This window comes from Arthrobacter sp. TJ-170 (assembly GCF_058269305.1).
This window is the reverse complement of record NZ_JBZCNL010000001.1, coordinates 681890-795595: the sequence shown is the minus strand read 5'-3', so window position 1 is coordinate 795595 and position 113706 is coordinate 681890. Positions and strand designations below refer to the sequence as shown.

The following is a 113706-nucleotide window of genomic DNA, read 5'->3' as shown; positions in this document are numbered from 1 at the left end:
CGGCGGTCCTATCCTGGCGGACCAGCTGGTTGAAGACGTCATGCCGCTTCCCCGTCAGCTCGTCGGCCACGGAGAGCTTTTCATGCTGCGGGTGTCCGGCGACTCCATGATCGACGCCGCGATCTGTGACGGTGACTGGGTAGTGGTCCGCCGTCAGAGCAACGCGGAAAACGGAGACGTGGTGGCAGCGCTTCTGGATGATGAGGCCACTGTGAAGACGTTCCGGCAGCGGGATGGCCACACGTGGCTCCTACCGCAGAACACCAATTACGAGCCGATCCTCGGCGACCATGCCACCATCATGGGCAGAGTCGTTTCGGTGATGCGCGCCCTCTGACCGGCTCGCGAGCTAGACCGGTTGGGTAGCAGCAAGCCGGGAGAGAATCGCCAGCGCCGTCGCCCTGTCTGTCGTGGGCCAGAAAGGCGGGAGCGCGGCCCTGAGGAAGCCGCCGTAGCCGGCGGTTGCCAGGCGCGAGTCCAGTACGGCCACCATTCCCCTATCGTCCTGGGCGCGGATGAGCCGGCCCGCTCCCTGGGCAAGGCGGACCGCCGCATGGGTGGCGGAGACATGCATGAAGCCGTTCCCGCCAGCCTTCGCCACAGCACGGGTTCGCGCCGTCATGAGCGGATCATCGGGCCTTGGAAAAGGTATGCGGTCGATGGTGACCAGACGGCAGGAGGTTCCCGGCACATCGACGCCCTGCCATAGCGTCATCGTGCCGAAGAGACAGGTGTCGGGTTCCTCCGCGAACTGCTTCACCAGCGCGGACATTGAGGATTCGCCCTGGCAGAGGATTTCGACGTCGACCCTCTCCCGAAGCGCCTCAGCAGCATCTTCTGCTGCGCGCCTCGACGAGAACAGTCCGAGCGTTCCCCCGCGGGACGCCTTGATCAGCGCTTCGAGCTCGTCCAGCTGCTCCTCGGAGGTTCCGCGTCCTGGCTTGGGCAAGTCCTTGGCGACGTACAGAACGCCCTGCCGGGGATAGTCGAAAGGACTTCCGACGTCGACCCCGGTCCATGAAGGGGCGCCCTCGCCGGTGAGTCCCAGGGAGCCCGCGACCGGCCCGAACTCGGAACCGATCGCGAGTGTCGCTGACGTGAGCACGACGGTGTGATCCTCGAACAGGCCCCGCCTGAGACGCCCCGCAACGGAAAGTGGCGCGATGCTGATGGTAGCGGGTGAGGAATCGTCTGCTGCGGAGTATCCGGAGCCGGGGGTGAACGTGCTCGGACGGCTGGCCCACAGCACCTCTCCGGCGCCACCGGCTGCAACCATTCGCTCTGATAATTCGAGCAGCATCAGCAGACGCGAACGGGCCATCTGCCGACCGCCGTCCGCCGATTGCACGGACCCGTCGGAGCTCGACTCGGATAGAGCCAGCCTGCAGGCTTCACGTAGTTGGACGAGCGCGAGTTCCTGCTGCTCGTCGAGCCCCCCGGCCATCAAACCGGTGGGTTGAGCGTCGAACGCGCTCTCGAAGGCGCTTTGCGCGGCATGCAGTATGTCAGCGTTCGTGCCCAGATGGCGCCGCGCCGCGGAGGCTGCCGCTCCGATCAGCGCTCCCGAGAGTTGGCCGGACACCGCTGAGGTTACGCGGTCGTGCAGCTCGTGTGCCTCATCGATGACCACCACGTCGTGCTCTGGGAGCACCGCGAGCCCCTCGAACGCGTTGATTGCCAGCAGGGCATGATTGGTGATCACGATGTCCGCCTGCCCGGCTTTCTCCCGTGCCCGCTCGCTGAAGCATTCATCGGCAACGGGACACTTCTGGGCGCCGAGGCATTCCATCGAGGAGACGGAGACCTGCCGCCAGGCACGGTCACTGACTCCGGGGAGGAGTTCATCGCGATCACCGGTTTCCGTATCCTCGGCCCAGTCCCGCAACCGGACGATCTCCCGGCCAAGCGGGGTGGACGGTCCAGCTGCGGGGTGCGGTGACGCGGTGTCGCCGTCAAGAGAAAACAGCGCTCCTGAATCATCTTCCTCAGGGAACCCCCCGTCAGTCTTGTGCCGGCATACGTAGTTACTCCGCCCCTTGAGTAACGCAACGTTCACGGTCCGCGGGAGTGAGCCGTGCAGGGTGTCGAGGAGTCTCGGCAGATCGCGGTTAACGATCTGCGCCTGCAGTGCCAGGGTGGCGGTCGAAACGATGGAGGTCGTGTCGCTTTTCACCGCATGCGCAATCAAGGGAAGCAGGTATGCCAGCGACTTCCCGGTACCGGTGCCGGCCTGCACCAGCAGATGGGTGCCGGTGTCGATCGCTTCCTCCACCTGGCGCACCATCTCATGCTGTCCGCTGCGCTGCTGACCGCCCATCGCTTCCACGACATGGTCAAGCAGTTGAAGGGGACTTACGTTCCCTTCAGCCATGCCTGACGAATGGCTCCAGTTCCGCGGCCAGTCCTTCCCGGACCATCACGTCGACCTGTGTACCGTCTTCGACGTGCTCAAGGCGGAGGATCTCCGCATCCGGCTGGTGCAGACGGCTGACGACATCGCCCCGCTGGTAGGGCACGAGCAGGGTTAGTTTGACGCTGGGCCGCGGGATGGCCTGACTGATCAGTTCGAGGAGCTCTGCGATCCCCTGGCCGGTGCGGGCTGAAACGATCGCGTGGCGGGGTTCCCTCTGGCGGAGCCGTTCGAGCACGAAGGGATCAGCCGCATCCGCCTTGTTCAGGACCACAATTTCCGGCACCTTGCGCGCGTCGACCTCTGTGAGCACTTCGCGTACCGCGGCGATCTGCCCCTCGGGATCAGGGTGCGAGGCATCCACGACATGCAGGATCAGGTCAGCGTCCGCGACTTCCTCAAGCGTTGATCGGAACGCCTCGACCAGCTGTGTGGGAAGGGAACGCACAAACCCGACGGTGTCCGCGAGTGTGAACTCAAGCCCGTCAGGAGTCTGCGCACGCCGAATCGTGGGATCCAGCGTGGCAAAGAGCGCGTTCTCAACCAGGACGCCTGCGTCGGTCAGCCGGTTGAGCAGAGACGATTTTCCGGCGTTGGTGTACCCGGCAATAGCAACTGATGGAACTTCGTGACGACGCCGGTTTGCCCGCTTGGTCTCACGGGCAGGCTTCATTCCGGCGATCTCACGGCGGAGCTTGGCCATACGGGTGCGGATCTTCCGCCTGTCGAGCTCGATCTTGGTTTCACCGGGCCCACGGGAACCCATGCCTGCACCCGCACCGCCGACCTGGCCACCGGCTTGGCGGGACATCGAGTCACCCCAACCGCGAAGGCGAGGGAGCAGGTACTCGAGCTGCGCGAGCTCGACCTGTGCCTTGCCCTCGCGCGACTTGGCGTGCTGGGCGAAGATGTCAAGGATAAGCGCCGTCCGGTCGATGACCTTGACCTTGACGATGTCTTCGAGTCCGCGGCGCTGCGACGGAGCGAGCTCACTGTCGACGACCACGGTGTCTGCACCGGTTGCCATCACGATGTTCTTCAGTTCCTCGGCCTTGCCCGCTCCAAGGAAGGTTCCAGGATCCGGTTTCAGGCGGCGCTGGATGATCCCGTCCAGCACTTCCGATCCGGCCGTTTCCGCGAGTGCAGCGAGTTCGCGGAGAGAGTTCTCCGCCTCTTCGACTGTGCCTTCGCCCCAAATGCCCGCCAGCACCACGCGTTCAAGGCGCAGCTGCCGGTACTCGACTTCGGTGACATCCTCGAGTTCCGTTGACAGGCCAGCCACACGCCGGAGAGCACGACGCTCCGCGAGGTCCTGCTGTTCGCCGTCGTACTCGGTATGCTCCTCGTCGAGTTCCGAAAGAGCCTGGGCTCGGCCGCTGGGGCCGTTATTGAAACGGCGGGGAACGCCGTTGGACGACGATGCGGGGTCTTTGGCAAGTATCCGGTCAATAACAGCCTGGATCTCATCCGGGCCCATTTCCGGCTCGGGCGTTGCCGACGCTCCGTGATGTGTGGTCATACTCTCCCTTGGTAACTGTCTTTCCATGGTAGTCCGTTGCCCCAACTGCGTGGGCAAGGTTCTCTCAGCGCGAAGACCGGCGCAGAACCGATCGACCGAAGCGGCGTCGTGGGTTGTATGTTGCCGACTCTATGTTCGCGGGCCGCGAGGAGCGCACTAGGCTTGAATACTATGGATTCGCAGCACTACTTCAGCGCCGCCCCTTCGGGACCGGATCGCCGCCGGCCGCTCCGCGTGACCCTTGCGGGCAGTGAGCGGGAGCTGGTGACGTCAGGCGGTATCTTCAACCCGGACGGCGTGGACAAGGGCACTGCGATCCTGCTGTCCGAGGTCCCGCCCCCAACAGGCTCAAACCTGCTCGACCTTGGCTGCGGATGGGGGCCGATCGCCCTGACCATGGCGCTTCAGGCGCCGCAGGCGAACGTCGTCGCAATCGATGTAAATGAGCGTTCGCTGGAACTGACCAAGGAGAACGCACGCCTGCTGGATCTGGCCAACGTCACCGCCGTCCTGCCCGACGACGTCAGTCCGGACATCTCCTTCGACACCATCTGGTCCAACCCGCCGATCCGGATCGGGAAAGACGCTCTCCACGAGCTCCTCCTGCGGTGGCTTCCGCGGTTGGCACCGGGCGGGATCGCTTGGCTGGTGGTGCAGAAAAATCTTGGTGCGGACTCACTGCAGCGGTGGCTTGCTGCCGAACTTCCCGCCGATTACGACGTCCACCGGGCAGCTACGTCGAAGTCCTTCCGCATCCTGCGGGTGGCCCGCAGAACCTAGGCGAAAGTACCGCTGGCTACAAGCACGGCCGGTCCGCTGAGGTGGACGTGCTCGGCTCCCCCTGGACTGATCGAGAAACGGACGCCGACAGTCCCGCCGGGGACTGTGACGCTCCAGACGTCAGGGGCGTCTTCTCCTGCCCAATAGCGCGTGGCGACTGCGGCCGCACAGGCGCCGGTACCGCACGAGAGCGTTTCTCCCACTCCGCGTTCGTGGACGCGCATGCTTAGCTGCCCCACGCCGTCGTGCATGAGGGGGTCGTGCGGGACGACGAACTCCACGTTTGTTCCGTTCGGCGGAACCGGATCGACGGAAGGTGCATCGAACAGACGGGTGGCACGCAGTTCGGCAATCTCAGCAAGGGCAACGACCGTATGCGGGTTGCCCATGCTGATCGACAGGCCCGGCCTGGCGACCTGCAGTCCGTCGGCCTCCACCAGGGAATCGGTTGCGCGCGCGGCGGCAGCATTCGGATAGATGAATTCCCAGGGACCCATGTCAACCGAGTACCCGTCGGCGGACCGCTCGACCAGCTTGATTCCGCCGCGAGTGCCAATGACGACGGCAGCGCCCTCTGCCAGCTCGATCAGGCCGTGGCTGATCAGGAAATGGACAAACACACGGACCCCGTTACCGCACATCTCCGATAGTGAGCCGTCCCCGTTGCGGTAGTCCATGAACCATTGCGCGTTCGGATCCTGTTCCAGCAACGCCCTTCCCTCCGGCAGGAACGACGACGGCACCGCACGGATCAATCCGTCAGCTCCGATACCGCGGTGACGGTCACAGGCGATCGCGACGTCCGTTGCCGTCAGGTCCACGGAGCCGTCAAGGTCCGCAACGAGAATGAAATCGTTGCCGGTGCCGTGCCCCTTGGTAAAGGAGAGACCGGACAGTCCTGTACGGGCGGGCGATGCTGCTTGGGCGCGTGTACTCACCGTTCTAGGATAGGGGTCCGTGGCTGCGGACAATGCTCTCGGCTTTCGCGACAAGCTCCGGATCGCGCCAGTGGAGCCAGTGGACCCGCTGGTCGGCCCGGAACCAGGTCAGCTGCCGCCGGGCGAAACGCCGCGTAGCCGCAATGGTGTCTTCCGCTGCCTCCGCCGGTGACCATTCGCCGTCGAGCACGCGCAGGAACTGGCTGTACCCCAGGGCGCGTGCCGCCGTACGACCTTCTCGGAGACCCTGCTTATCGAGCGTGCGTACCTCGTCCAGCAGCCCACGCTCAACCATGGCATGCACGCGCTCGGCAAGCCGATCCTTGAGGATGTCCCGGTCGACCTGCAGGCCGATCTGCACGGCGGGCTGGTGATATATACGCTGCGGCATGTAGGAGCTGAAGGGTCTGCCGGTGATTTCGTGCACTTCAAGCGCGCGGATCACGCGGCGGTCGTCTTCCAGGCGCTCTGCTGAAACGGGATCGACGGCGGTGAGTCGCTCCCGCAGGGCAGCTGACCCGTACACTTCGTACTCGGATTCGAGGCGGGCGCGGACCAGGGCGTCAGTCGGCGGAAATTCAAGCTCGTCGAGGGCTGCGCGGATATACAGGCCCGAGCCGCCCACGAGGATCGGCACGTTGCCCCGGGAACGGACTTCCGCCATCACCTCGCGGCTGTGCTCCTGGTAGCGGGCAACGCTTGCTTCGTCCTGGACGTCGAGGATGTCGAGGAGGTGGTGCCGGACGTCTAAGCGATCCTCGACTGACAGCTTTGCGGTTCCGATGTCCATGCCGCGGTAGAACTGCATGGAGTCAGCGTTGATGACCTCGCCGCCGAGTGCCTGCGCCAGCGCGATGCCCAACTCTGATTTCCCCGACCCGGTGGGTCCGACGACGGCGATGAGCGGCAGCGTTCCCGCCGCTTCCGTCCCGCTCATCTCAGTGACGGCGGACGGGAAGGGAGGGCATGCCCAGTAAGACACCCTTGCCGCCGATACCTGCAGCACCCGGTGCCGGTGCCCCACAGGACTCTGCCTGTGCCCGGTCCCAGGCATCACCGGCACGTGACCGACGCAGGTGGTAATCCTCCGCCGAAGGGTCGGCGATCAGGTGGAAGGCGGCCGCCGCGGTGATGGGTACCGTGACGAGATCCCCGGGCCGCGGAGCCTCAGCGCCCTCCGGCACCGAGAAATGCACGAGCCGCTGGTCGCGGGCACGCCCGCTCAGGCGATGGGTCTCGTGCGCTTTGCGACCCTGCTGGGCGGTGACCATCACCTCCACCCGCCGGCCAACCTGTGCCGCGTTCTCCTCACCCGAAATACGGTCCTGCAAAGCCGTGAGCCGCTCGTAGCGCTCCTGTACAACTGCCTTCGGAAGCTGGTCGGGAAGATCCGCGGCGGGCGTACCGGGCCGTTTGGAGTACTGGAAGGTGAAAGCAGTGGCGAACCGCGACTGTTCCACGACGCGAAGCGTTTCCTGGAAGTCCTCCTCGGTCTCCCCGGGGAATCCGACGATGATGTCCGTCGAGATCGACGCGTGCGGCATGCGCAAGCGGACCCGGTCGAGGATGCCGAGGAATTTCTCCGATCTGTAGGAGCGCCTCATCGCCTTCAGTATGCGGTCGGAGCCGGACTGCAGGGGCATGTGCAGTTGCGGAGCAACGTTCGGCGTCTCTGCCATCGCGTCGATGACGTCGTCGGTGAACGCGGCGGGGTGGGGGCTCGTGAAGCGCACCCTCTCGAGTCCCGGGATGTCGCCGCAGGAACGCAGCAGCTTGGCGAATGCGCCCCGGTCCCCGAACTCAACCCCGTAGGAATTTACGTTCTGGCCCAAAAGCGTGACTTCGATGGCCCCGTCCGCAACCAGTGCCTCAATCTCGGCAAGGATGTCGCCGGGGCGCCTGTCCTTCTCCTTCCCTCGCAGGGAGGGCACGATGCAGAACGTGCAGGTGTTGTTGCAGCCGACGGAAATGGACACCCAGCCCGAGTACACCGCATCGCGTTTGGTCGGCAGGGTGGAGGGGAAGACATCCAGCGACTCGAGGATCTCGAGCTGTGCTTCGTCATTGTGACGGGCGCGTTCCAGCAGCGCCGGCAGGGCTCCGATGTTGTGTGTTCCGAAGACGGCGTCCACCCACGGCGCCTTGCGGAGGATGGTCTCACGGTCCTTCTGGGCGAGGCATCCACCCACGGCAATCTGCATGCCGGGCCGCGATTGCTTGACCGGTGCGAGCTGACCCAGGTTTCCGTACAGCTTGTTGTCCGCGTTCTCCCGCACCGCGCAGGTGTTGAAAACGACGACGTCGGCCTGGCCTCCAGCGGCGGAGACGTAACCGGCGTCTTCCAGGAGCCCCGCGATTCGTTCGGAATCGTGCACGTTCATCTGACAGCCGAACGTGCGCACTTCATACGTGCGCTGCTGGGCAGACACATGCTCTACCGGCTGTGCTGGGGAAGGGAAGGCAACTGTGGAACTCACCTGTTAAGGGTACGGCCCACCGCTCCCAGTCCCAATCCGACAGGGCGGCCATGGATGGTCGGCGGACGCGCGGTCCCACTACTGGTCCAGGAAATCCTGCTCGACGGAATCCTGCTCAAGCAAATCCTTGACGATCGAGAACGCAAGGGACGGGGCGTAACCCTTTCGCGCGAGCATTGCTACCAGTCGGCGCACTTGTTTGTCGCGCTCGGCGCGGTCATTCGGATCAGCGAGCGGCCGCAACTTCCGGCGTACAAGGTCTTCGGCGGCAGCACGCTCGTCCTCATCAGTGCGCTGGGACAACGCCTCTTCAGCCAACTCCCCGGTGATGCCCTTGTCCGCGAGCTCTCGCTTGATAGCCGATCTGGCCAGTGACCGGGTTTGCGCTCGGCTTCTCACCCACATATGGGCGAACTCCGCGTCGTCAATCAGCTGGACCTCTTCGTAACGGTCCAGGATTTCCCCCGCTACCTGCTCGGACACACCCCGCTCGAGGAGCTTGGTGAGGAGCTGGCGACGGCTGCGCGGTGCCATGGAGAGCTGACGCAAGACGATTGAGCGTGCAACCTCGTGGGGATCCGCTTCCGCGGTGAGGTCAGCAGGTGAACCCGGCTTGGGGGCCTGATTTCCGTTCCTCCTGCCTGAACGTCCGGCGCCGCGTCGGGTCGCGGCGCCGGACACTGCGGAAAAACCACTCATGGACGGTTAGCCGGCCTCGCCACCGACGGCCTTCAGTTTGGGAGCATCCTGTTCCGGTGCGGGTTCCACCGCACCTCCCACTCCCAGCTTCTGCCGGATCCGCTGCTCCAACTCGTCAGCAAGATCGGGGTTGTCTATCAGGAACTTGCGGGCGTTCTCCTTGCCCTGCCCCAACTGGTCTCCGTCATAGGTGAACCATGCACCGGATTTCTTGACGAGGCCGTTCTCCACACCGACGTCAATGAGTCCACCTTCACGGGAGATCCCGAAGCCGTACAGAATATCGAATTCAGCCTGCTTGAACGGTGGAGCCATCTTGTTCTTGACGATCTTGGCCCGCGTCCGGTTACCGACCGGGTTGGTGCCTTCCTTGAGCGTTTCGATACGCCGCACGTCGATGCGCACGGACGCATAGAACTTCAATGCCTTGCCGCCTGTGGTGGTTTCCGGGCTGCCGAAGAACACGCCGATCTTCTCGCGAAGCTGGTTGATGAAGATGGCGGTTGTCTTGGTCTGGCTCAACCGGCCCGTGATCTTGCGCAGAGCCTGGCTCATCAACCGGGCCTGCAGACCCACATGGCTGTCTCCCATTTCGCCCTCGATCTCGGCGCGGGGAACGAGAGCGGCAACGGAGTCGATAACGACGATGTCGATTGAACCTGAACCCACGAGCATGTCCATGATTTCGAGTGCCTGCTCACCGGTGTCCGGTTGGGAAACCAACAGTGCGTCAGTATCCACGCCGAGCTTCTTGGCGTATTCAGGATCCAGGGCGTGCTCGGCATCGATGAACGCTGCAATACCACCATTCCGCTGGGCATTGGCTACCGCGTGCAGCGCCACCGTGGTTTTACCCGAAGATTCCGGACCATAGATTTCGACAACCCGGCCACGCGGCAAACCGCCGATCCCGAGCGCCGCATCGAGTGCGATGGAACTGGTGGAGATAGTCTCAATAGGCGCACGGATCTCGTCGCCCAGCCGCATGACTGAGCCCTTGCCGTACTGCTTGTCAATCTGGGCCAGCGCGGCCTCAAGAGCCTTTTCACGATTTGCTGGTACGGCCATAATTCACCTCGGTTTATTCGTGGCCACCTAAGGCCCGTTTTACTGTTCCTCTTGACCGTAACGTCCCCCTCCGACAGTTTGTCCGGCGGAGCGGCCGATGTGGACATCCTGCGCTGTTCAGCGGTTATGTGGAGGACGTGTGGCAGGGAATGTTTCTGGGTTCAGCATAGCCCGGTCCGAACACATATTCGATTGATTCGACCGGCGTGTTTGAGTCCCGGCTAACGGGGCTTGACGTCCCGCCCAAGCCGGCGATACTCGGGCACATCCTGCATTTCGCATACCGCCAGCCATATCGCCTTCGGATCGATTCCCGCCTTCAGGGCATGCGCGGGCGTCCGATCCCCGAGGCCGGATAAGTGAAGGGTTTGGGCCAGCGTCCGTGAGTAGGCCGGCCCGAACTCATCATCCATCAACCGCCAGAAGTCACTTGTGCGCATGCTACGCCCTCCTTCTCTTGATAACCCTAGAATGAAACGCATGACTGTAGACCGCCAGGAACCCGATGCTGCCGTCGATGCTGCCGTTCAGGCGCTGGAACAACAGCTCAGTATGCTGTGGCGGCGTGCACGGTCAAACTCCTACAAAGTAGCGCGGCGTGTCCACCCCGACATGGAGCCGGCCGCCTACGGGCTGCTGGTCATCTTACAGCGGGAGGGTTCCATGCGCCTGACTGACCTGGCGGCAAGTATCGGGGTAGGCAAACCATCCGTCAGCAGGCAGATCGCTATGCTCGAGCAGCTCGGCCTGGTCCAGAAGACAGCCGATCCCCTTGATGGCCGCGCGCAGTCCATCAGTCTCACCGACGATGGTTCAAGACAGCTTTCCGCCGCGCAGGAGGCCCGAAAGGAAGCTTTTCACCAATTGATGGAGGACTGGAGCCTGTCGGACCTTACGACACTCGGAAACCTCATTTCCCAGCTCAATCAGACCTACACCAAGGACAACTGGTAGCAGCAGAAAAAGAAGAGGCCCGCCGCATTCGGCGAGCCTCTCCTCAACACGTTGAGTTGAATTATGAGTTTGTACAGAATCAGTTCTTGGTGCCAGCAAGGCCCCGGCTGAAACCGTCCGTGAAGTCCTCAGGCATATCGCCGCCGAACTGCTGGGCGAATTCCTGGGGAACCGTGTCGGGAACGGCGACTCCTTCAGCTTCTGCCAGACGATCGCTGACCTCTCGCAGCATCAGTGACAGCGGCACATCAAGTGCTGAGCAGATTGAGGACAACAGCTCCGAAGACGCTTCCTTTTGACCTCGCTCGACCTCGCTGAGGTAACCGAGGGAAACCCGGGCGCTGTGCGACACTTCCCTGAGCGTACGGCCCTGGCGCTGGCGGACGTCCCGCAGGACGTCTCCGATCTCGTGGCGTAAAACGACCATCTTGCGCTCCTTCGGCTTACGTTGCGGATCTTCTGCCAACCCCACATCCCGCCAACGGATAACACCGTTCACGGATACGGGTTGCTTTACCATGTGGATCGCCTAACTCCCTTGTGCTGGTTGCTGTGCAACCATCTGATTTAAGCCTAGCCCGTCTCAGGTCTACGTGCTGGATACTATTGATAACTATTGCGGAACTCCGTTTGTTCCCCCGGTTCGCCTTGAAGCGTCTCTACCAGCAGTTTCACTGCCGCGTCACAGGTCGATTCCCGGATCTCCTCCCGGGTGCCGTCGAACCGGAATTCCCGGACTACACTACCGTCAACCGTAGCAACAGCAACGATGACGGTGCCCACCCCTTTGCCCTCATGAGGCTCCGGGCCCGCTACACCGGTCGTAGCCACGCCGACGTCAGCACCGCAGGCAAGCCTTGCCCCCCGCGCCATCTGCTCGGCTACTTCACGGTCGACGGCGCCCACGCGCGCAAGGAGCGCCGGGGAGACTCCGAGCAGGCCTGCCTTGACCTCCCGGTGATAGGAGACCACACCGCCCCGCAGGACTGCCGAAGCACCCGGGACCGTGGCCAGCGCGGCGGCAACCATTCCGGCGGTCAGCGATTCTCCCGTAGCGATGGTCAGGCCGCGTTCACGAGCAAGCGCGACTGCCTTTTCAAGACTCGCGGGACGGGCCTGCCCGCCGTTCGACCGGCAGTCCGCTGTTGTTGGCTGGTCTGCCTTCACAGCGGTGGGTTGGGTGCCGTGCGACGAAGACGGACGGCCTGCATGACGTAGTCGACGCCAGTCACCACGGTGATGGCCAGAGCAGCCATCATGACGACGACGGCAGGCCACCACGCCCAGGCCCCGAGGGCCGGCACCAGCAGGTAAAGGAAGATCGCGAGAGTCTGTACAACTGTCTTGAGCTTTCCCCCCCGCGAGGCCGGCATGACCCCGTAACGGATAACCGCAAACCGGAGCAAGGTGATGCCGAGCTCACGAACGAGGATCACTATGGTGACCCACCACCACAGCTCCCCGAGCACGGAAAGCAGGATCAGCGCGGAGCCGATGAGCAGCTTGTCCGCGATGGGGTCGGCTATCTTACCGAAATTCGTGATGAGGCCGCGGCTACGGGCGATATCTCCATCAAGCTTGTCGGTGTAGATGGCGACTGCGAACGTTGTGACAGCGAGCCAGCGGAGCATGCCGCCCTGGCCTGCATCGGCCAGGAGGAACCACACGAAGAACGGCACCAGCACGATTCGCACGACCGTCAGCACGTTCGCGACGTTCAGGACTGGTACCGCTCCGGCGTCAGAGTTGCTCACGGATAAAGGCTACCTGCCTGTCAGCGACCAAGCGTCTTCCGAGCCGTCTTCGTCGTCGTCATGGTAGTCAGCTGCCTGCGCACGGGAGGCCAGATCCTCCGCGACCAGATCGGTGCCGCCACCGGGCGGGAAGCTCTGATCAGCTTCGGGCTCCGCCGCCGCTGCTGCGGGCGGATCATCGCCCCGCATCGCAGCGAGGACCGGACCGAGGTCATCAGGCTTCACCAGAACATCACGCGCCTTGGAACCCTCCGAGGGGCCAACCACTCCCCTCGATTCCAGCAGATCCATCAGGCGTCCGGCCTTGGCGAAACCAACGCGAAGCTTGCGCTGCAGCATCGACGTGGAACCGAACTGCGTGGTGACGACCAGTTCCGTGGCCTGCAGCAGAACCTCGAGATCGTCTCCGATGTCATCATCAATCTGCTTCTTGGGCGCCTCCACCGCAACGTCATCACGGTAAACCGCTTTCAGCTGTTCCTTGACGTGCTCCACCACCCGGTGGATCTCGGACTCAGTCACCCAGGCACCCTGAACGCGCATCGGTTTGGAAGCACCCATGGGGAGGAAGAGGGCGTCGCCCTGTCCGATCAGTTTCTCGGCGCCCGGCTGGTCAAGGACAACCCGCGAGTCGGTTACCGACGAGGTGGCGAACGCCATGCGCGACGGTACGTTCGCCTTGATCAGACCTGTCACGACGTCGACCGACGGCCGCTGGGTTGCAAGAACAAGGTGGATGCCCGCGGCACGCGCCAGCTGGGTGATACGGACGATGGAGTCTTCGACGTCCCTGGGCGCAACCATCATCAGGTCCGCGAGCTCATCGACGATGACCAGCAGGTACGGGTAGGGCCGCACAACGCGCTTTGAGTCCGGCGGTGGCACGACTTTCCCGTTCCGCACCGCCTTGTTGAAGTCATCGATGTGCTTGTAGCCGTAGTTGGCGAGGTCGTCGTAGCGGGTGTCCATCTCGCGGACAACCCACTGCAGGGCCTCAGCAGCCTTCTTGGGGCTGGTGATGATAGGGGTGATGAGGTGCGGCACACCTTCATAGGCCGTCAGCTCAACGCGCTTCGGATCGACCATGATCATCCGCACCTCATCGGGGGTAGCCCGCATGAGGATGGACGTGATCATTGAGTTCACGAAGGAGGACTTACCCGCGCCGGTGGCGCCCGCAACAAGAAGGTGCGGCATCTTGGCGAGGTTCGCGACGACGAAGCCGCCCTCAACGTCCTTGCCGACGCCCATGACCATGGGATGGTCCGTCTTCCGGGCGTTTCCGGAGCGCAGGACATCGCCCAGCGACACCGTCTCGCGGTCGGTGTTCGGAATTTCGATGCCGATAGCGGACTTGCCGGGAATCGGAGACAGAATCCGCACGTCCGAACTGGCGACCGCATAGGAAATGTTTTTGGACAACGCGGTGACCCGCTCTACCTTGGTGCCCGAAGCCAGTTCGATCTCGTAGCGGGTAACTGTAGGTCCGCGCGAGAAGCCGGTCACCTTCGCGTCGACGTTGAACTGCTCGAGGGTATGGGTAAGCGCCGCGACGACGGCGTCGTTGGCCTCGGAACGCTCCTTCGGCGGAGTGCCGGCGGGCAAATAATCTGACGGCGGGAGCGTGTAGGTCACGTCCCCGGCGAGGGAGAGTTGCTCGGTCCGCTGTGGAATCGGCGTTGCGGGGGCCTGCGGCTGGACGGGGTTCGATGGAACGTGGACCGGCTGGGCGGCGGGTGCGCTGGTCTGCGGCAGGACCGCCATTGCCTCGGTGGCCGGCTCTGCCTCTTCCAGCCCCTGGTTGCGCTTGATCTTCTCAGTGGCAAGCTCCTGCTGGGTGGGACGACGCACGCCCGGAGGGATGGCCGGCGGCGCAGGGACGGGGTCGCCGTCGTCGTCGAGTACAGCGCGTTCGAAGGCTTCGTCCCCGACGTAGCCGTCCAGGTCCTCTTCCTGCTTCGAGTCCTTCTTCCCACCGAAAAGGCGCGACTTCTTCTTCTTCGGCTTGGCCTCCGCTCGTTGGCGGTCCGACAGGTAGCTCTGGTCGTGCTCGTCGCTGTGCTGGCCGCCGCTGTCTTGGCCGCCGTCGTTCAGGTCCTGACCCATGAGGTGCTCGTAGAGCTTGCGCAGGCGGGTCGGGATATGGCGAAAGGGCGTGGCAGTGACGATGAGAATGCTCACGAACAGCAGGAAGGCAAGCACAATAGCCACGGGCCAGGCGGAGAGTATTGCAGCGGCAGGCCCGGCAACGAGATACCCGACCACGCCGCCGGCCCGCCACAGGGCGTCGAGACCCGCGGCAAGTTCGGGTTGTCCGCCCACCAGATGCGCAATGCCCGCACCGGCGAATGTAAGAACGGTGAGGCCGATCCCAATGCGGTTATTGGCGCGGGGGTTTTCCGGGTAGCGAAACAGGCGTACCGCCCCGATCAGCAGAATGAAGGGCAACAGCAGCGCCATCCAACCCACGGAACCACCGGCGACAGCATGCACGACGTCGGCTACCGGACCCGTCAGCGCCCACCACTCAACCGTTGCCACCGCGGCTGCGCAGAGGAAGAGGAAGAACCCCGTACCGTCCCTGCGGAGGTCTTTCTGCGGCTGCACGTCGTGACCGAATTTTCGGATGGCGCCGGCGACCAGGTGGGCCAGCCCCATCCAGAACCCACGAACGATGCGCATGGGCCACGGAAGTTTTTCTTCTGTCGCAGCCTCCGGCTGGGCCTTGCTCGAACCGCGGGCGGTCGATCCCCGGCCAGCGGCAGTCGATCCCCGGCCAGCGGCTGAGGTGGTGCGGGTGCGCGGCTGTTGCGAACCTCGCGGCTGTGGAGCTCGCGGCTGTTGACCCCGCGAAGAAGGAGGGGAAGTACGAGTCGCCATACTCGCTACGCTACCCGATGGTGCCCCCGGATCCCGGGATTAGCGCGCCCGCTAGGCCTCGAGGACGACCGGGATAATCATCGGGCGGCGGCGGTGACGGCGGTTGACCCAGGTACCCACCACGCGCCTCACCACCTGCTGGAGCTGATGGGTGGTGTGGTCCTTGTTGCTCATGACTGCTTCGGCCAGAGCTGCGCTGATCTTCGGCTTGATGTCGTCGAATACCGAATCGTCCTCGGCGAAGCCACGGGCGTGGATGTCCGGCCCGGAGACGATCGTTCCTGTGCTGCGGTTGACCACGGTGATGATCGAGATGAAGCCTTCTTCGCCGAGGATGCGGCGGTCCTTCAGGTCAGCGTCAGTGATCTCGCCGATGCTGGAGCCGTCCACATACACGTATCCGCATTCCACCGCTCCCACAATCCGGGCCACGCCGTCCTTCAGGTCCACGACGGAGCCGTCGTCGGTCTGGAGGACGTTCTCACTCGGGATGCCCGTCTGGATCGCAAGGTTCCCGTTGGCGATCAGGTGCCGCGTCTCGCCATGGACGGGCATGACGTTCCTCGGCTTGAGGATGTTGTAGCAGTACAGCAATTCACCGGCGGCTGCGTGGCCCGATACATGCACGCGGGCGTTGCCCTTGTGGATGACATTGGCGCCCAGTTTGAGGAGCCCGTTGATAACCCGGAAGACGGCGTTCTCGTTGCCTGGGATGAGGGAGGAAGCGAGGATGACAGTGTCCCCCTTCCCGACCGTGATCGGGTGGTCTCCGTTCGCCATCCGTGACAGCGCCGCCATCGGCTCACCCTGCGAGCCGGTCGACATCAATACGACCCGGTCATCGGGCAGGTTGTCCACGTTCTTCACGTCAACCAGGATCCCGTCCGGCACACGCAGGTAACCGAGTTTGGCGGCGATCGACATGTTGCGCACCATCGAGCGGCCCGCGAAACAAACGAACCGGCCGTGGGCTGCCGCGGCGTCGAGGACCTGCTGTACGCGGTGGATGTGGGAGGAGAAAGAGGCAACAATGACGCGCTTCTTGACCTGGCCGAAGAGCCGGTCGAGCTCGGGGCCGATCTCACGCTCCGCCGTCGTGAAGCCGGGCACGTCCGCGTTTGTGGAGTCAACCATAAACAGGTCCACTCCCTCTTCACCCAGCCGTGAGAAGGCACGCAGATCCGTGATGCGGCCGTCGAGGGGCAGCTGGTCCATCTTGAAGTCGCCGGTGTGCAGCACCGTACCGGCTTCGGTGCGGATGAATACAGCAAGCGCGTCTGGAATGGAGTGGTTGACTGCGACGAACTCACATTCGAAGGGGCCGAACTGCTCAATCTGGCCCTCGGCAACGGTGAGGGTGAAAGGCCGGATCCGGTGTTCCTGGAGTTTCGCCTCGATCAGTGCGAGCGTCAACTGCGACCCGATCAACGGGATGTCATTCTTGAGGCGCAGAAGATAAGGCACCGCACCGATGTGGTCTTCGTGCCCATGGGTCAGCACCAGGCCCACGACGTCGTCCAGCCGATCCTCAATGTAGGAGAAATCCGGCAGGATCAGGTCGACGCCGGGCTGCGTCTCCTCGGGAAACAGAACCCCGCAGTCCACAATCAGCAGCTTTCCGCCGATCTCGAAGACGGCCATGTTGCGGCCGATCTCACCGAGACCACCCAGTGGAACAACCCTGAGGGTTCCTTCGGCTAGTGGTGGAGGCGGAATGAGTGCGGTTCCTGCGAGTTCTGTCATACGTCGGCCTTTCGGATGCTAGCGGTCGGTGCTCGCGGAAAAGTCCCAGCCCGCTTCGGCGAGGTCCGCCAGTACCGGTTCCATCTCGACAGCGGTGGGATCAACCAGCGGCAGCCTCACCACGGAGTTGGAAAGTACGCCCTGCAACCGCAGGACTTGCTTGGCCGAGACTGCACCGGGGATGTGCGTCATGACAGCGCGCACAACCGGGTCCAGTTCGAAGTGAATCTTCCGCGCTGTGACAAAATCTCCGGCAGCCGCTGCGTCGACGAGGGCACGGAATTGCGCGGTGGCCACGTGTGCACTGACGCTGACGACGCCGACGGCACCGGCTGCCATCCATGGCAGCGTCAGTCCGTCATCCCCTGCATAGACATCCAGCGTTGTGTTGGCGAGCACGCGGGTCACCTCCGCGTAATCCGCCTTGGCGTCTTTCAGAGCAAGGATCTTCGGGTTGTCGGCCAGACGGATCATGGTCTCCGTGCTGATCGCGATGCCAGACCGGCCGGGGATGTCATAAACCATGATGGGCAGGTCCGACGCACCGGCCACCGCGTCGAAATGCGCCAGAACACCAGCCTGCGTCGGCTTGTTGTAGTACGGGGTCACTACCAGCTGCGCGTCCGCGCCGGCTCGCTGGGCCCGCTTCGCCATCTCCACGGAGTGTGAGGTGTGGTTGGTGCCGGTGCCGGCAATCACTTTCGCCCGTCCGCCGACTGCCTCTGCGACAACCCGGAAAAGGTCTTCCTTCTCCTGGTCTTCAAGGGTGGATGTTTCGCCGGTCGTACCGGAGACTACGAGCCCGTCACACCCGTCTTCGACGAGACGGACGGCAAGCGCGGCCGTCGCTTCGAAGTCCACAGCGCCGTCGGCGGTGAAAGGCGTCACCATGGCGGTGACGAGAGAGCCGAACGGGAGCGGGCGAATTTCGGAGGCAGCCATAGGTCAAACTTACCCGTTGCAGCGGGCGTGAGAACATTCCATCATGGCCACCACACAAAGCTCGGGCCGGCTCAGCGGCATCGACGCAGCCCGGGGTATTGCTCTCTTCGGGATGATGTCCACCCACATCTTCCCCCTCTATGTGGAGGGCACCTCGGAGGCGTCGTGGATAGGGGCCACCTTCTCGGGACGGTCGTCTGCCCTGTTCGCACTCGTCGCAGGTATTGGACTGGCGCTGTTGAGCGGCGGCAACAGGTTGCACGACCAGGTCGGAATCTCCCGCGACCGGCGCGGGATCGCAGCACGCGCCGTTGTCATCGCGATGGTGGGGCTGATGCTCGGAGGACTCGAGACCAACATTGCGGTGATCCTCTTCCACTACGCCGTCCTGTTCCTGATGGCATTGCCCTTTGTCAGCCTGCCATTACGGCAGCTCGCCTGGTGGGCGGTCGGATGGACCCTGCTGTCCCCGGTCGCAGCTTTCCTTCTGCGGCCGTGGATTGAGGCAACTGTCGATCCCTCAAATCTGGACGGCAACCCCGCGCTTGAGCACTTTGGGCAGCCCGTGACACTTCTCGCTGACATCCTCGTGACCGGCTTCTACCCCGCGCTTCAGTGGTTGAGCTATCTGCTCCTCGGCATGCTGATCGGCCGCCTGAACCTGCGGGCGTTGGGTGTACAGATTGGCCTGCTCCTTGCCGGAGTCGGGGTCGCAGGTTCGGCCAAGTTCATCAGCGCTCTACTCCTCGGGCCACTCGGCGGAATGGCCGTACTGCTCGAGACTCCGGAGGGACGCGGCCATGACATTGAAGCGATGCTCACGGTCAGCCTTACGGGTATCGACCAGAGCGGCACCTGGTGGTGGCTGGCGGTCAGCGCGCCGCACTCGGGGACGCCGCTGGATCTGGCGCACACAGCGGGAACTGGCGCCGCCGTCGTCGGGCTCTGCCTTCTTGTGGGCAGGCAGCTGCCGTGGCTGCTGCTGCCGCTCTCTGCTCCCGGTGCCATGACACTGACCCTTTACTCGCTCCATATCTGGATCATGAGCATCGTCGATCAGCAGGACGTTCCACTGGACCCGGCACTGGTCTACTGGGTGCAGGTCGCGCTATTCCTTGCGGTCGGGTTGCTGCTGTGGAAACTCAACGCCCGCGGTCCGCTCGAGTATGTGGCGTCCGGCGCAAGTGACGTGGCCCGGTCGACGGGAACGGTGCGGAAGCGTTAGCTAGTCGGCGTGCCCGCGGAACAGCTTCGCTGCGTGCCGCATGGAGCGGCGTGCGCGGGTGCGGTCCCCAGCGGCGTCATACGCGCATGAGAGCCGGAACCAGGAACGCCAGTCGCCGGGATTGGCTTCTGCCTCGGCCTGATAGGCCGGGAACTGGGCGTCCGCTGCCTCCCGCACGATCCGGCCGGCAGGTGTCCGCGGCAGGTCATCGACCGGCAGCCCGCCCTCAGCATGCAGCGTGGTGGCCATCCGCTCTGTCTGGGCACCGAACGACAGTTCGCGAACCAGCGCCCATGCTCCGATCGCCGGAAGCAGCAGGTATGCGACTCCGAGTGCTTTCGCCACGGGATCCGGATCGGTCAGCAGGATGACGCTCCGTTGCAGGGCGACAACGAGCCAGAAGGCGAGCAGGACAGTGACGAAGATTACGCCGATTTTTACGCGATATTTCTTCACTATCTCCACGGCGTTCCTCACGCCTGCAGGTCCAGGTAGCCGTCCAGGCCAACAGTGAGTCCCGGGCGGGAACCGACCTCCCGGACACCGAGCAACACACCGGGCATGAAGGACTCACGGTGGAAGGAATCGTGGCGGATGGTCAGCTGCTCTCCGACGCCGCCGAACAGGACCTCCTGGTGCGCCACCAGACCGCGCAATCGCACGGAGTGAACCCGCACGCCGTCGATATCGCATCCCCGGGCGCCGTCGCGCGACGTACGGGTAGCATCAGGGCTCGCCGAAAGACCGGCTTCCCTGCGCGCTTCGGCGATCAGCTCGGCCGTTCGCTCGGCGGTGCCGGACGGGGCGTCCACCTTGTCCGGGTGGTGCAGTTCGATCAGCTCGACTGATTCGAAGTACTTCGCTGCGCGCGCGGCGAAGGCTGTTGCCAGGACCGATCCGAGCGCGAAGTTCGGCGCGATCAGAACGCCCACCTCAGGGTTCCCGGCAAGCAGCTCCCGGAGCCGGGCGAGCCGCTCCGCATCCCACCCGGTGGTACCGACAACAGCGTGGATACCGTGTTCGACGGCGAATGCAACGTTCTGTACCGTGCTCTCCGGCACCGTGAGGTCCACGACTACCTGCGCCCCGGCTGCCACCACATCGTCAAGGGAATCCTGCCTGCCCAGCGCAGCGACAAGCTGAAGGTCATCGGCTGCGTCGATTGCCTTGACGGCCTCGGAACCCATGCGTCCGGACGCGCCAAGGACGGCGACGGAGGTCAGTTGTGTCATGGCTCCAAGGGTACTGTCAGCCATCCACACCGACCCATTCCACAGTGCCGTCGGAGAAGAACTGTTCCTTCCAGATCGGAGCGCGCGCCTTCACGGTATCCACAAGTTCAGTGCAGGCAGCGAAAGCCTGGCCCCTGTGGCCGGACGCGACGGCCGCGACAAGGGCCGGATCCCCGATCTCCAGCGGGCCGGTCCGGTGCGCCACCCAGATCCGCACGCCGTCGTACTTCTCAGCGATCTCCGTGGCGATCTCCGCGATTACGCCGCTGGCTGAGGGGTGGGCGCTGTAACCGAGACGATCAACCTGGCGGCCGCCGTCGTGATTGCGAACGACTCCGCCGAAGCCCACCACCGCGCCGCAATCGGCAGAACCGACAACGTCCAGGGCATGGTTCAGGTCGAGCGGCTCGGTGGAAACTCCCGCGTGCAGGACGGTGCTAGTGCTCATGTCTTCCCTCTAGTTGCGCGCAGATGTGGTCGAGAATGGGTTCCAGGACGGCCAGGCCGTCCTGGACTGCCCCCGGTGAGCCGGGGAGGTTGATGACGAAGGTGGAGGCCGAAACCCCGGCGTACCCCCGGCTCAGCGCGGCCATGGGTGTTTTTGCCGCACCTGCCCGGCGTACTGCCTCCATGATCCCCGGCAGGGAGCGTGTGAGGAAGGGCTCGGTGAGTTCGGGGGTGACGTCGTCGGCGCTCAGGCCGGTTCCTCCGCTGGTGATGAGCACGGAGGGCTTTCCGTCGAGGCACCCGGCAAGGGCGTCGCGCACGGCGTCCCCATCGGGAACCACTTCGGCGCGCTGAACGGCGTAGCCTTTGCCGGCCAGCCAGCGCTGAATGAGCGGCCCGCATTCGTCCTCGTAGACGCCCGCTGCCGCGCGGGTTGACGCAATAATGAGAGCTGCCGTTCTGGGCGTACTCATGCGACCCAGTCCCCGCTCTTCCCACCCGATTTGGCCAGCACGCGGATATCGGTGACGACGGCGTGTTTGTCCACGGCCTTGATCATGTCGTACAGGGTGAGGGCAGCGACGGACGCTGCGGTCAGCGCCTCCATCTCGACGCCTGTCACCGCAGTGGTCTTCACCGTTGCGTTGACGACGACGGCGTCACCCTCAGGTTCAAAATCGATGGTCACCTTGCTCAACGGCAGCGGATGACAGAGCGGGATCAGCGTCGAGGTCTGCTTCGCCGCCATGATGCCAGCGACCCGGGCAACAGCGAGAGCATCACCCTTGGGGAGGTCCCCGTCCGCGATAAGCGCGATGACATCCGGTCTTGTCCGCAGGATGCTCTGTGCTGTGGCCTGACGCGCAGTGACAGACTTCTCAGACACGTCCACCATGTGGGCGGAGCCGTCGTCGCGGACGTGGGTGAGCCTGGAATTGGATTCGGTCAAGTCAGCGCCTCTCGGTTGGGGTTGCTGGGATGAAGAGGCTGAATGCCTCCACGGAGTTCGGTGAGCAGCCACACGGCGACCGGGGTTCCTGCCTCCACGTTTCCGGTGCCGACAGGCAGGTGCACGAGCGCATTTGACCCGGCGAGGGCGTGCAGCAGGTGGGAGCCGGGGCCGCCAAGGAGTGTGACGTCGCCAATTCCCTCCCCCTGGCCGGAGCGGTCGGTGTAGACACCACGGCGGACCTGGTGCTTGTTCTCCGGTGACTGGATGTCTTCGGTGAGCCGTGCCGGCAGGCAGACCCGGTTACCCGGTATCCCGGTGACCGTACTGAGCGCCGGGCGGAGGAACATCTCGAACGAGACCAGCGCACTCACCGGATTGCCGGGGAATCCCAGAAAGGGGACCCCGTTGATGGTGCCGATTGCCTGCGGTCCACCCGGCTGCATCGACACAGACAGGAATTCCACGCTGCTGTCGGCCAGCGCCTGCTTCACGACTTCGTATGCACCCTGGCTGATGCCGCCGGTACTCAGGATGAGGTTGACGGGCCGGCCTATGGACTCGAGCGCCCGCCGAAGCACCTCAGGGTTGTCCGCCACGATACTGTGCAGCTGGACCTCGGCTCCCGCCTCTTCCAACGCCGTCGTCAGCAGTGTTGTGTTGGCGTCGAAAATCCGTCCGGGAGCGAGCTCAGTGCCGGGTTCCTGAACCTCATCGCCCGTGCTGAGCAGCAGCACAAGGAATCGCGGACGCACGCGTACGGTCGCCAGCCCGCAGGCAGCGATCACGCCAAGCTGAGCAGGTCCCAGTAGTGTGCCCGCTTCGAGGGCAACGCTTCCCATCACAAGGTCGCTGCCGGCAGGCCGGATGAACAGACCTTCCTCGACCACCGGCAGTTCAACGGTGAGGGATTCCTCGTCGCGGTACCGGTCGGCGGTGGGAAACAGCGCGGGCACAGCCCTCTCAATGGGCACGACGGCGGCGGCCCCCTCCGGGATCATCGCCCCGGTCATAATCGGGGCGGCGTGGCCGGGCTGGAGGGCGGCAGGCTCCGTACCGGCCGGCACCGGCCGGGACACAGCCAGACGCAGCGGGCCGGCGCCCGCGAGATCATCGCGGTGCACCGCATAACCGTCCATCTGGGAGTTGTCGAACGGGGGCAGGCTCACCGGCGTCGTCAGGTTTTCGGCGAGCACACGGCCGCGGGCTGCTGCCAGCGACAGGGTCTCGGCCGGTCCGTCGGCGAACGCGCTGCTGTAGCGCAGGAGCCCGAGTACGGCCTGCTGATGTTCCTCAACTGTTCGTGTCATTGTGCCCCGTTGTATCAGCCCGCCCCGACATTTCATGTGTTGCGGCATCGAATGCTGCAGCTACCAGCCTAGTCGGGCTTCGCCCGTCATCTCACTGCACATGTGCTGGCAACCGATAGAGTCACCGGGGCAAAGGGCGTAACCTCGAACTATGGCAATCCGACTTGGCAGCCCAATCTTCCGCGCGGGCGCGTCCGCACCCCATGCCGGGCTGCTTGACTCCTACGGCCGCCGGGCCACGGACATGCGGCTCTCGCTGACAGACAAGTGCAATCTGCGCTGCACCTATTGCATGCCTGCCGAGGGTCTTCAGTGGCTGCAGAAGGACCAGGTGCTCTCGCGCGAGGAGATCGTCAGGCTCGTCGCCATCGGAGTTAGTCTTCTGGGCATCCGCGAGCTGCGGCTGACCGGTGGTGAGCCGTTGGTGAGAGCGGACCTCGTGGACATCATCGCCGATATCCGCGCACAGCACCCGGACCTGCCGGTGTCCCTGACAACGAACGGTCTCGGTCTGGACAAGAAGGCGCAACGGCTCAAGGACGCAGGCCTGACCAGGATCAACGTCTCGATGGATTCGCTTCACCCGGATACCTTCGCGCAACTGACGCGTCGCCCGTTCCTGGACCGGGTGCTTCGCGGCATAGAAGCGGCTGCCGCCGTCGGGCTTGGACTGGTGAAAATCAACGCCGTGCTGATGCGGGGCATCAACGACCACGAGGCGCCGGATCTGCTTGAATGGGCTGTCTCGCGTGGCTTCGAACTGCGTTTCATCGAGCAGATGCCCCTTGACGCCGATCATGGCTGGACCCGTGAAGGGATGATCACCGCGGCGGAAGTTCGTGAGCGCCTTTCCGAACGCTTTGTGCTCACGCCGGACCCCCGGAACCGGGACGGTGCCCCCGCTGAACGGTGGGAGGTGCGCCGGCCGGAAAAGCCCGACGTCGTCGTCGGCACTGTCGGCATCATCGCCTCCGTCACGGAGCCATTCTGCTCCGATTGCAAGCGCACCCGTGTCACGGCCGAAGGCAAGATCATGAGTTGCCTTTTCTCCCGGGAGGAGACGGACCTGAGGGACCTGCTCCGGTCAGGAGCCGACGACGCCGCCATAGCCCTGCGCTGGCAGGAGGCTATGTGGGCCAAGCCCAAGGCGCACGGCATGGGTCATACCGGGCTGGGAGCTGCCGACTTCGTACAGCCCGACCGCTCCATGAGCGCGATCGGCGGCTGAGGTGCTCGTTCGATACTTCGGCGCGGCCCAGGCGGCCGCGGGCGTCCCTGAAGAACGCCTTGAACTGGACGGCGTGGGTCTGACAGCGGTTCTTGAGGAGATCCGCGAGCGACACCCCGAGGGTGACCCATCGATGGCACGGGTGCTGGAGCGGAGCAGCTTCCTCCTGAACGAGGTAGCGCTGCGTGACCGGAGCGAGCCGATCGGCCGTGACGACGTGCTCGATGTCCTGCCGCCGTTCGCCGGAGGCTGAGGCGGCAGGACATTCACCCCGGACTACAGTCCCAGGTCGGCTTCGCTGTCGAAAGGTCCGACGACGGTAGTTGTGCGCGGGGCGTCGGCCAGTTGCCGTGCGAGGCGCTGCACCTGCTCGGCCGTCACGGCCCGGACCCGCTCAAGGGTCAGGTCCAGCCCCAGGAACTCACCGCTGACGAGCTCCGCCCGGCCCAGCCGGGTCATCCGCGAACCGCTGTCCTCAAGTGAGAGCACCATGCCGCCGGACAGCTGACCCACGGCGCGCCGCAGTTCCTCGTCACTCACTCCATCCGACGCCAGCCGTTCCAGCTCTGCACTGAGCAGGCTGATGACCTGGCCGGTCTTCGCCGGACTGCACCCTGCATACATGGCGAAGTAGCCTGCGTCGGCGTAGGACGCCGAGAAGGAGTAGGTCGAGTAAGCGAGTCCGCGCTTTTCCCGAATCTCCTGGAAGAGACGTGAGGACATCCCTCCGCCGAGCACCGCGTTGAGGACGCTCATCACGAACCGCCGGTCATCGGTGGCAGTCAGCGCAGGACAGCCAACCAGTACATTCGCCTGCTCGACGGCTCGACGAATGACCTGCACTCCCCCGGCAGCCTTCAGCACGGCCGGCTCGGGTGCGCGCCTCGGCACGGGCGCTGCGTCCGCCGCCAGGGCCCACCCTGCCCGTTGAAGCGCCTGAATAACGAGCGAGCACACGACGTCATGATCGAGGCCGCCGGCCGCAGTGACTACCAACTCTTCGGGGCGGTAGTAACGGCGGTAGTGCTCGAGAACCGAGTCACGCGACACAGATTTGATCGCCTCGGGCGTTCCTCCGATGGGACGGCCCAGCGGATGTGAGCCAAGCACGGCTTCCACGAAGTTCTCGTGTGCCACGTCGGAGGGATCGTCGCTGTCCATCGCGATCTCCTCAAGAATGACGTGCCGCTCCTGCTCCAGCTCCTCGGGATCGATGACAGCTGAGGTCACCATGTCCGCGATGACATCGATCGCCATGGGCAGGTCTGAGTCGAGAACCCTCGCGTAGTAGCAGGTGTTCTCCTTGGCCGTCGCAGCGTTCGATTCGCCCCCGACCTCGTCGAAAGCGGCGGCGATGTCCAATGCAGTTCGGCGCTGCGTCCCCTTGAACAGCAAATGTTCAAGGAAGTGCGTCGACCCGTGCTCCCCGTCAGCTTCGTCCCGGGAGCCGACCCCTACCCAGAAGCCGATGCTTGCCGAGCGCTGGCCCGGCATCGCCTCCGTTAGCACACGAACACCACCGGGCAGCACCGAGCGTCGGACCACTGCTCCGCCCTGCGTTCCCGCAACCAGCATGGACGAATTTTCCAAGCCGCCCGGCGTCAGCGGGAGCACTACGGGTGAACCCTGAACTGTTTCAGTCATATCCTTCTCCTCAACGCCAGCGGCTCCACGGCGAACTCTGTTCGCCGTGGAGCCGGTGGATTGTGCTTGTGAGCGTGTGCGCTAGTTGTCGTCGCCCTCAGCGGAATCCTGGGCGTCGGCAGGCGAAGCGTCTTCGGCAGCTGATTCGCCGGCTTCCTCTGCGACCACCGGAGAGAGGGACAGCTTTCCGCGGTCGTCGATCTTGGTGATCTCAACCTGGACCTTCTGGCCTACGGCCACGACGTCATCGACGTTGTCCACCCGCTTGCCGCCGGCGAGTTTGCGCAGCTCCGAGATGTGGAGCAGGCCGTCCTTGCCCGGAGTCAGCGAGACGAACGCGCCGAAGGTGGTGGTCTTTACGACGGTGCCCACGTAGCGCTCGCCGATTTCAGGAACCTGCGGGTTGGCGATCGCGTTCACCGCGGCGCGCGCGGCCTCGGCGGACGAGCCGTCCGTGGCGCCGATCAGCACAGTACCGTCGTCTTCGATCGAGATGTCGGCGCCGGTGTCTTCCTGGATCTGGTTGATCATCTTGCCCTTGGGGCCGATAACCTCGCCGATCTTGTCGACAGGGATCTTCACCGAGATGATGCGCGGAGCGAACTCGGACAGCTCATCCGGAGTGTCAATCGCGGCCTCGAGCACACCGAGGATGTGCAGGCGTGCTTCGCGGGCCTGCTTCAGGGCTGCAGCCAGCACCGAAGCGGGAATGCCGTCAAGCTTGGTGTCCAGCTGGATCGCGGTCACGAATTCCGAGGTACCTGCAACCTTGAAGTCCATGTCACCGAACGCGTCTTCCGCACCGAGGATGTCGGTGAGGGCTGCGTAGCGGGTCTGGCCGTCGACCTCGTCGGAAACGAGGCCCATGGCGATACCGGCAACCGGAGCCTTCAGCGGGACACCGGCGTTGAGCAGGGAAAGCGTGGAGGCGCAGACGGAGCCCATCGAGGTGGAACCGTTGGAGCTGAGCGCCTCGGAGACCTGACGGATGGCGTACGGGAACTCCTCGCGGCTTGGCAGCACCGGAACGAGTGCACGCTCCGCGAGGGCGCCGTGTCCGATTTCGCGGCGCTTCGGGGATCCGACGCGGCCGGTCTCGCCGGTGGAGTACGGCGGGAAGTTGTAGTTGTGCATGTAGCGCTTGCGCGTCACCGGCGACAGCGAGTCAATCTGCTGTTCCATCTTCAGCATGTTCAGCGTGGTGACACCCATGATCTGGGTTTCGCCGCGCTCGAAGACTGCCGAACCGTGAACGCGAGGCAGAACCTCCACCTCGGCGGTGAGCTTGCGGATGTCGCTGAGGCCGCGGCCGTCGATGCGAACCTGGTCGCGGAGGATGCGCTGGCGCACAACCTTCTTAGTGACCGAGTTGAATGCGCCCGCGATTTCCTTTTCGCGGCCTTCGAACTGGCCGGCAAGGGACTCGATGACCTCGGAACGGTAGGCGTTGGCCGCGTCTTCGCGCTCCTGCTTGTCAGCGATGGTGAAGATCTCAGCAAGGCGTGAGCCGGCTGCGCTCTCGACGGCCGAGAAGACGTCCTCCTCGTAGTCCTTGAACACGGGGAACTCGACGGTGGGCTTGGCAGCGCGGCCGGCGAGGTCGGACTGAGCTTCGCACAGTGCACGGATAAAGGGCTTTGCGGCCTCAAGACCGTCGGCGACGACCTCTTCGGTGGGAGCGGTGGCACCGTCGTCCTTGATCAGGGACCACGAATTGTCGGTGGCTTCCGCCTCGACCATCATGATGGCGACGTCATCTCCGACGACGCGGCCGGCAACGACCATGTCGAACACGGAGTTCTGAAGCTCGGAGTGCTTCGGGAAAGCGATCCACTGGTCCTCACCCGAGCCGTCGGAGACGAGGGCAACGCGTACGCCGCCGATCGGGCCGGAGAACGGCAGACCGGAAAGCTGCGTGGACATGGAGGCAGCGTTGATGGCAACGACGTCGTAGCGGACGTCGGGGTTGATGGCCAGCACGGTGACGACGATCTGGACCTCGTTGCGCAGGCCTTTCACGAAAGCGGGGCGCAGCGGGCGATCCATGAGGCGGCAGGCAAGGATGGCCTCGGTGGACGGACGCCCTTCGCGACGGAAGAACGAGCCTGGGATGCGGCCGGCAGCGTACATGCGCTCTTCGACGTCCACGGTCAGCGGGAAGAAGTCAAAGCCTTCACGCGGGGACTTGCCGGCGGTGGTGGCGGAGAGGAGCGCGGTGTCCTCGTCGATGTAGACCATGGCAGCGCCTGCTGCCTGCTGGGCGAGACGCCCGGTTTCGAAGCGAACAGTGCGCTGGCCGAAGCGACCGTTGTCAATAACGGCTTCGGCGAACTGGATTTCGGGACCCTCCAAGAGAGTCACCTCCGTTTCTTTGGTGGCGGAGGCAGGCGGCGTCTTGCTGGTCAACGCCGTTAGGACGGGTTGTGGCACCCGGTCTTCGATCGAGGTCCACGGGAGACCATCACAAGATGGTGTCCCGGAGACCACTACCGAGGACCGCGAATGCCTGCTTGTCCGCCTGGCTCCTGGTTATGAACTTGGTACTTCATGCATTCTTGCGAACGCGTCGCTTTGCGGCACACGGCCGGCAAAGATGGAAGGCGGCTCCTCCCCGAGGGAAGGCGCCGCCTCACAGTCTAACTAACGGCGCAGGCCGAGGCGCTCGATGAGCGTACGGTAGCGCGTGATGTCGGTGTCGCGCAGGTAGTCGAGCAGACGACGACGGCGACCCACCAGCAGAAGCAGGCCACGACGGGTGTGGTGGTCGTGCTTGTGCTTCTTGAGGTGTTCGGTCAGGTCGAGAATGCGGCGGGAAAGCATCGCGATCTGCACCTCAGGCGAACCGGTGTCGCCCTCAGAGGTTGCGTATTCCTTGATGATTTCCTGCTTCAGAGCGGCTTCAAGTGCCACAAATAACTCCTATGAGTTGTACCGTGAACAAAATGATGCCGGTTCCCCTCGCAGGCGAGCGGAGCTCCGGCGGTGGCCAAGCAACCACGGACTGCAGCCGGACCGCAGTCAACTTTACCCGTACGTACGCTGTTCTGTCGAAAGCACAGCTCGCGTCTGGTCGACGTCCAGCCGCATCTGTTCGATCAACGCTTCCGGCCCCCGGTAGGCAACCATTCCCCGCAGCCGACGCACGAACTCCACGATCACCGTCTGCCCGTACAGGTCGAAGACGTCGATCTCCTCCTTGGGCCGGTCAATCACGTGAGCCTCGACCTGCCTGCTGACCCCTTCGAACGTCGGATTGGAGCCGACGGAGATCGCTGCCGGCCAGCGCACCTGGCTGCTGTCGATGAGCCATCCGGCATAGATCCCGTCCGCGGGGATGAAGCCGGTCGATTTCGACGACAGGTTGGCGGTCGGGAATCCCAGAGCCCTTCCGCGGGCCGCTCCGTGGACCACTTCACCCCGCATGCGGTGGGGCCTGCCCAGGATCCGGGCGGCGGTGGTGACGTCACCGGCAACGAGTGCTTCCCGCACCCAGGTGGAGGAACAGCGGCGCTCTCCTCCGGCCGTCGTGCTTTGCAGGCTCGAGCCGTAATCATCGATGACCACCACGTCGAAGCCCAACTGGCCTCCGAGCGCCTGCATGGTTGAAAGGTCACCGGAATTGCCACGCCCGAAGCGCACGTCGTGACCGATGACGACTGCTTTCGCGCGCAGGCCTTCAACGAGGACGGAACACACGAACTCCTCAGGAGTCTGCGCCGCAAGGTCAAGCGTGTAGTGCATCATCAGGAGGCCGTCGATGCCTGTGTCGCAGAGGGTCTCGACCCTGTCCTGCAGGCCCATAATCAGCTCCGGCGCGCTGTCCGGACGGTGGACCTGGGCGGGATGCGGTTCGAACGATATGACGACGGCGGCTGCGTCCCGTTCGCGTGCCGCTGCGACGAGCTGCTGGAGCACACTCTGGTGGCCCCGGTGAACACCGTCAAAGTTCCCGATGGTGACAACTGTCGGACCGAAACCCTCCGGCACATCGGCCAGGTCTCTCCAGTAGAACACGCATCTCCTTGGCGGTTGGACGGGTAACGGCACCCTTCGTTGTTCCTTCATTATGGCCGATGGATGCAGGCGGTCTCGACGACCCCGTCCGCGAACTGTGTCTTTCCCTCCACACACTCACCAAATGGGGCGGGTTATGCACATGAGAATGAGAGCGCATCCAACCACCGCCAGGGTAGCGACGATGGTTTCTGTGGGCTGCTCCCGCTGGCTTCGGCGCGGCCCTGAACCCCTGATCTGGAGGACATCCGTGCCATCTTCTTCTTCTCACTCCCCGCGCCGGGGCGTCCTGCGGGCCGCCGGTGTCTGGCTGTTGCTCGCGGCTCTGCTGTGGCTGCCTAATATCTCACCGTCGCAGGCCGCTCCCGTGGGAAGCGAGTGGACGCGTGCGGCAGGCGTGCACGCCGCCGAGCATTTCGTGGGGCAGTACAGGGACTCACGCGGCCAGGTGGCTTACTGCACTGACTTCGAACGTCTCTCCCCGGAGAACGCAGCCGGGTACGACAACGGCCATTCGGGCGGATTCGTCCGGAGTGACGGCAGCGCGCTGACGGCGACGGAAAACGCTGCCCTGTCCTACCTGCTGCACCGGTGGGGCGCGACGAAGGACAGTGCCATCGCGGCGTCCGTCCAGTTGGCTGTCTGGGCGATTACCTCCCCCGGAATGGCCTGGGACTCCCCCGGGATGAATGCCGTCCTCCGTGCTGAGGGGCTGCCGGCTGACGTCATCGAGCAGGCGCGCTCCATGACCAGAATCGCGTTCGACGGAGCCGGACCCTACAAAGTATCGATCGAGCTGGAGCCCGTAGGGGAGGACGGGACGATCACCGCAGTTATTGGAGTGTCGGGAGCCAACGGCCGACCGGCCGCCGGCCTGACAGCCTCCGTGGAACTGACGGGGCCGTTCGCGCTGGCGGAGAAGGCAGAGTCCACCTGGACAAGCAGCGAGGAACCGCACCGCCTCAGTCTGCGACGGACCGGGTTGGGCAGCGGGTCCATGGCTGTTGCGGTCCCCCGCACGCCTGCCGCTGGCGTGAGCTGGCTGGTGCCGACGGGCGGGGATGTACAACGGCTGCTTTTTGCCGCAGTTGTCGAACCGCGCGATGCCGCTGCAGCCATCTCGGACCTACCGGCTTTCCAGCCGGCGGTCACAACGAAGACTTCCGCTGCCCGAACCGGGGCGGGCACTACCGTCCATGACGTCCTCACGGTCAGCGCTACTCCCCCAGCAGAGGACGGTTCACCTGTGTCGGCTCCATGGTTGTCCGTGCCCGGCAGCGCGACGCCGGTCTCCGTGGAAGTGGTTTCCACTCTCTGGGGACCGCTTGATGCGAAGCCTGTCCTGCAGGAGTCGGTACCGGAGGGCACACCGAACGTCGGCACGGTCACTACGCGGGTGGATGGTCCCGGCACCTACAGCACTGCGGGCCTGGCTGTGCCATCGCCCGGATGGTACGTCTGGACGGAGTCGATCGCCCCCGAAAGTGCTCTTCCGGCCGAAGCGTCCAGCTACGTTCTCGGGTGGCAGGGTCAGTACGGCTTGGAAGCCGAGACAACATTCGTGCCGTGGACGCCGAAGATCAGCACCCAGCTCTCCGCACACGATGCACTTGTCGGTGACCGAGTCACCGACACAGTAACCGGAGTTGGCTTCGGGAAACCCGCGACCGACTCCGGAGGTACCATCACACTCTCAATGTATGGTCCACTCCCCGAGCGGCCTTCTCTCGCGGCAAAGGTTCCTCCAAATGCCCGGCTACACTCCGAAATGACCGTGCCTGCTCTGAACGGAAGCCAGTCCAGCGAACGCTTCGCCGCCTTCAGCGAACCAGGCTGCTATACCGTCGTGGCGACCTACCCCGGTGACGAGCACAGCGACCCCTTCACGTCCGCCTTTGGCGAACCGTCGGAAACAGTGTGCGTTGAGGCGAAGGCGGTTATGGCGCCCCCTGAGACGGTTGCGGAGGAAGCACCTGCCACTCCCGCCGCGGACACCGGTACTGCAGCACCGGGTCCTCTGCAGCACCGCGAAGAGCTGGCCCAGACAGGCGTCCGTACGGAGGTCACCGCCGGAGCGGCGCTGGTGCTGCTCGGTGTCGGCCTGGCCTGTCTCCAGCAGAGCAGAGCGGGCAGGCCGGGCAATCACCGCCGAACCTAGGAGCGGGCGCCGTACTCCCTGCGGAGCTCGCTGGTCTTGGCAATGTACCGGTGCCAGACAAGCAGCGCTGCGGGGAAAGCCAGCTCGACAACCATCAGGATGATCAGGAGGTAGTGCGGAGTTCCAGAGAATGCCCAGGAGAGGACGCGCCCGATGCCGCCGATGAACACCATGAGGCAGACGAGCCACAGCATATTTGCCCACTGGAACTTGATGGCGATGGTCACGAAAGCGGCGCCCACACCGACCATCATCGCGGCAAAGAAGCGGAACTGGTTCTCCAGTGTCGGGTTCACCGAACCATCTCCGGTCTCCGGCAGTCCGGTCGTACCCGTGATCAGGTAGTACCCGCCGAACCCGGCGATAATGAGTCCCACGAGCACCACGACGGTACGGAAGACACCCCAGTCGTTACCGGACTTGGCTGACTTCCCGGAGTCCTTCTTCGTGGTCTTGGAGGTGGCTTGCCCGGACGATGGTTGCCTCGAGGTGGCTTGCCCGGACGATGGTTGCCTCGAGGTGGACTGTCCGGACGATGGTTGCCTCGAGGTGGACTGTCCGGAAGCGCTCGTTGCGCCTGTCGGTCCGCTCGCGGTGCCTCCGGATCCGCGTCCTGCATCCGTGGAAGAACTGCGACGATCCGGCTGCGTGTTGTCAGGGGTGTTGCTGTTCATGGTGTTCCTCTGTGGTCGACGATGCGCGGGCCAGGCCCTGTCAACTCATCCTCTCACTCCTGAAGTCCCTGCGCGCGTCAGCGATGCTAGCTTATGGCGCGGTGGCGGTATAACCACCACAGACCCACCGCGGGCAGGATCAGCGGGACAAACCCGTAACCACTGCCGTAGCCAGACCACACCGTGTCCGCAGGAAAGAGGATCGGGTCAACGAGGCTTAGTGTTCCGACAGCGATTACCCCAACCAGTTCCAGACTCACGGCAGCGACGGACAACCGATACCAGCCCGGCCCCGAACGGCTCAGGGAAACTGTAGCGAATACGTACACAAGGGCGGCTACTGCGGTAAGCGTGTAGGCCAAAGGAGCCTCGCCAAACTTGGTCGCAATCTGGAAAGCGGCGCGCGCGGTGGCCGCCAGCGCAAAGACGCCATACACGGCGATGAGAAGACGCCCGGGTCCCCGGCTCAACTTACCGTCGGTCGCAACAAGCCTCCGAGCGCCGTCCGGCGCGCCGGAACGATCCGGTTGCCCGGGTGTCTGTCCCGCTCCACCGCGCGTCACGCCGGCACTGCTCCGTCCCATATCTGCTCCATCCGATACAGCATCACGAAGATCGTTACTCCCACTGCGCCCAAAACCAGGTTGCTCCACCACGAACGCTCGAGAATCGCCCACCAGAATGCGCCCACCGGGATCACCAGTGCCGTCAGCAGGTATCCCCAAAACTCCCATACCTCGCCGGTGACGGGCTCCCCTCCAGCCTGACGGAAAATCCCAGCCACTAGGTACACCAGCAGGAACAGTTCAACGGCGGCCACCGCGAGGATGGTTACGTCGTTGGGGGGCTGCCTGATGACAGCTGCGCCGAGGCACAGCAGGGTCGAGAGAAAACACACAACGGTGCCTGCAATGAAGAAGCCGTCGACCACCATTAGTTGCCCGCCTGCCCCGGCGCGAAGACCAGAGCCGGTTTCGCCTCCCCGCCCCGATTTTCAAGGAGGGCGATCAAAACACCGCTGGGAGCGAAAGCGGCAACGGGACGCTGGTCGGAATTTCCGGATAGCACGTCCGCGTCCGTATCGGCACTGATCCGGCGGCCGTGCGAGAGGTCCTCGGCTTCACCAGCGCTCAACTCACGGACAGGGAACAGCGCGCGGGCGGCTTCATCGATACCGAGGAGCCTGAAATCCTGGGCCAGCTCATCCAGGGTGGAGGACTGGGCGAGCGTATACGGGCCCACTTCGGTGCGGCGCAAGGCTGTCAGGTGACCACCCACGCCGAGGGCCGTCCCGAGATCACGTGCCAGGGCGCGAATGTACGTTCCGGAACTGCACCGGACCGTCACATCAACGTCCTGGACCACCCCGCCGTTCACGTGGCGGATATCGGAGATGTCGAAGCTGTGCACCGTCACCGGACGAGGCGGCAGCACCACGTCCTCGCCTGACCGAACGCGGTTGTAGGCCCGTTCACCCCTCACCTTGATGGCGCTGACACTGCTGGGGACCTGCTGGATGGGGCCGGTGAGGCCCGCAACGGCCTCCCGTATGGCGGCCGTTGGGACGGCAGCAGCTGAGGTTTCGGCGATGACGTCGCCCTCGGCGTCGTCAGTAATCGTGGATTGCCCCAGGCGGATCGTGGCGGTGTAGGTTTTCGACGTGCCGACGATATACGTCAGAAGGCGCGTTGCCCTGTTGATTCCCACCACCAGGACGCCTGTAGCCATGGGATCGAGGGTTCCTGCATGTCCCACTTTCCGGGTCCCTGCGAGCCGCCGCATTCTTCCCACCACGTCATGGCTGGTCCAGCCCTGCGGCTTGTCCACTATTACCAGTCCTGAGTGGACCTGCCCGGAATTCACGCCTTTCAGTATAGGTGTCGGGAACTCGCCATCCCGCACCGCTACTATGCCCCTATGCCGTCCATTCCCAAGCACGTCGAAGAGCTTCCCTCCAACCAGATCCGGGAGATCACCCAGGCTGCGTGGGCCACTCCGAATGCGATTGTGCTCAGCATCGGCGAGCCGGCATTTCCCGTTCCACGTCACATTCTTGATGCTGGAATAGCGGCGCTGGACAGGGATGACACCAACTACACACCCAATGAAGGCATCGCTCCCCTACGGCGGAGCTTCGCGACGCGGTTCGGCAGCCGCAACGGCATGGAGGTCGATCCGTCCAGGGTTTATGTGACTGCCGGGGCCCAACAGGGCCTGCACCTGGCCATGAGTATGCTGCTCGACGCCGGGGACGAGGTGTTGATCCCCAACCCGGGATATCCCACATTCACCATGACCGCACAACTCGTGCACGCCCGGCCGGTAAGCTATCCGCTGCGCCCCGAGAACGGTTTCCAACCGAGAATCAGCGACCTTGAGCAGCTCGCAGGCTCGCGTACCCGCCTCCTGGTATTGAACTCCCCATCAAATCCGCTCGGAGCCGTCTTCAGTGAGCAGCTCACCCGCGACCTCGTTGATTTCGCCGAACGCCACGACCTCTGGATCCTCTCGGACGAATGCTACGAAGCGTTCACCTACGAAGTGCCGCACGTCAGCCCTGCGCGCTTCGACACCACGCCGCAGCGTGTACTGACCTCGCTCACCCTCTCCAAAACCTTCGGACTTACCGGATTGCGGATCGGCGCGCTGGTGCTGCCGAGCGGTCTCGGCAAGGAGTTCAACACCGTAATGGAGTCAATCGTGTCCTGCGTGGGAGCGTCGCCGCAGTATGCAGCCGTAGCCGCCCTGACAGGACCCACTGATTACATCGAAACCGCGTTGCACCACTATCGCTCGAACCGGGACGCAGCGACGGCGGTACTTGCCTCGCTCAACATCCCTTACCTTGACGCTCAGGGGGCGTTCTACCTCTGGGCCGACATGTCCCACGCCACAAGCGGCGATGTACGCTCCTGGGTCCGGACTTTCCTGGCGGAGGAGGGTGTCGCCGTCGCGCCCGGAACGTCGTTCGGCTCCAACGGTGAGGGCTGGATCCGGATTGCACTCTGCACCGACAAGGAAAGCCTGCTCACCGGATTGAGCAGGCTGCCCGGGCGTTAGGGGTTCAGTGCGGTTCCAACATCCTGCGCAAAAGCCGTGGGCCGCTGCCCTGTCGTTCAAACGACCGCTCCGAATGTCTATTTACGTGGTTGTCCATCGGGTCTAATCTTTGAATGGCTTCGGCGCTGCGCCGCTTGACGGCGTCATTTCCGGTTATGGGCAGGCACTGGACGCAGGGTCGGAGAAGGTCTCGCTTTGTACTGGTTCTACGAAGTCGAGGAGATCACAGTGAAAAGATCACTGCTTGCCGCCGCCACCACGGTGGTTATAACACTGGGGGCAGGAATTACCCCCGCTCAGGCCCATGGCGGTGATGAGCCGTCCCCGCCAACTGTGAAAGAAGTGACAACCGTTGCTGAAGGGTTGGTGTCACCGTTGCGCCTCGCCACAGGCCGAGGCAAATCAATCGATGTTGCGCAGAGTTTCGCGGGCATCATCACTCGTATCGCCAGGGACGGCACTACCGAGACTCTTGACTCTGCGGAGGGGTACTTCTCCGGCTCTGTATCCCGTTCCCATGGCACCACCTACTACACGATGACGAGGGGCGCCGGCCAAGGAGACCCATCGGCCAACGAGTCCCTCCTGAAATCCATCGACTGGCATGGGAATATCAGCACCATTGCCGATATCGCCGCCTATGAGCGGACTGCCAATCCAGACAAAGACACGCGCTACGGCTTCCGGGACCTGGATCAGACATGCCTGGACCTGCAAACGGCGGTGCTGGGTCCGCAAGCGAGTTACACCGGCCGGCCCGACTCCAACCCCTACGCCACAGTGGCGTACCACGACCACGTGCTGGTAGCCGACGCCGGAGCCAACGCCATCTTCCGGGTGGACCATTGGGGCAACATCTCAACGGTAGCCGTCCTACCGGCGATCCCGGTGGTGATAACCGAGGCGATAGCCACTGCGCTCGAAATTCCACTATGCGCCGTGGGCTCCACCTACTACCTCGAACCTGTACCCACCGATATGGAGGTCGGTTGGAAGGGCAAGCTCTATGTCACGTCGCTTCCCGGCGGACCTGAGGATCCAAGCCTGGGAGCACAGGGATCAGTGTTTACTGTCAATCAGTGGAGCGGGGAGACCACCCTGCTTACGTCAGGGCTAGTCTCGCCCACGGGTCTGGCACTCGACCGAAAGGGCAATATCTACGTCGCTGAATTGTTTGCCAACCGGATTTCGGTCATTCCGCGTGGATCAACCACTGCCAGCACTCTGCTGGAAGTCAACCAGCCCGCTGAGGTGGAGATGCAGAAAGGCAACAGGCTCTACGCCACCACCGATGTACTTTCACCGCAGGACGCACCCCCTGCCGGCAAGGTGATCAGTATCAAACTGATGCGCTCGGGGCACTAAGCGTCCGCTGGCAGGAGACTGTACGAGGACGAACAGGAGGGGCGGTTCGGATTCCACCGAGCCGCCCCTCCTGTTTTCCGTCCGTATGATCTACGGCCGGTTCTACTCCTCGTCGTTCTCGCCGGGCTTGCGGTAAGGATCCGCGTCGCCGGCGAAAGCGGCCTTCCTTGCAAGTTCAGCGACCTCGGCATCGCGTTCCTTAGCGGTGCGAAGCAGTTCTTCGAGGTGGTTCGCGTTGACGGGAATCTCGTCCGGAACGAATTCCAGCGTGGGCGTCAGTCGTGCGGTGATGTTTCGACCCACCTCGGAGCGGAGCACACCCTTCGCGGACTCGAGCGCCTTGTGCACTGCCGCCTGCTCCTCGGACTCGCCGAACACTGTGTAGTAGATCGTGGCGTGCTGCAGGTCATTGGTGACCCGTGCATCAGTGACCGTGACCGCTTCCAGCCGGGGGTCTTTTACCCGACGGCGGAGGGCTTCGGCGACAATGACCTTGATGCGCTGGGCCAACCGTGCAGCGCGTGCGGCGTCTGCCATGACTTCTCCTTACTTCCTCCCAGTGGGAGCTATAACGCCGACTGCGGCATGTGCCTCGCGGTCGGTATGGGCAGGAGGCGGGGCCGCTGCATGCAGCGGCCCCGCCCGATACGAACCCTAGACCCGAGGCTTCTCGCGCATCTCGAAGGTTTCAATGATGTCGGCTTCCTTGACGTCATTGAACGATCCGAGGCCGATACCGCACTCGAAGTCGGTGCGGACTTCGGTTGCGTCGTCCTTGAAGCGCTTGAGCGATTCCACGGAGAGGTTGTCCCCGATGACCTTGCCGTCGCGCAGGACACGAGCCCTTGAGTTGCGTCGGATGATGCCCGAGCGGACGATCGAACCGGCAATGTTGCCGAACTTCGAGGAACGGAACACCTCACGGACCTCTGCGGTACCGAGCTGCACCTCCTCATACTCCGGCTTGAGCATGCCCTTGAGGGCGAGCTCAATGTCGTCGATCGCGGCGTAGATGACCGAGTAGAAGCGCATGTCCACGCCTTCACGCTCGGCCAGGTCCGCCACGCGCTCAGCGGGCTTGACATTGAACCCGATAATGATCGCGTTATCCACCGTTGCCAGGTTGACGTCGTTCTGCGTGATTGCACCGACGCCGCGGTGGATGACGCGCAACTGCACGCCTTCTCCGACGTCGATCTTGAGCAGCGAGTCCTCCAGTGCTTCAACCGCACCGGAAACGTCACCCTTGAGGATGAGGTTGAGGGTATCAACCTTGCCCTCGGCGACGGCCTGGTCGAAGTCTTCCAGGCTGATGCGCTTGCGGCGCTTCGCCAGTGCCGCGTTGCGGTCTGCGGCTTCACGCTTCTCGGCAATCTGTCGGGCGGTGCGCTCGTCGTCGGTGACGAAGAACGTATCGCCTGCACGGGGCACGTTGGAAAGACCCAGTACCTGCACCGGGCGCGAGGGTTCAGCCTTGGTGACGACATCGCCGTTCTCGTCGAACATCGCACGGACACGGCCGTGGGCCGTGCCGGCGACGATGGTGTCTCCGACGTTCAGCGTTCCGGACTGGACGAGGACCGTCGCGACGGCACCGCGTCCACGGTCAAGGTTGGCCTCGATCGCGATACCGCGGGCGTCCTTGTTCGGGTTGGCCCGCATATCCAGCGCCGCATCAGCGGTGAGCAGGACAGCCTCGAGGAGCTCATCGATGCCCATGCCCTGGAGCGCGGAGACGTGGACGAACATGGTGTCGCCGCCGTACTCCTCGGGCACCAGCCCGTACTCGGTGAGCTGACCCTTGACTTTGTCCGGGTTCGCGCCTTCCTTGTCCATCTTGTTGACGGCCACGACGATCGGCACGTTAGCCGCCTGTGCGTGGTTCAACGCCTCCACGGTCTGTGGCATGACGCCGTCGTCCGCAGCAACAACGAGCACCGCGATGTCCGTGACCTTCGCACCGCGGGCACGCATGGCTGTGAATGCCTCGTGACCAGGGGTATCGATGAAGGTAATCGGACGGTTGTCGCCCTCATGCTCGTGGTCGATCTGGTATGCACCGATGTGCTGCGTGATGCCGCCGTGCTCACCGGCTACAACGTTCGACTTGCGGATTGCATCCAGCAAGCGGGTTTTACCGTGGTCGACGTGACCCATGACGGTGACTACCGGGGGACGTGCCTCAAGCTGCTCGTCGCCTTCGGCTTCCAGCTCGGCATCGAAGTCGATGTCGAAGCTGCTGAGGAGCTCGCGCTCCTCGTCCTCGGGCGAGACGACCTGGATCTTGTAGCCGAGCTCGGTACCGAGCACCTCGAAAGTGTCCTCGTCCAGCGATTGCGTTGCCGTGGCCATCTCACCGAGGTGGAACAGCACCGTGACCAGTGCGGCCGGGTTGGCTTCGATCTTGTCGGCGAAGTCCGTGATCGACGAACCACGACGCAACCGGACGACAGTATTGCCGTCACCGCGGGGAACGCTGACGCCGCCCAGCGACGGGGCTGACATCTGCTCGAGCTCTTGCCGCTTCGCCCGCTTCGACTTGCGCTGCTTGCCGCGACCGGCTCCACCCTTGCCGAAAGCACCGGCGGTGCCGCCGCGACCGCGGCCGCCCTTGCCGAAACCGCCGCCGGCAGGGGCTCCACCACCAGTACCAGCACCGGGAGCTCCCCCGGGGCCACGGCGGGGTCCTGCGCCAGCCGCTCCACCACGACCGGGCGCAGCTGGGCGCTCGGTCCGGTTCGGCATCATTCCAGGCGTCGGCCGGGCACCACCGGCACCCCCGGGGCGGGGTGCGCCCGGACGAGGCGCGCCGGGACGGGCGCCGCCTGCACCGGCGGCGGGACGGGGACCGCCCGCACCGGCGGCGGGACGGGGACCACCCGCGCCTGCTGCAGGTCGGGGGCTGCGATCATCATCGCGGCGTCCACCCGGCCGGGGCATGCCCTGGGACGTTGCAAACGGGTTGTTGCCCGGACGCGGACCACCGGAACGGTCGCCGTCGCCTCGGCCGGACCGGGGCATCCCCTGGGATGTTGCGAAGGGGTTGTTGCCGGGACGGGGGCTGCCTGTACGGTCGCCGGGGCGAGCCGCTCCGGGACGCGCCGAGGTAGGCCGTGCGGCTGCCGGCTTCGGGCCCGGCTTGCGGTCAGTGCCGGAGTCGCTGCTGGGACCTGATTCGGGAGCGGCAGGTGCCTCTGTCTCGGCCTTGGGTGCTTCAGGCGCCTTGAAGGCAGGGGCTGCCGGTGCCTGCTCGCGGGGAGCTTCGGGGGCCGGTGCTGCCGGCTTTTCCGGAGTCGGCGCGGGTGCCGGCGACGGTGCTGCGGGCGCTGGACGCGGCGTTGCTGCCTTGGGCGCGGGCTGGGACCCACGCGCCGGCGCCGGTGCTGATGCCGGTGCCTTTGATGCCGCGGGGGCATCGGGGAAAGCACCGCGAAGTTTCTTCACGACGGGCGCTTCAATGGTCGAAGATGCCGACCGGACGAATTCGCCCAGTTCCTGCAGCTTTGCTACTGCATCCTTCGAGGTAATTCCGAGCTCTTTTGCGAGCTCGTGTACGCGGACCTTGGCCACATTTCTCCTGTCTCGGTCCGCACCGAGTCAGGAGCGAACCGTCTAATTCCTACTGCAGACCCCAGCTGACAAAGCAGCTGACGCGCCGATTGCAGAGCTCAACAGATTGTTCATCGTTGGGCACTCATCGCTGGGTACTCATCGGGTTTCCATCAGTTTTCTGACCCGCTTTCAGGGAGGACGGTGTACATGCAGGGAATCTCCATCAGGAGACACCCCGGAGTGTGCGTAGCCAGTCTTCAACGCTTCGCGTATCTACTACGCCCCGAAAGGCGCGGTTGAACGCTTTGCGTTTGAGCGCAAGCTCCACACAGGACGGCCGGGGGTGCAACCAGGCACCCCTGCCCTCCAGCCGACGGCGGTGATCGACCTCAGCGACGTTGAAGCCGCCGCGGTTGACCGCTGACCATCGAACCAGATTGACTTGGTCTTCACGCTCTCGGCAACCGATGCAGGTTCGTACCGGTTGGTGGCGTAACGACATAAGCCCTATCCATTCTAGCGCCATGGGCGTCGATATGACGCATCGGCGGATTACTGAGGCAGAACCTCGTTACTTCAGGCGCCGGCGGCGTCGGAAGCGATATCGATCCGCCACCCGGTCAACTTCGCGGCGAGCCGCGCGTTCTGGCCTTCCTTGCCGATGGCGAGTGACAATTGGTAGTCCGGCACAACCACGCGGGCGCTGCGAGTTTTCTCGTCGGTGATGGTCACCGAGGACACCCGCGACGGCGAGAGCGAACTCGCGATGAATGTCGCTGGATCATCGCTGTAATCGACGATGTCGATCTTTTCGTCGTTAAGCTCGTTCATCACTGCGCGCACGCGCGAACCCATTTCGCCGATGCACGCTCCCTTTGCGTTCACTCCGGGCACATGCGCCTTTACCGCGATTTTGGTGCGATGGCCGGCTTCCCGGGCGAGGGCGACGATTTCCACGCTCTTGTCCGCAATTTCGGGGACTTCAAGCTCAAAGAGCTTGCGTACAAGACCGGGGTGCGACCGCGACACCGTGATCGACGGGCCCTTCATCCCGCGGTGCACGTCCACCACGAACGCCCTCAGGCGGGTTCCATGGAGGTACTTCTCACCGGGAACCTGCTCGGGAGGCGGAAGCAGTGCTTCGACTGAACCGAGGTTCACCTGGATCATGTGGGGGTTGTTGCCCTGCTGGATGAGGCCGGCTACCAGTTCGCCTTCCTTGCCGCGGAACTCTCCGAGAATGTTGTCGTCCTCGGCATCCCGCAGGCGCTGCAGGATAATCTGGCGTGCAGTACTCGCCGCGATCCTGCCGAACCCTGTCGGCGTGTCGTCGTACTCCCCTACCGCTACGCCGTCGTCGTCCACTTCGGTGGCCCAGATGGTGACGTGACCCGTCCGCCGGTCCAACTGTGCACGGGCTGTCTCCTGTGCACCTGCGGTCTTATGGTAGGCAACCAAAAGTGCCTGCTCGATCGTGGGGATCAGCAGGTCAAGGGGTATCTCCCGCTCCCGCTCCAGTAGCCGCAGAGCGCTCATATCTATATCCATTGGGGCCTCCTCAGCAGCCAGCGGTCGTGATCAGTCATTGTCGCCGCCGGGTTCCTCGGCATCAGCGTGGGAAAATTCAACCTGGACCGTACCCTTGCGAATCTTGCCGTAGGGGATTTCGCGGTCTTCCCCGAACTTCGGTTTGGTGCCCTTCTTGACCGCCATCATCGGCCTCAGGGTGATGGAGGATTCCTGGGCATCCGTCAACCTGCCCTCGAGGTCCTCGCCGTCGACCAGCTTCACGGCGACCAGCCTGCCGACATTCCTCCGCCAGTGGCGGGGCTGTGTCAGAGGCCGGGACACACCGGGCGAGGAAACCTCAAGGTTGTAGGGGCGGCCGTCGTCCCCCGGATCGTTGTCAAGGGCATTCGAGACGCTCTGGGATACCTCGGAAATGGTGTCAAGGCTCAAGCCCTCCGCGCCGTCGTCCGGCAGGTCGACAACCACGTGCAGCGTCCGGTGACTCCCGACGATGCGAACGTCCACGTCTTCGAGCAGGAGATTGTGCTGTTCCACGGTGGGACGCAGGAATTCCCGGAGCCTCTCGGCTTCCGCTGCTGCGTCGAGGTGCGCGGAAGCCGCATTTCGGTGGTGTGCCGGGGTGTTCTGCTTGCCGGACCGATCCGCCATTGCCGTCTCCGCTCGATGATGTTGTAGCTACTAGCGTAACGACTTTATGACAGCTCGGTGAATGGCGCACGAAACCTCGTCCACATGGCATGATGATCGGTTGTGACGCAATCGAAGGACCGTTCGGGCGCTGCCGACAGCGGCTTCGGTGGAGCAGTTTTGCGCATCCTCCGGAGGGGCGTGCTCCTGCTTGTCCTTTTGCTCGTGGCGTCCATTGGCCTCGTCATCGGCAAGGGCGCCTCAGAACCCGAACTCAGCGCTACTGAACTCGCCCTCAGCGACGGCTCCGCGGCAGCCCGGACTCTTGCAGTCACTGCGTCATCCCTCGAAAAGTCGGCATCTTCCGCGGATGCAGCAGGCTATGCCGCCCTTGGGGAAATGCTCCAACTCCATGCTTCGGCGTTGAGTCCTGCAGGGAGCGCCGCGTCATCACCTTCGCCCGTCCTGTCCCCCGCTGAAGGGCCGGCGGGACCTTCTCCTTCAACAGCGCCCGCAACACCGTCGCCAACGGTCTTCCTCGCTGATCTCACAGACTCCTACACGCAGGGATTCTTGGCGGCTGCGACCGTTGACGCTGGGCCGGCCCGCGTGCTTGCCTCGGCGGCCACGGCTCAGTGGCTGCAGAGCCGTGTGCTGGCCCAGCGCCTGAACGCAACTACGCCTGTGCTTCCTGTTCCGGAGGTCCGGAACGACGACCACGCCTCCGCCGAATGCCCGGCGGAAGCCACGTTGGAGGCAGAACCCGGACTGGACGGTGTGCGTACGGCCGTACTGGCAGAACAGCGCGCGTCCTACGCGTACCAGGTGGTTGCAGCGCGTGCCGCGGAGCCGGAACCGCTTCTGGTTTTAATGGCCCAGCACGATGCTGCAGCGGCCGTGGGGTCGTCGATCCTGAGGCAGCACTGTGTTGCCGAGCCGCTTCCGGCGCCGGCCTATGCGCTGGAGGACGCCTTTTTGTCGGACCCGGACACCGCCCTGCCGGAACTCGAGCACGAACTGGTGGGTACCTACACTGATCTCGTGGGCGTCAGCGCACCGGGACCGGTACGGGACTGGGCACTGCGGCAACTGGCCGAGACGGCAGAGCGCCTGACCGTGACCGGAAGCGCTACACCGCGTGATCTGGGGGCATTCCCCGGGATCGACCCGAGCGAATACCCGCCTTCACCGGAGCCGGGAAGTTAGTCTTAATCCGTGGATGCACGCAATATCGAGCTGCCTGGAACCCTGGTCCGCAGGGTGCTCAGCCTGCCACGGGGCCGGGCGTGGCTGGACAGCTGGGCCGACGTCACAAACCGTTACCTCGAGGAATGGGACCTGGTTCTCGAGCTTGAAGCGGGCGTTGAGCCTTGGAGCGGGCACTGCGCCGTCGTACTGCCCGTCGCCTGCGCCGACGGCCGCCCCGCCGCACTGAAGATCACCGCCCCGGATCCGGAGGCCGTCCCGGAGCCGGACGCGCTTGCCCTATGGGACGGAAACGGCGCCGTCGAACTCCTTGAAAGTGCAAAGGAGGACTTCGTCCTGCTGCTCGAACGGCTGGACGGCGATTCCTCGTTGGCGGAACTGCCGTTGCCGGAAACCACCGCGATCTGGGGATCGCTCCTGCGCCGATTGTCGATCGTGCCCAACGGCCCTGCCGGATCCGATCCGCGCTGGCTTTCCATTCCTTCGGTTGCCGACCAGGCCGAGCAGTGGACTGACACGCTGCCGCTTGAGTGGGAGACCCTCGGGCGCCCCTTCGACCGCTGGCTGCTTGAGTACGCGCTTGAGGTGTGCCAACTGCACGGCGCCGTGGGACGACGCCGTGACCACGATGTGCTGGTCCATTCCGACCTGCATTACCTGAACATCCTGCCGGTCCTTGAACACCCCCGGCAGTTCCTCGCTATCGATCCCAAACCTGTGCTTGGGGATGCGGAATTCGCCGTCGCTCCGATGCTTTGGAACCGGATCGCCGAGCTGTCGCCCGCAGATCCGGCCGCCCATCTGCGGGACCGCTGTACCGACCTTGCGCTGGCGGGAGGACTGGACCCGATGCTGGCCCGGGACTGGGCGGTGGTTCGCGAAGTGGACAACGCGCTGTGGCACCTGCAGGACGGCGTAACCGACGACGCCGCGCGCTCGCTCTGGGTGGCGAGCAACCTGTTGCGCAAACCGCTTACGAACGCACCGTTGCCCGCCGAGCTCGCCGGCCTCTGACAACCGCCTGCGTCAGCGGATATTCTCCACCCATACGTCGTAGCCGAGCTTCAGGATGAGGGCAGCGACGACCACCAGGAATACCCAGCGAATGAACGTGCTGCCCTGGGTGATCGCCATCCGGGATCCGATGTAGCCGCCCACCATGTTGGCACCGCCGAGGAGGAGACCGAGACCCCAAAGCAGTGAGCCGTTGGGAAGGAAGAAGGTCAGGGCTCCGAAGTTGGTGGCTATGTTCACGATCTTCGCCTTGGCGCTGGCCCCAAGGAAGCTGTATCCGAGCATCGTAACCATCGCGATGATCAGGAACGAACCTGTCCCCGGGCCGATCAACCCGTCATAGAACCCGATGACCAGCCCGATTGCACCGGCTGTTCCATAGTGTCGGTGACCGGTGAACCGGAGCTTGGTGAGCGTACCGACGGTAGGCCGGAAGGCCGTGAAGACCGCGACGGCGACGAGAGCCGCGACGATGATCGGCTTGAAAACCGAAGCAGGCAGGGAGGCCGCGAGAACAGCGCCACCGAAACTGCCTGCAAGCGCGATCAAAGCCATCGGCAATGCCGTTCGCAGATCCGGCCGTGCACGCCTGAAGTAGGTAATCGCGCTCGTTGTGGTGCCGAAGATGGAGCCCATTTTGTTGGTCGCCAGTGCCTGCACCGGCGTTATCCCCGGCACCATCAGCAGCGCGGGCAACTGGATAAGCCCTCCACCGCCGACCACGGCGTCAACCCAGCCGGCGGCGAATCCAGCCACCACGACGAGCACGATAGTAGAGAGCTGGATCTCCTCCAGCCCAGATACCATCCCCCGCGCCCTAGGCGCTGATAAGCGTATGCAGGCGCTCGACGACGTCGGCCACTGCCACGTTCTCGCTCGTTCCGGAGCGCCGGTCCTTGACCTCAACGAGGCCGTCCGCCAGCCCGCGCCCGACTACCACGATCGTTGGAATGCCGATCAGTTCGGCATCCCCGAATTTCACTCCCGGTGAGACCTTCTGCCGGTCGTCGTACATGACGCTCAGGCCCTTGCCCTCAAGCTCACCCGCGAGCTGTTCGGCTGCAGCAAAAATTTCGTCACCCTTGCCGGTTGCAACCAGATGGATGTCAGCCGGAGCGACGTTACGCGGCCAGATGATGCCCCTGTCATCCCGGTTGGACTCCACCAGGGCAGCCACTGCCCGCGTGACCCCGATGCCGTAGGAGCCCATTGTGACGGTAGTCAGTTTGCCGTTCTGATCCAGGACCTTCAGGTGCAGTGACTCGGCGTACTTCCGCCCGAGCTGGAAGATGTGGCCCATCTCGATGCCGCGCTGGGTACGCAGCGTACCGGAGCCGTCCGGTGCTTCGTCGCCCTCGCGGACTTCCACAGATTCGATTACCCCGTCCCAGCTGAAGTCCCGGCCGGCAACGAGCCCGAAGACGTGCTGCCCGGTAACGTTCGCGCCGGTCACCCAGGGAGTGCCCGGGACAACGCGCGGATCTACGAGGAACGTCAGCCCGGTGGAGCTCGCGGAGCCAAGCACGGCCGCGTCGAGGCTGAGCCCCGGCCCGATGTAGCCCTTCACGAGCCCCGGATGCTTCTTCAGGTCATCGTCGGTGGCGGCCTCGACCGTCACCTCACCGCCGACTGACACGTGGACGCCGATGTTCGCTTCAATCCGCTTCAGGTCCACGTTCCGGTCGCCCGGCACACCGACCACCACGAGTTCGCGCTCACCTGAGGGCAAAACTGCGGCCAGCACCACGTTCTTGAGGGTGTCGGCAGCAGTCCATGGACGATCCTCACGCGGCACGGCAGCGTTCGCGTGGTCGACAAGCGTTTCGATGGTGGGGGTGTCCGGTGTGTCCCGTACCTCGGCGGCCGGGGCATCGCTGTAGTCCAGCTCAGGAGGCACCACAGTGGTGACGGCTTCAACGTTGGCCGCGTAACCGCCGTCGGACACGACGAAGGTGTCCTCGCCGATCCCGGAGGGGTGCAGAAACTCCTCGCTCCTGGAACCGCCCATGGCGCCTGCAGTAGCGGCAACCGGAACCACTTCGAGCCCGAGACGGTCGAAGATGCGCAGGTACGCTTCGCGGTGCAGTTCGTAACTGCGCTCAAGGCCTGCATCATCGACGTCGAAAGAGTAGGAGTCCTTCATGATGAACTCTCGGCCGCGCAGAAGACCGGCCCGGGGACGCGCTTCATCGCGGTACTTGGTCTGGATCTGGTAGAGGCTGAGTGGAAGGTCCTTGTAGGAGTTGTAGAGGTCCTTGACCAGCAGGGTGAACACTTCCTCGTGCGTCGGCGCCAGGAGGTAGTCCGCTTCCTTCCGGTCCTTCAGACGGAAGATGCCCTCGCCGTACTCGGTCCAGCGGTTGGTGGCCTCATACGGTTCCTTGGGCAGGAGTGCCGGGAAGTGGACCTCCTGCGCCCCGATGGCGTCCATTTCCTCGCGGATGATTGCCTCCACCCTGGCGAGGACTTTCAGGCCCAGCGGCAGCCAGCTGTAGATACCGGGAGCGGCACGGCGGATATACCCGGCACGCAGCAGCAGACGGTGGCTCGCCACCTCAGCTTCGGCAGGATCTTCGCGCAGCGTGCGCAGGAAAAGAGTGGAGAGTCGAAGGACCACGCTTGGAATCCGTTTCTTTGGCACTTTCTGCCGCGAATGAAGAAAATATGGCGGCAGCAAACAATACCTACCAATCTAACCGGTCCGGCGGGTAGTCAGTGACACGCGCGCTCAAAGCAGGCGAAGCTCCGCCACAACCAGATCCGTCAGCCGTTCGGCCCGGGCAATATCGGCTTCCGAATCGCTCGAACTCCCCACCAGCACGTCGATCACCGTGCTGTCCACCACGGACCTCACCGTCATGGACTGCTGGACGGTTCCGGGGACCTGGACGGTTGTGCGCAGGGCAAGATCCTCGTCCGCGGAGGTATCAACTTCCACCTCCACGACGGTGGTCATAATCTCCTGGTTCGAGATCTCCATGGTGAACTCGGAACACACGTTCAGCTGACTCCGGCTGGCCTGCATCTGGGCAATGGCCGCGTCCTCCGAGGGGAGGCTCGAGAGGCTGACGGTGTCCGGCTGAAGCGAGGACTCCCCCGCAAACGTCATGGCGGCGCGGCTGGCGTCAGCTGAAAGCGGTTCCGGGCTGGGTTCGGCGTAGACGTTGCATTCCTCGGGAGTCACAGCAATGTCCTCCGCCCGGCGGGCGCCCTCGTCTTCCTCCAGTGCGCGAAGCTCGTCGTCCGGAATGACCTGCGCGTTGAGCGGCTCGGCTTCGTCGACTGCAACGAGCACGGCCTCGAGCTGTCCGGCGCTGAGCTGGGAGCCGTCCCCCACCGGATGCGATTCCCCCGGGGCGGGCTCCACTGTGCTGGAGGGGCTCGCTTCCGCCGTTGTTGCCGGGGGCTGTCCCGGCAACTGTTCCTTCACTGATTCCGGGTTGCAACCGGCCAGCGCCATGACAACAGCGAATCCGCTGACAAGGCGGGGGACGCTCCTCATGGTGGGCCTTCCGGACGTAGGGACGATGCATGCGTTGGTCGGATCAGAAAAGCACAGTGGCGAACTCACCCGCCTGCCTGAACCCAACGGTTTTGTACAGGGCCAGGGCCCGTGTGTTAAACGAGTTCACGTAGAGACTTGCTGCCGGAGCGAGCTTGAGAGCTTCGTCCACGACAGCTGACATGTAGGCCGCGCTAAGGCCCTGCCCGCGATAAGCGGGATTGACCCAGACACCCTGGATCTGCGCGGTGCTCGCCGAGACCGTTCCAAGTTCCGCCTTGAAGATCACCTGGCCGTCGTCGTCGAAATCCACGAGAGAGTGCCGCCGGCGAACCAGGCTGGCCACGCGCCGCCGGTAGTGCTCCTCGCCGCCGACGTAGGGCGAGTAGCCAACTTCCTCCTCGAACATGGCCGCGCATGCGGGCAGAATCTTCTCCAGCTCATCTGATTCCGTGTGCCGCAGCGTAGTCGACGGAGGAACCGGGGACGGCTCCCGGATCTCGAGCAGGGGCTGTTGGGCACGAACGTCGAAGGGCTCGGGACTGTATGAGCTCAGGGTGGACCAAAGGCCCATCACACTCGCTGCGGGACCGAAGATGGAGGAGAAACGTCGCCCGCTCTCGCCGAGTAGGGTTCCCAATGCGGCGGCGTCTTCTCCGGCCATACCGACCGGCACCAGATTGACCCCGGTCCAACACGCCGAAACCATGCGTGAACCGTAGAATGCGCCGATCACCTCGCCCCCGGACGACGACGGCGCCGCCGTACCGGCTGCCTCCAGATGCGCGGCCATGAACACGTTGGCCGTGCTGTCCGAATTCACCAGTTCCCAGAGGTGCGAGGTGTCTTTCCCGGCAAGGGTCCGAAACGCAACTCCGTCTGGCGACTGTCTACCGGACGGTAACCACGGGGCCACCCGAGCCAGCAGTTTCGCCATCGGTCTCGCCCATCTCTTCTGCAATCCTCATTGCTTCCTCAATGAGTGTCTCAACAATCTGGTCCTCAGGAACAGTCTTGATGACCTCTCCCTTGACAAATATCTGGCCCTTCCCATTCCCGGAGGCCACGCCGAGGTCAGCTTCACGGGCCTCACCAGGGCCGTTCACTACGCAACCCATCACCGCGACCCGGAGAGGAATCTCCATGCCCTCAAGCCCTGCTGTCACCTGGTCCGCCAGGGTGTACACGTCCACCTGGGCACGGCCACAGGAGGGACAGGACACAATTTCCAGCTTGCGCGGACGCAGGTTCAGCGACTGCAGGATCTGATTTCCGACCTTGATCTCCTCGACGGGAGGCGCTGACAGCGAAACCCGGATGGTGTCTCCGATTCCCTTGGAGAGCAGTGCCCCGAAGGCGGTAGCGGATTTGATGGTGCCCTGGAAGGCGGGCCCCGCTTCCGTCACGCCGAGATGCAGGGGCCAGTCACCGCGCTCGGCCAGCAGCTCGTACGCCCGCACCATGATCACGGGGTCATTGTGCTTGACCGAGATCTTGAAGTCGTGGAAATCGTGTTCCTCAAACAGGGACGCTTCCCAGACAGCCGATTCAACGAGCGCTTCGGGAGTTGCCTTGCCGTACTTCTCCATCAGGCGCGGGTCAAGGGACCCGGCGTTGACACCGATCCGGATCGATGTGCCGGCGGCCTTCGCCGCGGCGGCAATCTCCTTGACCTGGTCATCGAACTTCCGGATGTTGCCTGGATTCACCCGAACCGCTGCACATCCGGCGTCGATCGCTGCGAACACGTACTTCGGCTGGAAATGGATATCTGCGATTACCGGGATCTGCGACTTCCGGGCGATGATCGGCAAGGCCTCGGCGTCGTCCGCTGAGGGGCATGCAACGCGCACGATGTCACACCCGGAAGCGGTGAGTTCGGCGATCTGCTGAAGGGTGGCGTTGATGTCCGTGGTGGGAGTTGTGGTCATGGACTGCACGCTGATCGGCGAGTCTGAGCCGACGCCCACGGAACCCACCTTGATCTGGCGGGTCTTGCGCCGCGGTGCCAGTGTGGGTGGCGGAGCGGCGGGCATTCCGAGGTTGACCGAGGTCAAAGCATCCTCCAGGGATAGGTTCTTGGGCTAGGTGTCGAGGGACGGGTTACTGATCACTGTGGACCGGCTAACGATTCGCGTGCTCGGCGAGGACCCCGACGACGGGATTCCACTGTGTTGTCTTGACTGCTGATATAACGCCTGCAGCGGCGAAAGGGTCCTGCTTCAGGAGGTCATTCAACTCAGCTTCGCTATCAGCAACAAAAAGCAGCAGCGCTCCCGCATTGTCCGCGAAGGGCCCCGACGCGAGCACGTTTCCCCTGCCGACCAGCTGGTTCAGCCATTCCCTGTGCGCCGGGCGGTATTCATCCCGGCGGGCTTCGGACTCGGCCCCATACACGTACTCCACTGCGAAAACACTCATGCATCCACCCTACGTGATCAGAGCAGGTAGACAGCTGTGAGGCCCGCGACAGTGCAGGCCCAGAGGAGAGACGTCAGCGTTCCAATGATGAACCGCTCGGCGGCCGCGGGCGTTTCCTTGAGCTCCGCGTAACGTCCGAGACCCTTGATCGCCACGACATATGCAATGGCAACGGGCTCGTTCAGGAGAATGGCCAGCGCTACAGCAGTCCGCTCAAGGATGCCGATTACAAGTCCTCCGCGCAGAACGCCTGGTACGTCGGGAGCCGCCTCACTTAGCGCTGCCTCTGTTCCCGGTTCCTGCCGATCATGGCCGGTCGGAGCGGGGAGTTCCTTCTGCTCCTCCACTGCGCGTGCCAGGCGAAGGACGGCGAGCGTGAGGGGCCCACCAAGAATTCCTGCAACGAGCAGCGCTATGGAGCCCCACAAAAAGTCCATTATTCTCTTCCCCCATCTGCGGCCTGCTCAACATTTCCCTCCGCCAGCTGCAACAGTACTGCGGCTGCCGGACGCGCGGCCCACTCTTCGGTCCAGCCCGATCGGAATACCGCCTTGCTCACGGCCTGCGGACTGATGTCCAACGCCCGCGCGACCGCCGACTGACTCCCCCTTTGCTGCGGCTCGAGGAGATCCAGGATCCGCCACTCCGCATCCGACCGATGCAGAACAAAGCGTCCGATCAGCGAAAGCACGCCTTCGGCCTCAGCAGCACCGTGCGGGCCCTCCACGGCGACAGGAGCGCGATCGCCGGTCTTCTTGGCGCGCTCGACGGCGGCCCTCGCCTCCACGAATGCGCTTCCCCTTCCCTCGCGGGGAGTCGCGGGGAGCGGAAGCTCTACAATTCCGACGCCTATTCCGACGTACCAGCCACCGTCACGCAGGCAACGCAGCGTGACTTCGATGACGTCTTCGGGTGAGGTCAGCACGCCCTGAATCTCATCGCCGACCGATCGCTCGAACGGGATCGCGGTGGGAACCCCATCCAGTTGGCGTAGCAGGTCAGGCACCCTGTCGGACTCGTTGGTGCTGTTGCGCTGATCGATCGTCAGGACGTACATGTCTCAACCCTAAGCGGTTGATTTACCAAATTCAATCTTTTTAGGGTGAAATGCGGTATTCAACCTCATCCGAAGAGATCAACCGGCTTCACGATGTCCGCGTAAATCAGGAGAGCACCCATGCCCATCAGCAGGATTGCGACTGCGTAGGTCACGGGAAGCAGTTTGGCCATATCGAACGGTCCTGGATCCGGCCGCTTGAAGAGCTTCGCCACGCCCCGACGCAGTCCCTCCCAGAGCGCACCGGCAACATGGCCGCCGTCGAGGGGCAGCAGCGGGATCAGGTTGAAGACGAACAGCGCGAGGTTGACTCCGCCGACAAGACCCACGAGGGTAGCCGCGCGCGCTTCCAGCGGAATCTCCTCCATCGCAGAGACTTCTCCGGCAATTCGGCCCACACCCACCACGCTGATGGGGCCCTCCGGATCGCGCGGCGCATCCGAGAACGCCGCTTCGGCAACCTGCGCCACCCGTTGCGGCAGATTGAGCACGACGCCGGTCACACGCACCAGGCTCTCACCCACGGCGGGCATGACCTCCGATGCCGGCTGCGGCACCAGTTCCTGCCGGGACCCTACCCCGATAAAACCGACGTCCTGCATCATGGGAGTGCCGTCAGCGTTCAGCTTGGCCCTGCCGTCGACGTCGGGCACCGGACGCTCTGTCAGCAACGGCTCGATCGTTGCATTGATCGTTTCACCATTCCGGACGTAGGTGATCGGCACTTCCTGCCCGGCCGCGTCACGAATCCAGGAGGATAGACCGGTCCAACCGGTCACTTGACGCCCGTCGAAAGCCACAATCCGGTCCCCCGGCTGCAGGCCGGCCTCGAATGCGGGAGCGGCTGGGTCTGCCGGCCCGCAGGCAGTCTGCCCAGTCTCCTGCTGCTGGGCAGCAGGGACAACACACTTATACACCTCAGAGACGGTGGTGGTGGGCTGCGCAGATCCGAACCCCATGATGAGGATTGCGAACATGATAATGCCGATCAGCAGGTTCATCAGCGGCCCGCCGAGCATGATGACGATCCGCTTCCAGATGGGCAGCTTGTAGAAGACGCGGTTGTCGTCCCCGGGCTGAAGCTGTTCCGCGGCCACCTGGCGCGCATCTGCTGCCAGCTGCTGGAACATACCGGTGCTGGACTGGCGGACGGGAGCACCGCCGTCGGCCGCTTTTGCAGGCGGGAACATGCCGATCATGGAGACGTACCCGCCCAGCGGGAGCGCCTTCACGCCGTACTCGGTCTCGCCTCTGCGCCTGGAGAAGATGGTGGGGCCGAACCCGATCATGTACTTCGTTACCCGGACCCTGAAGAGCTTCGCGGGTACCAGGTGACCCACTTCGTGCAGCGCAATGGACGCCGCGATACCGACGGCGACAAAGAGCACCCCGGCTATGAACAGCAAAATCGACACTCGTCAGTTCCTTAGTGGTGGGTGAATCTCAGTCTGGAAGCCACAACGAATCCGCGCAGTGCCCCGTGCCCAGGCCTCGGCGTCGAGCACTGACTGAAGGGTAAGCACCGGCTCACTGGTGTGGCTCTCGACGACGGCGCGCACCGTGTCGACGATGTCGGTGAAGTCGATCCGCCCGGCATGAAACGCCGCCACGGCTTCTTCGTTGGCGGCGTTGTATACGGCCATGAACGTGCCGCCGCGGGCTGCCGCGTCCTTGGCGAGCGCGACAGCCGGGAACGCGTCCTGGTCCAGCGGTTCGAACGTCCAGGCGGTGGCCGTGGTCCAGTCGCATCCGGCGGCAGCGCCGCGTATCCGGTCAGGCCAGCCCATACCAAGGGCGATAGGCAGGCGCATATCGGGGGGTGAGGCCTGGGCGATGGTGGACCCGTCAATGAACTCCACCATTGAGTGCACCACCGACTGGGGGTGAACGACGACGTCGATCCGATCCAGGGGCACATCGAACAGCAGGTGCGCCTCGACAACCTCGAGGGCCTTGTTCACCATCGTTGCCGAGTTGGTGGTGACCATCAGACCCATGTCCCACGTGGGGTGCGCCAGCGCCTCAGCCGGGGTGACGGATACCATCTCGGCGCGCGAACGGCCTCGGAACGGTCCCCCTGAGGCAGTGAGCACCAAGCGACCGACTTCCTCGGGGGTCCCGGAGCGGAGCGCCTGTGCGATGGCGGAGTGCTCTGAATCGACGGGCACAATCTGCCCGGGGCGTGCTGCGTCCCGGACAAGCTGACCGCCGGCTATGAGCGATTCCTTATTGGCGAGAGCCAACAGGTGGCCCTGCTTGAGTGCGGCGAGGGTCGGTGCCAGCCCGATCGAGCCGGTGATGGCATTGAGGACGACGTCGGCGTCCGGCCAGGAAGCGAGGCTTGCGGATGCGTCAGCACCGGTGAAGAGCTCGGGCCGGTACCCGGATTTGCCGGCCTCCCGGGCGGCCTCGGAGATGGCCGCTTCGAGTTCTTCCCGGGATCCGACAGCGGCAGCGACCGCCGGGGCACCTGATTCCACCGCCTGCGCCGCCAGCAGCGGCAGGTTGGAACCACCTGCGGACAGGCCCGCCACGGTGAACAGGTGTGGTGACTGCGCGATGACGTCGAGCGCCTGGGTGCCGATCGACCCGGTGGATCCGAGGATGATGACGCGGCGCGGCGCGGACTGCGCTGGAGGGAAATCCATGTCCTCAGTATCCCGCACCACGGGGCTCAGGTCAGGCGTCCCGCCCGTCGCAGGGTCTGCTCGGCATGCCGGAGGATCGGCTCATCGACCATCTTGCCGCGGAAGGTGAACACGCCGTCGTGGTGTTGCGCTTCGGCCAGCACCTCGCGTGCAAACTGCTCCTCGTCGGCCGAAGGCTTGTATGCCTCCCGAATGACCTGTACCTGGCTGGGGTGAATGCAGGCTTTCATACCGAATCCGGAGGCGACAGCGTCACGTGCTTCCTCGGTCAGACCCTCGATATCCGGGATATTGACGTAGACGGCGTCCACAGCCTGCTTGCCGGCGGCTGCGGCGGCCAGGAGCACCGTGGATCGGGCGTGCATCGCGATATGGCGGTAGCCGCCGTCGTCCTTGCGGCTGGCCGTCCCACCGAGCGAGGCGACCAGATCCTCTGCTCCCCACATGAGTGCGACGACGTTGGGCTCTTCAGCAAGCTCGCCCGCCTTCTGCACGCCCCGGGCCGTCTCGCAGAGGGCCACCACGTCGAAGCCGTTCAGCGCCCACAGATCCTCACATCCCTCTGTCTTGGCCAGCATGACGGTCCGGTATCTCGTTTCCCGGAGGGCCTGGAGGTCCCTCGCGAACTCATGACTCTGGGCAGGATTCACCCGCACAACAGTTTTCGCCGGGTCAAGCGGATGCGAGATCAGCGCTTCACGGGCGCCGGCCTTACGATCAGGGGCCACCGCATCCTCGAGGTCGAGGATCACGGCGTCGGCGCGCTCGGCAGCCTTGCCGAACCGCTCAGGTCGGTCAGCGGGGCAGAAGAGCAGTGCAGGGCCCATGGTGAAGTCAGTCATGAACGCCCTTTCCCTCTCCGTGCGCGGCCGAGGACCACATCAACACGGTGCGGGTAGCCAGAGCCACCACCTCGCCGTTCTGGTTCCGCCCAGTGTGTTTCATGGTCACCAGTCCCTGGCCCGGACGGGAGTTCGACAGCCGTTTCCCGGTGATCTCCGTCTCGGTATAGAGGGTGTCGCCATGGAAAAGGGGTTTCGGGAAGGAGACATCCGTCAGTCCAAGCTGGGCCACGATGGTTCCCTGCGTGAGCTGGGTGACTGACTGCCCGACGACGGTGGCAAGGGTGAGCATGGAGTTCACCAGCCGCTGCCCGAACGGCTGCCCCGCGCTCCAGGCGGCGTCCAAGTGCAGCCCCTGAGTGTTCATGGTCATGGTGGTGAAGAGGACGTTGTCCGTTTCGGTAACCGTCCGGCCCGGCCGGTGCGCATACACCACGCCCTCTTCGAGTTCCTCGAAGTACAGTCCGCGCTGTTCAATGACACGCTGTTCAGCCACGCCATGTTCAGTCACCTGCGCCTCCTCGGTGACGCGCTCGGGAGGGTTCGCCGTCATACGGTCAGTTCCTGGTCTTCCTCGAAAAGCTCGGCGCCGGTGGCTGCCGCCACATCGTCAATGGACACGTTGGGGGCCAGCTCGCGCAGCACCAGCCTGGACTGCCCGCCCGCGGCAACGACGTCAATCACGGCGAGGTCCGTGATGATCCGGTCCACGCAGCCCTTGCCCGTAAGCGGCAGCGTACATTGTTCCACGATCTTGGGCCTGCCGTTCCGGTCCACGTGCTCCATCATCACAATGACCTTTTTGGCTCCGAAGACCAGGTCCATCGCGCCGCCCATGCCCTTGACCATCTTGCCCGGGATCATCCAGTTGGCGAGGTCCCCGTTCGCGGCCACCTCCATGGCGCCCAGCACGGCCACGTCGACGTGCCCGCCCCGGATCATGCCGAAGGACAGGGCCGAGTCGAAAAACGCCGCACCCTTGTTGACGGTGACGGTTTCCTTGCCCGCGTTGATCAGGTCCGGGTCGATCTCGTCCTCGCCCGGGTAGGGACCGACGCCGAGAATCCCGTTCTCGGAGTGGAGCACCACTTCTACGCCGGCGGGAATGTAGTTGGGGATCAGGGTGGGCATCCCAATACCGAGGTTGACGTACTGGCCGTTGCTGAGCTCCTGCGCCACGCGGGCGGCAAGTTCGTTCCGCGTCCAGCCCTTGCCCTCGGGATGCGACACTGCAGCGCGCCGATACTCGGGACGGACGCCTTCCGGGCGGGGAGCCTGCGGGCTGTTCGGATTCATGGCTATGCTCCTGCCTGGTCGGTGGTGCCGGCTGCCGACGGAGCGGACAGCGCCACCGTCCGCTTTTCAATACGCTTCTCGGTGTCCGGGACGTGAACAACCCGCTGCACGAAGATGCCGGGCGTATGGATGTGCTCCGGGTCCAGCTCACCCGGCTCCACCAGCTCCTCGACTTCCGCGATGGTGATCCGGCCGGCCTGGGCACACAGCGGATTGAAATTCATGGCCGTTGCGTGGAAGACCAGGTTGCCGTGACGGTCGCCTTTCCACGCGTGGACCAGTGCGAAGTCGGGGTTGACTGACTCCTCGAGCACGTAGTCCTGCCCGGCAAATTCCCGTACTTCCTTGGGTGCGGACGCAATGGCGATGTTGCCGGCGTCGTCGTACTTCTGCGGCAGGCCGCCCTCGCTCACCTGCGTGCCCACGCCCGCCGTCGTGTAGAACGCGGGAATGCCCGCGCCGCCGGCGCGCAGCTTCTCCGCCAGCGTCCCCTGGGGCGTCAGGACCACCTCGAGCTCGCCCGCCAGGTACTGCCGGGCGAACTCCTTGTTCTCCCCGACGTAGGAGCTGATCGTGCGGCGAATGCGGTGATCATCGAGCAGCCGTCCCAACCCCCAGCCGTCCACCCCGCAGTTGTTGCTGATCGTTTCAAGCCCGGAGGTCCCCTGATCGTGCAGGGCGTCGATGAGCGCCACGGGGATTCCGCAGAGCCCAAACCCTCCGACGGCCAGGGACGCCCCGTCCGGGATGTCCGCTACGGCCTCGGCTGCCGAGGCGACGACTTTGTCTATCACTGCTTCTCCCTTACTTGTTCTATCCGCGCGGTGGCACCTTGATGATCTGAAACGGGCAGTCAGAGTCCGAGTTCGCGGGCGATGAGCATCAGCTGTACCTCCGTGGTCCCTTCACCGACCTCAAGGATCTTCGAGTCACGATAGTGCCGGGACACCGTGAATTCGTTGATGAACCCGTAGCCGCCGAAGATCTGTGTGGCGTCACGGGCGTTGTCCATGGCTGCCTCGCCCGCGACCAGCTTAGCGATGGACGCCTGCGTCTTGAACGGCTTCCCCGCCAGCATCCGGGCGGCGGCGTCGTAGTAGGCCAGGCGTGCCGTGTGGGCGCGTGCCTGCATGCGGGCGATCTTGAACTGGATGGACTGGTAGGCGCCGATGTTGTTCCCGAAGGCCTGACGTTCCTTGGCGTAGCTGATCGACTGCTCCACACAGCCCTGTGCTGCCCCGGTTGCGAGAGCGGCAATGGCAATCCTGCCCTCGTCGAGGATCTGCAGGAAGTTCGCGTAACCACGTCCGCGGGTTCCGAGCAGGTTCGCCTCCGGAACCCGGACGTCCTTCAGGGTCAGCGGATGCGTGTCCGAGGCATTCCAGCCCACCTTGTTGTAAGGCTTCTCCGCGGTGAATCCGGGCGTGTCGGTGGGCACGAGAATCGTGGAAATTTCCTTCTTCACCGAGCCGTCTTCCCGCGTGGCGGTGTCGGTGACCGCAGTGACCGTCACGAGGCGGGTGATGTCGGTACCCGAGTTGGTGATGAACTCCTTCGTGCCGTTGATGACCCAATGGCCGTCAACGAGTCGGGCGTTCGTCTTGGTCCCCGATGCGTCCGAACCCGCCTCCGACTCGGTCAGCCCGAATCCGGCGAGCGCCTCACCGCTGGTCAGCATCGGTAGCCACTGCTGCTTCTGCTCCTCGGTGCCGAACCTGAACACAGGCATGGCGCCGAGGGACACGCCCGCCTCCAGGGTGATGGCAACAGACTGGTCGACGCGCGCCAGCTGCTCGAGGGCGAGGCACAGAGCGAAGTAGTCGCCATCCATCCCGCCGTACTGTTCAGGGAAGGGGAGCCCGAACAGACCCATCTCGCCCATCTGGGCGACCACGTCGTAGGGGAAACTGTGCTCTTCGTCGTGTTTGGCGGAGACCGGCGCTACAACCTGGTCTGCGAACTCCAGGACGGTATCGACAAGGTCCTGGTATTCCTCGCTCAGTTCGAAATTCATGACTCGGGGTCTTCCTGTTCACTAGGGGCGGCACCGGCTGCGGCAGGGTCTTCTGCTTCACCGGCTGATACGGGATGGATTCGTGCGACAATCTGGTTCGCGGAGACCAGGTCGCCGGGGCTGAGGGTGATGGCGACGGTGCCGGCAACGGCTGCGGTGAGCTGGTGTTCCATCTTCATGGCTTCGACGCTCACCAGGACCTGCCCCTCCTCCACCAGATCGCCGTCGGCCACGTTCACGGTGATGACGGTGCCCGGCATCGGCGAGCGCACTTCCGGGTCAGCGGCCCCTTCGGTGCGGGCGATGGAGGCCAGCTGAGCCTGCAGGATTTCCTCGCGGGAGAGCATCCGGACGGGCTGGGACCAGCCGTCGTCCGTCAGCCAGAGAGTGGAACCGTGGGGAACAAGGCGCGTGTCGAGGGTGACGCCGTCGACGACGGCGCGGGGCGCCTCTGCGACCTTGCCTGCCTTCAGCCAGGAAACCCTGTGACGGTTTCCATCGACGTCCACGACGCTGTGCTCACCGCTGGTCGTGATGAGAACCGTCCGGGACGCGGTGTTCCCGACGGAAAGCCGCACGGGTACTGCCGCCGGTACCCCACCGATCCGCCAACCGTCCCTCGTGTGCCAGGGCGAGGCTGAGTCCTGTCCTGCACTTCCACCGGACACCGCCCCGGCGAGTACGACGGCGGCAGCAGCGATCTCGGCGTCAGTCGCCGTCCGGAAGGCCAGGCGGGGAAGCTTCCGCTCGATCATGGTGGTGTCGAGCCGGCCTGCGCGGACGTCGTCGTCATTGATCAGCAGCCGCAGGTACTCCACGTTGGTGCGCAGCCCGGCGATTTTGGTCTGTGCGAGGGCGCGGTCCAGCCGGTCGAGAGCCTCGGCGCGGGAGTCGGCCCACGCGATGACCTTGGAGAGCATCGGATCGTAGGTCGGGGAGATTTCGAGTGCCGGAAGCAGCGCGCTGTCCACGCGAATGCCCTCGCCCTCCGGTTCGGCGAGGTCGACGACGGTGCCCGCCGAGGGCAGGAAGCCGGCCTCCGCATCCTCCGCGTACACGCGCGCTTCCACCGCGTGGCCGGTGAGTACGACGTCGTCCTGGGTAACCGTGAGCTTCTCGCCGGCCGCGATGCGCACCTGCCACTCGACGAGGTCGACGCCCGTGACCATTTCGGTGACCGGGTGTTCCACCTGCAGCCGGGTATTCATTTCCATGAAGAAGAACTCATCGGGCGCGTCATCCGAGACCAGAAATTCCACTGTGCCGGCGCCCACGTAGTCGACGCTGCGGGCCGCGTTGCAGGCCGCCTCGCCGATCCGGGCGCGGGTTGCTTCGTCGAGCAGCGCGGAAGGGGCCTCTTCGATTACTTTCTGGTGCCGGCGCTGCAGGGAGCATTCCCGCTCCCCCAGGTGGATGATGTTGCCGTAGGTGTCAGCGAGTACCTGCACCTCGATGTGCCGCGGGGTGCGGACGAGCCGCTCGAGGAACAGCGTGTCGTCGCCGAAGGCGGAGGCAGCGACACGGCGCGCGGTCCGCAGGCCGTCCGGAAGGTCCTCGGGGCGCTCCACGGCGCGCATGCCTTTGCCTCCGCCGCCCGCCGAGGGTTTGATCAGCAGCGGGTACCCGACCTGGTCCGCAGCGTTGATGAGGTCCTCGTCGGTCAGGCCCGATTCGGCGATGCCCGGCACCACCGGTACGCCGAAGCCGCTGACGTGGTTTTTGGACCTGATCTTGTCGCCCATGACGTTCAGGGCGTGGACCCGGGGACCGATGAAGACGATGCCGGCCTGGTCAAGCGCACGGGCGAAGGCCTGGTTCTCGCTCAGGAACCCGTACCCGGGATGCACCGCCTGCGCGCCCGTCTCCTTGCAGGCTTCGACGATCGCCTCGATATTGAGGTAGCTCCGGGTGGGTGCGGCCGGGCCGATGCGTACGGCCTGGTCTGCCTCGCGGACGTGGCGTGCACCGGCGTCGGCGTCGCTGTAGATGGCGACCGATCGGATACCGAGTGCACGCAGCGTCCGGATGACGCGGCATGCGATTTCACCGCGGTTGGCAACGAGGACGGTGTCGAAGAGTGTTGGAGAGGTTGGCATTCTGCTCACATCCTGAAGAGGCCGAAGGAGGTTTCCGGCAGCGGCGCGTTAGAGCAGACGTCGAGCGCGAGGCCCAGGACACGGCGGGTATCCGCCGGGTCGATGATGCCGTCGTCCCAGAGCCGCGCGGTCGAGTAGTAGGGACTCCCCTGCGCCTCGTACTGCTCACGGATCGGGGCCTTGAACACTTCCTCGTCCTCGGTGCTCCATTCCTCACCCCGCGCCTCAAGCTGGTCGCGCTTCACCGTGCTCAGGACGGACGATGCCTGGTTGCCGCCCATGACGGAGATACGGCTGGCCGGCCACATCCAGAGGAACCGCGGCGAGTACGCGCGCCCGCACATCGAATAGTTGCCGGCGCCGAAGGAGCCGCCGACGACGACGGTCAGTTTGGGCACGCGGCAGGTCGCCACCGCGGTGACCATCTTGGCTCCGTGCTTGGCGATGCCGCCCGCTTCATAGTCACGGCCCACCATGAATCCCGACAGGTTCTGCAGGAAGATCAGCGGTATGCCGCGCTGGTCACACAATTCGATGAAGTGGGCGCCTTTCAGTGCGGACTCGCCGAAGAGGACACCGTTGTTTGCGACGATGCCGACCCGATGGCCATACAGCGTCGCGAAGCCCGTCACGAGGGTGGTGCCGTAGTCCTTCTTGAACTCATGGAAGCGGCTGCCGTCCACGATCCGCGCAATGATTTCGCGGGCATCATAGGGCGCGTTGACGTCAACCGGCACGGCGCCGTAGAGACCCTCCATGTCCACGGCCGGCTCTTCGGGCACGTCAGGGGTCCACGCCTTCTCCGGCTTGGGCAGCGTCGCGACGATATCCCGGATGATTTCCAGGGCGTGCTGGTCATTTTCGGCAAGGTGGTCGACGACGCCGGAGGTCTTGGCGTGTACGTCACCGCCGCCGAGTTCCTCCGCAGTGACGATCTCACCGATTGCCGCCTTCACGAGCGGTGGGCCGCCGAGGAAGATGGTGCCCTGGTTCCGGACGATCACTGTCTCGTCGCTCATGGCAGGCACGTAGGCGCCACCGGCGGTACAGGAGCCCATGACGGCGGCGATCTGGGGGACCTTGCGCGCGGACATGGTGGCCTGGTTGTAGAAGATCCGGCCAAAGTGCTCCCGGTCTGGGAATACCTCGTCCTGCTTCGGAAGGAATGCTCCCCCTGAGTCCACCAGGTACACGCAGGGCAGGTTGTTTTCAAGCGCAACTTCCTGCGCCCGGAGGTGCTTCTTGACCGTCATCGGGTAATACGTGCCGCCCTTGACCGTCGCATCGTTGGAGATCACGAGGACGTGCCGGCCATGAACGAGGCCGATCCCGGCGATGACCCCCGCGCCGGGACTCTCATCGTTGTACATACCGTTGGCGGCCAACGGCGCGATCTCAAGGAAGGGGCTCCCAGGATCAAGCAGGTGGTCGATGCGGTCCCTCGGCAGCAACTTTCCACGGCTGACGTGGCGTTCGCGGGAGCGTTCGGGACCGCCTAATGCCGTGCTGGCGAGACGGTCGCGAAGTTGTGTGGCGAGTGCCCGCTGACCGGCGTCGTTCTGCCGGAACGCTTCGGCGCTCGGGTCAAGTCGCGATGCCAGGGTCTCCATTGACGTCCTTCCGGTGCGCAGATCACTCAGGATTCGCGTGCGCAACCACTCAGTTAGCGGGGATTAACTCAGATTCAGGTTAGTAGCTATTAACCGAACTGTCCACCAGAATGGAGGCATTCCCCTCCCCCGGTTCGCTCCGACACGAAAGGCGGGCATGGACGCTCCAGCTCCTACCCGGATGACCGGCCGCAGCATGGCCAAGGCGTCCCGTCGCGCCGCACTGCTGGACGCCGCGGCGCAGCTCTTTGCCGAGCGCGGCTACAACGGGGTGTCGATCGAGGACCTGGGCGCAGCAGCCGGAGTGAGCGGGCCGGCTGTCTACCGGCATTTCAGCGGGAAGCCGGCGGTCCTCGCGGCGCTGCTGGCCGGCGTCAGCCAGGATCTGCTCGAGGGCGGACGGGCAGTTGTCGCTGGATCCCCGAGCCCGGAGCAGGCGTTACGCGGCCTGATCGAGTTTCAGGTGGACTTCGCCCTCCGCAACGCCAACGTCATCCGGGTGCAGGACCGCGACCTCAGTTCGCTGGCCGACGAAGACCAGGAAACCGTGCGTTCGCTGCAGCGCAGCTACGTCGAGGTGTGGGTTGATGCCCTCGCCGAGCTGGCGACAGGACCGGACAGGACGCACCTGCGCCGCAAGGCCCACGCCGCGTTCGGACTCATCAATTCAACCCCGCACTCCACCCACCGTCGCCGCAGCAGCAAGGACACCGCTGAACTGCGCCAGCTGCTTGAGGAGATGGCCTGGGCGGCCCTCAGCGTTGCGGCGTAAGTACGCGAAGGACACCGACACGTCACGTCCTAGTACGCTGAAGGAGATGCACATCGAGTGCACAAGAACTTCGCTGAAATAAACCAGTTCCGCCTACCTGAAAGCTTCCAGTGATCACGCTACGCGCCGTTGAACCCTCCGACCTGGATGAGTTCTTCTCCCACCAGCTAGACCCCAGCGCCAACCACATGGCCGCCTTCAGTGCCAAGAACCCCTCGGACCGGGGTGTCTTCAACCACCACTGGCAAAACATCCTGAATGATCCCACCGTCACGGTCCGCACCATCGTCGCTGACGGCGACGTGGTGGGCAGCATCCTTGCCTACCGGGACGGCGACATCCCGGAAATCAGCTACTGGATTGACAAGGCCCGGTGGGGACAGGGAATTACGACGGCGGCAGTCGGCCAGTTCCTCGAGGAATTCACGGAGCGTCCGTTGCGGGCACGCGCTGTTGTCGACAACACCAACTCGATCCGCATCCTGGAGCGCTACGGTTTCACGCAGGTGGGCGAGACGCAGGGCTTTGCCAACGCGCGTGGCGCGGTGGTCAAGGAACTTCTCCTCGAGCTGCGCTAGCTGTAATTCCCACGGAGGTTTTTGCGCAGCTCCGGCGGATTCGGACGGCGTCCGGTCCGCCGGAGCTGCGCAGCACTTCTCAGACCATCGTCAGGACCATGCCGGGATCGGACAGGATGGTGCCGATGTCCGCGAGGAAGCGGGATCCCTGTTCGCCGTCCACCAGCCGGTGATCGAAGGACAGGCTCAGGGTCATCACCTGCCGCAGCGCAATCTCGTCCTGATACTCCCATGGCACCTTCCGTACCGAGCCCATGGCGAGGATCGCGGCTTCTCCCGGATTGAGGATCGGCGTTCCCGCATCGATCCCGAAGACTCCGACGTTGGTGATCGAGATGGTCCCGCCGGACAGGTCTGCGGGACTGGTTTTGCCGGCACGGGCGGTGTCCGTCAGGTCCTGCAAGGCAGTAGCCAGTTCACGCAGACCAAGCGCCTGTGCCTCCTTGATATTCGGCACCATCAACCCCCGCGGTGTCGCCGCCGCTATGCCGAGGTTCACGTAGTGATGCTGCACAATCTCCTGGGCGGCTTCGTCCCACCGCGAGTTCAGCGTGGGGTTCCGGTCCAGCGCAATACATAGGGCCTTGGCTACAAGCGCCAACGGGGTGATACGGACGTCCGCGAACGCCCTGCTCGACTTCAGCCGGGCGAGGAGGTCCATCGACGCCGTGACGTCCACGGTCAGGAACTCAGTGACATGCGGCGCGGTGAAGGCGCTGGCCACCATCGCGGCGGCGGTGTGCTTGCGCACACCCTTGATCGGCGTACGTGTTTCCCGCTGGCCGGCAGCGCGCGGCGGCGGCGCGGCGGCTTCCTGCGTAGGCTGCGCCTCGCGATGGCCTTCCTGCTGTGCCGCCAGGACATCTTCCCGGGTGATGAGCCCCTCCGGACCGGTGCCGTTCAACTGTGCGAGGTCGACGCCGAGATCGCGCGCGAGTTTGCGCACCGGCGGCGTTGACCGCGGACGCTCCCGCGGTGCCTCGTCAACGGCAGCTGCCGGAGCCGGTTCATCGGCCACGGCCGGACCCGGTTCCTCGGTCCCAGCGGGAGCTGGAGCCTGCTCGGTCTGGGCAGGAGCGGCGGCGTTCGCCGAGTCACCGCGCCGGGCCCGCCGGGCGGGCCGTCCCGTCTTTTCAACCGCTGCGCCGTAGCCCACGAGATTAGGCTCCCGTTTGGCCGGCTCGGGATCTTTCTCCACCGGTGCTTCCTCGCTGCCGGCCGCGGCACCGGACCCCGGTACGTCGAAGGAAACAATCGGTGAACCGACCTCCACCACGGTCCCCGGCTGCTCATGCAGCTTCGCGACTACCCCGGCGTAGGGAGAAGGCAACTCGACCACCGCTTTCGCGGTTTCGACGTCGGCGATGACCTGGTTGAGCTCCACCGTGTCGCCGACCGCGACATGCCAGGCGACAATCTCCGATTCAGTCAGGCCTTCGCCGAGGTCGGGCAGTCGGAATTCCTTGATCACCGGCGCCACTATCCTTCCAGTCCGCTCAGAGAGTTCGGCCGGCCGAGGGCGCGGTCAACTCCGTCCAGTATCCGGTCCAGGTCCGGCAGATGGTGGAACTCCAGCTTGGAGTAGGGGTACGGAATGTCGAATCCCGTGATGCGGACGGGGGCGTGCTCCAGATAGTAGAAGCAGCGCTCGGTGATGCTCGCCGCGATCTCCGCGCCAAGACCGCCGGATTGCGGGGCCTCATGGGTGATGACCAGACGCCCGGTCTTCCGGACGGACTTCTCCACCGTCGCGAAATCGATCGGCGCAAGGGAACGCAGGTCTATCACCTCAACCGAGACGCCGTCGTCGGAGGCTGCAATGGCAGCGTCGCGCGCCGTCGGTACCAGCGGTCCGTAGGTGACCAGCGTGACGTCGCTGCCCTCGGTGACCACGCGTGCGTCGTTCATGCTTGTAGCGGTGATGTCGACGCTCTCGTCCACCTCACCCTTCACGTGGTAGCGGCGCTTCGGTTCGAAGAACAGGACCGGGTCATTGCTGGCAATCGCCTGCTGGATCACCACGTAGGCGTCCTGTGGGTCGGACACACTGACCACCCTCAGCCCGGAGGTATGGGTGAAGTAGGCCTCGGGCGACTCCGAGTGGTGTTCAGGGGATCCGATACCGCCGCCGAACGGGACCCTGACGGTCAGCGGCATTTTCACGGCGCCCTGCGTGCGGTAGTGCAGCTTCGCTACCTGGCACACGATCTGGTCGAACGCCGGATAGATGAAACCATCGAACTGGATTTCGACGACGGGACGGTAACCGCGGTAGGCCAGGCCGACTGCCGTCCCCATGATGCCGGATTCCGCGAGCGGCGTATCCAGGACACGGTGCGGCCCGAAGTCCTTCTGCAGACTGTCTGTGATGCGGAAGACACCACCGAGCTTCCCGATGTCCTCGCCCATGAGGACGACCTTCGGATCATCCTCCATGGCCCTGCGAAGACCTGCGTTGATGGCACGGCCGAATGTCATGGTGGACATCAGCGGCTCCCTTCCTCAGAGGCCTCGAATGAGGTCAGGTAGTGCTCGTACTGGTCCTGTTGGCGCTCGAGCCACGAGTTGGGCTCACTGTAGACGTGCTTGAAGACGTCGAGCGCTGCCGGTTCCGGCATGGAGATGCAGCCCTCCCGGAGGCGGGCCGCGACGTCGTCGGCCTTGGCCTTGACCGCATCGCTCACCTCAGCGGGCAGGAGACCCTGTGCATCCAGCAGCCCGGCCAGGCGCGCGATGGGGTCCTTGGCAGCCCAGTCCTCGAGTTCATTCGGGTCACGGTAGCGGGTTGGGTCATCGGCCGTCGTGTGCGGGCCCATCCGGTAGGTCACTGCCTCGATGAAAGTAGGGCCGCCGCCGGTGCGGGCGCGGTCGAGGGCCTCGCGGGTGACGGCAAGACAGGCGAGCACGTCGTTGCCGTCCACCCGAACGGACGGAATGCCGAAGCCGGGTGCACGGCGGGCAATGGGCACATGTGCCTGCAGCCGCACCGGCTCGGAAATGGCCCACTGATTGTTCTGGCAGAAGAAGATGACCGGGGCCTGGTAGCTGGCCGCGAACACCATGGCTTCGTTCACGTCGCCCTGGCTGGTGGCGCCGTCGCCGAAGTAGGTCACGGCTACGGAGTCCGCGCCGTCGTTCAGGATGCCCATGGCATATCCGGTGGCGTGCAGGGTCTGGGCTCCGATAATCACCTGCGGCGTGGCCATATTGATGGCATAGGGGTCCCAGCCGGACGAGGCGTTACCCCGCCAGACCCTCAGGATGTCGGTGAGGTCCACGCCGCGGCAGTACGCGACAGCGTTCTCGCGGTAGCTGGAGAAAACGAAGTCATCCTCGCGGAGCGCACGGCCTGAGCCGATCTGCGCCGCTTCCTGGCCCAGGAAGGGCGGCCAGAGTGCAAGTTCGCCCTGGCGCTGGAGTGCTGTCGCTTCGGCGTCTATCCTGCGGACAACCACCATGTCCTCGTACAGGGCCTGCAGAGCCGCGCCGTCGATGTCGGAGACCCAGCGGTCATACACGGCGTTGCTGCGTCGTTCACCCTGGGGCGAGATGAGCTGTACCGGCTCGTCCTGCGCGGCGTCCGCTTCATTGTTCAGAGGCACGTTCACTCATCCTTCTCGCTAGCAGCATCGGCGTTCCCACACACCCGCGAACCGCGTCCTCCGGCGCTGTGAAAGGGCCGAGGGGCATCATTGCCCGTGGTAATTGTGACGATACTCACGTGACCCACACAGCACAACCGATTCTGGTTTTAGTGAGCATTATGCTCTATTTCCTACCCCGTGCCCGTGCTACCGTTGCGCAGTATGCAGCTCCCTGACGGTACCGACACGCGGCTTCTGCTCGCCCTTGCACGTGACCCTCGGCGGACCGTCGTCGCCCTCGCCCAGACGCTGGGACTCTCCCGCAATACCGTGCAGGCACGCATGACCCGTCTCGAGAAGAATTCGACGTTCCTCTCCTTCGAACGCCGCATCAACCCGGCGGCACTGGGGTACCCCCTCACCGCGTTCATCCAGATCCATGTGGACCAGCGGAAGCTCGCGGCTATCACCGGCCATCTGGCCGATATCCCGGAGGTTCTGGAGGCTCACGGATTGACCGGGCAGGCGGACATCCTCGTGCGGGTGGTGTCGGTGGACGCCGAGGATCTCTTCCGGATCAACGGGAAGATCCTGGCGTGTGACGGTGTGGAACGCTGCGACACCTCCCTCGCGATGCACGAGCTGATCCCGTACCGCATGGAGCCCCTGCTGGAGCGCGGATCAGAGGAGTAACCGCGCGGATCTGCAGGCGGAACCATCCGGAACGCCTGTAGACGCGAATGGTGTGCAGAGCTCCATTCCGGAGCACACACCAAACGGAAAGGCATCACCATGAGCTCCTCCCCCAACCGTCTTCTCGCAACCGTCTTCGGCGTCGTCTACCTGCTTGTCGGAATCCTCGGATTTTTCGTGACCGCCGGCGTCGGTTTCTTCGCGACCGAGGGCAACACGCTGATCATCTTCGAGGTCAACCCCCTCCACAACATCATTCACCTGGCGATCGGCGCCGCCCTGCTGATGGCCGGCCTCAAGTCGGTGAACGCCGCCAAGGGCGTCAACACCACCGTCGGAGCCGTCTACCTGCTGGTCGGAATCCTCGGGCTCTTCCTTGTGGGCACCTCGCTGAACATCATCGCCCTCAACGGTGCGGACAACGTCCTGCACCTTGCGAGCGCCGTTCTCCTGCTGGGCGTAGGCCTGTCGCAGGACAAGAGCGTCCGCACCTCACGCGCCCACGCCCACACCGCGTAGTCCGGGCGACACGTCCATGAACAGTGCTGCGCTGGAAGGGCGGGTCCGTCCCGCTCTTCCTCGTCGTGCCGATGCCGATGCCGATGCCGGGCAAGGGTCCGCTGATGAACTGCTCGGCCTGTTGTCCGGCTTCACGGCCCTCGGCTCCGGCCTGACCTTCTTCGCGCTCGCGGCTGATGCGCTCCTGGCTCCGGGAACTGTCATGAACCATGTCCTCGGAGGCGTCGTCGGCCTTTGGGCGGTGGTACTGACCGCCTGGGGAATTCTGGCCTTGCGCGGCCTGCCCGGCCGGAACCGTGCGAGCAGGCTGCTGGCGGTGTCCGTACCCGGGATTCTTCCTGTTGCCGGCGTCGTCGTACTGGGAGTCCTTGCCTGGAATACACTGCTGGCGCCGGTCGGCAACCGGGATTTTGATCTAACCCTGGCATCGGCTCTGGCGCTCGTTCTCCTGCAGCTCGGCTGCCACGGTGCCCTGCGCCGTCGCGCCGGACGGACGCTCCCCTCGACGCCGGTCTCACCCGGCAAGCTCCTCGGAGGGCTCTTCCTCTCAGCCGTGCTGGTAGCCGGTATTACGACGCCGGGACTCGCCGCCTCGACGGCCGGCAACGACGCTGTGCCTCACGGCCAGCATGGCTCGCTGCCCGAACCGGCAGATCACGCGGACCACTAGAACCGCTGGCCTACCGGGCAGAGCTGCCGGATGCGACAGAAGGGGCCGGAATCGAAACGATTCCGGCCCCTTCCGATATTTCCCCGATTAGTGGCTGGTGGCCTTTTCGGCACCTACGCCGGTCAGCGACCGGACCTCCATCTCAGCCTGCTTCTGCGCATCTTCCGTACGCTTGGCCAGCACAGTGCCGAGCCAGCCGAGGAAGAACGCCAGCGGAATCGAGACGATGCCCGGGTTGCTGAGCGGGAACCAGGAGAAGTCCGCCGCCTGGATCATTGACTTTTCCCCGCCGGAGACCACCGGCGAGAATGCGATCAGGATGATCGCAGTGAGCAGGCCGCCGTACATGCTCCACAGCGCGCCCTGGGTGTTGAACTTCTGCCAGAACAGCGAGTAGATGATTGTAGGCAGATTGGCGCTTGCCGCCACGGCGAAGGCCAGGGCAACGAGGAAGGCGACGTTCTGTCCCTGCGCACCGATTCCGCCCAGGATGGACAGGACTCCGATGACGACGACGGTGCGCCGTGCCACTTTTACCTCGCCATCGGGATCAACCTGTCCCCGGCGTACAACGTTCGCGTAGATGTCGTGGGCGAACGAAGCTGCCGCGGTGATGGTGAGGCCGGCGACCACGGCGAGGATCGTGGCGAAAGCGACTGCCGAGATGACCCCGAGCAGCAGCGGTCCGCCGAGTTCGAACGCCAGCAGCGGAGCAGCCGAGTTCACGCCGCCGGGAGCAGCGTTGATGCGGTCTGCGCCGATCAAGGCTCCGGCACCATAGCCGAGTACCAGCGTGAAGAGGTAGAACGCTCCGATGAGCCAGATGGCCCACACCACCGATCGTCGGGCTTCCTTGGCTGTGGGCACGGTGTAGAAGCGCATGAGAACATGCGGCAGGGCGGCCGTCCCGAGGACAAGCGCGAGGGCCAGCGACACGAAGTCCAGGCGCGTTGTGCCGGTTGCCCCGTACTGCAGGCCGGGTCCGGTGATCGCGGGGTTGCCCGCGGTTTCGATTGCCGCGCCGAGCAGGGTTGACAGATTGAAGCCGTGAAGCGCCAGGACCCACACCGTCATCACGAAGGCACCGGCGATAAGCAGGCAGGCCTTGATGATCTGGACCCAGGTGGTGCCCTTCATGCCGCCGATCAGCACGTACAGGATCATGAGCGCGCCCACCACGGTGATCACCAGGGACTGGCCCAGGCGGTCGTCGATGCCCAGGAGCAGCGACACCAGGCCGCCTGCGCCTGCCATCTGCGCCAGAAGGTAGAAGAAGCACACGGCGAGGGTGGTGATGGCCGCGGCAATGCGGATCGGGCGCTGCTGCAACCGGAAGGACAGGACATCCGCCATGGTGAATTTACCGGTGTTGCGCAGCAGCTCCGCTACGAGCAGGAGCGCCACCAGCCAGGCCACCAGGAACCCGATGGAGTACAGGAATCCGTCGTAGCCGTTGATGGCGATGGCACCAACGATGCCGAGGAAGGACGCAGCAGACAGGTAGTCCCCTGCGATCGCCGTCCCGTTCTGCGGCCCGGTGAAGGACCGGCCTGCCGCGTAGTAGTCGGCAGCGGTCTTATTGTTGCGGCTGGCGCGCAGCACGATCACCAACGTGATCGCAACGAAGAGTCCGAAGATGGTGATGTTGAGCCATGGCTCGCCGACCGTGGTTGTTTCTACGGTCTGCAACGGCAGGAACTGCCTCATTTGATGCCTCCCTCGTCGTGGAAGACCTCTGGAGCCTGGGCCTCGAGGTCATTTCGCAGTTCCTCCGCGATGGGGTCGAGCCGCTTGTTCGCGTAGCTGACGTACCACATGGTGATGGCAAAGGTGCTAACGAACTGAAGGAGACCGAGGAGCAGTCCGATGTTGACGTGTCCGAAGACGGGCGTGGACATGAATTCGTGCGCGTAGTCCGCAAGCAGGACGTACAGGAAGTACCACAGCAGGAACGCGGCGGCCATGGGAAAGACAAAGCTGCGGTGCCGCCTTCTGAGTTCCTTGAACTGCGGCCTCTGCTGGACTTCCGTGAAGTCCACCGGGGCGGACGGCGGTGCGCCCGTGGATGGGTCAGGACCCATGGATACCTCCTCGTTAGGGGCTCCCACGCGGGCTCGGCACCGCGGAAGGCGGGACACGGCGCGGGAGTGTGACTCCCATCACTGTGGATTAATCCGCGGGCGGGTGCCAAGGCCTTGGGAGGGCACGTCGCTCAACGGGCATCGACGTGCGGTAAACGGTGCCCCGTTGCGACGAACGGTTGCATTTCGTCCCGGTGTTCGCGGTTAGTCTTGAGCCATGCTCAGCCCTGCCGTCGACGTCGCGCTTGTGGCCGCCGTCGTTACCATCACCCTTGCTGTGGTGGCGGTCCTGGGATTCAAGTTCTCGCGCTCCTACCGTGATCTCGGTTCCGACGCCGATCGCGCCACCTACGCCACACTGCATACGGCGGCCCTGGCATCGGAACACCTGCGAACGGGCCTGACGCCGAGCGGTGCTTCGAAAGCCGCGAGGCACCTGCGCGGCCTGCTGCGTTGCCAGGCGCTGCTGGTGACGGACGCCAACGGCGTCCTGGCGTGGGAGGGGACCGCGCCGGAGCCGCCGGAGGTAATGCTCGTTGCCCGGGAGGTACTGGCCAGCGGGCGCACACAGATCTTCAAGCAGTCAAAGCTGGCAAATGTGACAGGAGACAGGAACGGTCTGACCGAGGCTGTGGTTGCGCCGATCCGTGTGAACGGGCGGGTGGTCGGAACGGTCGGCGCGTTCGCGCCCTCGGTCAACGCAGGGCTCGTCCGGGCAACCAACGAGGTCGGCGCGTGGGTGGCCACCCAGGTGGAGCTGGCCGAACTGGACTCCTCCCGCACCCAGCTCATGGAAGCGGAGGTTCGGGCACTGCGCGCACAGATCAGCCCGCACTTCATCTACAACTCCCTGAACGCGATCGCTTCCTTCATCAACACCGATCCGGAGCGGGCGCGCGAACTCGTGGTGGAGTTCGCCGACTTCACCCGCTACTCCTTCCGCCGCCACGGTGACTTCACCACCGTGGCCGAGGAGCTCAGGTCCATCGACCGCTACCTGCTCCTCGAACGCGCGCGTTTCGGGGACCGGCTCAAGGTCAGCCTGCAGATCGGTCCGGAGGTACTCAGCACCGTCATCCCCTTCCTTAGCCTGCAGCCGCTGGTGGAGAACGCAGTGAGGCACGGCCTGGATTCTAAGGATGGAACCGGCAACATCACCATCACAGCACACGACGCCGGCGCGTACGCCGAAGTGACAGTTGAGGATGACGGCGTGGGCATGGACCCCGACCGCTTGCGCGCCGTGCTTGCCGGGCATGTGGACGGCGTCCATGTCGGATTGCGTAACGTCGATTCGAGGTTGCGGCAGGTTTACGGCGACGCCCACGGCCTCATCATCGACACGGCGCCCGGCGCCGGCACACTGATCACGCTGCGCATTCCCAAGTCACAGCCCGATCATCAGACCTGATCCGCACTGGACCCATACCCAACCACATGCACAGGAACGTGGCCGGCTGAACTTTCCGCGTAATCTGGGACCATGGTCAACGTGGTCATCGTCGACGATGAACTTCCGGCACTCGCAGAACTGGGCTTCCTGCTGTCCAAGGACGTCCGGGTCGACACCATCCACCAGGCATCGAGCGGCGCCGAGGCCCTGAGGATCCTGCAGAGCCACCCGATCGATGCGCTGTTCCTCGACATCCACATGCCGTCCCTGTCCGGCCTGGACATCGCAAGGGTCATCTCGCGCTTCAGCCGGCCTCCCGCCGTCGTCTTCGTCACCGCAGATGAAGACCGGGCGCTGGAGGCGTTCGAACTTCGCGCCGTCGACTATCTCCTGAAGCCGGTCCGCACCGAGAGGCTCACCGAGTCAGTGCGCCGCATCTGCGAACTGATGGAGGACGGCGCCACGACCCCGGAGGTCATCACTGTTGATCAGGGCGGCATCAGCAGGATGATCAGGCGCGACGAGGTCCGGTACGTCCAGGCCCAGGGCGACTACGCACGGCTCCACACCGCAGAGGCGAGTTACCTCATCCGGATTCCCCTGAATGACCTCGAACGGCAGTGGGCTGACGCCGGGTTCCTGCGTACTCACCGCTCCTACCTGGTGGCAATGGATCAGGTGACCCAGGTCAAGCTCGGAACGGGCAGGGCAAGCGTGCTGGTGGGTGACGCGGAACTGCCGGTGAGCCGGCGCCATCTGTCCGAGATCCGCGGCAAGCTTGAAGCCACGCGCCTGCGGCCCGGGCAGTAACACCATGTCAGAGCCTGAACCCGGCCCGGCACGGGTCCGTGTCACCGCACCCCAATCTGCAACGGGGCCGGCCGGAACCTATCCCGTCTCACGGGAAATGGCTGAGCAGTCCGACGTCGGGGAACTCTTCGTGCGCTCGCTCATCCGGTCCCAGCTGAGGCTGGCCGCGGTGGTGGCGTCCGGCTTCCTGGTGATTCTCGCCGGCATCCCTGTGCTGTTCAGTGTCTTCCCGGCGATCAACACGTGGACAATCGCAACTGTCCCCGTCCCCTGGCTCGTCCTCGGTCTGGGCATCTATCCGCTCGTGATCGGCTGCGCCGTTCTGTACGTGCGAAGCGCCGGACGCATCGAGCGGCGCTTCCGCGACCTGGTGGACGACCAGTGACGTTCCCCGAACTGAATCCGGTTGTCGGGTATGTGTCGCTGGTTCTCGTCGCGCTGTCCACCGTCCTGATCGGAATCTATGGGCTGCGGATCTCGCGCACCACCGGAGACTTCTATGTGGCCTCACGTACCGTGCGGCCCTGGTGGAACGCCTCTGCGATCGGCGGCGAATACCTCTCCGCCGCCAGCTTCCTCGGCGTGGCCGGGCTGATCCTGCTCTCGGGTGTGGACGCCCTCTGGTTCCCCATCGGCTACACCGCCGGATACCTCATGCTGCTCCTGTTCGTGGCCGCTCCCCTGCGGCGCTCCGGCGCGTACACCATCCCCGATTTCGCCGAGGCCCGCCTCGACTCGCGCAACGTCCGCCGGGTGACCAGCCTCCTCGTCATCGCGGTCGGCTGGCTCTACATCGTCCCGCAGCTTCACGGTGCAGCGCTGACGGTGCGCATCACCACCGGCCTGCCGTCCTGGGTGGGCTCGGTGGCCGTCGTCGTCGTTGTGTGTCTGAGCGTAATCACCGGCGGGATGCGCTCCATTACCTTCGTTCAGGCTTTCCAGTACTGGCTTAAGCTGACGGCACTTGCCGTTCCGGTGGTCTTCATCCTGATCCAACTGTCAGGCTCCGGAGAATCGCTGACGAACGACGGCGCCGTGTTCAGTTCCGGACTCGACGCCATGCCGGATGCCTCGCTGTACCAGAACTTCTCCCTGGTCATCGCGCTGCTCTTCGGTACCCTGGGCCTGCCGCACGTGCTCGTGCGCTTCTACACCAATCCCGACGGAGCATCGGCGCGCAGAACCACCCTCATTGTGCTGGGGCTGCTCTCCGTGTTTTACCTGTTTCCCACCCTCTACGGGGTGCTTGGCAGGATACACACGCCCGACCTGGCAGTGCAGGGAGCAGCCGATGCCACCGTACTGCTGCTGCCGAGCCGCATTTTCGACGGCCCTACCGGCGACGTGCTCTCGGCCTTCGTCACCGCCGGAGCGTTCGCTGCATTCCTTTCGACGTCCAGCGGCCTGATCGTCTCGCTCGCCGGCGTGGTGAGCCAGGACTTTTTCCGTGCGAGTGTGTCGGGGTTCCGCTGGGCGGCGGTTGTCTCGGCGCTCATTCCGCTGGGGTTTGCCCTGCTGACGGACACGCTCGCGCTGGCCGGCAGCGTGAGCATGGTGTTCGCGTTCACGGCGTCCACCATTTGCCCGCTGCTGGTGCTAGGCATCTGGTGGCGCGGGCTCACGGACGCCGGCGCAATGGCGGGCATGCTCTCCGGTGCAGTCCTGTGCGGCAGCTCAATCCTGCTGGCTGCCGTCCTGGGCGTCGATCAGGCGCCGCAGTGGCTTCGGCTGCCCGCCCTCTGGACGGTTCCGGCGGCATTCGCGATCACCATTGTGGTGTCACGCCTGACCGCCCGGCGCAGGCCGAAGAACACGTCGCGGGTGCTCGCGCGGCTGCATACGCCTGAGATTGCCTGAACGCCGGTACGCGAGACCTGATTAATCAATGGCTGCCATGAGCCCGACCACGCGGTCGAGGAAGGCATCCACCTGGGTTTCCTCGTAACCGTCCCGGCCGATGGCTTCCCGGAAAACCGCCCGGCGGACCACATCGACGCTGAGGGGCATGTCGTTCTCGAAATAGCCCAGCAGTTCGTTGCAGAGAGCATCCACATCTTCGATGTTGTAGCTGGTGGCATTCTTCCGCGACGGACGCCGGAAACGCTCACCCGGAGGTCGGTGCAGCCGGCCGCGAAGGACAGCCGAGATGCGTCCGATCTGCATGAGCCATGCCTGTTCGCCCTTCGCCTCGATGAGGGCGTTGCGCTCCCGCTGGGCGAAAACATCCTCCAGCCGGTCCAGCGCTGCGTCAACGGCCCGCGGTTCATACCCGCCACGGGCAGGATCGAAAGCCATGGTGCGGACGTCGGAGCTGGTGACCGGGTCGCCGTCAGCGCCGTCGGAGTTGTAGAAGGTACGGGCGCGGGTCAGGAACTTGTCGACCTGCCTGGCGTTGTAGCCATACTCGCGCCGGCCGACACGGGCAAACGGCGAGCTGCCGTTGCGTGCTCCATCCATGGTTGTGCGTTCTCTTTCCTAGTTCCGACGCGGTCAGACGCGGTCACGACGCACGGTCGTGCGGTTTTACAGTGCTCCGGGTAACAATGTAACGGACAGCAGGAAGGCAACCGGTGAGGCGAAAACGATCGAATCGAGCCGGTCCATCACACCCCCGTGCCCGGGCAGGAGACTGCTCATGTCCTTGACGCCGAGTTCACGCTTGATCATTGACTCGGCGAGGTCTCCGGCAGTGGCTGCGGCGACGACGGCAACCGCCAGGCAGATACCCACCCACCACGGCCGGTCCAGCAGGAACACCACCGCGAGGACGCCGACCACCATCGCTCCCCCGATCGACCCGCCGAAGCCCTCCCAGGACTTCTTCGGGCTGATGCGCGGCGCCATGGCGTGCTTACCGAAGAATGCGCCTATCAGGTAGCCGAAGGTGTCGTTCGATACCACGAGCAACAGCAGAGTGGCGACCTTTATCGCGCCCGAGGGCTCCTGAAGCAGCAGCATCGCAAAGCTGAGGAGGAACGGCACCCACAGGAGAACGAAGGTTCCCGCCATGATGCTTCGCGCGGCATCGGGCGCAGGGTCGAGGCTGCGCCACAATGCCAGTGCCGTTACGGATACCACCGTCGCGAAGGCCAGCGCCTCAGGGCCACCCAGGTAGGCGGCGAACGGAAGCGCGACGCCGGCTGCCACAGCGGGCACTGTGGGCACCTTGATCTGCCGGACCTCGAGCGCCCTGCCCACTTCCCAGACGCCGACGACGCCGATCATCGTGGTGAGCGCGACGAACGCGAGCGGCAGGAACAGCATCCCCACCAGCAGCGATACCAGCAACGCAACTCCGACGACGATGGCCGCCGGGAGATTCCGTCCCGCACGTGAGTTTTCTCCGGACTTGGCGCGCGCCGGACGGCGCTTGAACAGGCTGACTCCGCGGGTTTTCGCTGCCTCGCGCAGAGCACGCCTTTTAGGCAGGACGCCAGCGTCCGGTGAGCCGGCCGCTGCCTTGTGCGCAGCGTCAGCGGCAGGCGTGCGGCCAGCCTCGGTAGAAGGCTGGGGGTCGCTCATCAGACCTCGAGCAGCTCTGTTTCCTTGCGCTTGAGCATGTCGTCGATGGTGTCGGTGTGGGCCTTCGTCCGTGCGTCCAGGTCCTTCTCGGCGCGGGCACCCTCGTCTTCGCCGGCGTCGCCGTCCTTGACCGCCTTGTCGATCCCGTCCTTCGCCTTGCGACGGATGTTCCGGATCTGGATCTTGGCGTCCTCGGCCTTGCCGCGCACCAGCTTGACGTATTCCTTGCGCCGTTCCTCGGTCAGCTCGGGGAGGACCACGCGGATCACGTTTCCGTCATTGGACGGGTTCGCTCCAAGATCGGAGTCGCGCAGTGCCTTTTCGATGTCGCTGAGCGCGGACCGGTCAAACGGCGTGATGAGCAGCGTGCGGGCTTCCGGGTTCTGGAAGGAGGCCAGCTGCTGGAGAGGCGTGGGTGAACCGTAGTAGTTGACGACAACCTTCGAGAACAGGGACGGGTTGGCACGGCCGGTGCGGACGGTCGCGAAGTCTTCCTTCGCAGCCTCGACGGCCTTGTCCATTCGCTCGGTGGCCTCTGACATAGTCTCTTCGATCACGATTTCTCCTTTGGTTCGAAATCCGCTGCTTCTCCAGCGTCCGATTCAGTTGATAATCCTAGTTCACAGCCGGGGATACGCTGGGACCGTCCACGGGTGCGCGGCGGTCAGGCGGTGACGACCGTGCCGATCCGCTCGCCCATGATCGCGCTGGTGACGTTGCCCTCGCCCTCCATGCCAAAGACCACCATGGAGAGGTTGTTGTCCTTGCACATGGTCATCGCCGTCTGGTCCATTACCCGGATATCCTGCCTCAGCGCGTCGTCGTAGGACAGCGCGTCCAGCTTCTGGGCGCCGGGGTCCTTGCGCGGGTCGGCGGTGTAGACGCCGTCCACACCACTCTTGGCCATCAATACGACGTCGGCGCGGACTTCCAGAGCGCGTTGGGCGGCGACCGTGTCTGTGGAGAAGTACGGCAGGCCGGCGCCTGCACCGAAGATTACGACCCTGCCCTTCTCAAGGTGCCGGATCGCGCGCCGCGGGATATACGCTTCCGCTACCTGCCCCATGGTGATGGCGCTCTGCACGCGGGTCTCGACACCTGCCTGTTCGAGGAAATCCTGTAGCGCGAGGCAGTTCATCACGGTGCCGAGCATGCCCATGTAGTCCGCACGGGAACGGTCCATGCCGCTCTGGGAGAGTTCGGCGCCGCGGAAGAAGTTTCCGCCACCGACCACAATGGCGACTTCGACCTCACCGATGGTCGCGGCAATCTGTTTAGCGATCCCCCGCACCATCTCGGGGTCCACTCCAAGCTTTCCGCCGCCGAAGACTTCTCCGGAAAGCTTCAACAGCACACGCCGTCTAGGGGATCCGCTCTGGTCAGCCTTATCGTATTTCTCCATGATGCCTCCAGGGGCTGTCGTGCGTGCGTTTGAATTGCTTGCTGCGCTGAATGCTCAATGCAGATCAGGTGGAACTCGCCTGCCTAAGCGTCTTCGCTTCGGCAGGCATATCTCGAATGAATGGATTGGGATCAGTCTTGCAGGTTCGGTGCAGGATGTGTCACCGGACATGACGGAGGGGCGGCCACCGTGGCGACCACCCCTCCATCATCTCAAAGAAACGCGGACCCGCGAGGGCCCAACAACAACTGTTTAGGCACCCACCCGGAAGCGAGCGAACTCCTTAGGCTCCACTCCTGCTTCCTTCAGCACCTGCGCCACGGACTTCTTGGCGTCCTTGGCGAACGCCTGATCAACCAGTACGCCCTCCTTGAAGAAGCCGGTCAGGCGGCCCTCGACGATCTTGGACAGGGCGGCCTCGGGCTTGCCCTCTGCACGCGCTGTCTCGTCAGCGATGCGGCGCTCGGTCTCGACCAACTCTGCCGGGACGTCCTCACGGGTGAGGTAGGTCGGTGAGTAGGCCGCGATGTGAACGGCGACGTCGTGTGTAGCCTCAGCTGCCGCATCTCCGCTGCCTTCGACGGCGAAGAGCACGCCTACCTGTGCGGGGAGGTCCTTGGACGTCTTGTGCAGGTAGGCGTCAACGATTTCACCTTCGACGCGTGCCACGCGGCGGATGTCCACCTTCTCGCCGAGCAGTGCACCGGCTTCGATGACGTGCTCCGAGACGGCCTTGCCGTCAACGGTGTGGGCAAGCAGCGACTCGACATCGGACGCACCGGATTCGATGGCGGCAGCGAGCACCTTGTTGGCGAACTCGATGAACGGCCCGGCCTTGGCGACGAAGTCGGTTTCGCAGTTGACCTCGACCATGACGCCGACGTTGCCCTCGACCTTGGCGGCTACGAGGCCCTCGGCAGTCGAACGGCCTTCACGCTTGGTAGCACCCTTCAGGCCCTTGATGCGGATGAGCTCCATGGCCTTGTCGGCATCGCCGTTGGCCTCGTCGAGAGCCTTCTTCACGTCCATCATTCCGGCGCCGGTCCGCTCGCGGAGAGCCTTGATGTCAGCGGCAGTGTAGTTTGCCATTTGAACTCCTCAGATGTGGTTTCTCGTCAAAGATAATTTGCGTGAAAGTTCTCCGGATCCAGGCTCCGGCACAAGCGAAAGGGTGCGGGCTTTGACGTCCCGCACCCTTTCGCTGAAACTACTTGCTCTCGCCGGTTGCAGCTTCCTCGGCAGGAGCTTCAACAGCAGCCGGGGCTTCGGCAGCGGGGGCTTCCTCGGCTGCAGGAGCTTCGGCAGCGGGAGCTTCGGCAGCGGGAGCTTCCTCAGCTGCAGGAGCTTCGGCGGCCGGGGCTTCGGCAGCGGGAGCTTCCTCAGCGGGCGCGGCGCTGCCCTCAAGCAGCTCACGCTCCCACTCAGCGAGCGGCTCTTCGGCTGCGGCGGCATCGTTACCGGAGGCGCGGTTGTTGCGGGCGATGAGGCCCTCGGCAACGGCGTCGGCAACAACGCGGGTCAGCAGGTTGACGGCGCGGATGGCGTCGTCGTTACCCGGGATCGGGAAGTCGACCTCATCGGGATCGCAGTTGGTGTCAAGGATAGCGACAACCGGGATGTTGAGCTTCTTGGCCTCGTCGATCGCGAGGTGCTCCTTCTTGGTGTCGACAACCCAGACGATGGACGGAGCCTTCGTGAGGTTGCGGATACCGCCCAGATTGTTCTGCAGCTTGGTCAGCTCGCGCTGCAGCAGGAGGAGCTCCTTCTTGGTGTGGCCGGAACCGGCGACATCTTCGAAGTTGATTTCCTCGAGTTCCTTCATGCGCTGGATGCGCTTGGAAACGGTCTGGAAGTTGGTGAGCATGCCTCCCAGCCAGCGCTGGTTGACGTAGGGCTGTCCAACGCGGGTTGCCTGCTCGGCAATCGCTTCCTGGGCCTGCTTCTTGGTGCCGACAAACAGAACTGTTCCGCCGTGCGCGACCGTTGCCTTGATGAACTCGTAGGCGCGGTCAATGTAGGACAGCGACTGCTGCAGGTCAATGATGTAGATTCCGTTGCGCTCCGTGAAGATGAAGCGCTTCATCTTCGGGTTCCAGCGACGGGTCTGGTGGCCGAAGTGAACGCCGCTGTCGAGCAGCTGGCGCATGGTAACGACTGGCATGTCGTTCCTTTCGTAGGGCAGTACAGGCACTGCTGTGTTCTGCCGGTTTGACGGTTATTATCCCGCGGACGACGCGGGGTCCTGGCGTCCGTCAGCCGGGTGGCTCACTCCTCCATACCGGATTTCTCCGGACCGCTGGGGCAGTGTTCCCGGGACCAGCGCTCACTGCTGAAAGCTCAACGATGGGCTGCCCGCGAATCAGGACACGCGTAGTCAGTTCCCGACGCGGGGCACACCAATGAGAAAATTTATGGCACGACAGCATACGGAGAACTGCTTCACCAAGTGTACTACAGCCGGTAACCCTTCCTGACTGCCACTGGACGCCCCCATCCCCTGCTCCACATGCCACCGATATCGCTGATTGTGTCCACATGCGCGCACGACGACGGTCGCTCACCATCAACGCACAGCACAGTGAGGAGGTGACTGTTTTACACAACGCGCTCCAGCGACTGGCCATCGTCGGCCTCCTGATTCCCCTGGGCCCGCCGGCGCCCGCCTCCTCGACGGCCGAGGCGCAGTGGGAGTGGCCCCTGCATGACACTCCGCCGGTGTTGAGGCATTTCGACCGGCCGCCGCAGCCGTGGATGGCCGGGCACCGCGGCGTTGATCTCGGCGCATCGGACGGCGTGATCCTCAGCCCCACCGACGGCAAGGTGGTGTTCGTCGGCACTGTGGTGGACCGGCCGGTGCTGACGATCGACCACGGCGACGGATTCCTGTCCAGCTTTGAACCGGTGACCGCTTCAGTTGCAGAAGGAGAAATCGTGCAGGCCGGGCAGGAGGTCGGGCGCATCAGCACCGAATCTCACTGTCCCGGCCTGTGTGTGCACTGGGGCGTGCGGGACAACGGGGAGTACGTCAATCCGCTCCCCTTCGTCTCGGACCGGCGCCCGTCTGTCCTGCTTCCTCTAACGGAGCCGGGCGAACCGCAGACCTAGACGAAGGCGGCAATTCCCGTGATCGCGCGCCCCGTAACCAGCGAGTTGATTTCGTACGTTCCCTCGTAGGAATAGACGGCTTCGGCATCAGCGAAAATCTTGGCCATCTCATAATCGGTGACAATGCCGTTGCCGCCGAGGATGCTGCGCCCCAGCGCGACGGTTTCCCGCATGCGGGCGGTGGTGAATGCCTTGGCGAGGGCTGACTGCTCGTCGCGGGCACCGCCGTCATCGGCCAACTGGGCAAGACGCACCATCATGCCGAGAGAGCTGACGGTGTTACCCAGCATCTCGACCAGTTGCTGCTGGATGAGCTGGAAGGACGCGAGTGGACGCCCGAACTGCTGGCGCTCCACTGCGTACCGGCGGGCGACATCAAACGCCGCCAACTGCTGCCCGACGGCCTGCCATGCAACTGAGAGACGGGTGATGCGCAGTACCTTGTTTGTGTCCTTGAAGCTGTTGGCGCCGGTGAGCCGATAGTCGTCGCTGATCTGTAGGCCCTCCAACATAATGTCGGCGTTCTCAACCGTTCGCAGCGCCGTCTTGTTTTCGATCTTCGTAGCCTTGTAACCCGGAAGCGAGGTATCGACCATGAAACCTTTGACCTGGTTGTCGGCGACGTCACGGGCGTAGATGACTACCCAGTCAGAGAAGGTTGCGTTGCCGATCCAGCGCTTCGCGCCATTGAGGACCCAGCCGTCTCCGCTGCGCTCCGCCGTGGTCCGCGTACCGCCGGCAACATCCGAACCGCCCAGTGGTTCAGTGAGGCCGAAGGCGCCGATCTTCTTCATGGCGTAGATATCCGGGAGCCACTCCGCCTGCTGCTCGGGTGAGGCGAGCGTCTCGATGGAACCGGCAAACAGGCCGTCATGGACGCCCATGAACGTCGCGATGGAGGTATCCGCCCGGGTGAATTCGGCGTGGAGCAGGCCGGCGAAGAGATTCGAGTACCCGAGCCGCTTCACGGGAGAGACGATATCCAGCTCCGCGATCCGCGGGATCAGCTCTGTCGGGAATACTCCGGCGTTCCACCATCGTGATGCGTGCGGGCGCACCTCCTGGGCGAGCCATTCCCGGACCTCATGGAGCCGGTTGCGCTCCTCGGGGGCGAGCAACTGCTCGAAGAAGTAGAAGTCGCCGTCAGCGTACGGCAGAGTGTCAGCATTGAGAGCGGGTCCACCCATGAACGTTCCTCACCATCAGTCAGCCGACGCGCACCAGCGCCGGGACGGTCCGCGCCCTCGTGGCGCAACACACCTGACCGCTATGTTACCCGCCAGTAACTTCTAGTGCCAGCTGATTCGGTGACACAAAGAACCCCGGCCCTCCAGGACCGGGGTTCTTCGCTATCTGTAGGGCTGGTGGGGCTTGAACCCACGACAAACGGATTATGAGTCCGCTGCTCTAACCGGCTGAGCTACAGCCCCGCAGCACCGACAACTCATCGGCGCAACCTATTCTAGCCACCACTGCGGCAGTGAATCAGGCGGGCTAGACCGTTTCAGCCTCGTGGGACCGGCCGAGGTAAAGGTCCTCGAACGTCTTGAGGGTGGTTTCTATGCTGTGCTTCTCAACCATGGAACGGCTCATCTTGCCCATCCGCTCTCGCTCGGACTCGGGCATGGAGGCGATCTCTGTGAGCCGTCGACCCAGTTCTGCGCTGTCGTGCGGCGTGAACAGATACCCGTTGGCGCCCTCTTCCACGAGGTGCGGCAGAGCCATTGCATTTGCGAGCAACACCGGCGTGGAAGCGGACATTGCCTCGAGGGTGACGAGCGATTGCAGTTCGGCGGTGCCGGGCTGGCAGAAGATGGTTGCCCGAAGGTACGTCTGACGAAGCTGCTCATCGTCAATGAGCCCATGGAATTTCACGCGGTCTTGCAGCCCCAGCCGCTTTGCCTGGGCCTGCAGCGCGGGCTTCACCTCGCCGCCGCCCACGACCTCCAGATGCAGGTTCAGCTCCTTGGGCGTCTTCGCCACGGCGTCGATGAGCACGTCCACGTGCTTTTCTTCGGCGAGGCGCCCCACAAACAGGACGATCGGATAGTCGGGACGCTCAATCCGCTCCCCCGGCTTGGCCTCGTACGCCGCCGCATCGATGCCGTTCGACAGCGGCAGGACCTTGCGGAGGAAAGCGTGCTCGTGCATTGCTTTGGCGGCAAGCGGAGTGGGTGTGGTGACGACGTCGGCCTTTCCCATTACCCTGCCCATATCGCGCCACGAATTCTTCGCAACGATGTTTTTGAACCACTGGGGGAACGGCAGGAACGGGTTCAGGTTCTCCGGCATGAAGTGGTTGGTAGCGACCACACGGATGCCGCGCTTCACCGCCTCATAGAGCGCATACTCACCGACCATGTAGTGGCACTGGATATGCACGACGTCGGGCTGAACCCGGTCGAAGAGCATGCTGACATCGCGTTTGATCTCCCAGGGCAGGCAGATTCGCCAGTACTCGTGCGTGGGCACCGAGTGCGAGCGGAGACGGTGCACCGTCCACTCACCTCCCGGCTCGGTGAAGCTCTTCCCATTGTTGGGGTTCGCAGCCAGGACGTGGACGTTGTGACCGCGTGCGGTCATGCCCTTGGCCAGCCGGTATCCGAACTGGGCTGCCCCGTTCACGTGCGGCGGGTAAGTATCCGCGGCGATGAGGATGGTCAGCGGCGCATCTGCTGCCGTATCAGTCACGAAGTAGTCCTCGGGTTGGCAACGGTGGGAGAAGTCACCGGCGTTACCGCCGTCGTGCTTCTTTCTGGCGCTTGACCACATCCGGATGGTGGCGCGACAGGGCTATTACTCCAACAATAGCAACGATGGCGGCCGCGCCCATGGCAATTGCGATCACTGATTCAACGTGTGGCTGAAGTTCTCCCAGCACGACTATGCCGACGGCGATTCCCACGATCGGATCGATCACCGTCAGGCCTGCGATCACGAGGTCCGGCGGGCCTGTTGCGTAGGCGCTCTGCACGAACCAGGAGCCAAGTCCTGCTGCAGCGATGATCGCGATCACGCTGTAGAGGGGGACATTCAGGAAGAACCGGCCGTTCGGATCGAGCAGGTGCGTGGCGATGATCTTGATCAGCACGGCTACGAAACCGAAGAGCACTCCGGCACCGAGAACGTAGGCGAACGCACTGAGCCGCCGTTTGAAGAAGGCCGCGAGGGTGCCGAACAGTGCGACGGCGATGCTCAGCAGCAGGACCGCGGTGAGTTCCTGGTCGGGCAGGACGACGTGGTTCTTGCGCGTCACGTTGAGTGCCAGCAGCACGAACAATGCGCTGCCGGTGACGCACAGGGAAATCGCGACGACGGTGGCCCGGTTGATGCGGACGCCCTGGTCCCTGGAGTTCACGATTGTGGTGATGACCAGCGCGATAGCCCCGATAGGCTGCACGACGGTGAGGCTGGCCAGACTGAGCGCGATGACGTTGCAGACGATTCCGGCGCCGAGCAGGATCAGCCCGAGGATCCACCGCGGATTGCGCAGCAATCGCATGAACCCGGTGGAGTTCAGTGACAGGCCACCGGTGTTTGAGCGCACAGCGCTGCCTTGGCGCTGGGCGCCGTATGCGAGGAAGCATGCGCCGAGCAGCGCCAGGAGGACCGCTACCCAGGCCATGTGCCTGCTCTCATCATGGGGTGCGCTCCTGCCGGTACAAGCGGTGGGCCGCGATGAAGTACCCGAAGAACGCGATGAGGTGACCGATGCACCCAAGGATCAGCAGCGTGCTGGACGTGATCGCCAGCCACTGTTGGTCGAATCCCTCGACCCGTTGCAGGAGCAGAAGCGGCGCTCCGACGAGCAGCAGCGCGGTCCGGATCTTGCCGATGGTTGACACCGGCAGGGACAAACGTCCGCGGAAGAGGATCAGCGCATTGATGATGAGGATGACGTCGGGGATCACAATGGCCAACACCAGCCAGATGGGCGCAACCCCGTCCACTACGAAGGTCACGGCAACGACGATCAGTGCAGTCCGGTCCGCCAGCGGATCCAACCACTTGCCGATCGGGGAGACCTGGCCCAACCGGCGGGCCACGTAGCCGTCAATCCAATCCGTAGAGCCGAGCAGCACCAGGGTGATCACAGCGGCGGCATACTGGCTCTGCACGATGAACAGTACGAAGAGTGGGACTCCGAGGAACCGGACCACAGTGATGATGTTGGGCACGGTCCAGAAAGTGTTCAACTCGGCAGGAGTCCGCCCAGGCTTTCCCCCGGCGCCAATTAGTCTGATCACTGTCCCTCCGCTCCCATTATGCAGGCAGGGTTACATTTACCCGGCAGCGGACGGCGCGCCCCAAACGGGGGTGCGACGCTTATTTTTCGACGAGCCGACGCACCATCACAGCGATTGCAGCGGCGGAAGCGGCGACGACGCTGAGCGGCTTCCACCGGTCGGCGAGGGTCTGGTTGTATCGCGGGTTGTGGCGCACCGGAACGTGGGCAGCCCGCGGGGAGCTGCTCTGGATGCGCTTGGCATCGCGGGCGGACTTTACCTGTACCGCTGCGGTACGTGCCCGTGAGGTGGTGCGGGTGAACTGCGACTTGAAGTCCAGTTCGCGGCCGAGATGATCGCGCGTTTCGGCGATGTGGTCGCGGCGGCGTCCGGAGCGGCTGCGCAGCTCGGTGTACGACGGCGTTGGCGGCTTGGGCTCCCCGGTCTCCTTGTGCTTGGCCTTCTTTTCCTCTGCGGACTTCTTGACGTCGAGCGTTGCCGGGTTGAACCTGCGGCCTTCCTTGAGCACCCCGATGTCATACCTGACGCCGCGAATGGCGTCCTCGGGCAGGAGCGGCAGTGCCTTCTTGAACCTGGAGTAGCCCATCAGACCCGCGATCACCGCAATGATGAGGAACAGCGCAGCGAAACACAACGCGGCGAGCCAGGCGGGCATGATCGTTGCAAGGCCCATGATTGCCGCAACGATGAGGGCAACAGCCAGGAAAGCAAGAAAAACAAGCGCTACAGCGAAGAAAGCCGCTGCAACGCCTGCTGTGATGCCCTTTTGCTTGAGCTGCTCGCGGGCTAGTGAGACTTCATCGCCGAACTGACGCGGGGTCAGCCGCAACAGCAATCTGATGAGGCCGATTACCGACGGCGAACCGCTGGACCGATTTACCCGCGTGCTCGTCTTTACCCGCGTGCTCGTCGAGCTCTCCATATGCCCTGCTCCCATTCGTTCATCCTGCGCAACTGTCCCAAAATTACCACCGACGCATATTTCTCGCCTGCACGGGCGTCAAACGCCTCTTTCAGCGGGCACCAGTTCATCCCGGTCCTCCAGTTCACGGCCCGCGTATTCCTCGAGGTGCGTCTTGACGAACCAGAAGGAGACGACGGCGAAGACGGTGAAGACCGCATACATGATCCACACGCCAAGGTTCTCGCTGACCCACATGAATGCGAGCGTCACGATGAAGTTGAAGATCCAGTTCACCATGGTGGCCACGCCGAGGGCGATGGAACGCACCTTGTTCGGGAACATTTCTCCGAGCGTCACCCACATCACCGGCCCCCAGGTCGCCGCGAAGAAATGACGAAGACGTTGGCGCCGATCAGGGCTACGGGTCCCCAAAGCCCCGGCAGTACGACGTCTTCTCCGGTGGCCATCTGCTGCAGGGCTGCGACCACCATGCCCACCCAGAGTATGGGCTGCAGGCCGAGGACCGACCCCCGGAGATCCCGGAGGTTCGTCGTTTCCTCCATCCTGAGGGTCGAACGGATCTCCGCCAGCTTGGCTGAAGTGTCCCTGATCCCGGTGACGCGCAACAGCACGTGGGCGGCTGCTGGATGGAGGCCAGGCCGCCGCGCCACTTCGCAGGGGCGATCTCGGCGATGTAGCCCGGTGCGATGACGGATGCGATACCGATCGCAACGCCACCGATGAGACGCCAGAGCATCAAGTCCCACTCGCTGACCGCGAAGCGTGAACCGAGCGAGTTGACCAGGAAGATGATTGCAGCGCCGAACATGACGCGCTTGCGGCGAGACGGTCCGCGAGTCCTCCGGCGGACCAGGCGCCGGCTGCTCAGCCGAGCAGGGTGATTGCGACGGTGAATCCCAGGACCGCTTCGCCGAGGCCGAAGTTTTCCTGGACGGCGTCGACCGCGCCGTTGACAACAGCGGTATCAAAGCCGAACAGGAGTCCGCCCACGGCGGCAGCGACGCTGACGCCGATGACCTTCCCCATGTGCGGTTGTACCGTACCCGAAGGCTCGCTGTGCTTCCGGTCCTCGACTCTCACGTGGCTTTCTCCTGACCCTTCGACTACCCCGTTCGCCCTCCAAGGCGCATTTCACCCTACGGCGAACCCCGAGCCTGCTAAGCACGCCTGGAGCAGCCTACTGCTGTCACAAGGGCTTACGAACGTGTTGCGCGGGCTCTAAGATAGGATTGATTCGCCGTGGCAACCACCCTGCTGTGTTCGACGGCGCTCCAAATTTCGCGCCTGCAGCGTCGCAGTGTGTTTTCTCCCGCATCCGCACACGCGCCAGTTAGGTATCTGTTGAGCATCATCACGCATCCCGGTGACGCCCTCACCCGGCGACAGAAGCTGATTTACGTTGTCATTCTTGGCACCCTGACCGCCCTCGGCCCCTTCACTATCGACCTGTACCTGCCCGCGTTCCCGGCGCTGCAGGATGACCTCGGCGTCTCTGAGGCGGCTGTGCAGCTCACTCTGACCGGGACAATCGTGGGGTTCGCAGCGGGCCAGCTGCTCGTGGGGCCGTTGAGCGACAAGGTGGGCCGGCGGCTTCCGCTGATCATTGCTACCGCCCTGCACGTCGTTGCCTCCCTTGGTGCGGCGCTGTCCACGGATATCGGCATGCTCATGATCTTCCGGGTGCTGCAGGGCGTCGGCGCCGCCGGTGGCGGCGTCGTGGCCATGGCAATGATCCGTGATCTCTTCAGCGGCTACCCGCTGGTCCGCATGCTCTCCTATATGGCGCTGGTGAACGGCATGGCGCCCATCTTTGCGCCGGTGATCGGATCCCAATTGCTGGTCGTCATGCCCTGGCCCGGGATCTTCTGGTTCCTCGCCGCGTACGGGTTCCTGGTGATCCTCGCCGTCACGCTGTTCATCATCGAGACGCTTCCTGCGGACCGGCGGAAGGCGTCGTCGTCCACGGCGCTTCAGCGGTACCGGGCGGTTCTGACCGACCGGATCTTCATCGGGATCCTGCTGGTCGGCGGCATGAACTTTGCGGGCCTGTTCTCCTACCTTTCGGCGTCCCCGTTCCTGTTCCAGGACGTGTACGGACTCGATCCGCAACAGTACGGACTGCTTTTCGCTGTGAACTCGCTGGGCATTGTCGCGGCCGTCCAGACCAGTGCACGCATTGTCCGAAGGGTGGGTCCACAGTGGATCATTGCCTGCTCCACAGTAGCGATGCTCGCGATGGCTATGCTGATGATCCTCTTCGACTACCTGGAGCTGGGTTTCTGGGGCACAGCTGTTCCGCTCTGGTTCTACATCGCGGCGGCGGGCTTCACCTTCCCGTGCGTGCAGGTGCTCGCACTCGCCAACCACGGCGCCCAGGCCGGCACCGCGGCGTCGCTCCTTGGAGCGACGACCTTCGGGCTCGCCGGTGTCATCTCACCCATTGTCGGTGTCCTCGGCATTGCTTCAGCGACACCCATGGCTGCGGTCATGGCGGCGTGCATCGCCCTTGGAATCGTGTTTCTCTGGACAATCGTCCGGCCACGCACCGTCCCCGCCCTGGGCTAGCTGGGGATCCCGGTGCAAGCTGCCCAGCGGCTGTCACCGCTCCTGGCTCGCGCGCTCTGCCGTTCGCGTGATGTTGCGGGCCATTGAAGCGAAGACCACGCCGTGGAACGGCAGCACACTGAGCCAGTAGAGCCTGCCGGCCAGGCCGCGGGGGAAGAAGACGGCGCGCTGGCGGTATTCACTGGCGCCGCCGTCAGGCACTACCGACAACTCAAGCCATGCCCGCCCGGGAAGCTTCATCTCAGCCCGCAGGCGCAGCTTTTCGCCGCGCACCAACTCCTCGACCCGCCAGAAGTCCAGGGCCTCTCCCGCCATCAAATCCGAGGAGTGCCTGCGTCCGCGGCGCAGACCGACCCCGCCCGCAACCTTGTCCAGCCAGCCGCGCGCGGCCCAGGCGACGGGCCAGGAGTACCACCCGTTTTCCCCGCCGATGCCCTCGATCACCTTCCAGACAGCTGGGGCAGGTGCGCTTGAGTGGAGCGTGCGCTCGTCCTTGAAGACGGTATGGCCGGCCCACTGCGGGTCCGAGGGGAGCGGGTCGGCAACCGCGTCGCGCAATGAAGCACCCGCCCAGCTCGTCTCCACCTCCCCGGCACTCATCTTGTTAAGGGCAAGGTCGACGGCGCTGCTGTAGTCCGTGAGGCCGACTTCCGGTTGCGGCAGGTAGTCGTGAATGTCCGCTTCGGCGGTGATGGCGTCGTGCTGGAGGGATTCGATCAACGGCATCGCCATGGCCCGGGGAATAGGGGTAACGAGATTCACCCAGTGTCCGGCCAGGCGCGGGGTGAGGACGGGCAGTGCGAGGACGGTCCGCCGGGGCAGGCCCGCCGCTTCTGCGTAGCGCTTCATCATGTCCGCGTAGGTCAGCACGTCACCCGAGCCGATGTCGAAGGTGCGGTTAAGCCCTTCCGGAAGGTCCAGTGCGCCGAGCAGGTAGTGGATGACGTCGCGTACGGCGATGGGTTCGATGCGGTTCAGCACCCACTTCGGCGCCGGCATCACCGGGAGAACGTCGGCCAGATGCCGGATCATTTCGAACGACGCGGAGCCGGAGCCGATCACAACGCCGGCCTGGAAGGCAACCGTGGGGACTCCGGAGGCCAGCAGCGCGTCCCCGACCGCAACGCGGGAGCGCATGTGGGTCGAGAGCCTGACACCTTGCGGGTGCAGGCCGCCCAGGTAGACGATGCGGCGGACGGAAGCCTGCGCGGCAGCCCCGGCGACGGTCGCGACAATCTGCGCCTCGCGCTCATCAAACCCACGACCGGATCCCATGGAGTGAACGAGGTAGTACAGCGTGGAAACGCCCTCACAGGCGCGGTTCATGGTTTCAGCGTCCTGGAGGTCTCCTTCAATGACCTCGACCTGTGCGGCCCAGGGCACGTCCCTCAGCTTCTGCGGCGACCGCACCACAACGCGGACCCGTCGGCCTTCCTCCACCAACCGCGACACCAGGCGGCCTCCGATGTAACCGGTGGCGCCCGTAACAAGGACAAGTTCATCTGAACGCATGGGGCAAGAGTAGTGCTCTAGCCTGAACGACCAATGGGAGCTGCAGGAGCGACGTTCTCGGGTGCGCGGAAAGACGGGCAGTCTCCTCGAGCGTCAGCGGCTTCCGGCGTCTGCGAAAGATCGAGTTCCGGGTACCCGTGCGGCGCCCGGGAACTGGAACAGAACGCGTAATGGGGTCCGCATGAGGAAGTCATACGCGACGAGCGACCCGGCAGTAAGCATGACAGTGAGCGCGGGAACGGCAATGGCGTTCAGGACGGGAAGGGATTGGCTCAGGACCTCCTGACCGCCGCCTGTCCAAATGAATGCTCCTCCGATGAGACCTAGCAGGACGGGGTGGATCAGGTAAATGGGCAGCGTTCTCGCCGCGATATACCTTGCGGCAGTGCGGACTGCAGGATAGCGGGTTGCCCAAGTAGACAAAGTTATTGCGCAGATGAGTCCGGTGATCGTGATCGTGATACTCAACGGAAGTTCAGTGTCACGCACGTAGATGAGGTAGGCAAGCGCGGCATAGATAGCCGCCGCCCCCAGCATCAACCGGGAGGAGCCGGCATCGGCTATCCGTTTGATCGTCGTTCCCGCGAAGCATCCGAGGAAATACCACAGCGCAAAGTTGGCCAGACGCACAATATTCACCGCCAGCTCATCAGGCACGAAACCCGGAATATATTCACCGATCGCTGACTGCACACTGAGCAGGATCAGTGCGCCGAGGGTGGCAAGCGGGGCGACCGGGCGAAGCGCTTTGGCGAGCACGAAGAAAACGACCAGGACAGGCAGGAACCAGTACGCCGTACCTCCCTGCGGTATGGTCGCGAGGCTGTACTTGGTATACCCAAAGGGGTCGTCAGGCTGGTACCCGAACCCCACGACGCCGGCGAAGATGACACTCCATAGGAGGTAGGGCCAGAGAATGTCGGCGAAACGGGAACGCCAGGACGCCTTCCAGGACCGGAGAATTGCGCCGGAGGCCAGCATCCCCGCTACGAGGAAGAACAGGGGCATCCGGATGGGGAGCAGCATCTGGCAGGCCTCTCTCCAGGCGGCCAGTGCGAAGCTGTCCGTTCCGGGGAACAGGAAATTGACCCCGGTGATACTGACGTGATAGAGCACAACAAGCACAATCGCTACAGCTTTGGCGAAATCAACCCAGTGCACCCGCTCGCGCCCTGTAACGAGCGGCGCTGCCGGCCGGCTTGGGCGTTGCGTCACGTGAGATCCTCCCCCTAGGAACATGAGAAAGGCTCCTGACCTACGAAACCGCAGGTCAGGAGCCTATTTGCTCCCCCGACTGGACTTGAACCAGTAACCCTTCGATTAACAGTCGAATGCTCTGCCAATTGAGCTACGGGGGAAAGCAGCAGGAACAACTTTACATAGGAAAAGCGGGGAAGTGAAATTGAGCGGCCGCTAGTCGGAGCGCAGCGCGCGGCGTTCCATTTCAAGCTCCATCAGCTCCCGTTGCAGCTGCCGGTAGAGCTCGGGATCCGCCGCCGCGTCGACCCGCTGAAGCGCGCTCAGCTTCTCGGCCTTCAGACGGGTGATGCGAAGCTCGGACAGCCCGTTGAGGATGGCGCGGCAGTACATCGTCAGCCCGTCTCCGTCCGTGGCGGGCAGCGGAGTCACAGCGAGTTCGCTGACGAACCCCCGCAGCATCTCCGGGACCTCCTGACGCACGCGTTCCACCCAGTTCGACGCCGAGCCGGACCCATCCGTACCGCCCGTCCCGGCGGCCCGCACAGCGTCGTGGAGCGCCGCATAGGCCGGGACCGAGAACCGGGAGTCCGCGAACCGTTCCCACTGGCTCTCATCCAGCAACTGCGGATACTGCAGGACCACCTCAAGAGCCTCGCGCTCCATGCGCGCTACCGGGTCGCGAGGGTCGGGACGGCGGAACTGCGGCACGTCCTCAGAGGGTTCCGGACCGCCGGCGTTATTGGGAAACCCGCCCGTACCGTCCTGCGGACCAGCCGGCTGCGCGTCCGAAGTTACTGCACGACGCCGGCCGTCGCCCTGGGAGCTCTGGCTCCCCCATGAGCCCTGGTTCCCCCGGGAACCCTGACTGCCGTGAGTGCCTTGCGAGTCCTGTGTCGGCTGCGCGTTCCGCTTCGCTGCGGAAGTCACCGCACGAGCTACCTGGTCCTCGCCGACGAACTGCATTCCGAGCCAGCGGGAAAGCTCGCGCGTGTAGACGGATCTCAGGGACACGTCGCGAATATTGGCCACAATCGGTGCGGCGTGCCGGAGGGCCTTCATCTGCCCCTCGCCGGTGGAGAGATCGAACTGGTCGAAGGATGCCTTGATTGCGAACTCGAACAGTGGGCGGCGCGTGCTGATGAGATCCTGTACCGCCTGATCTCCGGCGCTTTGCCGGAGCTCGCAGGGGTCAGCTCCGCCTGCCCCGACGGCGACGTAGGTCTGTGCGTTGAATCTCTGGTCTTCCTCGAAGGCCCGCAGGGCGGCCTTCTGCCCGGCTGCGTCACCATCGAAGGTGAAAATGACCTCTCCCCCAGTGCCGTCGTCGGACAGGAGCCGCCGCGCGATCTTGATGTGCTCGGCTCCGAAGGCCGTACCGCAGGTTGCCACGGCGGTGCCCACCCCGGCCAGGTGGCACGCCATGACGTCGGTGTAGCCCTCCACCACCACGAGCTGGCGGGATTTGGCGATCTCCCGCTTGGCGAGGTCAATCCCGTAGAGCACCTGGGACTTCTTGTACAGGGTGGTCTCCGGGGTATTCAGGTACTTCGGGCCGGGGTCATCCTCGTACAGCTTGCGCGCTCCGAACCCCACCGTGTCTCCGGTGATGTCCCGGATAGGCCACATCAGCCGTCCGCGGAAACGATCGTAGAGCCTGCCGGCATTGTTGGACGAGACGCTGAACATGCCGGTCAACTTCAGCTCATCCAGCGTGAATCCGCGGCCGGTCAGGTGATTGAGCAGCCCGTCCCACCCCTGGGGCGCGTAGCCGACGCCGAAATGCTCAGCGGCGGACCGGTCGAAGCCCCGCTCCTGAAGGAAGGCGCGTCCTGTTGCCGCCTCGGGGATCAGGAGCTGGTCGCGGTAGAACTCCGCGGCGATCTTGTGGGCGTCAAGGAGACGCTGCCGCCTTCCCGCGTCCTCCCGGCGGGGCCCGGTGCCGCCGTCCTCATAACGGAGGTCGAAGCCGATGCGCGCGGCCAGTTTCTCGACCGTCTCAGCGAAGGACGTGTGGTCCATCTTCTGCACAAAGGAGATGACGTCGCCGCCCTCACCGCATCCGAAGCAGTGGTAGGAGCCCATGTGCGGGCGGACATGGAACGACGGCGACCGCTCGTCGTGGAACGGACAGAGCCCCTTCCAGGAACCCACGCCCGCGGACTTGAGGGTGACGTAACCGTCCACCACTTCCTTGATGTCGGTGCGCTGGCGAACCTCATCGATATCTTCGCGCTTGATGAGTCCGGCCATGCCATCCAGTCTAGGTGTAGGGTGCCTGCTCCCGCCGTCGGGGTTGCCTTGCCTGGGATCGTTACCAGAGGGCAGGGACGGGCCCGACGACTCTCTCGTGCAGGGCGAGCGCGGACGCGTCTGTGAGGGATGCAACCTGGTCGATCACCACGCGGAGCCGGGAGTCATCGTCCTCTGCCTTGCGCCAGTCGGCTGCGAACATTGGCTCCAGGTAGCGGTCGCCGGCCGCAGCCATCTGCTGCACGAGGGATGACAACACTTCGCGTTGGCGTTCGTAAATGGGCTGGCGGTGGACGCTCGTCATCACGTAGGTGGTGGCCAGGCCCTTCATGACCGCGATCTCGGTGACCGTATCCTCCGGGACCACCATCTCCGCGGCGTACCTGGTGAGAGGGTCGGTGCCGTAGATTCCCCGGGTGGTCTCCAGGGCGCTGAGGCAGAAGCGTCCGATGAGCTGGCTGGTCATGTTCTTCAGCGCGGCCATGGCCTTGCGGCTGCCGTCAGCCTGACGGACCCACACGTCCGTCGCCTCCAGGCGCGCCAGGGCGGCGTCGACGGCGGCCGGATCCGAGTGCGGCAGGTACCACTGCTGCGTGTACCCGACGACGCGCGCGCGGTGGTCCGGGCTGTCCATCCATTTGAGCTGGAAGTGTCCGGCGACGATTGCGTCCTCGACATCATGGACCGAGTAGGAGATGTCGTCGGCGAGGTCCATCACCTGCGCTTCGAGGCAGGACCGACCGGCCGGCGCTCCCTGCCGCAGCCAGGCGAAAACGGGCAAGTCATCTTCGTAAGCGCCGAATTTGGAGGTTCGGTGGCCGTGAATCACGGGGGCGTCCGTGGCCGTCCACGGATATTTGCAGGCAGCGTCAAGGCTGGCACGGGTGAGGTTGAGCCCTGCGGGGGTGTCATCGGCCCGGATGACCTTCGGCTCCAGCCGGGTGAGCAGCCGGAGGGTTTGGGCATTGCCTTCGAACCCTCCGATGGAGTGCGCAAGATCGTTGAGGGTGGCCTCCCCGTTGTGCCCGAACGGCGGATGTCCGAGGTCGTGGGACAGGCAGGCAGCGTCCACGATGTCGGGGTCACAGCCGAGCGACCGTCCCAGTTCCCGCCCCACCTGGGCCACCTCGAGGCTGTGCGTCAGCCGGGTTCGAACGAAGTCGTCGGTATCGGGTGCAACGACCTGCGTCTTCGCGCCAAGCCGGCGTAGCGCTGAGGAGTGCAGCACGCGGGCGCGGTCACGCTCGAAATGCGTACGGTGAAGGCTCTTGGGCGCCTCATCGACCCAGCGCTGCATGTCGGCGTCCGTGTAGCCGGGAGTAATCGGCGACTGACGGCCCAGGTACTCTTTGGGCTCACTGCGCTCATTGCGGCCACGGCGTTCATTCCTGGTGTTGCGCACGTACTCCCCTGCCCTATCCACCGGATACGTCGACTTCCGCGGCGGCGATATCCGCCTGCTGCGCGGGGTTCAGTTGCCGGGCTTCCAGCCACCGGTCCGGCAGGGAGGTGCGCTTGGGCGAGCCGGCCCGCCCGCGCGGGCCTTCGGCGTCGGCTCCGGGGTACGGCGAGGTGCGGTCCAACTGGTCAAGCAGACCCCGCAGGACCTCGAGCGTCGGAACCGTGGCGAGCGCGGCCCGCAGGTCCCCGCCCACCACGTAGCCCTTGAAGTACCAGGCCATGTGCTTGCGGATATCGCGCAACGCCATCATCTCGTTGCCGAATGTGTCGACCAGCAGTTCCGCGTGCCGGTATACGGTGTCGGCCACCTGGCCGAGGTCAGGACGGTGGCGTTCGTCTTTGCCCTCGAAAGCGTTCATAAGGTCACCGAACAGCCAGGGCCTGCCCTGGCACCCCCGACCGATGACGACGCCGTCGACGCCGGTCTGCTGCACCATGCTGATGGCGTCTTCGGCGCTCCAGATATCACCGTTGCCCAGCACAGGGATGTCCGGCAGCGCCTCCCGCAGTTCCGCGATGGCGTTCCAGTCGGCCTTGCCGGAGTAGAACTGCGACGCCGTGCGCCCGTGGAGCGCGACGGCGGCCACACCCGCGTCGCGCGCGATCTTGCCCGCCTCGCGGAAGGTCAGATGATCCTCGTCGATGCCCTTGCGCATCTTGATGGTCAGTGGGATGTCCCCCCGTGAGGCTTCCCGTACCGCCGTCTGAACGATTCCTGTGAAGAGGTCGATCTTCCAGGGCAGCGCCGCTCCGCCGCCCTTCCGGGTGACCTTCGGGACGGGGCAGCCGAAGTTCAGGTCGATGTGGTCCGCGCGGTCTTCTTCCACGAGGATGCGGACGGCGGCACCGACCGTCTTGGGATCCACACCGTACAGCTGGACGGACCGGACTTTCTCGTCGTCGTCGTGGGAGATGATGCGCAGGGATTCCGGGTTGCGTTCAACTAGCGCCCGTGACGTCACCATCTCCGAGACGTACAGGCCGCCGCCGTACTCGCGGCAAAGCCGTCGGAACGCTGTATTGGTGATGCCGGCCATGGGAGCGAGAACCACCGGGGTATTGACGGTTATCCCGCCCAGGCGCAGCGGCGGCAGGTCGAGCCGCGTGGCGGTAGTTGTTGGTGCAATGCTCACCCGTCCATTGTCGCAAGGCGGGGCAAATCGAGGACGGGAGTTAGAGCTGCCGGTGTTCGCGCAGCTCACGGCGACTCGGCAGGGCACCGGCCGGAACGCTCCCGGCCTCGCCACTCCATGCCTCGCTGGAGTTCTCGGCAGCGAGCGTGGCGGGGGTGGGTTCGTCGTCGGGTCCAGTCACGGAAGTGCGCGTCGGGACATCGATGCCGACCGCTTTGACCACCAGAACGGCAATCAGCGTGGTGACCGGAATGGCCAGAACAAGCCCGATCGACCCCACCAGCGTGCGCACGACCTCCTCGACCAGCTCGCCGCTGGTCAGCGTGCCCACCAGCGAGCTGTCCTGCAGAGATACCAGGATCAGCAGGGGCAGGGCGGCACCCGCGTAGGCAAACGCAATGGTGTAGACGGTCGAGGCAATGTGGTCCCGGCCGATCCGCATGGCTCCGGCGAACAGCCGGCGGGTGGAAGTCCCCGGCGCCAGCTCGTAGAGTTCCCAGACCGCGGAGGACTGCGTGATCGTCACGTCGTTGAGCACACCGAGCCCGGAGATGATCAGCCCGCAGAGGATGATCCCGGAGAGAGAGACCTGTGGCGCAGCGTTGATGAGGGCGCTGGAACTGTCGCTGCCGACGCCGGTGAGGTTCGCTGTGTCGGTTGCCCACGCAGCCAACAACGCGGTGATCGCCAGCCCGAAGATCGTCCCAAGCAACGCCGTCGAGGTACGCGCGGAAAACCCGTGCGCAAAGTAAAGGACACCGAACATGATCACCACGGAACCGACCAGCCCCAGCAGGAGCGGCGGCTTACCCTCGACAAGTCCCGGGAGCATAAACTGCGCCAGCACGATCAGCGCACCGACCAGCCCGATGATCGCGCGCAGCCCGCGCCACCGGGCAACAGAAACAACGACGACGGCGTAGAGCACCGCGAGCGCAGCGACAGGGAGGGTGCGAACGAAGTCCACAAAGATGTATGGGGCGCCGGCGCCGCTGATGACCCCTTCAAGGTTGAGGTAGCGGATGGAATCACCCGCTTCGACCTGTCCCGACCGGGCTATTTCCGGGTTGAGTTCCACCGGTACGGCGGAACCGCCGGCGTTGGGCTGAGTGTAGGCAACCAGACACTGCTGTGCCTCGCCGCCTGCGTCAACGGTCGGCTGGGAGGAAGGGCAGTCCTCAAGAACCACGCGCTGCACGGTACCCACGTCCATCGACGTGCCCGGCGCCGTGGCGAGCGGGTTGGCGGCCGTGATGTGGGACCGGTCGGCGCCGGGCCACAGCATGACCATTCCGATGAGTGTGATGATGCCGAGTGGGACAAGAATTGCGGCGAGGAGAAAATTCGCCCGCCGGCGCGTTCCCATCAGGGCGGCGTTCTGCTCTGAACTGCGGGAGGAGACCGAGTCCGACGGATGGATATGGCTGTGGCCCACAACTCCCCTTGCTGTCGGTGTACTACTGGCAGGATGGAGACCGCCATCCTGCTGTTGCGTGATTCCCCCTGAGGATTCTACGCAGTCAGGTGGTGGTGGACCGAGATTTGCACAGTCGTTGGAGGGACGCGGTTGGGATTGACGCCGAAAGGGATCCAAGGAGGGTTAATGGCGAAGGAGCGGTTCAGCGAGGCTGATGAGGATGCGGCCGGTGCGATCGCGCATGCGCCGGAGGTGATGGTCCGCACGGCCGCTGCTCCTGTCCGCGGAGTTGCACTGGTGCTGCACGGAGGCCGCGCCAACAGTTTCGAGCCGGTGCGGTCCCGGCATTTGAGCCCGGCGCGCATGGTTCCGTTCGGGCGCCTGCTGCACTCGTGGGGATCCGCTGCCGGCCTTGAGACCTGGAGCCTGCGTAACCGCGTGCGGGGGTGGAATGGCGAGCACATGTCCCCGCTGCACGATGCGAGGTGGGCACTGGAACAGATCCACGAACGACGGCCTGGCCTGCCCGTGTACCTGCTGGGGCACTCAATGGGAGGGCTCACAGCACTGTGCGCGGCGGACGACCCGCAGGTGCGCACGGTGGTCGCCCTTGCTCCCTGGGTGGACAGCACAACACCCACCCGGCAGTTGGCCGGCCGCCGGGTCCTGATTGTCCATGGCGACACGGACCGCTGGACGTCGCCCCGGCAGTCCCTGCGCTACGCACAGCGGATCCAACACGTAGCCGACGACGTCCGGTACGTCACCCTCGCAGGGGCCGGCCACTTCATGCTCACGAAGGTTTCCGTGTGGCACGAACTCAGCGCGTCCTACGTTATGGAGAGCTTCTCGCGCGACACCGGCGCCACCGTGAACCCGAGGCACCTGCGCCGGGCAACCGATCTCCTCGCCCAGCGGTCCCCGCTCGGCGTGACCCTGTGACTCCCCTAGTCGCTGACGACGCGGGACTCTGCAACGACCTCAGCGGAACCGGTAGCCAGAAGCGGATCCAGTACCTCCACCAGTGCCGTCATCGAATCATCGACCTCCACCTGCACCGGGTACTGATACACCAGCATGGCCAGCAGGGACGCCACCGCGGCGCTCTGCTCGCTGGGCGGCAGGGTGGGATCGTATCCGATCAGTACATCGGCCGGGGCGTCCGTCCGGCTCTGCGTGTAGCTGAGTGCAAAAGCGGCGATGGTACCGCCCTGGTTCTTCGGCCGATCCCGAAGCACCACTGCCCCGCCGGCACCAGCGGTGTCCGCGAGCAGGAACTGCTGCGCCTGCCCCAGGGTCATGTCGGCGGGATCCCAGGTATGCACCGCGTTGTACCACTCGGTTACGGCCTGGGTGAGTTCAACGGAACCGGTGGCGGCTTCCTCCAGTTGCGGGCCGTCGTCGTCGGTGAAGTCCGGAACGGCGAGCGCACCGGGAACAACCTCGACGACCCGGGATCGCTGGATCTCGCGGAGACCGGCCGCCTCGGCGAAGGCTGCGCCGTCTGACCCCGAAACCACTTTTGCCCGTAGCGTGGACACGCCCGACGGCGTCTGAGCGGCTTCATGGCGGAGCATCCCCAGGAGCGTGGCGCCAATTCCCGCACGTCGATGGTCTATGCCGACCTCGACGTAGGCCCAGAGCCGCTGATTGTGCAGCTTCGGCTCGAAGACATATCCAGCAGCGACCGGCACCGTGACCGGGCCGACCGCGTCTTCGGCAACGATGCAGCGCAGCCAAGGGGAATCAGCCGAGGGCCTGAACACTGCCCGCGACTGCTCGGCCTGCGGGTTCTCCGGGCCGCCCCACACCTGAAGGAGTTCGAGGTCATCGCCGTCGCGCCAGGGGCGGTACTGGATGGCCACTTACGCGCCCACCAGCCGCTGGGCGAGGTAACCCTCGACCTTGTCGAGGGAAACCCGCTCCTGCGTCATGGTGTCCCGTTCGCGAATGGTGACGGCCTGGTCCTCGAGCGTGTCGAAGTCAACGGTGATGCAGAACGGTGTGCCGATTTCGTCCTGGCGGCGATAGCGGCGGCCAATGGCGCCGGCGTCGTCGAAGTCGATGTTCCAGTTCTTCCGCAGCTGCGCTCCCAGATCTTTCGCCTTCGGCGAGAGGTCCTCGTTGCGGCTGAGGGGAAGCACGGCAGCCTTCACCGGGGCGAGCCGCGGATCAAGCTTGAGCACGGTGCGCTTGTCCACGCCGCCCTTTGCATTCGGAGCCTCGTCCTCAGCGTAGGAGTCCACAAGGAACGCCATGAAGGAACGGGTCAGACCGGCGGCGGGCTCGATGACGTACGGGGTGTACCGCTCGTTGGTTCCCTGGTTGAAGTAGCTCAGGTCGGTGCCCGAGTGCTTCGAGTGGGTGGTGAGGTCGAAGTCCGTGCGGTTGGCGATGCCCTCGAGCTCGCCCCATTCCGAGCCCTGGAATCCGAAGCGGTACTCGATGTCCGTGGTGCCCTTGGAATAGTGGCTCAGCTTCTCCTGCGGGTGGACGAAGAGCCGCAGGTTGTCCGGGTTGATGCCCAGACCCGTGTACCAGTCGAACCGTTCCTTGATCCAGTACTCGTGCCATTCGTCGTCCGTGCCGGGTTCTACGAAGAACTCCATCTCCATCTGCTCGAACTCACGGGTGCGGAAGATGAAGTTTCCGGGCGTGATTTCATTGCGGAAGCTCTTGCCGATCTGGCCGATGCCGAACGGGGGCTTCTTCCGGGAGGTGGTGAGCACGTTGTTGAAGTTCACGAAGATGCCCTGGGCGGTTTCGGGCCGCAGATAGTGCAGGCCTTCCTCGTTGGCGACGGGACCAAGGAAGGTCTTGAGCAGTCCGGAGAACTCCTGCGGCTCAGTCCACTGGCCCCGGGTGCCGCAGTTGGCGCAGGCGATGTCAGCAAGACCGTTCTCCGCGGGCCGGCCCTTCTTCTCCTCGTACTCTTCCTCGAGGTGGTCTGCACGGTAGCGCTTGTGGCAGGAGAGGCACTCCACCAACGGGTCGGAGAACACCTCGATGTGGCCGGATGCCTCCCATACCTGGCGGGGAAGGATGACCGAGGAATCCAGGCCGACGACATCCTCACGACCGCGAACCATGGACTGCCACCACTGGCGCTTGATGTTTTCCTTCAGCTCGGCTCCGAGAGGGCCATAGTCCCACGCGGACCGGGAACCGCCGTAGATTTCACCGGCCTGGAAAACGAAGCCGCGCCGCTTGGCGAGGGAGATGATTGGGTCCAGGGCGGAAGCCTGCTTGGCCACGATGAATGCCATCCTCTACATGTTTGGACAGGCCGCTGGGTGCGGTCGTCGATGTGCCGCCGGGCAGTGCAGCAGGCGGGATCAAACGCGAACTGCCGCACGGAACCGGGCGGGCGAAGCTACCACCTTAGCCTACCGAAACCCCTCCGACGACGACCCCCTGTGAGCGGGACCCGACCCCGGGTAGGCAGGAACACCGGCCTCCGTAATGAATCTGAAGGAAGGTATCGCACTCATACTGATAGAGGTGTGACCTGTTGGGTCACACTTTCAAGCTGAGGTTCCGGCACCACACTGGGTGTCGAGGATGGAGGAGGACGCACCATGGCAGGAATCGTAATTGTGGGAGTCGATGGAAGTGACACCGCATACAGGGCCGCTTCCCGGGCCGCTGATCTGGCCGGGGGTCTTGGTGCCGAGCTCGTTGTGCTCAGTGCCCACACCACGGACAACACCGAGGTTGTGAAAATCGGGAGCGAGACGTACATCCTCGATGATGCGGAGCGTGCGTTGTCGATGGCCGGAAAGGTTGCGGAGCGGCTGCGTGAAGACCACGCTGCCCTGGCGATCCGTCCCGCTGCCCGGCACGGTAAGCCTCAGGACGCTTTGATCGAGGAAGCGGAGCGTTCCGGTGCCCAGCTGTTGGTGGTGGGCAATGTCGGCATGAAGGGGCTCGGCCGCGTCCTGGGCAGCGTAGCAAGCAGCGTTGTGCACAAGGCACCGTGCGACGTACTGGTCGTGAGGACCGCTTCCTGACCCGACGCCGCCCAGGACTCCGGCGGTGGGCCGAAGAAGGTGCTGAGCCTAACGCCGGTTTAGGATGCCGCGGATCATTCCACCCACGCCTCCGGAACCGCCACGGTTGACGCCGCCCCTTCCGGTTCCCGTTCTGCCGGTCCCTGTGGATCGCCGGGTGGTTCCACCGGACCTGCCACCCAGGCGGCCAGCGGCGCTCTTGATCATGTTGCTCAGTCCCATGAGAGTCTCCTTTGCGTAGAACTATTCCCACGTTGGGACTTCTGACCTTACGCGCCTCCGCAACGGTTATCTACAGCCGATCTACCGGCCAGTAAGGCTCCCTTGACGCAGCAGGAGAAGTGTCCATAGATTGAGCGAACCCCCTGTGGCGTGATCCGCGTCACAGGGGGTTCGAGTGCCTGCGACCGCAGGCGCACCTTTGCGACAGAAGGAACAACGGTGATCCCAAACGCTCTACTCAAGCGCGCCCATTTTGGGCGAGCATCGCTGGCATTTCTCGGTGGACTTACTCTCGTTGCCACAGGCGGGCTGGCAGCAACGGCAGGACCTACCCACGACAACAGCAACAACAACACCTCCCAGAAACTACGCACCGCCGTCTCGGCGGACCGCGTGGTGGGCCACCTCGACGCACTGGATGCGATCGCCCTGTCCAATGGCGGAACCCGGGTGTCCGGAACCCAGGGCTACAACGACTCCGTGGACTACGTGGTCGCGAAGTTGCAGGCAGCGGGGTACTCCCCCGTCGTGCAATCCTTCACCTTCCCCTATTTCCAGGAGCTGAGTCCTTCGGTTCTCGCGCAGACCAGCCCGGACTCCCAGGTGTACCCTGCTGATTCCTTCGCAACCATGACGTACTCGGGGGCAGGAAACGCGACCGGCGTGATCACCACGGTCGACACCACCGGCGCCGTCGGCGCCACCAACACCAGCGGTTGCGAAGCCTCCGACTTCGTCGGTTTCGCCGCAGGAACAATTGCACTGGTGCAGCGGGGCAGCTGCTCCTTCGCGCAGAAGGCCAGCAATGCTGAAGCAGCCGGGGCCACTGCCGTTGTCATTTTCAACACCGGGCTGCCGGGAAGCACCGGACCGATCGCCGGCACGCTCAGCGCCCCGGGAATCGGGATTCCCGTACTCGGTGCGAGCTACTCAGTGGGCTCCGGCCTGATGGGCGAGGAGGTCACGGGTCAGGTCATCACGGACACCATCTCCGAAAACCGCGAGACCTACAACGTGCTCGCCGAGACTGCAACCGGCAACGCCGACAATGTGGTGATGGTCGGCGCCCACCTGGACAGTGTTCTGGCCGGTCCCGGCATCAACGACAATGGCACGGGAAGTGCCGCTATCCTTGCGGTCGCAGAGTCAATGCGGAAGGTCGAGACCGCCAACAAAGTCCGCTTCGCCTGGTGGGGCGCGGAGGAGCACGGACTCCTCGGCGCACGCCACTATGTGAATGAGCTCGCGGCATCCGGCGAGCTGGCGAAGGTCGGCCTGTACCTGAACTTCGACATGATCGGCTCAGCGAACTTCGGCCGCTTCGTCTACGACGGCGACAACTCCGCGTTCCCGGTAGGGCCGGGCGCAGCTGCCGGACCAGCCGGATCCGGTCAGATTGAGCAGGACTTCCACGACTACTTCGCAGCGGAGGGCCTGCCCTCCGGTGAGACCGCGTTCAGCGGCCGGAGCGACTACGGACCCTTCATCGCGCAGGGCATCCCGGCCGGTGGACTCTTCACCGGCGCCGAAGGCATCAAGACCGAGGAACAGGCTCAACTCTTCGGGGGCGTTGCCGGACTTTCCTACGATTCCTGCTACCACGCTGCCTGCGATGACACAGGCAACGTCAGTATTGAATCGCTGGATCAGATGAGCGATGCCATTGCTCACCTGACACTGACCTACGCAATGAACACGACGGCGGTGAATGGAGTCGGAGACAGTGTGAAGGGCAACTTCAAGCAGAAGGCCGGTTTCGAGGGCAACCCGCTTGGCGGCGGCACCGAGAGCGGCGGCGGCCTGCATCCGGAGCATGACCACGACCACGAGTTGGCAGACCGGTAACAGGCGGAAAGAGTAATCGGCGGGGGCGGGCCACAGGCGTGATGTGGCCCGCCCCCGTTGCTTTGGCCTGGTCTATCTGCGTTCCACTAATCTCCGGTTCCACGGCAGCGTGGTGAGGATGATGGCGCCCAGCGCCAGGACTGGGCCCGCCACTGTGGCGAAGACAACGACGGTGCCCGCCGTCGGAAAGACAAGGTCCAGTGCAAGCGAACCGAGCAGCTGGCCAGCGATCATTCCGAGCCCTGTCAGCAGCACGCCGAGGGACCTCACGAGGAGCGCCCCGACACCGATGAACAGGCATCCCATCGGCCCGCCCATGTAGTACCACCACTCCGCCGGCAGGGAATCGGGCGGCCCGGCTATCAGCAGCTTCACCAGCCAGGCGACCAGCAGGACGACCGCTCCCGCGATGAAGTTCATGAGTGTCGCCGTAATGGGCGTGCCGTAATGAACGGCAGCGGTTCCGTTCATAGCCTGCTGGAAACTGACCAGGATGCCGGCGGTGATTGGAAGCAGCAGCGGCAGGATCAGTGCCGCCGTCGTACCTGGTTCTCCGAGCCGGGGCGAAACAGCCCAGATGACCGCCGCTACCGTGAGCGTCACTCCGATCACGCGCATGGGGGTAATCAGACGCCGTCCTCCGGGTCCTATCCCGACTCTGTCCACGGCGAGCCCGCTCAGCGTTTGTCCCATCACAGCGGCGACCGTGAACAGTGCCACTCCCAAAATCGAGATGGTGAGGGCCTGTGAGAAGACGAACAGCGCGCCGATTGTTCCTGCCGCCAGGTAGATGCGGGGAAAGCGTCGCTCACGTACCGCCGGCACCAACTGCGCAAGCCCGGCCCGTCCATGCGGGAGCAGAAGCGAAATGAGGATCATCAGTGCGAGGCCGGTGCCGAAGCTGATGAGCGCGGCCGCGAGGCCGTCGTCAAGCGTTTGCCCGAGCGCGCCGTTGATCCTGCTTTGGAGCGGAACGGCTACCCCGGAGGCCACAGCCAACGGAAGCCCAACGGCGGCGGGCAGGTGGCGGGCGTAAGACACCCGTTAACCCTAGGGCAACGTTGTGTGCGGGCAGATCGCTCTCTGCGGGCATGATGTAACCATGAGCAATGACACTGAAGTGGCTATCCGCGACTCAATGATCCGGTTGGGTCAGCTGATCAAACTGGCCAACCTTGCCGAGGACGGTGTGGAGTCCAAGGAACTGATCGAGAACGGCCTGGTGAAGGTCAATGGTGAGATCGAGGACCGCCGCGGACGACAGCTTCACCCGGGCGATTCGGTGACTGTGAACGGGGTTACCGTCACCATAGTGCAGGGATAGCGCCGCAACGACCTGCCCTCAACAGATCGCTGGTGACGGCAGGGAGGTAAGAATTGGCACAACTGTTATTCCGCGCCTTGGGCCTCGCACACTGCAACGAGGAAATCCGACGACGGCGTCCAGACCCTCAGGTCCCAGGTAGCCAGGCGCAGCGGTACGGTGAGCCCGGCACCGGCCGCGTCAGCGCGGAAGTTGTCGAAGGTGTAGCCGCGCCCTGCGCCGAACCCGACAATCAAGCGCCCGTCCTTTGCCAGATGGCGGTGCAAGCGGGTTAGAACCTCCCGCGACGTACCCGGGGCCAGAAAAGGTAGGACGTTCCCCGCGCAGACGATCACGTCGAAAGGTTCCGCGATACCGCACCCAGGTAGGTCAAACTCGGCCAGATCTCCCACCAGCCAGGCAGACTCCGGATGGGCCGCCCGGGCAGCTTCGACCAGCTCAGCGTCGGCATCAACCCCGACCACTGTATGGCCCCGCCGGGCAAGCTCACCGCCGACTCGGCCCTGCCCGCAGCCGGCGTCGAGGATGCGGGAATTTCGGGCGGCCAGCGCGTCAATGAAGCGTGCTTCCCCGTGCAGATCCGTGCCTTGCGCGTTCAGCTGCTCAAAACGCCGGATATAGGCCGCTGAGCGGTCGGGATCCTGGCGCTTTCCTGCCTCCCAGAGCGATTCTTTTCCCATATCCGGGAGTCTAGCCCGCTAGTACGCGGCCACATGGGGTTATCTGCGGACGACCCCGGGTACGACCATCTGCAGGAACTCCCGGACGTGCTTCAGTTCCTGGGCGTTGATGCTGTGATACATGCCCGCGTAGAGAACCTTGGTGAGCTTCACGTGGCGGTTGAGCCAGCCATGGGTGAACTCGATCCTGTCCGCCGGGATGACCGGGTCTTCCTGGTCGCGGCCCCAGAAGAACGGCACAGGATTGGCGGCCAGCTCACTGTCGTGGAAAAACCCGCTGTCCTCCGCCGGAACCACGAAGCCGGAAAGCCCGACGACGGCAGCATAGTCGGTAGGGCGGGCACGCAACATGGAGCTGGCCACAGCCATGCCCATCGAGAAGCCGAGCAGGGTCACACTTGAGTGCGCCTCCTTGATGGAGTCCACCCAGTCGATGACATCCTGGACCGCTGAGGTGACCTTGTCGACGGAATAGGCGACGTCCTGCATCAACGGGAACCAGGTGAAACCCGGCCCCTGGGCTACGGGTGCGCGGAGGGAAGCCACCGTGAATTCGTCCGGCAGGGACTCGAGGATGCCCATCAGGTCTTCCTCGTTGGCCATGTGACCGTGCAGCAGCACGAGCAGGGGCGTACCCTCTCGCTCATCCTCGGGTTTCGACCAGACAACCACTTGCGCGTTTCCTGGTGGATTTCCAGGTTCAGGGACAATTCCGGAAGCGGACACAGCGGAGCCGTCGGGTGAGAGAGAATTTGTCATTGCTCCATAGTGGCACGGGTCCACGCGGCGCTACTCCAGACAACGCAGGTTGTCCCGAGGCACGGCCAAATAGCGTCGGCTCTTGTGTTGCACCTGGTGCCTGCACTGGACCCCTTTCTGCAGCGCGCCGCCCACGAATCTCGCCAGAAGGGTGGTGGGGGTTCGGCCAGGGTGGTGTAGGTTTGCCGCCGAATGAAGTGATGCCCGGTGCGCCGGCGTCGTCGTGTCCGGCGGACCAGACGCCTTCGGTTTTGAGCATGTGGCGGAGCTTGCACCTGGGTTGGAGGTTGTGCATGGCAGTTTTCCCGCCGTGCGCCCATGGAGTGACGTGGTCGATTTCGCAGGACATCGATGAGCGGTTGCAGCCGGGATGGACGCAGGTGGGGTTGGTGATTCGTACCCAGTCCTGCAGGTGTTTGGGTGGCCGGTACCTGTCCCTGCCGACGCTGAGCACGGCCCCCGTTTCCGGGTGGACCAGAATCCTGGTGAAACTGGGTGCATGCGCGGCGAGGTGGCAATCGGAAGTCAGGACACCATTGACTCGGAACTCACGCGCCGTCGTCGTCGTGGTAGAACGCGGCCTCAAGCGCCGGTTCGAGCTGAGCTATCTCGGTGAGGAACGCATCATGTCCGATTGGTGAGGCGATGGTGTGCACGGCCACGTTGCCGGGCAGGGCGGATGCCAGCTCATGCGACTGGGAGGGCCAGTACAGCCGGTCGGAGGCAACCGCCGCGACGAAGAACTTCGCCGTGGCATCGGCCAGCGCGGTGGTCAGGCTGCCGCGGCCGCGTGCGACGTCGTGGCTCATCAGCGCCTCGGTGAGGATCAGGTAGCTGTTGGCATCGAACCGTCCAACCAGCTTGTCCGCCTGATGGTCCAGGTAGCTCTCCACCTGGTAGCGGCCGCGGCCATGCGGCAGAGGTGACCCGAAAGGTTCCTCAATGCCCTGGGCCGCGCGGCCGAACCGGTGGCCGAACTCGGCCTCCGAGCGGTACGTGATATGTGCGATCCGCCGTGCCAGACCCAATCCGTGCTCCGGACCGGCCGATCCGTAGTAGTCGCCGCCGGCGAACCGCGGATCGAGCCTGATTGCCTGTACCTGAGCCTGCGCGAAGGCGATCTGCTCAGCCGTGCTTGCCGCTCCGCAGGCGATGACGGCGCAGCGCTGAACGCGTTTCGGGTAGGTCACTGCCCACTCAAGCGCCCGCGCGCCTCCCATGGAGCCGCCGAGCACCGAGTGCCATGAGTCAATACCCAGAAGGTCCGCGAGCAGCGCCTCGGCGCGCACGGAATCGCGGATGGTGACGAAGGGAAACCTCGAGCCCCACGGCCTGCCCTCCGGATCGAGCGACGCGGGACCCGTGGACCCGTAGCAGCCGCCCAGCATATTGATGGACACGACGAAGTACCTGTCGGTGTCGATGGTCCTACCGGGACCAACCAGGCCGTCCCACCAGCCGTCTTCTGTTGAATTTCCCCTGGCGACGTGGGAACTGCCCGTGAGCGCGTGCTCAATGAGCACCGCATTGGAGGCGTCCGCGTTGAGGGTGCCCCACGTCTCGTAGGCCAGAACGACGTCGGGCAGGTGCCCGCCGGTTTCCAGCGTGAGGGGGCCGATGGAAAGCCGCGGCACGACGACGCCGTCAACGGACTCCGCCTCGTGGTGCGGTTCCGCTGTGGTGATCCCTGTCAAACCTGCCGCCTTTGTGAATCGCGCTTGCTCCTGCACACCTCGTGCAGGGCCTGGTCGTCACCCGGGGCACCCCACCGCGAGAGGAGGGTTGCCGGACAGTAAGCCGGGGCTGGTGGCGGGAAGGAACCCACCGCACTGTCACTCGTGACCTCGTACAAGAAAACCCGACCAGGATGGGAAAGGGCAAGTATTGTGACTCGCGGTGAAATGGTCCGGCGTTGACTGGGCCGGCGGGAACGCTTGAGTGGGGCCGCCTCCGTCTATGGGCAACGGGCCGCCCCACTCAAGGGGGACGCCCAGTGGGCGTCCCTGCAGGAAACTCCGGCGGTCTCGGAACCGGGCTCCCTGTCCGCTCCACTATCCGTGGCTGACCTTGGGGTTTGCTTGGGCACTTCACCCCGATAGCTATGACTTAGGTAACCCTAAGTCGAGGCGTGCATCACAAAGTGCCAAAATGGGGCCATGCGCCTGGATCATGTGTCTTATGCCTGCGAACCCGACGGCCTGACGGCCACTGCGGACCGGATTTCCGACGCCCTGGGCGTGGAATTCGTGAAGGGTGGAGTACACCCCCGGTTCGGCACCCGCAACATGATTTGCCCACTGGCCAACGGCCAGTATCTGGAGGTTGTCGAGGTACTCGACCATCCTGCGTCGGACAAGGCACCTTTCGGCCAGGCCGTGCGTGCCCGGTCCGAGGCCGGCGGCGGCTGGATGGGCTGGTGTGTGGCCGTTGACGATCTTGCACCTTTCGAAGAGCGACTGGGCCGCAGCGCCGTACCCGGTAACCGCAAGTTCCCTGATGGTCAGGAGCTGACCTGGCAGCAGATCGGCATCAAGGGCCTGATCGCTGACCCGCAGGTTCCCTACATGATCCGCTGGGATGACGGCACGGAGTCCCTCCACCCGTCCCAGGCGCGGCCCGCGTCGGTACGCCTCAGGGCGCTGACCATCGCAGGGTCCGCCGAGCGTGTGACGGAATGGCTCGGCACCCCCGCCAACCACCCCCTGGACGACGTTGACGTGGAGTGGATTGCCCCCAACGGCACACCGGGCATCATGTCGGTCACGTTCGAGACCCCGAAGGGCTCCGTCAGGATCTAGTCAAGGCCTGCCTCGCGCCGAGCTAGTTCCCGATGCCGATGGCAGGGCCGAACAGAGCAAAGCCGACAAAGCCCGCAATGTCGAGGAACGCATGAGCGACCACCAGCGGCATGACCCGTCTGGTGCGCGTGTAGGCGTACCCGAAGATCAGGCCCATGATTACGTTGCCGATGAACGGCCCGATCCCTTGATACAGGTGGTAGCTCCCGCGCAGGAGCGCTGAGGTCACAATGATCGCCGGGACCGACCACCCCAGTTCCCTGAGCCGCTCGAAAAGATAGCCCACCACGATCACTTCTTCCAGCACGGCATGGCGGATCGCTGAAAGCACGAGCACCGGCAAGGTCCACCAGTAGGTGTCCAGCGCCGTCGGAATGATCGCTGTGGTGACACCGAGCGCCCGCCCTGCGGCGTAGACCCCGAGGGTTCCGACGCCGATCACCATTGCCAGCGCCACTCCCAGACCGAAGTCGACTTTCGGCTTGCTGAATGTGAAGCCGATCCGGCGGAACGCCGATTTCCCCGGCTCGGTGAGCAGGAAGAGCACCAGCACCACGGGTGCCAGCGCGAAGAAGATCCCCAGCAGCTGATAGGTGAGGTCGAAGTACTGCCGGTCGTCGAGGGTGGGATTGAGCCTCGTCGTCTGCGCAGACAGCGGTGCGCGGGTCAGCTTGTCAATCAGCTCAACCACGGCATAGACACCCGCCTGCCCGAGGGACAGGCCCAGGACAATCAGGATCTCGGCTTTGATCCTCTTCCGGCCGGCAGCCGGCAACAACGACGACGGCTGGCTGGTTTCGGCGGTTGGCATGCCTTCATGGTGCCGTACGGTCCCCCGCCAGCCAAAGCCCGCAGACCCCCTCCCCGTGAAGTTTTTCAACGCAGGCGGTGTCCGCGGCGCCATACCGCGCGGGTCAACTGCATTCCGGGGCGGTACGCGAGGTGAGTTGCGGAGGGGGCATCCAATACCTGCAGGTCCGCCCGGTGGCCCACTGCAAGGGAACCCACGGCGAGCGAGCTCCCCGCGGCCGAGCCGCGGGCAAGGGAGCCGGCGTCGTGCGTAGTTTGGTCCCGGTGGAGGGCGAGGGCACCTCCGTAGGTGGCTGCGCGAACAGCCTCGTGGACGGTGAGGCCCATCTGCAGCACGGCCGTAGCCACGCAGAAGGCCATGGACGTGGTGTAGGACGTACCGGGGTTGCAGTTCGAAGCGAGCGCGATCGGCACCCCGGCGTCCAGTAGCCGGCGGGCGGGCGCGAGCGGTTGCCGCGTGGACAGGTCGCAGGCGGGCAGGCACGTGGCCACGGTGCCGCGGGCGCCGGCACCGCCGTCCCAATCCGCCCACGAAGCGGCGAGCGCGTCGATGTCCGACGACGTCAGGTAGTTCACGTGGTCAACGCTGGCCGCCTGCTCGTCCACCGCAAGCTGCACCCCCTCCCCCGGTCCCAGCTGGTTGCCGTGTACCCGCAGGCCCAAGCCGGCCTCCTTGCAGGCGCGGAGTACTTCCCTGCTCTGCTCGGGTGTGAAGGCGCCGGTTTCGCAGAAGACATCGGCCCACTGCACGTACGGGCGGACGGCGCGCAGCATCGGTCCGGTGACCGTCCTCACGTAGTCATCCGCGGACCATCCCTGCGGGACGAGATGCGCTCCGAGGAAGGTCACCTCGTCGGCCGTTGCGGCGGCGATCCGCGCGCTGCGTGCCTCTTCCTCCACATCGAGCCCATAGCCGGTCTTGGTTTCCAGGTAGGTAGTGCCGGAGGACGCAGCCTCGTCAGCGCGCTGGGCTATCAGGACGCCCAGTTCCTCGTCCGATGCGCGGCGGGTAGCCTCCACCGTGACGGAGATGCCGCCGGCGGCGTACGACTTCCCGGCCATCCGGGCTTCGAATTCCGCGGTGCGGTCACCGGCGAACACCAGGTGGGTGTGGCTGTCCACCCAGCCTGGCAGGCAGGCGCGGCCGCCGGCGTCGTACTGTTCATCAGCTGCCGGTGCGTTCCGGGAGGGGCCGATCCAGGCGATGCGCTCGCCCTCCAGGACGACGGCGGCATCCGCCAGCACGCGGTGCTCGGCGTCCTGCGTCATGAGTTCGCCGATGTTGGTGATCAGCGTTGAGACCTCACCCGTAGTTCCCGTCATGTCTGTGCCTTCCCTGCCGTTGCTTCCTCATCGAGCCGGGCGACGGCGTCGACCAGCAAGCGGGCCGGATTTCCCAGCCTCACGTGATGCCCGTTGCGGGCGAGCACTTTCCCACCGACGACGACGGCGGTGACATCCTGCGCAGTGGCCGTCAGTGGGAGCTGGTCCGGGTGGGAGCCGGCTGTGCGTGCTGTTGCGGGGTCAAGAGCCACCAGGTCGCAGACCTGCCCCGGTTCCAGCCCGGCCGCCGGGCGGCCCTGCGCTCTGGAGCCTCCCGCTGAGGCGGCCCGCACCAGGTCGGCGGGTGAGAATCGTCCGCGCTGTCCGCCGGCCAGCCGCTCGCCGTGTTCCAGCGCCCGCATTTCAAGCCAGGGGTCGACGACGGCGTGCTGGTCGGTGCCCAGCGCCACCACCGCGCCGGCGTCCTGCAGTGCCCGTGCCGGGCCGATGCCGTCAGCGAGGTCCGCTTCCGTGGTGGGACACATGGCCACGGTTACCCCTGCCTGCCCGAGGAGGCCGACGTCCTCCGCGGTCAGGTGCGTGGCGTGAACCGCCGTCAGCCGGTCCGAGAGCAGCTTGTGCCGGGCCAGCAGGCCGGTCGGGGTGGTTCCGCTGGCGGCGAGGCAGTCGCGGTTCTCGGCGGGCTGCTCAGAGAGGTGGATGTGCAGCGGCACGTCCGTCGGAAGGTTCTGTGCGATGTGCACGAGTGCACGTTCATGGACAGCTCGGACGGAGTGCAGGGCTGCGCCGACGCATACCTGGGAGGCATCGAAGCTCCCGCTGATCGCCTTGCGGAGGGAGTGCCATCGGGAGAGCCAGACCTCGGCACTGCCATCGGTGAACCGGGCCTGTTCCGGCAGGACCGGCGCGCCGAAGCTGGACGAGAGGTAGCAGGTGTCCAGCAGCGTCAGGCGGATGCCGGCGTTGACCGCGGCGCGGGCCAGTGCGAACTCCATGGCGTGCGAACCGTCGCCGTGCGCGTTTCGGCTGTCCGACAGAGAGTACGGCGTGCCGTCCGGGCGGTGGTGCAGGTAGTGAAACTCGGCGACGCTGGTCCAGCCGGCCGTCACCATCTCGGTGTAGACAGCGGTGGCCAGTTCCTCGTACAACTCCGGCGTAAGAACGCCTGCCGCCTGGTACATTGCTTCGCGCCAGGTCCAGAACGTGCCGGTACCGGCGTGGGTTCGGCCGCGGAGAACCCTGTGGAACGC

At 64.5% G+C, this 113706-nt stretch carries 112 protein-coding genes, 2 tRNA genes, 1 pseudogene and 1 riboswitch (2 of these 116 only partly in view); of the genes and pseudogenes, 27 read left to right on the top strand and 88 right to left on the bottom strand.

From position 1 onward, the window contains the following. A protein-coding gene (gene lexA / locus AC4D1W_RS03755) for a transcriptional repressor LexA (protein ID WP_490890950.1) crosses the window boundary here: on the top strand, positions 1-337 show its 3' portion. The gene continues 392 nt to the left of window position 1, outside the view; 337 of the gene's 729 nt are visible here — the last part of the coding sequence; the start codon falls outside the window, past its left edge; the stop codon is at positions 335-337. A gap of 12 nt (positions 338-349) precedes the next feature. On the opposite strand, the gene AC4D1W_RS03750 is transcribed toward lexA, so the two are convergent. Then, positions 350-2371 (bottom strand): ATP-dependent DNA helicase, encoded by a 2022-nt coding sequence (locus AC4D1W_RS03750; RefSeq protein WP_490897852.1) that lies wholly within the window; start codon positions 2369-2371, stop codon positions 350-352. Then, complete coding sequence (gene hflX, locus AC4D1W_RS03745) at positions 2364-3929, bottom strand: GTPase HflX (RefSeq protein WP_490890882.1); 1566 nt, start codon at positions 3927-3929, stop codon at positions 2364-2366. Before hflX ends, AC4D1W_RS03750 begins: the two co-directional genes overlap by 8 nt. A gap of 171 nt (positions 3930-4100) precedes the next feature. Between hflX and AC4D1W_RS03740 the strand changes: the two genes are divergently transcribed. After that, the gene (locus AC4D1W_RS03740; RefSeq protein ID WP_490890881.1) at positions 4101-4709 is read left to right on the top strand and encodes a class I SAM-dependent methyltransferase; all 609 of its coding nucleotides are present in this window, start codon (positions 4101-4103) and stop codon (positions 4707-4709) included. On the opposite strand, the gene dapF is transcribed toward AC4D1W_RS03740, so the two are convergent. The 6 genes from dapF to AC4D1W_RS03710 form a co-directional block, all read right to left on the bottom strand. Then, the gene (gene dapF / locus AC4D1W_RS03735) at positions 4706-5647 is read right to left on the bottom strand and encodes a diaminopimelate epimerase (protein WP_490897851.1); all 942 of its coding nucleotides are present in this window, start codon (positions 5645-5647) and stop codon (positions 4706-4708) included. The two genes, AC4D1W_RS03740 and dapF, sit on opposite strands and share 4 nt — an antisense overlap. Positions 5648-5651: 4 nt before the next feature. Continuing rightward, entirely contained in the window at positions 5652-6584 is a 933-nt protein-coding gene (gene miaA, locus AC4D1W_RS03730; protein ID WP_490890879.1) for a tRNA (adenosine(37)-N6)-dimethylallyltransferase MiaA, read from the bottom strand. A 1-nt stretch (position 6585) separates the two neighbouring features. Further along, a complete protein-coding gene (gene miaB / locus AC4D1W_RS03725; protein ID WP_490897892.1) occupies positions 6586-8076 on the bottom strand; it encodes a tRNA (N6-isopentenyl adenosine(37)-C2)-methylthiotransferase MiaB in 1491 nt (496 codons plus the stop codon). A 126-nt stretch (positions 8077-8202) separates the two neighbouring features. Further along, positions 8203-8823 (bottom strand): regulatory protein RecX, encoded by a 621-nt coding sequence (locus tag AC4D1W_RS03720; protein ID WP_490890878.1) that lies wholly within the window; start codon positions 8821-8823, stop codon positions 8203-8205. Between the two features lie 6 nt (positions 8824-8829). Further along, positions 8830-9891, bottom strand: a complete 1062-nt coding sequence (gene recA, locus AC4D1W_RS03715; RefSeq protein ID WP_490890877.1) for a recombinase RecA — start codon at positions 9889-9891, stop codon at positions 8830-8832. A gap of 221 nt (positions 9892-10112) precedes the next feature. After that, positions 10113-10331 (bottom strand): DUF3046 domain-containing protein, encoded by a 219-nt coding sequence (locus AC4D1W_RS03710; protein ID WP_490890876.1) that lies wholly within the window; start codon positions 10329-10331, stop codon positions 10113-10115. 40 nt (positions 10332-10371) lie between these two features. On the opposite strand from AC4D1W_RS03710, the gene AC4D1W_RS03705 reads away from it, so the two are divergent. Beyond that, entirely contained in the window at positions 10372-10845 is a 474-nt protein-coding gene (locus AC4D1W_RS03705) for a MarR family winged helix-turn-helix transcriptional regulator (RefSeq protein ID WP_490890875.1), read from the top strand. A 79-nt stretch (positions 10846-10924) separates the two neighbouring features. On the opposite strand, the gene AC4D1W_RS03700 is transcribed toward AC4D1W_RS03705, so the two are convergent. The 6 genes from AC4D1W_RS03700 to dapA form a co-directional block, all read right to left on the bottom strand. Next, on the bottom strand, positions 10925-11365 hold the full coding sequence (locus tag AC4D1W_RS03700; RefSeq protein WP_490890874.1) for a helix-turn-helix domain-containing protein: 441 nt from the start codon (positions 11363-11365) through the stop codon (positions 10925-10927). 83 nt (positions 11366-11448) lie between these two features. Continuing rightward, on the bottom strand, positions 11449-12012 hold the full coding sequence (locus AC4D1W_RS03695) for a CinA family protein (protein WP_490890873.1): 564 nt from the start codon (positions 12010-12012) through the stop codon (positions 11449-11451). Then, the gene (gene pgsA / locus AC4D1W_RS03690) at positions 12009-12599 is read right to left on the bottom strand and encodes a CDP-diacylglycerol--glycerol-3-phosphate 3-phosphatidyltransferase (RefSeq protein WP_490897850.1); all 591 of its coding nucleotides are present in this window, start codon (positions 12597-12599) and stop codon (positions 12009-12011) included. Before pgsA ends, AC4D1W_RS03695 begins: the two co-directional genes overlap by 4 nt. Before the next feature lie 9 nt (positions 12600-12608). Then, the gene (locus AC4D1W_RS03685) at positions 12609-15479 is read right to left on the bottom strand and encodes an FtsK/SpoIIIE family DNA translocase (RefSeq protein ID WP_490897849.1); all 2871 of its coding nucleotides are present in this window, start codon (positions 15477-15479) and stop codon (positions 12609-12611) included. Positions 15480-15530: 51 nt separating this feature from the next. Then, entirely contained in the window at positions 15531-17222 is a 1692-nt protein-coding gene (locus AC4D1W_RS03680; protein ID WP_490890870.1) for a ribonuclease J, read from the bottom strand. 18 nt (positions 17223-17240) lie between these two features. Further along, the gene (gene dapA, locus AC4D1W_RS03675; protein ID WP_490890869.1) at positions 17241-18164 is read right to left on the bottom strand and encodes a 4-hydroxy-tetrahydrodipicolinate synthase; all 924 of its coding nucleotides are present in this window, start codon (positions 18162-18164) and stop codon (positions 17241-17243) included. Between the two features lie 43 nt (positions 18165-18207). Between dapA and AC4D1W_RS03670 the strand changes: the two genes are divergently transcribed. Then, positions 18208-19389 carry a heparan-alpha-glucosaminide N-acetyltransferase domain-containing protein gene (locus tag AC4D1W_RS03670; protein WP_490897848.1) on the top strand — a complete coding sequence of 394 codons (1182 nt, stop codon included), beginning with the start codon at positions 18208-18210 and terminating at the stop codon, positions 19387-19389. Here the strand turns inward: AC4D1W_RS03670 and AC4D1W_RS03665 are convergent, their stop codons facing one another. The 6 genes from AC4D1W_RS03665 to AC4D1W_RS03640 are packed head-to-tail and all read right to left on the bottom strand — an operon-like array spanning position 19390 to position 23327. Beyond that, positions 19390-19854 carry a hypothetical protein gene (locus tag AC4D1W_RS03665; RefSeq protein WP_490897847.1) on the bottom strand — a complete coding sequence of 155 codons (465 nt, stop codon included), beginning with the start codon at positions 19852-19854 and terminating at the stop codon, positions 19390-19392. A gap of 8 nt (positions 19855-19862) precedes the next feature. Next, positions 19863-20621 carry a 4-hydroxy-tetrahydrodipicolinate reductase gene (gene dapB / locus AC4D1W_RS03660; RefSeq protein ID WP_490890866.1) on the bottom strand — a complete coding sequence of 253 codons (759 nt, stop codon included), beginning with the start codon at positions 20619-20621 and terminating at the stop codon, positions 19863-19865. A gap of 16 nt (positions 20622-20637) precedes the next feature. Further along, positions 20638-21069: a molybdenum cofactor biosynthesis protein MoaE gene (locus AC4D1W_RS03655; protein WP_490890865.1), complete on the bottom strand. Its 432-nt coding sequence runs from the start codon at positions 21067-21069 to the stop codon at positions 20638-20640. Next, entirely contained in the window at positions 21059-21541 is a 483-nt protein-coding gene (locus AC4D1W_RS03650) for a MogA/MoaB family molybdenum cofactor biosynthesis protein (RefSeq protein ID WP_490890864.1), read from the bottom strand. The genes AC4D1W_RS03655 and AC4D1W_RS03650 overlap by 11 nt, the downstream gene beginning before the upstream one ends. Then, on the bottom strand, positions 21538-22017 hold the full coding sequence (gene moaC, locus AC4D1W_RS03645) for a cyclic pyranopterin monophosphate synthase MoaC (protein ID WP_490897846.1): 480 nt from the start codon (positions 22015-22017) through the stop codon (positions 21538-21540). The genes AC4D1W_RS03650 and moaC overlap by 4 nt, the downstream gene beginning before the upstream one ends. Then, complete coding sequence (locus AC4D1W_RS03640; protein WP_490897845.1) at positions 22014-23327, bottom strand: molybdopterin molybdotransferase MoeA; 1314 nt, start codon at positions 23325-23327, stop codon at positions 22014-22016. The genes moaC and AC4D1W_RS03640 overlap by 4 nt, the downstream gene beginning before the upstream one ends. A gap of 151 nt (positions 23328-23478) precedes the next feature. Between AC4D1W_RS03640 and moaA the strand changes: the two genes are divergently transcribed. Both moaA and AC4D1W_RS03630 read left to right on the top strand, forming a co-directional pair. Next, entirely contained in the window at positions 23479-24555 is a 1077-nt protein-coding gene (gene moaA / locus AC4D1W_RS03635; protein ID WP_490897844.1) for a GTP 3',8-cyclase MoaA, read from the top strand. A gap of 1 nt (position 24556) precedes the next feature. Beyond that, a complete protein-coding gene (locus AC4D1W_RS03630; RefSeq protein WP_490890860.1) occupies positions 24557-24808 on the top strand; it encodes a MoaD/ThiS family protein in 252 nt (83 codons plus the stop codon). A 23-nt stretch (positions 24809-24831) separates the two neighbouring features. Here the strand turns inward: AC4D1W_RS03630 and AC4D1W_RS03625 are convergent, their stop codons facing one another. The 4 genes from AC4D1W_RS03625 to AC4D1W_RS03610 all read right to left on the bottom strand — a co-directional run bounded on the left by AC4D1W_RS03625 (position 24832) and on the right by AC4D1W_RS03610 (position 30264). Continuing rightward, on the bottom strand, positions 24832-26199 hold the full coding sequence (locus AC4D1W_RS03625; protein ID WP_490890859.1) for a M16 family metallopeptidase: 1368 nt from the start codon (positions 26197-26199) through the stop codon (positions 24832-24834). An 81-nt stretch (positions 26200-26280) separates the two neighbouring features. Then, positions 26281-28551, bottom strand: a complete 2271-nt coding sequence (locus tag AC4D1W_RS03620; RefSeq protein ID WP_490890948.1) for a polyribonucleotide nucleotidyltransferase — start codon at positions 28549-28551, stop codon at positions 26281-26283. Positions 28552-28839: 288 nt separating this feature from the next. Continuing rightward, the gene (rpsO, locus tag AC4D1W_RS03615; RefSeq protein WP_026545461.1) at positions 28840-29109 is read right to left on the bottom strand and encodes a 30S ribosomal protein S15; all 270 of its coding nucleotides are present in this window, start codon (positions 29107-29109) and stop codon (positions 28840-28842) included. 114 nt (positions 29110-29223) lie between these two features. Further along, positions 29224-30264, bottom strand: coding sequence for a bifunctional riboflavin kinase/FAD synthetase (locus AC4D1W_RS03610; RefSeq protein ID WP_490890858.1), 1041 nt, complete (start codon positions 30262-30264; stop codon positions 29224-29226). A gap of 199 nt (positions 30265-30463) precedes the next feature. Between AC4D1W_RS03610 and AC4D1W_RS03605 the strand changes: the two genes are divergently transcribed. Then, positions 30464-32371, top strand: a complete 1908-nt coding sequence (locus AC4D1W_RS03605) for a hypothetical protein (RefSeq protein ID WP_490890857.1) — start codon at positions 30464-30466, stop codon at positions 32369-32371. On the opposite strand, the gene AC4D1W_RS03600 is transcribed toward AC4D1W_RS03605, so the two are convergent. The 4 genes from AC4D1W_RS03600 to truB form a co-directional block, all read right to left on the bottom strand. Next, positions 32368-33045 (bottom strand): DUF4345 domain-containing protein, encoded by a 678-nt coding sequence (locus AC4D1W_RS03600; protein ID WP_490890856.1) that lies wholly within the window; start codon positions 33043-33045, stop codon positions 32368-32370. The genes AC4D1W_RS03605 and AC4D1W_RS03600 overlap by 4 nt on opposite strands. Before the next feature lie 86 nt (positions 33046-33131). After that, on the bottom strand, positions 33132-33629 hold the full coding sequence (locus AC4D1W_RS03595) for a hypothetical protein (RefSeq protein WP_490890855.1): 498 nt from the start codon (positions 33627-33629) through the stop codon (positions 33132-33134). Continuing rightward, entirely contained in the window at positions 33605-33979 is a 375-nt protein-coding gene (locus tag AC4D1W_RS03590; protein ID WP_490890854.1) for a hypothetical protein, read from the bottom strand. Before AC4D1W_RS03590 ends, AC4D1W_RS03595 begins: the two co-directional genes overlap by 25 nt. Then, positions 33979-34908, bottom strand: coding sequence for a tRNA pseudouridine(55) synthase TruB (gene truB, locus AC4D1W_RS03585; protein WP_490897843.1), 930 nt, complete (start codon positions 34906-34908; stop codon positions 33979-33981). The genes AC4D1W_RS03590 and truB overlap by 1 nt, the downstream gene beginning before the upstream one ends. A gap of 54 nt (positions 34909-34962) precedes the next feature. Here truB and AC4D1W_RS03580 point away from each other — a divergent pair, with 54 nt between their 5' ends. Both AC4D1W_RS03580 and AC4D1W_RS03575 read left to right on the top strand, forming a co-directional pair. Then, positions 34963-36105 carry a pyridoxal phosphate-dependent aminotransferase gene (locus tag AC4D1W_RS03580; RefSeq protein ID WP_490897842.1) on the top strand — a complete coding sequence of 381 codons (1143 nt, stop codon included), beginning with the start codon at positions 34963-34965 and terminating at the stop codon, positions 36103-36105. Between the two features lie 228 nt (positions 36106-36333). Next, the gene (locus AC4D1W_RS03575) at positions 36334-37470 is read left to right on the top strand and encodes a ScyD/ScyE family protein (RefSeq protein ID WP_490897841.1); all 1137 of its coding nucleotides are present in this window, start codon (positions 36334-36336) and stop codon (positions 37468-37470) included. A gap of 102 nt (positions 37471-37572) precedes the next feature. Here AC4D1W_RS03575 and rbfA read toward each other — a convergent pair whose 3' ends face one another. From rbfA to rimP, 5 genes are all read right to left on the bottom strand, one after another. Then, positions 37573-38007: a 30S ribosome-binding factor RbfA gene (gene rbfA / locus AC4D1W_RS03570; protein WP_490890850.1), complete on the bottom strand. Its 435-nt coding sequence runs from the start codon at positions 38005-38007 to the stop codon at positions 37573-37575. A gap of 117 nt (positions 38008-38124) precedes the next feature. Continuing rightward, a complete protein-coding gene (infB, locus tag AC4D1W_RS03565) occupies positions 38125-41040 on the bottom strand; it encodes a translation initiation factor IF-2 (protein ID WP_490890849.1) in 2916 nt (971 codons plus the stop codon). 205 nt (positions 41041-41245) lie between these two features. Beyond that, positions 41246-41524 (bottom strand): YlxR family protein, encoded by a 279-nt coding sequence (locus AC4D1W_RS03560; RefSeq protein ID WP_490897840.1) that lies wholly within the window; start codon positions 41522-41524, stop codon positions 41246-41248. A gap of 74 nt (positions 41525-41598) precedes the next feature. Then, the gene (gene nusA / locus AC4D1W_RS03555) at positions 41599-42570 is read right to left on the bottom strand and encodes a transcription termination factor NusA (RefSeq protein WP_490890847.1); all 972 of its coding nucleotides are present in this window, start codon (positions 42568-42570) and stop codon (positions 41599-41601) included. 30 nt (positions 42571-42600) lie between these two features. Beyond that, positions 42601-43200 carry a ribosome maturation factor RimP gene (rimP, locus tag AC4D1W_RS03550; protein WP_490890846.1) on the bottom strand — a complete coding sequence of 200 codons (600 nt, stop codon included), beginning with the start codon at positions 43198-43200 and terminating at the stop codon, positions 42601-42603. Between the two features lie 102 nt (positions 43201-43302). Between rimP and AC4D1W_RS03545 the strand changes: the two genes are divergently transcribed. After that, positions 43303-44385, top strand: coding sequence for a DUF4439 domain-containing protein (locus AC4D1W_RS03545; protein ID WP_490897839.1), 1083 nt, complete (start codon positions 43303-43305; stop codon positions 44383-44385). Positions 44386-44394: 9 nt separating this feature from the next. Continuing rightward, positions 44395-45399 carry an aminoglycoside phosphotransferase family protein gene (locus tag AC4D1W_RS03540; protein WP_490897838.1) on the top strand — a complete coding sequence of 335 codons (1005 nt, stop codon included), beginning with the start codon at positions 44395-44397 and terminating at the stop codon, positions 45397-45399. Between the two features lie 12 nt (positions 45400-45411). On the opposite strand, the gene AC4D1W_RS03535 is transcribed toward AC4D1W_RS03540, so the two are convergent. From AC4D1W_RS03535 to AC4D1W_RS03455, 17 genes are all read right to left on the bottom strand, one after another. Continuing rightward, the gene (locus AC4D1W_RS03535) at positions 45412-46206 is read right to left on the bottom strand and encodes a sulfite exporter TauE/SafE family protein (RefSeq protein WP_490897837.1); all 795 of its coding nucleotides are present in this window, start codon (positions 46204-46206) and stop codon (positions 45412-45414) included. Between the two features lie 10 nt (positions 46207-46216). Further along, on the bottom strand, positions 46217-48016 hold the full coding sequence (locus AC4D1W_RS03530; protein ID WP_490897836.1) for a proline--tRNA ligase: 1800 nt from the start codon (positions 48014-48016) through the stop codon (positions 46217-46219). 111 nt (positions 48017-48127) lie between these two features. Beyond that, positions 48128-48901, bottom strand: coding sequence for a hypothetical protein (locus tag AC4D1W_RS03525; RefSeq protein ID WP_490897834.1), 774 nt, complete (start codon positions 48899-48901; stop codon positions 48128-48130). Positions 48902-48944: 43 nt separating this feature from the next. Then, the gene (locus AC4D1W_RS03520; protein ID WP_490897833.1) at positions 48945-49724 is read right to left on the bottom strand and encodes a GNAT family N-acetyltransferase; all 780 of its coding nucleotides are present in this window, start codon (positions 49722-49724) and stop codon (positions 48945-48947) included. Positions 49725-49791: 67 nt separating this feature from the next. Continuing rightward, complete coding sequence (gene ispG, locus AC4D1W_RS03515; RefSeq protein ID WP_490890839.1) at positions 49792-50958, bottom strand: flavodoxin-dependent (E)-4-hydroxy-3-methylbut-2-enyl-diphosphate synthase; 1167 nt, start codon at positions 50956-50958, stop codon at positions 49792-49794. A gap of 67 nt (positions 50959-51025) precedes the next feature. Further along, complete coding sequence (locus AC4D1W_RS03510; RefSeq protein ID WP_490897832.1) at positions 51026-51322, bottom strand: YciI family protein; 297 nt, start codon at positions 51320-51322, stop codon at positions 51026-51028. 17 nt (positions 51323-51339) lie between these two features. Beyond that, a complete protein-coding gene (locus AC4D1W_RS03505) occupies positions 51340-51759 on the bottom strand; it encodes a hypothetical protein (RefSeq protein ID WP_490897831.1) in 420 nt (139 codons plus the stop codon). Continuing rightward, a complete protein-coding gene (locus AC4D1W_RS03500; protein ID WP_490897830.1) occupies positions 51759-52379 on the bottom strand; it encodes a MarR family transcriptional regulator in 621 nt (206 codons plus the stop codon). Before AC4D1W_RS03500 ends, AC4D1W_RS03505 begins: the two co-directional genes overlap by 1 nt. A gap of 65 nt (positions 52380-52444) precedes the next feature. Beyond that, positions 52445-53794, bottom strand: coding sequence for a M50 family metallopeptidase (locus AC4D1W_RS03495; protein ID WP_490897829.1), 1350 nt, complete (start codon positions 53792-53794; stop codon positions 52445-52447). A 3-nt stretch (positions 53795-53797) separates the two neighbouring features. Then, complete coding sequence (gene dxr, locus AC4D1W_RS03490) at positions 53798-55027, bottom strand: 1-deoxy-D-xylulose-5-phosphate reductoisomerase (RefSeq protein WP_490897828.1); 1230 nt, start codon at positions 55025-55027, stop codon at positions 53798-53800. A 26-nt stretch (positions 55028-55053) separates the two neighbouring features. Continuing rightward, the gene (locus AC4D1W_RS03485; RefSeq protein WP_490897827.1) at positions 55054-55869 is read right to left on the bottom strand and encodes an HpcH/HpaI aldolase/citrate lyase family protein; all 816 of its coding nucleotides are present in this window, start codon (positions 55867-55869) and stop codon (positions 55054-55056) included. After that, positions 55862-56422, bottom strand: coding sequence for a MaoC family dehydratase (locus AC4D1W_RS03480; protein ID WP_490890832.1), 561 nt, complete (start codon positions 56420-56422; stop codon positions 55862-55864). Before AC4D1W_RS03480 ends, AC4D1W_RS03485 begins: the two co-directional genes overlap by 8 nt. Further along, on the bottom strand, positions 56419-57165 hold the full coding sequence (locus AC4D1W_RS03475; protein ID WP_490897826.1) for a CoA transferase subunit B: 747 nt from the start codon (positions 57163-57165) through the stop codon (positions 56419-56421). The genes AC4D1W_RS03480 and AC4D1W_RS03475 overlap by 4 nt, the downstream gene beginning before the upstream one ends. A gap of 2 nt (positions 57166-57167) precedes the next feature. Next, the gene (locus AC4D1W_RS03470) at positions 57168-57959 is read right to left on the bottom strand and encodes a CoA transferase subunit A (RefSeq protein ID WP_490890830.1); all 792 of its coding nucleotides are present in this window, start codon (positions 57957-57959) and stop codon (positions 57168-57170) included. A gap of 59 nt (positions 57960-58018) precedes the next feature. After that, the gene (locus tag AC4D1W_RS03465; protein ID WP_490897825.1) at positions 58019-59179 is read right to left on the bottom strand and encodes an acyl-CoA dehydrogenase family protein; all 1161 of its coding nucleotides are present in this window, start codon (positions 59177-59179) and stop codon (positions 58019-58021) included. Next, positions 59176-61275: an acetyl/propionyl/methylcrotonyl-CoA carboxylase subunit alpha gene (locus AC4D1W_RS03460; RefSeq protein WP_490897824.1), complete on the bottom strand. Its 2100-nt coding sequence runs from the start codon at positions 61273-61275 to the stop codon at positions 59176-59178. The genes AC4D1W_RS03465 and AC4D1W_RS03460 overlap by 4 nt, the downstream gene beginning before the upstream one ends. A gap of 5 nt (positions 61276-61280) precedes the next feature. Further along, positions 61281-62885 carry a carboxyl transferase domain-containing protein gene (locus AC4D1W_RS03455; protein ID WP_490890827.1) on the bottom strand — a complete coding sequence of 535 codons (1605 nt, stop codon included), beginning with the start codon at positions 62883-62885 and terminating at the stop codon, positions 61281-61283. Positions 62886-63042: 157 nt separating this feature from the next. Between AC4D1W_RS03455 and AC4D1W_RS03450 the strand changes: the two genes are divergently transcribed. Beyond that, entirely contained in the window at positions 63043-63657 is a 615-nt protein-coding gene (locus tag AC4D1W_RS03450) for an SACE_7040 family transcriptional regulator (RefSeq protein ID WP_490897823.1), read from the top strand. 110 nt (positions 63658-63767) lie between these two features. Further along, the gene (locus tag AC4D1W_RS03445; protein WP_490890825.1) at positions 63768-64235 is read left to right on the top strand and encodes a GNAT family N-acetyltransferase; all 468 of its coding nucleotides are present in this window, start codon (positions 63768-63770) and stop codon (positions 64233-64235) included. A 79-nt stretch (positions 64236-64314) separates the two neighbouring features. Here the strand turns inward: AC4D1W_RS03445 and AC4D1W_RS03440 are convergent, their stop codons facing one another. Genes AC4D1W_RS03440 through pdhA form a run of 3 tightly spaced genes read right to left on the bottom strand, consistent with a single transcriptional unit; the run spans position 64315 to position 67837 of the window. Beyond that, positions 64315-65706, bottom strand: coding sequence for a dihydrolipoamide acetyltransferase family protein (locus AC4D1W_RS03440; RefSeq protein ID WP_490897822.1), 1392 nt, complete (start codon positions 65704-65706; stop codon positions 64315-64317). An 8-nt stretch (positions 65707-65714) separates the two neighbouring features. Further along, complete coding sequence (locus tag AC4D1W_RS03435; protein ID WP_490890823.1) at positions 65715-66722, bottom strand: alpha-ketoacid dehydrogenase subunit beta; 1008 nt, start codon at positions 66720-66722, stop codon at positions 65715-65717. Then, on the bottom strand, positions 66722-67837 hold the full coding sequence (pdhA, locus tag AC4D1W_RS03430; protein ID WP_490890822.1) for a pyruvate dehydrogenase (acetyl-transferring) E1 component subunit alpha: 1116 nt from the start codon (positions 67835-67837) through the stop codon (positions 66722-66724). Before pdhA ends, AC4D1W_RS03435 begins: the two co-directional genes overlap by 1 nt. 204 nt (positions 67838-68041) lie before the next feature. Between pdhA and AC4D1W_RS03425 the strand changes: the two genes are divergently transcribed. The 3 genes from AC4D1W_RS03425 (at position 68042) to AC4D1W_RS03415 (ending at position 69701) form a co-directional block, all read left to right on the top strand. Continuing rightward, the gene (locus AC4D1W_RS03425) at positions 68042-68512 is read left to right on the top strand and encodes an Lrp/AsnC family transcriptional regulator (protein ID WP_490890821.1); all 471 of its coding nucleotides are present in this window, start codon (positions 68042-68044) and stop codon (positions 68510-68512) included. Positions 68513-68611: 99 nt separating this feature from the next. Then, complete coding sequence (locus AC4D1W_RS03420) at positions 68612-69031, top strand: DUF4383 domain-containing protein (RefSeq protein WP_490890820.1); 420 nt, start codon at positions 68612-68614, stop codon at positions 69029-69031. Positions 69032-69047: 16 nt separating this feature from the next. Then, on the top strand, positions 69048-69701 hold the full coding sequence (locus tag AC4D1W_RS03415) for a hypothetical protein (protein ID WP_490897821.1): 654 nt from the start codon (positions 69048-69050) through the stop codon (positions 69699-69701). 87 nt (positions 69702-69788) lie between these two features. On the opposite strand, the gene AC4D1W_RS03410 is transcribed toward AC4D1W_RS03415, so the two are convergent. After that, complete coding sequence (locus AC4D1W_RS03410) at positions 69789-71408, bottom strand: solute symporter family protein (RefSeq protein ID WP_490897820.1); 1620 nt, start codon at positions 71406-71408, stop codon at positions 69789-69791. Then, positions 71405-71782, bottom strand: a complete 378-nt coding sequence (locus AC4D1W_RS03405; RefSeq protein WP_490897819.1) for a DUF485 domain-containing protein — start codon at positions 71780-71782, stop codon at positions 71405-71407. The genes AC4D1W_RS03410 and AC4D1W_RS03405 overlap by 4 nt, the downstream gene beginning before the upstream one ends. A 217-nt stretch (positions 71783-71999) precedes the next feature. Between AC4D1W_RS03405 and AC4D1W_RS03400 the strand changes: the two genes are divergently transcribed. From AC4D1W_RS03400 to AC4D1W_RS03385, 4 genes are all read left to right on the top strand, one after another. Beyond that, on the top strand, positions 72000-73193 hold the full coding sequence (locus AC4D1W_RS03400; protein WP_490897818.1) for a sensor histidine kinase: 1194 nt from the start codon (positions 72000-72002) through the stop codon (positions 73191-73193). A gap of 72 nt (positions 73194-73265) precedes the next feature. Then, positions 73266-73985 carry a LytR/AlgR family response regulator transcription factor gene (locus tag AC4D1W_RS03395; protein ID WP_490897817.1) on the top strand — a complete coding sequence of 240 codons (720 nt, stop codon included), beginning with the start codon at positions 73266-73268 and terminating at the stop codon, positions 73983-73985. A 4-nt stretch (positions 73986-73989) separates the two neighbouring features. Then, positions 73990-74370 (top strand): DUF485 domain-containing protein, encoded by a 381-nt coding sequence (locus AC4D1W_RS03390; protein ID WP_490897816.1) that lies wholly within the window; start codon positions 73990-73992, stop codon positions 74368-74370. Positions 74371-74381: 11 nt separating this feature from the next. Next, a complete protein-coding gene (locus AC4D1W_RS03385) occupies positions 74382-75842 on the top strand; it encodes a sodium/solute symporter (RefSeq protein ID WP_490897891.1) in 1461 nt (486 codons plus the stop codon). 21 nt (positions 75843-75863) lie between these two features. Here the strand turns inward: AC4D1W_RS03385 and AC4D1W_RS03380 are convergent, their stop codons facing one another. The 6 genes from AC4D1W_RS03380 to rpsB all read right to left on the bottom strand — a co-directional run bounded on the left by AC4D1W_RS03380 (position 75864) and on the right by rpsB (position 81070). Further along, entirely contained in the window at positions 75864-76442 is a 579-nt protein-coding gene (locus AC4D1W_RS03380) for a DivIVA domain-containing protein (RefSeq protein ID WP_490890813.1), read from the bottom strand. A 66-nt stretch (positions 76443-76508) separates the two neighbouring features. After that, on the bottom strand, positions 76509-77507 hold the full coding sequence (locus AC4D1W_RS03375) for a phosphatidate cytidylyltransferase (RefSeq protein ID WP_490890812.1): 999 nt from the start codon (positions 77505-77507) through the stop codon (positions 76509-76511). Further along, a complete protein-coding gene (frr, locus tag AC4D1W_RS03370) occupies positions 77507-78064 on the bottom strand; it encodes a ribosome recycling factor (RefSeq protein WP_490897815.1) in 558 nt (185 codons plus the stop codon). Before frr ends, AC4D1W_RS03375 begins: the two co-directional genes overlap by 1 nt. Positions 78065-78171: 107 nt before the next feature. Continuing rightward, complete coding sequence (pyrH, locus tag AC4D1W_RS03365) at positions 78172-78909, bottom strand: UMP kinase (protein ID WP_490897814.1); 738 nt, start codon at positions 78907-78909, stop codon at positions 78172-78174. Between the two features lie 252 nt (positions 78910-79161). After that, complete coding sequence (gene tsf, locus AC4D1W_RS03360) at positions 79162-79998, bottom strand: translation elongation factor Ts (protein ID WP_490897813.1); 837 nt, start codon at positions 79996-79998, stop codon at positions 79162-79164. A 118-nt stretch (positions 79999-80116) separates the two neighbouring features. Then, positions 80117-81070, bottom strand: coding sequence for a 30S ribosomal protein S2 (rpsB, locus tag AC4D1W_RS03355; RefSeq protein WP_490897812.1), 954 nt, complete (start codon positions 81068-81070; stop codon positions 80117-80119). 374 nt (positions 81071-81444) lie between these two features. Here rpsB and AC4D1W_RS03350 point away from each other — a divergent pair, with 374 nt between their 5' ends. Then, a complete protein-coding gene (locus AC4D1W_RS03350) occupies positions 81445-82014 on the top strand; it encodes a M23 family metallopeptidase (RefSeq protein WP_490897811.1) in 570 nt (189 codons plus the stop codon). Here the strand turns inward: AC4D1W_RS03350 and AC4D1W_RS03345 are convergent. From AC4D1W_RS03345 to AC4D1W_RS03300, 10 genes and pseudogenes are all read right to left on the bottom strand, one after another. Next, entirely contained in the window at positions 82011-83201 is a 1191-nt protein-coding gene (locus tag AC4D1W_RS03345; protein ID WP_490897810.1) for an acyl-CoA dehydrogenase family protein, read from the bottom strand. The genes AC4D1W_RS03350 and AC4D1W_RS03345 overlap by 4 nt on opposite strands. A gap of 169 nt (positions 83202-83370) precedes the next feature. Beyond that, positions 83371-83444: transfer RNA gene (locus AC4D1W_RS03340), tRNA-Ile, on the bottom strand. A 64-nt stretch (positions 83445-83508) separates the two neighbouring features. Beyond that, the gene (locus AC4D1W_RS03335; RefSeq protein WP_490897809.1) at positions 83509-84705 is read right to left on the bottom strand and encodes a glycosyltransferase; all 1197 of its coding nucleotides are present in this window, start codon (positions 84703-84705) and stop codon (positions 83509-83511) included. A gap of 43 nt (positions 84706-84748) precedes the next feature. Next, on the bottom strand, positions 84749-85639 hold the full coding sequence (locus AC4D1W_RS03330; protein ID WP_490897808.1) for a DMT family transporter: 891 nt from the start codon (positions 85637-85639) through the stop codon (positions 84749-84751). Positions 85640-85652: 13 nt separating this feature from the next. Continuing rightward, positions 85653-86192 (bottom strand): CDP-alcohol phosphatidyltransferase family protein, encoded by a 540-nt coding sequence (locus tag AC4D1W_RS03325; RefSeq protein WP_490890803.1) that lies wholly within the window; start codon positions 86190-86192, stop codon positions 85653-85655. Between the two features lie 148 nt (positions 86193-86340). Continuing rightward, positions 86341-87198 carry a phage holin family protein gene (locus AC4D1W_RS03320; RefSeq protein ID WP_490890802.1) on the bottom strand — a complete coding sequence of 286 codons (858 nt, stop codon included), beginning with the start codon at positions 87196-87198 and terminating at the stop codon, positions 86341-86343. A gap of 63 nt (positions 87199-87261) precedes the next feature. Next, the gene (locus AC4D1W_RS03315; RefSeq protein WP_490890801.1) at positions 87262-87507 is read right to left on the bottom strand and encodes an MFS transporter; all 246 of its coding nucleotides are present in this window, start codon (positions 87505-87507) and stop codon (positions 87262-87264) included. Between the two features lie 20 nt (positions 87508-87527). Beyond that, positions 87528-87836 (bottom strand): hypothetical protein, encoded by a 309-nt coding sequence (locus AC4D1W_RS03310; protein WP_490890954.1) that lies wholly within the window; start codon positions 87834-87836, stop codon positions 87528-87530. A 29-nt stretch (positions 87837-87865) separates the two neighbouring features. Further along, positions 87866-87994: pseudogene (locus tag AC4D1W_RS03305) on the bottom strand (hypothetical protein); the annotation flags it as partial. A gap of 56 nt (positions 87995-88050) precedes the next feature. Beyond that, entirely contained in the window at positions 88051-88266 is a 216-nt protein-coding gene (locus tag AC4D1W_RS03300) for a hypothetical protein (protein ID WP_490890800.1), read from the bottom strand. A 261-nt stretch (positions 88267-88527) separates the two neighbouring features. On the opposite strand from AC4D1W_RS03300, the gene AC4D1W_RS03295 reads away from it, so the two are divergent. Then, the gene (locus tag AC4D1W_RS03295; protein ID WP_490890799.1) at positions 88528-89751 is read left to right on the top strand and encodes a multidrug effflux MFS transporter; all 1224 of its coding nucleotides are present in this window, start codon (positions 88528-88530) and stop codon (positions 89749-89751) included. Between the two features lie 33 nt (positions 89752-89784). On the opposite strand, the gene AC4D1W_RS03290 is transcribed toward AC4D1W_RS03295, so the two are convergent. From AC4D1W_RS03290 to AC4D1W_RS03260, 7 genes are all read right to left on the bottom strand, one after another. Then, entirely contained in the window at positions 89785-91263 is a 1479-nt protein-coding gene (locus tag AC4D1W_RS03290; protein WP_490897807.1) for an SDR family oxidoreductase, read from the bottom strand. Between the two features lie 93 nt (positions 91264-91356). Then, on the bottom strand, positions 91357-92478 hold the full coding sequence (locus AC4D1W_RS03285; RefSeq protein WP_490897806.1) for an acyltransferase family protein: 1122 nt from the start codon (positions 92476-92478) through the stop codon (positions 91357-91359). A 70-nt stretch (positions 92479-92548) separates the two neighbouring features. Continuing rightward, positions 92549-92621 (bottom strand) — tRNA-Asn (locus AC4D1W_RS03280). 55 nt (positions 92622-92676) lie between these two features. Further along, the gene (gene dnaG / locus AC4D1W_RS03275) at positions 92677-94713 is read right to left on the bottom strand and encodes a DNA primase (protein WP_490897805.1); all 2037 of its coding nucleotides are present in this window, start codon (positions 94711-94713) and stop codon (positions 92677-92679) included. 61 nt (positions 94714-94774) lie between these two features. After that, positions 94775-96055 (bottom strand): deoxyguanosinetriphosphate triphosphohydrolase, encoded by a 1281-nt coding sequence (locus tag AC4D1W_RS03270; protein WP_490897890.1) that lies wholly within the window; start codon positions 96053-96055, stop codon positions 94775-94777. 73 nt (positions 96056-96128) lie between these two features. Further along, positions 96129-97307 carry a tRNA dihydrouridine synthase DusB gene (gene dusB, locus AC4D1W_RS03265; RefSeq protein WP_490897804.1) on the bottom strand — a complete coding sequence of 393 codons (1179 nt, stop codon included), beginning with the start codon at positions 97305-97307 and terminating at the stop codon, positions 96129-96131. 40 nt (positions 97308-97347) lie between these two features. Further along, the gene (locus AC4D1W_RS03260; protein ID WP_490897803.1) at positions 97348-98742 is read right to left on the bottom strand and encodes a YibE/F family protein; all 1395 of its coding nucleotides are present in this window, start codon (positions 98740-98742) and stop codon (positions 97348-97350) included. Between the two features lie 168 nt (positions 98743-98910). Between AC4D1W_RS03260 and AC4D1W_RS03255 the strand changes: the two genes are divergently transcribed. Next, positions 98911-99666, top strand: a complete 756-nt coding sequence (locus tag AC4D1W_RS03255) for an alpha/beta hydrolase (protein ID WP_490897802.1) — start codon at positions 98911-98913, stop codon at positions 99664-99666. Between the two features lie 5 nt (positions 99667-99671). Here the strand turns inward: AC4D1W_RS03255 and AC4D1W_RS03250 are convergent, their stop codons facing one another. Continuing rightward, a complete protein-coding gene (locus AC4D1W_RS03250; protein ID WP_490897801.1) occupies positions 99672-100589 on the bottom strand; it encodes a GNAT family N-acetyltransferase in 918 nt (305 codons plus the stop codon). Beyond that, positions 100590-101990: a glycine--tRNA ligase gene (locus AC4D1W_RS03245; protein WP_490897800.1), complete on the bottom strand. Its 1401-nt coding sequence runs from the start codon at positions 101988-101990 to the stop codon at positions 100590-100592. Between the two features lie 312 nt (positions 101991-102302). Between AC4D1W_RS03245 and AC4D1W_RS03240 the strand changes: the two genes are divergently transcribed. Further along, complete coding sequence (locus AC4D1W_RS03240) at positions 102303-102734, top strand: universal stress protein (protein ID WP_490897799.1); 432 nt, start codon at positions 102303-102305, stop codon at positions 102732-102734. Between the two features lie 441 nt (positions 102735-103175). After that, complete coding sequence (locus AC4D1W_RS03235; RefSeq protein ID WP_490897798.1) at positions 103176-104801, top strand: M28 family peptidase; 1626 nt, start codon at positions 103176-103178, stop codon at positions 104799-104801. Between the two features lie 72 nt (positions 104802-104873). Here AC4D1W_RS03235 and AC4D1W_RS03230 read toward each other — a convergent pair whose 3' ends face one another. Further along, the gene (locus AC4D1W_RS03230) at positions 104874-105842 is read right to left on the bottom strand and encodes a DMT family transporter (protein WP_490897797.1); all 969 of its coding nucleotides are present in this window, start codon (positions 105840-105842) and stop codon (positions 104874-104876) included. A 61-nt stretch (positions 105843-105903) separates the two neighbouring features. Between AC4D1W_RS03230 and AC4D1W_RS03225 the strand changes: the two genes are divergently transcribed. Further along, positions 105904-106125 carry an RNA-binding S4 domain-containing protein gene (locus tag AC4D1W_RS03225; protein ID WP_490897796.1) on the top strand — a complete coding sequence of 74 codons (222 nt, stop codon included), beginning with the start codon at positions 105904-105906 and terminating at the stop codon, positions 106123-106125. A 65-nt stretch (positions 106126-106190) separates the two neighbouring features. Here the strand turns inward: AC4D1W_RS03225 and AC4D1W_RS03220 are convergent, their stop codons facing one another. The 4 genes from AC4D1W_RS03220 to metX all read right to left on the bottom strand — a co-directional run bounded on the left by AC4D1W_RS03220 (position 106191) and on the right by metX (position 109258). Further along, positions 106191-106805 (bottom strand): class I SAM-dependent methyltransferase, encoded by a 615-nt coding sequence (locus AC4D1W_RS03220; protein ID WP_490897795.1) that lies wholly within the window; start codon positions 106803-106805, stop codon positions 106191-106193. 39 nt (positions 106806-106844) lie between these two features. Beyond that, positions 106845-107564, bottom strand: coding sequence for an alpha/beta hydrolase (locus AC4D1W_RS03215; RefSeq protein WP_490897794.1), 720 nt, complete (start codon positions 107562-107564; stop codon positions 106845-106847). Then, positions 107506-108018 (bottom strand): HNH endonuclease signature motif containing protein, encoded by a 513-nt coding sequence (locus AC4D1W_RS03210; RefSeq protein WP_490897793.1) that lies wholly within the window; start codon positions 108016-108018, stop codon positions 107506-107508. The genes AC4D1W_RS03215 and AC4D1W_RS03210 overlap by 59 nt, the downstream gene beginning before the upstream one ends. A 94-nt stretch (positions 108019-108112) precedes the next feature. Continuing rightward, the gene (metX, locus tag AC4D1W_RS03205) at positions 108113-109258 is read right to left on the bottom strand and encodes a homoserine O-acetyltransferase MetX (protein ID WP_490897792.1); all 1146 of its coding nucleotides are present in this window, start codon (positions 109256-109258) and stop codon (positions 108113-108115) included. A gap of 15 nt (positions 109259-109273) precedes the next feature. Then, a riboswitch (SAM riboswitch) is annotated at positions 109274-109408 on the bottom strand. Between the two features lie 312 nt (positions 109409-109720). Between metX and AC4D1W_RS03200 the strand changes: the two genes are divergently transcribed. Then, positions 109721-110362, top strand: a complete 642-nt coding sequence (locus AC4D1W_RS03200) for a VOC family protein (RefSeq protein WP_490890781.1) — start codon at positions 109721-109723, stop codon at positions 110360-110362. Positions 110363-110384: 22 nt separating this feature from the next. Here the strand turns inward: AC4D1W_RS03200 and AC4D1W_RS03195 are convergent, their stop codons facing one another. From AC4D1W_RS03195 to AC4D1W_RS03185, 3 genes are all read right to left on the bottom strand, one after another. Further along, the gene (locus AC4D1W_RS03195; RefSeq protein ID WP_490897791.1) at positions 110385-111173 is read right to left on the bottom strand and encodes a CPBP family intramembrane glutamic endopeptidase; all 789 of its coding nucleotides are present in this window, start codon (positions 111171-111173) and stop codon (positions 110385-110387) included. Between the two features lie 65 nt (positions 111174-111238). After that, the gene (hutI, locus tag AC4D1W_RS03190) at positions 111239-112495 is read right to left on the bottom strand and encodes an imidazolonepropionase (RefSeq protein WP_490897790.1); all 1257 of its coding nucleotides are present in this window, start codon (positions 112493-112495) and stop codon (positions 111239-111241) included. Continuing rightward, positions 112492-113706 carry the 3' portion of a formimidoylglutamate deiminase gene (locus tag AC4D1W_RS03185; protein ID WP_490897889.1) on the bottom strand. Its footprint extends 171 nt past the window's final position, so 1215 of the gene's 1386 nt are visible here — the last part of the coding sequence; its start codon lies beyond the right edge, outside the window; its stop codon occupies positions 112492-112494. Before AC4D1W_RS03185 ends, hutI begins: the two co-directional genes overlap by 4 nt.

Bases quoted from the DNA above. Each gene is read 5' to 3' on its own strand.
- AC4D1W_RS03455 (WP_490890827.1), bottom strand. From the start codon at position 62,885: ATGGAGACCCTGGCATCGCGACTTGACCCGAGCGCCGAAGCGTTCCGG.
- tsf (WP_490897813.1), bottom strand. From the start codon at position 79,998: ATGGCAAACTACACTGCCGCTGACATCAAGGCTCTCCGCGAGCGGACC.
- AC4D1W_RS03345 (WP_490897810.1), bottom strand. From the start codon at position 83,201: ATGGGTGGACCCGCTCTCAATGCTGACACTCTGCCGTACGCTGACGGC.
- rpsB (WP_490897812.1), bottom strand. From the start codon at position 81,070: ATGCCAGTCGTTACCATGCGCCAGCTGCTCGACAGCGGCGTTCACTTC.
- AC4D1W_RS03395 (WP_490897817.1), top strand. From the start codon at position 73,266: ATGGTCAACGTGGTCATCGTCGACGATGAACTTCCGGCACTCGCAGAA.
- AC4D1W_RS03655 (WP_490890865.1), bottom strand. From the start codon at position 21,069: ATGAGCACTAGCACCGTCCTGCACGCGGGAGTTTCCACCGAGCCGCTC.
- AC4D1W_RS03750 (WP_490897852.1), bottom strand. From the start codon at position 2,371: ATGGCTGAAGGGAACGTAAGTCCCCTTCAACTGCTTGACCATGTCGTG.
- AC4D1W_RS03480 (WP_490890832.1), bottom strand. From the start codon at position 56,422: ATGACGGCGAACCCTCCCGAGCGCGTCACCGAGGAGGCGCAGGTGACT.
- AC4D1W_RS03255 (WP_490897802.1), top strand. From the start codon at position 98,911: ATGGCGAAGGAGCGGTTCAGCGAGGCTGATGAGGATGCGGCCGGTGCG.
- dxr (WP_490897828.1), bottom strand. From the start codon at position 55,027: ATGGATTTCCCTCCAGCGCAGTCCGCGCCGCGCCGCGTCATCATCCTC.
- AC4D1W_RS03670 (WP_490897848.1), top strand. From the start codon at position 18,208: ATGGCCACCACACAAAGCTCGGGCCGGCTCAGCGGCATCGACGCAGCC.
- rbfA (WP_490890850.1), bottom strand. From the start codon at position 38,007: ATGGCAGACGCCGCACGCGCTGCACGGTTGGCCCAGCGCATCAAGGTC.
- AC4D1W_RS03460 (WP_490897824.1), bottom strand. From the start codon at position 61,275: ATGCCAACCTCTCCAACACTCTTCGACACCGTCCTCGTTGCCAACCGC.
- AC4D1W_RS03380 (WP_490890813.1), bottom strand. From the start codon at position 76,442: ATGGATGGAGCACGCAACGGCAGCTCGCCGTTTGCCCGTGTCGGCCGG.
- AC4D1W_RS03320 (WP_490890802.1), bottom strand. From the start codon at position 87,198: ATGGGAGCAGGGCATATGGAGAGCTCGACGAGCACGCGGGTAAAGACG.
- pyrH (WP_490897814.1), bottom strand. From the start codon at position 78,909: ATGGAGAAATACGATAAGGCTGACCAGAGCGGATCCCCTAGACGGCGT.
- hflX (WP_490890882.1), bottom strand. From the start codon at position 3,929: ATGACCACACATCACGGAGCGTCGGCAACGCCCGAGCCGGAAATGGGC.
- AC4D1W_RS03220 (WP_490897795.1), bottom strand. From the start codon at position 106,805: ATGGGAAAAGAATCGCTCTGGGAGGCAGGAAAGCGCCAGGATCCCGAC.
- AC4D1W_RS03705 (WP_490890875.1), top strand. From the start codon at position 10,372: ATGACTGTAGACCGCCAGGAACCCGATGCTGCCGTCGATGCTGCCGTT.
- AC4D1W_RS03525 (WP_490897834.1), bottom strand. From the start codon at position 48,901: ATGAGGAGCGTCCCCCGCCTTGTCAGCGGATTCGCTGTTGTCATGGCG.
- AC4D1W_RS03435 (WP_490890823.1), bottom strand. From the start codon at position 66,722: ATGTCCACCATGACATTCGGCCGTGCCATCAACGCAGGTCTTCGCAGG.
- AC4D1W_RS03500 (WP_490897830.1), bottom strand. From the start codon at position 52,379: ATGTACGTCCTGACGATCGATCAGCGCAACAGCACCAACGAGTCCGAC.
- AC4D1W_RS03240 (WP_490897799.1), top strand. From the start codon at position 102,303: ATGGCAGGAATCGTAATTGTGGGAGTCGATGGAAGTGACACCGCATAC.
- AC4D1W_RS03580 (WP_490897842.1), top strand. From the start codon at position 34,963: ATGCCGTCCATTCCCAAGCACGTCGAAGAGCTTCCCTCCAACCAGATC.
- moaA (WP_490897844.1), top strand. From the start codon at position 23,479: ATGGCAATCCGACTTGGCAGCCCAATCTTCCGCGCGGGCGCGTCCGCA.
- AC4D1W_RS03560 (WP_490897840.1), bottom strand. From the start codon at position 41,524: ATGTCGTTACGCCACCAACCGGTACGAACCTGCATCGGTTGCCGAGAG.
- miaA (WP_490890879.1), bottom strand. From the start codon at position 6,584: ATGAGCGGGACGGAAGCGGCGGGAACGCTGCCGCTCATCGCCGTCGTC.
- AC4D1W_RS03390 (WP_490897816.1), top strand. From the start codon at position 73,990: ATGTCAGAGCCTGAACCCGGCCCGGCACGGGTCCGTGTCACCGCACCC.
- AC4D1W_RS03290 (WP_490897807.1), bottom strand. From the start codon at position 91,263: ATGCGTTCAGATGAACTTGTCCTTGTTACGGGCGCCACCGGTTACATC.
- AC4D1W_RS03400 (WP_490897818.1), top strand. From the start codon at position 72,000: ATGCTCAGCCCTGCCGTCGACGTCGCGCTTGTGGCCGCCGTCGTTACC.
- AC4D1W_RS03535 (WP_490897837.1), bottom strand. From the start codon at position 46,206: ATGGTATCTGGGCTGGAGGAGATCCAGCTCTCTACTATCGTGCTCGTC.
- AC4D1W_RS03625 (WP_490890859.1), bottom strand. From the start codon at position 26,199: ATGACTGAAACAGTTCAGGGTTCACCCGTAGTGCTCCCGCTGACGCCG.
- AC4D1W_RS03405 (WP_490897819.1), bottom strand. From the start codon at position 71,782: ATGGGTCCTGACCCATCCACGGGCGCACCGCCGTCCGCCCCGGTGGAC.
- AC4D1W_RS03610 (WP_490890858.1), bottom strand. From the start codon at position 30,264: ATGAAGGAACAACGAAGGGTGCCGTTACCCGTCCAACCGCCAAGGAGA.
- AC4D1W_RS03450 (WP_490897823.1), top strand. From the start codon at position 63,043: ATGGACGCTCCAGCTCCTACCCGGATGACCGGCCGCAGCATGGCCAAG.
- AC4D1W_RS03600 (WP_490890856.1), bottom strand. From the start codon at position 33,045: ATGAACAGCAACACCCCTGACAACACGCAGCCGGATCGTCGCAGTTCT.
- AC4D1W_RS03640 (WP_490897845.1), bottom strand. From the start codon at position 23,327: ATGACACGAACAGTTGAGGAACATCAGCAGGCCGTACTCGGGCTCCTG.
- AC4D1W_RS03485 (WP_490897827.1), bottom strand. From the start codon at position 55,869: ATGACTGACTTCACCATGGGCCCTGCACTGCTCTTCTGCCCCGCTGAC.
- AC4D1W_RS03650 (WP_490890864.1), bottom strand. From the start codon at position 21,541: ATGAGTACGCCCAGAACGGCAGCTCTCATTATTGCGTCAACCCGCGCG.
- AC4D1W_RS03475 (WP_490897826.1), bottom strand. From the start codon at position 57,165: ATGAATCCGAACAGCCCGCAGGCTCCCCGCCCGGAAGGCGTCCGTCCC.
- AC4D1W_RS03720 (WP_490890878.1), bottom strand. From the start codon at position 8,823: ATGAGTGGTTTTTCCGCAGTGTCCGGCGCCGCGACCCGACGCGGCGCC.
- AC4D1W_RS03420 (WP_490890820.1), top strand. From the start codon at position 68,612: ATGAGCTCCTCCCCCAACCGTCTTCTCGCAACCGTCTTCGGCGTCGTC.
- dapB (WP_490890866.1), bottom strand. From the start codon at position 20,621: ATGACACAACTGACCTCCGTCGCCGTCCTTGGCGCGTCCGGACGCATG.
- AC4D1W_RS03700 (WP_490890874.1), bottom strand. From the start codon at position 11,365: ATGGTAAAGCAACCCGTATCCGTGAACGGTGTTATCCGTTGGCGGGAT.
- AC4D1W_RS03425 (WP_490890821.1), top strand. From the start codon at position 68,042: ATGCAGCTCCCTGACGGTACCGACACGCGGCTTCTGCTCGCCCTTGCA.
- nusA (WP_490890847.1), bottom strand. From the start codon at position 42,570: ATGGATATAGATATGAGCGCTCTGCGGCTACTGGAGCGGGAGCGGGAG.
- AC4D1W_RS03680 (WP_490890870.1), bottom strand. From the start codon at position 17,222: ATGACAGAACTCGCAGGAACCGCACTCATTCCGCCTCCACCACTAGCC.
- AC4D1W_RS03710 (WP_490890876.1), bottom strand. From the start codon at position 10,331: ATGCGCACAAGTGACTTCTGGCGGTTGATGGATGATGAGTTCGGGCCG.
- dnaG (WP_490897805.1), bottom strand. From the start codon at position 94,713: ATGGCCGGACTCATCAAGCGCGAAGATATCGATGAGGTTCGCCAGCGC.
- AC4D1W_RS03410 (WP_490897820.1), bottom strand. From the start codon at position 71,408: ATGAGGCAGTTCCTGCCGTTGCAGACCGTAGAAACAACCACGGTCGGC.
- AC4D1W_RS03685 (WP_490897849.1), bottom strand. From the start codon at position 15,479: ATGGCGACTCGTACTTCCCCTCCTTCTTCGCGGGGTCAACAGCCGCGA.
- AC4D1W_RS03740 (WP_490890881.1), top strand. From the start codon at position 4,101: ATGGATTCGCAGCACTACTTCAGCGCCGCCCCTTCGGGACCGGATCGC.
- recA (WP_490890877.1), bottom strand. From the start codon at position 9,891: ATGGCCGTACCAGCAAATCGTGAAAAGGCTCTTGAGGCCGCGCTGGCC.
- dapA (WP_490890869.1), bottom strand. From the start codon at position 18,164: ATGGCTGCCTCCGAAATTCGCCCGCTCCCGTTCGGCTCTCTCGTCACC.
- AC4D1W_RS03595 (WP_490890855.1), bottom strand. From the start codon at position 33,629: ATGGGACGGAGCAGTGCCGGCGTGACGCGCGGTGGAGCGGGACAGACA.
- AC4D1W_RS03415 (WP_490897821.1), top strand. From the start codon at position 69,048: ATGAACAGTGCTGCGCTGGAAGGGCGGGTCCGTCCCGCTCTTCCTCGT.
- rimP (WP_490890846.1), bottom strand. From the start codon at position 43,200: ATGGCGGATCGGTCCGGCAAGCAGAACACCCCGGCACACCACCGAAAT.
- AC4D1W_RS03350 (WP_490897811.1), top strand. From the start codon at position 81,445: ATGCGCGCACGACGACGGTCGCTCACCATCAACGCACAGCACAGTGAG.
- AC4D1W_RS03225 (WP_490897796.1), top strand. From the start codon at position 105,904: ATGAGCAATGACACTGAAGTGGCTATCCGCGACTCAATGATCCGGTTG.
- AC4D1W_RS03195 (WP_490897791.1), bottom strand. From the start codon at position 111,173: ATGCCAACCGCCGAAACCAGCCAGCCGTCGTCGTTGTTGCCGGCTGCC.
- AC4D1W_RS03505 (WP_490897831.1), bottom strand. From the start codon at position 51,759: ATGGACTTTTTGTGGGGCTCCATAGCGCTGCTCGTTGCAGGAATTCTT.
- AC4D1W_RS03245 (WP_490897800.1), bottom strand. From the start codon at position 101,990: ATGGCATTCATCGTGGCCAAGCAGGCTTCCGCCCTGGACCCAATCATC.
- hutI (WP_490897790.1), bottom strand. From the start codon at position 112,495: ATGACGGGAACTACGGGTGAGGTCTCAACGCTGATCACCAACATCGGC.
- AC4D1W_RS03510 (WP_490897832.1), bottom strand. From the start codon at position 51,322: ATGAGTGTTTTCGCAGTGGAGTACGTGTATGGGGCCGAGTCCGAAGCC.
- AC4D1W_RS03465 (WP_490897825.1), bottom strand. From the start codon at position 59,179: ATGAATTTCGAACTGAGCGAGGAATACCAGGACCTTGTCGATACCGTC.
- AC4D1W_RS03590 (WP_490890854.1), bottom strand. From the start codon at position 33,979: ATGGTGGTCGACGGCTTCTTCATTGCAGGCACCGTTGTGTGTTTTCTC.
- AC4D1W_RS03215 (WP_490897794.1), bottom strand. From the start codon at position 107,564: ATGACAAATTCTCTCTCACCCGACGGCTCCGCTGTGTCCGCTTCCGGA.
- AC4D1W_RS03375 (WP_490890812.1), bottom strand. From the start codon at position 77,507: ATGAGCGACCCCCAGCCTTCTACCGAGGCTGGCCGCACGCCTGCCGCT.
- AC4D1W_RS03330 (WP_490897808.1), bottom strand. From the start codon at position 85,639: ATGGCCTGGGTAGCGGTCCTCCTGGCGCTGCTCGGCGCATGCTTCCTC.
- AC4D1W_RS03315 (WP_490890801.1), bottom strand. From the start codon at position 87,507: ATGTTCCCGAACAAGGTGCGTTCCATCGCCCTCGGCGTGGCCACCATG.
- AC4D1W_RS03200 (WP_490890781.1), top strand. From the start codon at position 109,721: ATGCGCCTGGATCATGTGTCTTATGCCTGCGAACCCGACGGCCTGACG.